104 protein-coding genes (2 of these 104 cut by a window edge) are annotated in these 115,005 nt (G+C 60.5%); 64 read left to right on the top strand and 40 right to left on the bottom strand.

Translation table 11 applies throughout. The annotated features are described in order from the left end of the window. The 3 genes in view from GVN17_RS02415 to GVN17_RS02405 are tightly spaced (at most 5 nt apart) and all read left to right on the top strand, a layout consistent with a single transcriptional unit that may run on beyond the window. On the top strand, positions 1-436 hold the 3' portion of the coding sequence (locus tag GVN17_RS02415) for a flavodoxin family protein (protein ID WP_166593813.1). 176 nt of this gene lie to the left of the window's left edge; 436 of the gene's 612 nt are visible here — the last part of the coding sequence; its start codon lies off the left edge, out of view; its stop codon occupies positions 434-436. Between the two features lie 5 nt (positions 437-441). Further along, positions 442-1,350 carry a DMT family transporter gene (locus GVN17_RS02410; protein WP_166593621.1) on the top strand — a complete coding sequence of 303 codons (909 nt, stop codon included), beginning with the start codon at positions 442-444 and terminating at the stop codon, positions 1,348-1,350. After that, positions 1,337-2,200 (top strand): alpha/beta fold hydrolase, encoded by an 864-nt coding sequence (locus tag GVN17_RS02405; protein ID WP_166593620.1) that lies wholly within the window; start codon positions 1,337-1,339, stop codon positions 2,198-2,200. Before GVN17_RS02410 ends, GVN17_RS02405 begins: the two co-directional genes overlap by 14 nt. 59 nt (positions 2,201-2,259) lie before the next feature. On the opposite strand, the gene nagE is transcribed toward GVN17_RS02405, so the two are convergent. The 7 genes from nagE to GVN17_RS02370 all read right to left on the bottom strand — a co-directional run bounded on the left by nagE (position 2,260) and on the right by GVN17_RS02370 (position 10,978). Then, positions 2,260-3,945 (bottom strand): N-acetylglucosamine-specific PTS transporter subunit IIBC, encoded by a 1,686-nt coding sequence (gene nagE, locus GVN17_RS02400; RefSeq protein WP_166593619.1) that lies wholly within the window; start codon positions 3,943-3,945, stop codon positions 2,260-2,262. 33 nt (positions 3,946-3,978) lie between these two features. After that, the gene (gene ptsP, locus GVN17_RS02395) at positions 3,979-6,516 is read right to left on the bottom strand and encodes a phosphoenolpyruvate--protein phosphotransferase (protein WP_166593618.1); all 2,538 of its coding nucleotides are present in this window, start codon (positions 6,514-6,516) and stop codon (positions 3,979-3,981) included. Positions 6,517-6,555: 39 nt separating this feature from the next. Continuing rightward, a complete protein-coding gene (locus GVN17_RS02390; RefSeq protein WP_166593812.1) occupies positions 6,556-7,566 on the bottom strand; it encodes an SIS domain-containing protein in 1,011 nt (336 codons plus the stop codon). Next, positions 7,559-8,665, bottom strand: a complete 1,107-nt coding sequence (gene nagA, locus GVN17_RS02385) for an N-acetylglucosamine-6-phosphate deacetylase (RefSeq protein ID WP_166593617.1) — start codon at positions 8,663-8,665, stop codon at positions 7,559-7,561. Before nagA ends, GVN17_RS02390 begins: the two co-directional genes overlap by 8 nt. A 33-nt stretch (positions 8,666-8,698) precedes the next feature. Continuing rightward, positions 8,699-9,430, bottom strand: coding sequence for a GntR family transcriptional regulator (locus GVN17_RS02380; protein ID WP_166593616.1), 732 nt, complete (start codon positions 9,428-9,430; stop codon positions 8,699-8,701). A gap of 383 nt (positions 9,431-9,813) precedes the next feature. Beyond that, entirely contained in the window at positions 9,814-10,377 is a 564-nt protein-coding gene (locus GVN17_RS02375; protein WP_166593615.1) for a murein L,D-transpeptidase family protein, read from the bottom strand. Between the two features lie 49 nt (positions 10,378-10,426). Next, positions 10,427-10,978, bottom strand: coding sequence for an NUDIX hydrolase (locus GVN17_RS02370; protein WP_166593614.1), 552 nt, complete (start codon positions 10,976-10,978; stop codon positions 10,427-10,429). Between the two features lie 159 nt (positions 10,979-11,137). On the opposite strand from GVN17_RS02370, the gene GVN17_RS02365 reads away from it, so the two are divergent. The 4 genes from GVN17_RS02365 (at position 11,138) to purT (ending at position 13,986) form a co-directional block, all read left to right on the top strand. Next, positions 11,138-11,749, top strand: a complete 612-nt coding sequence (locus GVN17_RS02365; protein WP_166593613.1) for a CoA pyrophosphatase — start codon at positions 11,138-11,140, stop codon at positions 11,747-11,749. A 73-nt stretch (positions 11,750-11,822) separates the two neighbouring features. Continuing rightward, positions 11,823-12,347: a gamma carbonic anhydrase family protein gene (locus GVN17_RS02360; RefSeq protein ID WP_166593612.1), complete on the top strand. Its 525-nt coding sequence runs from the start codon at positions 11,823-11,825 to the stop codon at positions 12,345-12,347. Beyond that, the gene (locus tag GVN17_RS02355; protein WP_166593611.1) at positions 12,347-12,565 is read left to right on the top strand and encodes a DUF1289 domain-containing protein; all 219 of its coding nucleotides are present in this window, start codon (positions 12,347-12,349) and stop codon (positions 12,563-12,565) included. Before GVN17_RS02360 ends, GVN17_RS02355 begins: the two co-directional genes overlap by 1 nt. Before the next feature lie 239 nt (positions 12,566-12,804). Continuing rightward, positions 12,805-13,986, top strand: coding sequence for a formate-dependent phosphoribosylglycinamide formyltransferase (purT, locus tag GVN17_RS02350; protein WP_166593610.1), 1,182 nt, complete (start codon positions 12,805-12,807; stop codon positions 13,984-13,986). Between the two features lie 242 nt (positions 13,987-14,228). Here purT and GVN17_RS02345 read toward each other — a convergent pair whose 3' ends face one another. The 3 genes from GVN17_RS02345 to GVN17_RS02335 form a co-directional block, all read right to left on the bottom strand. Next, complete coding sequence (locus GVN17_RS02345; RefSeq protein WP_166593609.1) at positions 14,229-15,551, bottom strand: MFS transporter; 1,323 nt, start codon at positions 15,549-15,551, stop codon at positions 14,229-14,231. A gap of 282 nt (positions 15,552-15,833) precedes the next feature. Then, positions 15,834-17,072, bottom strand: a complete 1,239-nt coding sequence (locus GVN17_RS02340) for a CNNM domain-containing protein (protein WP_166593608.1) — start codon at positions 17,070-17,072, stop codon at positions 15,834-15,836. 12 nt (positions 17,073-17,084) lie between these two features. Continuing rightward, positions 17,085-17,897: an inner membrane protein YpjD gene (locus GVN17_RS02335; protein WP_166593607.1), complete on the bottom strand. Its 813-nt coding sequence runs from the start codon at positions 17,895-17,897 to the stop codon at positions 17,085-17,087. A 249-nt stretch (positions 17,898-18,146) separates the two neighbouring features. On the opposite strand from GVN17_RS02335, the gene ffh reads away from it, so the two are divergent. The 11 genes from ffh to GVN17_RS02280 all read left to right on the top strand — a co-directional run bounded on the left by ffh (position 18,147) and on the right by GVN17_RS02280 (position 29,341). Beyond that, on the top strand, positions 18,147-19,523 hold the full coding sequence (gene ffh, locus GVN17_RS02330) for a signal recognition particle protein (protein WP_166593606.1): 1,377 nt from the start codon (positions 18,147-18,149) through the stop codon (positions 19,521-19,523). Positions 19,524-19,770: 247 nt separating this feature from the next. Continuing rightward, positions 19,771-20,022 (top strand): 30S ribosomal protein S16, encoded by a 252-nt coding sequence (gene rpsP, locus GVN17_RS02325; RefSeq protein ID WP_166593605.1) that lies wholly within the window; start codon positions 19,771-19,773, stop codon positions 20,020-20,022. Positions 20,023-20,027: 5 nt separating this feature from the next. Next, positions 20,028-20,564, top strand: coding sequence for a ribosome maturation factor RimM (gene rimM / locus GVN17_RS02320; RefSeq protein ID WP_166593604.1), 537 nt, complete (start codon positions 20,028-20,030; stop codon positions 20,562-20,564). A gap of 3 nt (positions 20,565-20,567) precedes the next feature. Next, the gene (trmD, locus tag GVN17_RS02315) at positions 20,568-21,320 is read left to right on the top strand and encodes a tRNA (guanosine(37)-N1)-methyltransferase TrmD (protein WP_093463137.1); all 753 of its coding nucleotides are present in this window, start codon (positions 20,568-20,570) and stop codon (positions 21,318-21,320) included. Positions 21,321-21,363: 43 nt separating this feature from the next. Beyond that, positions 21,364-21,714: a 50S ribosomal protein L19 gene (gene rplS, locus GVN17_RS02310; RefSeq protein ID WP_008018567.1), complete on the top strand. Its 351-nt coding sequence runs from the start codon at positions 21,364-21,366 to the stop codon at positions 21,712-21,714. 162 nt (positions 21,715-21,876) lie between these two features. Continuing rightward, positions 21,877-22,773, top strand: a complete 897-nt coding sequence (gene xerD, locus GVN17_RS02305) for a site-specific tyrosine recombinase XerD (protein ID WP_166593603.1) — start codon at positions 21,877-21,879, stop codon at positions 22,771-22,773. Positions 22,774-22,941: 168 nt separating this feature from the next. Further along, positions 22,942-23,685: a bifunctional protein-disulfide isomerase/oxidoreductase DsbC gene (gene dsbC / locus GVN17_RS02300; protein ID WP_166593602.1), complete on the top strand. Its 744-nt coding sequence runs from the start codon at positions 22,942-22,944 to the stop codon at positions 23,683-23,685. 89 nt (positions 23,686-23,774) lie between these two features. Continuing rightward, positions 23,775-25,079 carry a homoserine dehydrogenase gene (locus GVN17_RS02295; protein WP_166593601.1) on the top strand — a complete coding sequence of 435 codons (1,305 nt, stop codon included), beginning with the start codon at positions 23,775-23,777 and terminating at the stop codon, positions 25,077-25,079. A 149-nt stretch (positions 25,080-25,228) separates the two neighbouring features. Then, on the top strand, positions 25,229-26,638 hold the full coding sequence (gene thrC, locus GVN17_RS02290; protein ID WP_166593600.1) for a threonine synthase: 1,410 nt from the start codon (positions 25,229-25,231) through the stop codon (positions 26,636-26,638). Between the two features lie 114 nt (positions 26,639-26,752). Next, positions 26,753-28,888, top strand: a complete 2,136-nt coding sequence (locus GVN17_RS02285; protein WP_166593599.1) for a transporter substrate-binding domain-containing protein — start codon at positions 26,753-26,755, stop codon at positions 28,886-28,888. A 156-nt stretch (positions 28,889-29,044) separates the two neighbouring features. Continuing rightward, positions 29,045-29,341, top strand: coding sequence for a DUF3509 domain-containing protein (locus GVN17_RS02280; protein ID WP_166593811.1), 297 nt, complete (start codon positions 29,045-29,047; stop codon positions 29,339-29,341). A 162-nt stretch (positions 29,342-29,503) separates the two neighbouring features. Here the strand turns inward: GVN17_RS02280 and GVN17_RS02275 are convergent, their stop codons facing one another. Further along, positions 29,504-30,349 carry a TIGR02285 family protein gene (locus tag GVN17_RS02275; RefSeq protein WP_166593810.1) on the bottom strand — a complete coding sequence of 282 codons (846 nt, stop codon included), beginning with the start codon at positions 30,347-30,349 and terminating at the stop codon, positions 29,504-29,506. A gap of 346 nt (positions 30,350-30,695) precedes the next feature. On the opposite strand from GVN17_RS02275, the gene GVN17_RS02270 reads away from it, so the two are divergent. From GVN17_RS02270 to GVN17_RS02260, 3 genes are all read left to right on the top strand, one after another. After that, positions 30,696-31,238, top strand: a complete 543-nt coding sequence (locus GVN17_RS02270; RefSeq protein ID WP_166593598.1) for a YaeQ family protein — start codon at positions 30,696-30,698, stop codon at positions 31,236-31,238. Between the two features lie 60 nt (positions 31,239-31,298). After that, entirely contained in the window at positions 31,299-33,014 is a 1,716-nt protein-coding gene (recJ, locus tag GVN17_RS02265; protein WP_166593597.1) for a single-stranded-DNA-specific exonuclease RecJ, read from the top strand. A gap of 100 nt (positions 33,015-33,114) precedes the next feature. Beyond that, positions 33,115-34,221, top strand: coding sequence for an NADH:flavin oxidoreductase/NADH oxidase (locus GVN17_RS02260; RefSeq protein ID WP_166593596.1), 1,107 nt, complete (start codon positions 33,115-33,117; stop codon positions 34,219-34,221). A 172-nt stretch (positions 34,222-34,393) separates the two neighbouring features. On the opposite strand, the gene GVN17_RS02255 is transcribed toward GVN17_RS02260, so the two are convergent. From GVN17_RS02255 to GVN17_RS02210, 10 genes are all read right to left on the bottom strand, one after another. Continuing rightward, positions 34,394-36,400, bottom strand: a complete 2,007-nt coding sequence (locus GVN17_RS02255) for a PAS domain-containing sensor histidine kinase (RefSeq protein WP_166593809.1) — start codon at positions 36,398-36,400, stop codon at positions 34,394-34,396. 263 nt (positions 36,401-36,663) lie between these two features. Then, the gene (locus GVN17_RS02250) at positions 36,664-36,999 is read right to left on the bottom strand and encodes a type II toxin-antitoxin system HicB family antitoxin (protein WP_166593595.1); all 336 of its coding nucleotides are present in this window, start codon (positions 36,997-36,999) and stop codon (positions 36,664-36,666) included. Then, a complete protein-coding gene (locus tag GVN17_RS02245; protein ID WP_166593594.1) occupies positions 36,996-37,250 on the bottom strand; it encodes a type II toxin-antitoxin system HicA family toxin in 255 nt (84 codons plus the stop codon). The genes GVN17_RS02250 and GVN17_RS02245 overlap by 4 nt, the downstream gene beginning before the upstream one ends. Before the next feature lie 186 nt (positions 37,251-37,436). Next, positions 37,437-38,861 (bottom strand): gamma-aminobutyraldehyde dehydrogenase, encoded by a 1,425-nt coding sequence (locus tag GVN17_RS02240; protein WP_166593593.1) that lies wholly within the window; start codon positions 38,859-38,861, stop codon positions 37,437-37,439. Between the two features lie 188 nt (positions 38,862-39,049). Then, a complete protein-coding gene (locus GVN17_RS02235) occupies positions 39,050-39,880 on the bottom strand; it encodes an ABC transporter permease (protein ID WP_166593592.1) in 831 nt (276 codons plus the stop codon). Continuing rightward, the gene (locus GVN17_RS02230; RefSeq protein WP_256665038.1) at positions 39,870-40,820 is read right to left on the bottom strand and encodes an ABC transporter permease; all 951 of its coding nucleotides are present in this window, start codon (positions 40,818-40,820) and stop codon (positions 39,870-39,872) included. Before GVN17_RS02230 ends, GVN17_RS02235 begins: the two co-directional genes overlap by 11 nt. A gap of 1 nt (position 40,821) precedes the next feature. Continuing rightward, a complete protein-coding gene (locus GVN17_RS02225) occupies positions 40,822-41,871 on the bottom strand; it encodes an ABC transporter ATP-binding protein (RefSeq protein ID WP_166593591.1) in 1,050 nt (349 codons plus the stop codon). Between the two features lie 231 nt (positions 41,872-42,102). Further along, positions 42,103-43,254: a putative ABC transporter substrate-binding protein YdcS gene (ydcS, locus tag GVN17_RS02220; protein WP_166593590.1), complete on the bottom strand. Its 1,152-nt coding sequence runs from the start codon at positions 43,252-43,254 to the stop codon at positions 42,103-42,105. 198 nt (positions 43,255-43,452) lie between these two features. Continuing rightward, on the bottom strand, positions 43,453-44,913 hold the full coding sequence (locus GVN17_RS02215; protein ID WP_166593589.1) for a gamma-aminobutyraldehyde dehydrogenase: 1,461 nt from the start codon (positions 44,911-44,913) through the stop codon (positions 43,453-43,455). A 252-nt stretch (positions 44,914-45,165) separates the two neighbouring features. Then, positions 45,166-46,080: a LysR family transcriptional regulator gene (locus tag GVN17_RS02210; protein ID WP_166593588.1), complete on the bottom strand. Its 915-nt coding sequence runs from the start codon at positions 46,078-46,080 to the stop codon at positions 45,166-45,168. A 175-nt stretch (positions 46,081-46,255) separates the two neighbouring features. Between GVN17_RS02210 and GVN17_RS02205 the strand changes: the two genes are divergently transcribed. The 15 genes from GVN17_RS02205 to GVN17_RS02135 all read left to right on the top strand — a co-directional run bounded on the left by GVN17_RS02205 (position 46,256) and on the right by GVN17_RS02135 (position 63,214). Further along, positions 46,256-46,990: a tellurite resistance TerB family protein gene (locus GVN17_RS02205; protein WP_166593587.1), complete on the top strand. Its 735-nt coding sequence runs from the start codon at positions 46,256-46,258 to the stop codon at positions 46,988-46,990. 584 nt (positions 46,991-47,574) lie between these two features. After that, positions 47,575-49,197: a methyl-accepting chemotaxis protein gene (locus GVN17_RS02200; protein ID WP_166593586.1), complete on the top strand. Its 1,623-nt coding sequence runs from the start codon at positions 47,575-47,577 to the stop codon at positions 49,195-49,197. Between the two features lie 9 nt (positions 49,198-49,206). Further along, positions 49,207-49,743, top strand: coding sequence for a chemotaxis protein CheW (locus tag GVN17_RS02195; RefSeq protein ID WP_166593585.1), 537 nt, complete (start codon positions 49,207-49,209; stop codon positions 49,741-49,743). Continuing rightward, positions 49,740-51,038: a protein-glutamate O-methyltransferase CheR gene (locus GVN17_RS02190; RefSeq protein ID WP_166593584.1), complete on the top strand. Its 1,299-nt coding sequence runs from the start codon at positions 49,740-49,742 to the stop codon at positions 51,036-51,038. The genes GVN17_RS02195 and GVN17_RS02190 overlap by 4 nt, the downstream gene beginning before the upstream one ends. Then, positions 51,035-51,718 carry a chemotaxis protein CheW gene (locus GVN17_RS02185; protein ID WP_166593583.1) on the top strand — a complete coding sequence of 228 codons (684 nt, stop codon included), beginning with the start codon at positions 51,035-51,037 and terminating at the stop codon, positions 51,716-51,718. Before GVN17_RS02190 ends, GVN17_RS02185 begins: the two co-directional genes overlap by 4 nt. After that, positions 51,715-54,096, top strand: coding sequence for a hybrid sensor histidine kinase/response regulator (locus tag GVN17_RS02180; RefSeq protein WP_166593582.1), 2,382 nt, complete (start codon positions 51,715-51,717; stop codon positions 54,094-54,096). The genes GVN17_RS02185 and GVN17_RS02180 overlap by 4 nt, the downstream gene beginning before the upstream one ends. Further along, positions 54,093-55,103, top strand: coding sequence for a chemotaxis response regulator protein-glutamate methylesterase (locus tag GVN17_RS02175; protein WP_166593581.1), 1,011 nt, complete (start codon positions 54,093-54,095; stop codon positions 55,101-55,103). Before GVN17_RS02180 ends, GVN17_RS02175 begins: the two co-directional genes overlap by 4 nt. A gap of 45 nt (positions 55,104-55,148) precedes the next feature. Beyond that, positions 55,149-56,156 (top strand): PleD family two-component system response regulator, encoded by a 1,008-nt coding sequence (locus GVN17_RS02170; protein ID WP_166593580.1) that lies wholly within the window; start codon positions 55,149-55,151, stop codon positions 56,154-56,156. A gap of 213 nt (positions 56,157-56,369) precedes the next feature. After that, a protein-coding gene (gene prfB, locus GVN17_RS02165) for a peptide chain release factor 2 (protein ID WP_166593579.1) occupies positions 56,370-57,465 on the top strand; the annotation gives its coding sequence in 2 pieces (ribosomal slippage) (positions 56,370-56,441 and positions 56,443-57,465; 1,095 coding nt in all). 105 nt (positions 57,466-57,570) lie between these two features. Beyond that, on the top strand, positions 57,571-59,073 hold the full coding sequence (gene lysS, locus GVN17_RS02160; protein ID WP_166593578.1) for a lysine--tRNA ligase: 1,503 nt from the start codon (positions 57,571-57,573) through the stop codon (positions 59,071-59,073). 222 nt (positions 59,074-59,295) lie between these two features. Continuing rightward, positions 59,296-60,027, top strand: a complete 732-nt coding sequence (locus GVN17_RS02155; protein ID WP_166593577.1) for a TetR family transcriptional regulator — start codon at positions 59,296-59,298, stop codon at positions 60,025-60,027. 24 nt (positions 60,028-60,051) lie between these two features. Then, positions 60,052-60,609 (top strand): hypothetical protein, encoded by a 558-nt coding sequence (locus GVN17_RS02150; protein ID WP_166593576.1) that lies wholly within the window; start codon positions 60,052-60,054, stop codon positions 60,607-60,609. Between the two features lie 28 nt (positions 60,610-60,637). Beyond that, positions 60,638-61,915, top strand: coding sequence for a flavohemoglobin expression-modulating QEGLA motif protein (locus GVN17_RS02145; RefSeq protein WP_166593575.1), 1,278 nt, complete (start codon positions 60,638-60,640; stop codon positions 61,913-61,915). Positions 61,916-61,952: 37 nt separating this feature from the next. Then, positions 61,953-62,891, top strand: a complete 939-nt coding sequence (locus tag GVN17_RS02140; protein WP_166593574.1) for an alpha/beta hydrolase — start codon at positions 61,953-61,955, stop codon at positions 62,889-62,891. Next, positions 62,888-63,214: a hypothetical protein gene (locus tag GVN17_RS02135; protein WP_166593573.1), complete on the top strand. Its 327-nt coding sequence runs from the start codon at positions 62,888-62,890 to the stop codon at positions 63,212-63,214. Before GVN17_RS02140 ends, GVN17_RS02135 begins: the two co-directional genes overlap by 4 nt. 76 nt (positions 63,215-63,290) lie before the next feature. Here GVN17_RS02135 and GVN17_RS02130 read toward each other — a convergent pair whose 3' ends face one another. From GVN17_RS02130 to GVN17_RS02120, 3 genes are all read right to left on the bottom strand, one after another. Further along, positions 63,291-64,073, bottom strand: a complete 783-nt coding sequence (locus GVN17_RS02130) for an OmpA family protein (protein ID WP_166593572.1) — start codon at positions 64,071-64,073, stop codon at positions 63,291-63,293. Between the two features lie 48 nt (positions 64,074-64,121). After that, positions 64,122-64,547: a DUF4398 domain-containing protein gene (locus GVN17_RS02125; protein WP_166593571.1), complete on the bottom strand. Its 426-nt coding sequence runs from the start codon at positions 64,545-64,547 to the stop codon at positions 64,122-64,124. A 279-nt stretch (positions 64,548-64,826) separates the two neighbouring features. Then, the gene (locus tag GVN17_RS02120; protein WP_166593570.1) at positions 64,827-65,171 is read right to left on the bottom strand and encodes a pilin assembly protein; all 345 of its coding nucleotides are present in this window, start codon (positions 65,169-65,171) and stop codon (positions 64,827-64,829) included. A gap of 244 nt (positions 65,172-65,415) precedes the next feature. On the opposite strand from GVN17_RS02120, the gene ppc reads away from it, so the two are divergent. The 6 genes from ppc (at position 65,416) to GVN17_RS02090 (ending at position 71,966) form a co-directional block, all read left to right on the top strand. Further along, positions 65,416-68,052: a phosphoenolpyruvate carboxylase gene (gene ppc, locus GVN17_RS02115; protein WP_166593569.1), complete on the top strand. Its 2,637-nt coding sequence runs from the start codon at positions 65,416-65,418 to the stop codon at positions 68,050-68,052. Between the two features lie 285 nt (positions 68,053-68,337). Continuing rightward, positions 68,338-68,985: an adenylate kinase gene (gene adk / locus GVN17_RS02110; RefSeq protein ID WP_166593568.1), complete on the top strand. Its 648-nt coding sequence runs from the start codon at positions 68,338-68,340 to the stop codon at positions 68,983-68,985. 116 nt (positions 68,986-69,101) lie between these two features. Beyond that, positions 69,102-69,776 carry a tRNA (adenosine(37)-N6)-threonylcarbamoyltransferase complex dimerization subunit type 1 TsaB gene (tsaB, locus tag GVN17_RS02105; protein WP_166593567.1) on the top strand — a complete coding sequence of 225 codons (675 nt, stop codon included), beginning with the start codon at positions 69,102-69,104 and terminating at the stop codon, positions 69,774-69,776. Between the two features lie 280 nt (positions 69,777-70,056). After that, positions 70,057-70,353 (top strand): hypothetical protein, encoded by a 297-nt coding sequence (locus GVN17_RS02100; RefSeq protein WP_166593566.1) that lies wholly within the window; start codon positions 70,057-70,059, stop codon positions 70,351-70,353. 65 nt (positions 70,354-70,418) lie between these two features. After that, entirely contained in the window at positions 70,419-71,222 is an 804-nt protein-coding gene (locus GVN17_RS02095) for a DUF72 domain-containing protein (RefSeq protein WP_166593807.1), read from the top strand. 45 nt (positions 71,223-71,267) lie between these two features. After that, positions 71,268-71,966, top strand: a complete 699-nt coding sequence (locus tag GVN17_RS02090; protein ID WP_166593565.1) for an extensin family protein — start codon at positions 71,268-71,270, stop codon at positions 71,964-71,966. Between the two features lie 118 nt (positions 71,967-72,084). Here GVN17_RS02090 and GVN17_RS02085 read toward each other — a convergent pair whose 3' ends face one another. Continuing rightward, a complete protein-coding gene (locus GVN17_RS02085; protein ID WP_166593564.1) occupies positions 72,085-72,714 on the bottom strand; it encodes an energy transducer TonB in 630 nt (209 codons plus the stop codon). A gap of 98 nt (positions 72,715-72,812) precedes the next feature. Here GVN17_RS02085 and GVN17_RS02080 point away from each other — a divergent pair, with 98 nt between their 5' ends. Next, entirely contained in the window at positions 72,813-73,595 is a 783-nt protein-coding gene (locus GVN17_RS02080) for a class I SAM-dependent methyltransferase (protein WP_166593563.1), read from the top strand. 173 nt (positions 73,596-73,768) lie between these two features. Here GVN17_RS02080 and GVN17_RS02075 read toward each other — a convergent pair whose 3' ends face one another. Beyond that, complete coding sequence (locus tag GVN17_RS02075; RefSeq protein WP_166593806.1) at positions 73,769-74,416, bottom strand: TetR/AcrR family transcriptional regulator; 648 nt, start codon at positions 74,414-74,416, stop codon at positions 73,769-73,771. Positions 74,417-74,509: 93 nt separating this feature from the next. On the opposite strand from GVN17_RS02075, the gene GVN17_RS02070 reads away from it, so the two are divergent. From GVN17_RS02070 to GVN17_RS02055, 4 genes are all read left to right on the top strand, one after another. Further along, a complete protein-coding gene (locus tag GVN17_RS02070) occupies positions 74,510-75,610 on the top strand; it encodes an efflux RND transporter periplasmic adaptor subunit (RefSeq protein ID WP_166593562.1) in 1,101 nt (366 codons plus the stop codon). 6 nt (positions 75,611-75,616) lie between these two features. After that, positions 75,617-78,691, top strand: coding sequence for an efflux RND transporter permease subunit (locus GVN17_RS02065; RefSeq protein WP_166593561.1), 3,075 nt, complete (start codon positions 75,617-75,619; stop codon positions 78,689-78,691). A gap of 93 nt (positions 78,692-78,784) precedes the next feature. After that, complete coding sequence (locus GVN17_RS02060; RefSeq protein WP_166593560.1) at positions 78,785-80,152, top strand: Fic family protein; 1,368 nt, start codon at positions 78,785-78,787, stop codon at positions 80,150-80,152. Between the two features lie 135 nt (positions 80,153-80,287). After that, positions 80,288-80,854: a DUF4337 domain-containing protein gene (locus GVN17_RS02055; protein WP_166593559.1), complete on the top strand. Its 567-nt coding sequence runs from the start codon at positions 80,288-80,290 to the stop codon at positions 80,852-80,854. Between the two features lie 70 nt (positions 80,855-80,924). On the opposite strand, the gene GVN17_RS02050 is transcribed toward GVN17_RS02055, so the two are convergent. The 7 genes from GVN17_RS02050 to GVN17_RS02020 all read right to left on the bottom strand — a co-directional run bounded on the left by GVN17_RS02050 (position 80,925) and on the right by GVN17_RS02020 (position 89,966). Next, complete coding sequence (locus tag GVN17_RS02050; RefSeq protein WP_166593558.1) at positions 80,925-81,614, bottom strand: DUF4197 domain-containing protein; 690 nt, start codon at positions 81,612-81,614, stop codon at positions 80,925-80,927. A gap of 45 nt (positions 81,615-81,659) precedes the next feature. Continuing rightward, positions 81,660-82,061, bottom strand: a complete 402-nt coding sequence (locus GVN17_RS02045) for a YbaY family lipoprotein (protein WP_166593557.1) — start codon at positions 82,059-82,061, stop codon at positions 81,660-81,662. 63 nt (positions 82,062-82,124) lie between these two features. Continuing rightward, positions 82,125-84,617: a glycerol-3-phosphate 1-O-acyltransferase PlsB gene (plsB, locus tag GVN17_RS02040; protein ID WP_166593556.1), complete on the bottom strand. Its 2,493-nt coding sequence runs from the start codon at positions 84,615-84,617 to the stop codon at positions 82,125-82,127. A 246-nt stretch (positions 84,618-84,863) separates the two neighbouring features. Continuing rightward, positions 84,864-85,241, bottom strand: coding sequence for a hypothetical protein (locus tag GVN17_RS02035; protein ID WP_166593555.1), 378 nt, complete (start codon positions 85,239-85,241; stop codon positions 84,864-84,866). A gap of 76 nt (positions 85,242-85,317) precedes the next feature. Beyond that, complete coding sequence (locus tag GVN17_RS02030) at positions 85,318-86,127, bottom strand: putative RNA methyltransferase (RefSeq protein WP_166593805.1); 810 nt, start codon at positions 86,125-86,127, stop codon at positions 85,318-85,320. Continuing rightward, positions 86,127-87,278 carry a succinyl-diaminopimelate desuccinylase gene (gene dapE / locus GVN17_RS02025; protein ID WP_166593554.1) on the bottom strand — a complete coding sequence of 384 codons (1,152 nt, stop codon included), beginning with the start codon at positions 87,276-87,278 and terminating at the stop codon, positions 86,127-86,129. Before dapE ends, GVN17_RS02030 begins: the two co-directional genes overlap by 1 nt. Positions 87,279-87,377: 99 nt before the next feature. Next, positions 87,378-89,966 carry a glycosyltransferase gene (locus GVN17_RS02020; RefSeq protein WP_166593553.1) on the bottom strand — a complete coding sequence of 863 codons (2,589 nt, stop codon included), beginning with the start codon at positions 89,964-89,966 and terminating at the stop codon, positions 87,378-87,380. Between the two features lie 310 nt (positions 89,967-90,276). Between GVN17_RS02020 and tcdA the strand changes: the two genes are divergently transcribed. Beyond that, the gene (tcdA, locus tag GVN17_RS02015) at positions 90,277-91,101 is read left to right on the top strand and encodes a tRNA cyclic N6-threonylcarbamoyladenosine(37) synthase TcdA (RefSeq protein WP_166593552.1); all 825 of its coding nucleotides are present in this window, start codon (positions 90,277-90,279) and stop codon (positions 91,099-91,101) included. A gap of 143 nt (positions 91,102-91,244) precedes the next feature. Here tcdA and GVN17_RS02010 read toward each other — a convergent pair whose 3' ends face one another. The 7 genes from GVN17_RS02010 to map all read right to left on the bottom strand — a co-directional run bounded on the left by GVN17_RS02010 (position 91,245) and on the right by map (position 99,431). After that, a complete protein-coding gene (locus GVN17_RS02010) occupies positions 91,245-91,649 on the bottom strand; it encodes a SufE family protein (protein WP_166593551.1) in 405 nt (134 codons plus the stop codon). Next, positions 91,646-92,851 (bottom strand): aminotransferase class V-fold PLP-dependent enzyme, encoded by a 1,206-nt coding sequence (locus GVN17_RS02005; protein ID WP_166593550.1) that lies wholly within the window; start codon positions 92,849-92,851, stop codon positions 91,646-91,648. The genes GVN17_RS02010 and GVN17_RS02005 overlap by 4 nt, the downstream gene beginning before the upstream one ends. 114 nt (positions 92,852-92,965) lie before the next feature. Continuing rightward, the gene (gene dapD, locus GVN17_RS02000) at positions 92,966-94,000 is read right to left on the bottom strand and encodes a 2,3,4,5-tetrahydropyridine-2,6-dicarboxylate N-succinyltransferase (RefSeq protein WP_166593549.1); all 1,035 of its coding nucleotides are present in this window, start codon (positions 93,998-94,000) and stop codon (positions 92,966-92,968) included. Between the two features lie 30 nt (positions 94,001-94,030). Continuing rightward, complete coding sequence (locus GVN17_RS01995) at positions 94,031-94,387, bottom strand: ArsC family reductase (RefSeq protein ID WP_166593548.1); 357 nt, start codon at positions 94,385-94,387, stop codon at positions 94,031-94,033. Positions 94,388-94,637: 250 nt separating this feature from the next. Further along, entirely contained in the window at positions 94,638-95,834 is a 1,197-nt protein-coding gene (dapC, locus tag GVN17_RS01990; RefSeq protein WP_166593547.1) for a succinyldiaminopimelate transaminase, read from the bottom strand. Positions 95,835-95,911: 77 nt separating this feature from the next. Then, a complete protein-coding gene (locus GVN17_RS01985; protein ID WP_166593546.1) occupies positions 95,912-98,611 on the bottom strand; it encodes a [protein-PII] uridylyltransferase in 2,700 nt (899 codons plus the stop codon). A gap of 37 nt (positions 98,612-98,648) precedes the next feature. Beyond that, positions 98,649-99,431, bottom strand: a complete 783-nt coding sequence (gene map / locus GVN17_RS01980) for a type I methionyl aminopeptidase (RefSeq protein ID WP_166593545.1) — start codon at positions 99,429-99,431, stop codon at positions 98,649-98,651. A gap of 338 nt (positions 99,432-99,769) precedes the next feature. On the opposite strand from map, the gene rpsB reads away from it, so the two are divergent. The 16 genes from rpsB to dnaE form a co-directional block, all read left to right on the top strand. Continuing rightward, the gene (gene rpsB, locus GVN17_RS01975; RefSeq protein WP_166593544.1) at positions 99,770-100,504 is read left to right on the top strand and encodes a 30S ribosomal protein S2; all 735 of its coding nucleotides are present in this window, start codon (positions 99,770-99,772) and stop codon (positions 100,502-100,504) included. Between the two features lie 182 nt (positions 100,505-100,686). Beyond that, a complete protein-coding gene (gene tsf, locus GVN17_RS01970) occupies positions 100,687-101,550 on the top strand; it encodes a translation elongation factor Ts (protein ID WP_166593543.1) in 864 nt (287 codons plus the stop codon). A gap of 193 nt (positions 101,551-101,743) precedes the next feature. Beyond that, on the top strand, positions 101,744-102,487 hold the full coding sequence (gene pyrH / locus GVN17_RS01965; RefSeq protein ID WP_019692086.1) for a UMP kinase: 744 nt from the start codon (positions 101,744-101,746) through the stop codon (positions 102,485-102,487). Continuing rightward, complete coding sequence (gene frr / locus GVN17_RS01960; RefSeq protein ID WP_166593542.1) at positions 102,484-103,041, top strand: ribosome recycling factor; 558 nt, start codon at positions 102,484-102,486, stop codon at positions 103,039-103,041. Before pyrH ends, frr begins: the two co-directional genes overlap by 4 nt. Positions 103,042-103,057: 16 nt before the next feature. Continuing rightward, positions 103,058-103,813 (top strand): polyprenyl diphosphate synthase, encoded by a 756-nt coding sequence (gene uppS / locus GVN17_RS01955; RefSeq protein WP_166593541.1) that lies wholly within the window; start codon positions 103,058-103,060, stop codon positions 103,811-103,813. Next, a complete protein-coding gene (locus tag GVN17_RS01950; protein ID WP_166593540.1) occupies positions 103,813-104,631 on the top strand; it encodes a phosphatidate cytidylyltransferase in 819 nt (272 codons plus the stop codon). Before uppS ends, GVN17_RS01950 begins: the two co-directional genes overlap by 1 nt. Next, a complete protein-coding gene (ispC, locus tag GVN17_RS01945; protein ID WP_166593539.1) occupies positions 104,628-105,818 on the top strand; it encodes a 1-deoxy-D-xylulose-5-phosphate reductoisomerase in 1,191 nt (396 codons plus the stop codon). The genes GVN17_RS01950 and ispC overlap by 4 nt, the downstream gene beginning before the upstream one ends. Positions 105,819-105,911: 93 nt before the next feature. After that, positions 105,912-107,264 carry a sigma E protease regulator RseP gene (gene rseP / locus GVN17_RS01940; protein ID WP_166593538.1) on the top strand — a complete coding sequence of 451 codons (1,353 nt, stop codon included), beginning with the start codon at positions 105,912-105,914 and terminating at the stop codon, positions 107,262-107,264. Between the two features lie 74 nt (positions 107,265-107,338). Continuing rightward, positions 107,339-109,726, top strand: a complete 2,388-nt coding sequence (gene bamA / locus GVN17_RS01935; RefSeq protein ID WP_166593537.1) for an outer membrane protein assembly factor BamA — start codon at positions 107,339-107,341, stop codon at positions 109,724-109,726. Positions 109,727-109,772: 46 nt separating this feature from the next. Continuing rightward, positions 109,773-110,276, top strand: coding sequence for an OmpH family outer membrane protein (locus tag GVN17_RS01930; protein WP_166593536.1), 504 nt, complete (start codon positions 109,773-109,775; stop codon positions 110,274-110,276). 4 nt (positions 110,277-110,280) lie between these two features. Continuing rightward, positions 110,281-111,336: a UDP-3-O-(3-hydroxymyristoyl)glucosamine N-acyltransferase gene (lpxD, locus tag GVN17_RS01925; protein ID WP_166593535.1), complete on the top strand. Its 1,056-nt coding sequence runs from the start codon at positions 110,281-110,283 to the stop codon at positions 111,334-111,336. Between the two features lie 112 nt (positions 111,337-111,448). Beyond that, the gene (gene fabZ, locus GVN17_RS01920) at positions 111,449-111,889 is read left to right on the top strand and encodes a 3-hydroxyacyl-ACP dehydratase FabZ (RefSeq protein ID WP_166593534.1); all 441 of its coding nucleotides are present in this window, start codon (positions 111,449-111,451) and stop codon (positions 111,887-111,889) included. After that, positions 111,886-112,662: an acyl-ACP--UDP-N-acetylglucosamine O-acyltransferase gene (lpxA, locus tag GVN17_RS01915; protein WP_166593533.1), complete on the top strand. Its 777-nt coding sequence runs from the start codon at positions 111,886-111,888 to the stop codon at positions 112,660-112,662. Before fabZ ends, lpxA begins: the two co-directional genes overlap by 4 nt. A gap of 2 nt (positions 112,663-112,664) precedes the next feature. Next, positions 112,665-113,801: a lipid-A-disaccharide synthase gene (gene lpxB / locus GVN17_RS01910; RefSeq protein WP_218576045.1), complete on the top strand. Its 1,137-nt coding sequence runs from the start codon at positions 112,665-112,667 to the stop codon at positions 113,799-113,801. An 11-nt stretch (positions 113,802-113,812) separates the two neighbouring features. Then, positions 113,813-114,454: a ribonuclease HII gene (gene rnhB / locus GVN17_RS01905; protein WP_166593804.1), complete on the top strand. Its 642-nt coding sequence runs from the start codon at positions 113,813-113,815 to the stop codon at positions 114,452-114,454. 71 nt (positions 114,455-114,525) lie between these two features. Further along, on the top strand, positions 114,526-115,005 hold the 5' end (the start) of the coding sequence (gene dnaE, locus GVN17_RS01900) for a DNA polymerase III subunit alpha (RefSeq protein ID WP_166593532.1). 3,042 nt of this gene lie beyond the right edge of the window; 480 of the gene's 3,522 nt are visible here — the first part of the coding sequence; the start codon lies at positions 114,526-114,528; its stop codon lies beyond the right edge, outside the window.

Raw genomic sequence — 115,005 nt, 5'->3', positions numbered from 1 at the left:
ACCGGATGACGTCGGGCAATTAGTGGCACGTTTGAGCCATGCGGACGCGTTGCTCTACGTGCCGGTCATGCATGCCTATGGACTCAACAGCCGATTCCAGGCGTTTCTTGAGCGAATGGGCTATGGCTTCATGCGGCATCGCCAGCGTCCGTTACGTGACAAGCTCGCCGCAATCGCCGTGGTCGGGCGTCGCTACGGCCACACGGCAGTGTTTTCACAGGTTGTACTCAATATTCTGCTGAACAAGATGATCTTGATCGGTTCAGGTTTCCCGCCTTGCTTCCAGAGCCAGCTCGCGCATGACCCAGAAGCTGAGCAAGCGTTACGCGAAACCCTTGACCGGCTTGCCGAGCACTACCGCAGGCTAAACGATAACTGGCACTCGCAAGGCAATGCCCCAAGCGTTGTACGCCCGATTCAATTCTCTAAGGGGTGATCGTTATGTCATTGAAGGACTCCATGCTTGCATTGCTGGTGGCTTTTCTATGGGGCGCGCAGGTCACTGCAGTAAAGGTCGCCGGCGCTGAGTTGCCGTCGATTCTGACGGTCGCTATGCGTTACGCGATCATGTCCCTATTTCTTCTTCCGTTTCTGTGGCGTTGTCGAAGGGATCAAATCATCCCGATGACAGTGATTGCGACGGTGATGGGTACGCTGCACTTTGGACTGTTGTACTGCGGCATCGCTCGCGTCGACGCTTCGACTTCAGCGGTTATTTATCAATTGGCCACGCCATTCACATTGATTCTGGCCTTCTTAGTGCTAGGTGAGGCGCTGAAGCTCAATGTTGTGGTCGGCATTGCCTTGGCGTTTTGCGGGGTATTGGTGTTGCTCCCAAGTGATGCCCCCAAGGCCACGCTGACCGGCATGATGCTGATCGCGCTGGCAGCTTTGGCATTTGCCGTCGGGTCGGTACTGACCAAGCGTATGGGGCCATTAGACCCACTGGCGCTCAGCGCCTGGACAGCAATCGTAGCGGGGCCACAATTACTGATCTGGTCACTGGTCCAGGAAGAATGGCAGTGGTCCACGCTGGCCGATGCGAGTGCTGTGGCTTGGTGGGCCATGATCTACACCGCACTCAGTGGTGGTCTGTTGGGGTTCGGCCTTTGGTTCTGGCTGCTGCGACGCAACAGCATGCAACAGCTAGCCCCTTATCTATTGCTGGTACCGGTTTTTGCCATCGCTGTGAGCCAGGTACTGCTTGTCGAACGTTTAGGCCAACGCCTGTTGTTAGGGGCTGCATTATCGCTTCTGGGCGTCGCGCTTTGCCAACTGCACATGCCAGGGCGCAAGGTTTTTGTGGCCACAGGTACAAAGGAGCAGAAGGCAATCGATGAACGCCCTTGACCTTTTGTTGCTGACATCCCTGCGTACGATCAATCGCTGGCGCTTTGCTCTGAAACTACGGCGCCATGGCCGCTTATCCTATTTGGAAAGCCGTCGGCAGGAAGGCGCAACCCTGGTCCTGTTGCATGGCCTTGGTGCTAGCAAAGATCAGTGGGGCCCTGAAGTGTGCAAGCTTGCTCGAAAGCACCATTGCCTGTTTATTGATTTACCCGGGCATGGCCAGTCCTCTTGCCTGGCCCGACAGGGCCTCGGTCCGCAGGCAATGCTGGTCGAGTTGGAGCCCCTGCTCGATCGGCTTTCGACACGCCCCATCGTGTTGATTGGCAGCTCCTTAGGTGGTTGTGTGGCAGGGCTCTATGCCGCCAAAAAACCTGGACGGGTTCAGCGCCTGATACTGCTGGCGCCATCAGGGCTGGGCGATGCAGCGTTGGGCCCCGTATTTCAGGCTGGTTTGCTAACTGGCCGGGACGGTAATTTTGGCTACCGCACGGTTGAAGAGATGCAACGCTTCTGGAGCTTGTTGTTCGTACACCCACCACAAGTCGCGGGCCGAGTTGCCCGTGCACTAGCCGCTAGCGGTCGTGCCAGGTACGCGACCGTGCAGAAGGTAGTTGCCGATACTCGGCGCGAAGGTCTGAACGTGCTGGTCGCGCAGTTGCCGAGCATCACATGCAGGACTTTGGTGATCTGGGGTAGTGACGATCAGGTTTTTTCCATTGCTGCTCTAGGGCCTCTGTTGAAAGCGCTACCCGATGCCTGTAGCCAGGTTATCGAGGGCACAGGGCATGTACCTTACCTGGAGCGTGGCGATGAGGTCGTTGGAGTAATCACGAAATTCGTTCGAGTCTGAAGGCCGTCACATTGCAAAAGCATCGAGGTGATTAGTCACTTCTCAGCGCAGAGTCGTCTTCATCTTCCGTTGACCATCCCCCGCACTGCCTCGCTCAACCCCTGCGCACCATCCCCCACCAACACATGCCACACGCCGTTCCCCAGGTTTCGAACCCCTTGCGAGCCCAACACTTCCAGTTGACCCGCCGCCAACGACTGGCCTTCCTTTAATTGCACCCGCAGCCGAGTGAGCGCCACGCATTCCACGTCCTCGATCCCTTTGCCGCCCAGCGCTTTGAACCATTGTGCCGCCTGCGTGACATCAACCGTTTGACGAGCTACGGCGACAACCGACTCCCCAGCCACCGGCATCTTGGCTGCATGCGGCAGGGCGTTGCGCAGTTCGTCCGCCAAGCCATCCGCCATCGGCCCGACCACCACTTGCAGACTCCCCGCATTCCCCGGCCGCACCACCGCCATCGCGCCCAGCGCTTTCAACTCGCTGTCCTGCGCTTTGCTGCGATCCACCAGTTGCAGGCGCAGGCGCGTGGTGCAGGCATCGATCCCAAGCAGATTGTCCGCACCGCCCAATGCGTTGATGTACGCACCGGCCCGGTCGCTTTGCGCCACTTGAGCAGTATTGGCGACGACCTGTTCACGCCCCGGCGTTTTGAGGTTGAAGCGCTTGATGCACTGATCGAACACCACGTAATAGATCAACGCGTACGCCAACCCCAGCGGAAAGACCAGCCAGCCGTTGGTGGACTTGCCCCAGCCGAGGGCCATGTCGATGGCGCCACCGGAGAAGGTGAAGCCCAAGTGAATGTTGAGCATGTTCGCCAGCGCCATCGACAAACCGGTCAGCAAGGCATGTAGCACGTACAGCATCGGCGCGAGGAACATGAAGGCAAATTCGATCGGCTCGGTCACGCCGGTGAGCGCCGACGTCAGCGCCATCGACAGCAGAATCCCGCCGATCAGCTTGCGGTTTTCCGGCAGTGCGTTGCGGTACATCGCCAGGCACGCTGCGGGGAGACCAAAAATCATCATCGGGAACATGCCGGTCATGAACTGGCCCGCATGGGGATCGCCTGCGAAATAGCGCGCCAGATCGCCGGTCACGGCGCGCCCGGTTTCCGGGTCGGTGAAGCTGCCGAACACGAACCACACCAGGTTGTTGAGGATGTGGTGCAGGCCGGTGACGATCAAAATCCGGTTCATCACGCCGAAGAAAAACGCACCGATGCTGCCGCTTTCCAGCATCAACTGGCCGAGGGTGTTGATGCCCTGTTGCACCGGTGGCCAGATCAGGCCGAACACCAGGCCCAGCAGCACCGCCGACAGCCCTGTGACAATCGGCACGAACCGGCGTCCGCCAAAAAACGCCAGATACTCGGGCAGGTGAATCTCTTTGAAGCGGTTGTACATCGCGCCGCCCAGCAGGCCGGCGATGATCCCGGCGAGCATGCCCATGTCGATGTGGGGGTCGAGCACCTTGAGCGTCGAGGTCATGACCAGATAGCCAATCGCACCCGCCAGGCCCGCCGTGCCGTTGTTGTCACGGGCGAAGCCCACGGCAATGCCGATGGCGAAGATCAGCGCCAGGTTACTGAAAATCGCGTTGCCCGCCGAGTGAATGATCGCGATGTCCAGCAGGTCGGTATCGCCCAGGCGCAGCAACAGCCCGGCAATCGGCAGAATCGCGATGGGCAGCATCAACGCGCGCCCCAGTCGCTGCAATCCTTCAATGAAGTGTTGGTACATGACGTCTCTCCTTGAGGTGATCGTTCTTGTTATTCAGGCGATGGCTTGTGGCTTCAGGACCTGCGTCTGAAACGTGCGACAGGCGTCCCGCACGTCTTCGGCGCTGGTCAGGTTCATCAAGTGCTGAGCCAGCGCTTCGCATTGACGGACGTCCAGCTCGCGAACCTGTGCCTTGATTTCCGGGACTTGCGGAGGGCTCACCGACAACTCGCGCACACCCAGCCCGATCAACGCCGCTGTCGCCAGAGGGTCGGAGGCCAGCGCGCCACACACGCCGACCCAGCGGCCTTTGTCTTGAGCGGCTGTGCAGGTCATGGCGATCAAGCGAAGGAGGGCGGGGTGCAGCGCATCCACGCGAGCGGCCAGCCCTGCATGGTCGCGGTCCATGGCCAAGGTGTATTGGGACAAATCGTTGGTGCCGACGGACAGAAAGTCCGCGTGCTCGGCCAGTTGCCCGGCGAGCAACGCAGCGGACGGCACCTCGATCATCACCCCCAGTTCAGGGCGCTCGCTGATGGCGGCTTCCGAAGCCAGTGCGTCGATGCGCGCGCGAACCGCCAGCAGCTCGCCGACTTCGCTGATCATCGGCAGCAGAATGCGGCAGCGCGCCAACGGTTTGATCCGCAGCAAAGCGCGCAACTGTTGATCGAGCAGTCCAGGGCGGGCCTGACCCAGACGAATCCCGCGCATGCCGAGCACCGGGTTGGCCTCGACGGGGAGGGGCAAATATTCCAATTGTTTGTCGCCGCCGACGTCGATGGTACGGATGATCACCGGTTTCTCGGGCATGGCGTCGAGCACCGACTGATAGGCCGACAACTGTTCGTCCTCAGTGGGCGCAGTGCTGCGATCCACAAACAGAAACTCGGTGCGCAACAGGCCCACGCCATCGGCACCGTTGAGCTGTGCGTTTTCAGCGTCGGCACGGGACGCGACGTTGGCGGCGACCTCGATGTCGACGCCGTCCTGTGTTTGCGCAGGGAGGTGCGCCTGTTGCTGCTGACGTTGGCGTTGTTCGAAGCGCTGTGTACGAAGGATCTGAATGTCCTGTAGGCGAGCGGCATCGGGTCTGATTTCCAGACGCCCATTGTCGGCATCCAGCGCCACGTCTTTATCGGTCGCGACGTCGAGCAGCGCCGACCCCAGTGCGACCAGACACGGCACGCCTTTGCTGCGGGCGAGGATGGCGACGTGGGACGTGGCGCCGCCTTCCGCCATGCAAATCCCGCCGACGCCGCGTTGCACCAGCATCAACAAATCGGAGGGCGTCAGTTCGCGGGCGATGACAATGGCGCCTGAGGGCACGGCCACATCGCGGGCGTCACCGAGAAGTGTGAGCAGCACGCGCTGGCGCAGGTCGCGCAGGTCGTTGGCGCGCTCGGCGAGCAGGGGATTGCCGAGGTTTTCCAGTATCGCGCATTGGGCCAGCACAGCCTGGCTCCAGGCGTGGGCCGCGCTTTGGCCTTGATCGATGGCGTCGTAGGCCGCGTCGAGCAGGGCCGGGTCTTCGAGCATCGCCAAGTGCGTGGCGAAAATCGCGCTCTGTTCGTGGTGTTGATGATCGAGAGAGGTGCTGACGTCGGCGCGAACCTGCGCCAGTCCTTCGCTGAGGATCTGGCGTTGCTCTTCAGGGCGATGGCCGCCGCCGTCTTCTTCCAGCTCAATCGTGTCGAGCCGGAACAACGGGCCGCTGGCCAGACCGGGGGACGCTGTCACCCCCCGCAGTATGCCGTTTTCGAGGTCGACGGTTTCATTGCCGACGGGTACGACTTGGGTCACGGGCGCCTGAGGCTTTTCGTCCGGGGAGGGCGTGGACAGTGCCTTTAGCAGCGCCTGAAGCGCGACTTCGCTGTCATGCCCCAGACACACCACTTCCACCTCATCCTGCTCGGCAATCCCCAGCCCCATCAGGCCGGTGACGCTGTCGGTCGACGCGCTGGCCCCGGCGAAATGCAGCTCGGCGTGACTGGCGAACTGGCGGGCCGTCTGACGTACCAGGGCAGCAGGGCGAGCGTGCAGGCCGCCGTTGTGGGCAACGCGGATCATGCCTCGGGCCTGTTTGGCCCGAATGTCAGGGTTCTGGGATTTTTGCGTTTCGTGGGCCACGCCTTCGACGATCAACAAGGGTTCGCCCACGTTCACCGGGCCAGCAGGCCGGGCGGGCGTCAGGCTGTACCGATCACCGTTGAGCAGAATCAACGGGCTGACCAGGCTGCGGCTTCCGCGGGCCACCTTATCCAGATCGAAGCGCAGCAGCGGCTGACCTTCCTTCACCCGCTCGCCGTCTTTGACCAGCGCTTCGAAGCCCTCGCCATTCAGCCCGACGGTGTCGATGCCCACGTGCAACAGCCATTCGCTGCCGTTGTCCGCTCGCAGATTCACGGCATGGCGGGTGCGCGCAACGTTGATGACCACGCCCGCGAACGGCGCGTGCAGCACAGCATCCAGTGGGTCAATGGCAATGCCGACACCCATGGCGCCCTCGGCGAACACCGGGTCGGGCACTTGGCTCAGTTCCAGTACCGCTCCGCTGAACGGGGCGCTGAACGTCATTTGTTTATTGTTATGCATGACATCGTCCTTGCTGGCGTCGGTCGAGGCGGCGCGGAATCAATGGGTTTTGGTGACTTTGCTCAAGTGGCGTGGCTGATCGGGATCGAGGCCTCGGGCTTCGGCCAGGCCCGCCGCCATCACGTAAAAACTCTGAATGGCGAGAATCGGGTCAAGGGCCGGGTGGTCGGCGCAGGTCAGGGTGAGGTCGCGCTCCGCCACATTGTCGGGCGCGGCCAGCAACACCTTGGCACCGCGCTCGCGCATGTCGGCGGCGAGGGCAAGCAGGCTGGCCTGTTCGGCGCCTCGGGTGGCAAAGATCAGCAGCGGATAGTGATCGCCCACCAGCGCCATCGGACCGTGGCGCACTTCGGCGCTGCTGAAGGCTTCGGCCTGAATCCCCGAGGTCTCCTTAAACTTGAGCGCTGCCTCTTGAGCGATGGCGAAACCGGTGCCGCGACCGATGACCATGAGGCGCTCGCAATCGCGCAGCGCATCGATGGCAGCGGACCAGTCCTGACGCGCCGCCTCGTGCAAGCGTTCCGGCAGCGTTTCACCTGCTTTCGACAGCTGGGCGTCTTGCCGCCAATGGGCGACGAGGCGTGCACTGGCGCTCAGAGTAGCGATGAAGCTTTTGGTCGCCGCGACGCTAAGCTCAGGCCCCGCACTCAGCGGCAGCACGTATTCACAGGCCTGTTCGAGGGGCGAGCCTTCGACGTTGACCATCGCAATGCTCAAGGCGCCGCGTTCACGCAGCGTGCGCAGGCTGTCCACCAGGTCCGGGCTTTGGCCTGACTGCGAAAAACCGATGGCGGGCTGGTTTTCAACCTTCAGGGGCGAGTTGTGCAAGGTCACCACCGACATCGGCAGCGACGCGACGGGCACGCCCACGTGCTGCATGGTCAGGTAGGCGAAGTAACTGGCGGCGTGATCGGAACTGCCCCGGGCCACCGAGAGCACAACGTGAGGCGCGGTCTGACGCAGGCGCTGCGCGAGGTCGATCAGACGGGGTTCGAGCACCGTCAACTGACGCTGCACCGCGTCCGCAGAGGCGAGGGCCTCATCAAGCATTTTCGAGTTCAAGGGTCTCTCCTTCGACCATCACGGTGGTGAGTTTCAGATCGCGGTCCAGGTACACGGCGTCCGCCCAACTGCCGGGTTGCAGGCGGCCGCGTTCTTCGATGCCCAGATAGTCCGCAGGAAATTGCGACAGACGTTGTGAGGCTTCCGCCAACGGCAGGCCGATCTTCACCAGATTGCGCAGCGCCTGATCCATGGTCAGCGTGCTGCCCGCGAGGGTGCCGTCGGGCAGGCGCACGCCGCCGAGGCATTTGGTGACGGTGTGGCTGCCGAGCTTGTATTCGCCGTCCGGCATGCCGGTGGCAGCGGTGGAATCGGTGACGCAATACAGGCAGGGGATCGAGCGCAACGCGACGCGAATGGCGCCAGGGTGCACGTGCAGCAAATCGGGGATCAGCTCGGCGTAACGCGCATGGGCCAGCGCCGCACCGACGATGCCGGGTTCGCGGTGATGCAGCGGGCTCATGGCGTTATAAAGGTGGGTGAAGCTGGTCGCACCGGCTTCGAGGGCCTTGACCCCTTCTTCGTAGCTGCCCAACGTGTGGCCGATTTGCAGGCGCACCCCTTGGGACGCCAGGGCTTTGATCAGCTCGACATGCCCGGCGATCTCCGGTGCGATGGTGATGACCTTGATCGGCGCCAGACTCAGATAGTGCTCGACTTCGCTCAGCAGCGCGGCGTGGGCGTGGTTAGGTTGCGCGCCGAGTTTTCCCGGATTGATGTAGGGGCCTTCCAGATGCACGCCCAACACCCGGGCCGTTTCTGACGCCCGACGCTGACAATACCCGCCCAGCTGTTCCAGGATCTGACCGATCTCAACGGCGGGGGCGGTCATGGTCGTGGCCAGCATCGACGTGGTGCCGAAACGCAGGTGCGTGCGGGCGATAGTGGCGAACCCTTCGGCGCCTTCCATGATGTCGCTGCCTCCGCCACCGTGGACGTGCAAGTCAATGAAACCCGGTAGAACGTAAGGCAGGTCGTTGTCCTGCGGGTCGCAGGGCGTGCCATCAATGCGCGTTACCCGGCCGTCGCGGTGCTGCAACTGACCGCGAATCCAGCCGTCAGGGGCAAGGATGTTGAACTCGGACATGCAGGCTCCGTTCGGGGTTATCTGGGGCGCTACTTACCGGCGCAGTTCGGCGACGAAATCGTAGTAATCGTCGCGGCAATAGGTGTCGGTCAGTTCGATGGGCGTGTTGTCGGCGAGGTAGCCAATCCGGGTCATCAGCAGCATGGCGGTGCCAGTTTCGAGGCCGACCAGCGCGGCCATTTCCGCCGAGGCATTGATCGCGCGGATGTGTTGCAGGGCGCGCACCACCGGGCGACCGATGGCATCCAGATGCGCGTACAGCGAATCGCCGATGGCCTCGGGTTCTGGCAACAGGGCTGCGGGCAGCGCGCTCAGTTCGACCGCCATGACGATGCCATCAGCCTTGCGCAGACGTTTGAGCCGGGCAACTTTCGCGGCGGGCGACAGGCTCAGGCGGATCAGCTCTTCGTGGGTCGGCAATGTGATATCGCGCTCCAGCCACTGGGAACTGGGCGTGAAACCCTTGAGCCGCAGCATCTCGCTAAAGCTGGAGAGACGGGACAGCGGCTGTTCGAGGCGCGGCGTGATGAACGTGCCCGAACCCTGGCTGCGGCGGATCAGGCCTTGTTCCAGCAGAATTTCCAGTGCCTTGCGCGCCGTGACTCGGGAAATGTTCAGGCTCTCGCTGAGGCTGCGTTCCGAGGGCAACGCCTGCTCGGCCTTCCATTGACCGGCATGAATCGCCGCCTCCAGATTGCGCGCCAGTTGCAAATAAAGCGGTGTGGGCTGGCTGTCGTCAGGACGCAGGGAGAGGATCGAATTCATGGAAGGCGGGCCGAGGTGGATTGGAATTATGTTCGGAGAATGCATCCGAAAGTAATACCACTTGCATACCACGTCAACGGGATTGGTATCAAAGGGGAGGGTTTTTGGTCACGGGGTTGTGACGTTTGGACGTCAAGGAAATGTTGCCAGAGGTCGATTGGAATGCTGACTGCTGTTGATTCTGGCCGAAGGCCGTAGGAGCAAGCTTGCTCGCGATCTGCCGCGCAGCGGCAGCAAAATCGGTATGCGCGGTGCATCAGGAGGAACGGTGTCGTCTGGTTTGGCTGCCGCTTCGCGCCAGATCGTCGGCAAGGTGGAGCGCCACCCCGGCGACTCCTACGCCTTCGGCAGAAGCAGTCCGCGTCGAGTGGTATCTGAATGGCCTACGGCCGAATCTCGATCATCGTGCCGTCTTTCACCAGATCCCAGACTTCACGAATGTCGCTGTTCTTCATGGCGATGCAGCCATTGGTCCAGTCCAGCGTGTGGAAATACCACTCGGGGTAGTCTTCGTTGATTGGCGTGCCGTGGATCATGATCATGCTGCCCGGGTTCACGCCTTCGCGGCGGGCGCGGGCGGAGTCGGCGATGTTGGGGTAAGAAATGTGCATCGACAAGTTGAACGCGTCGCTGGTCTTGCGCCAGTCCAGCCAATAAAAGCCTTCCGGGGTGCGTTGGTCACCCTCTTGCAGCTTCGGCCCTTTTGGCGCCTTGCCCAGCGAGATGCGGTAGGTTTTCAGTGCCTCGCCCTTGCTCATCAATTGCAACTGATGTGCTGATTTGAGCACCAACACCTTGTCGATGGCGCGGGCGCTGATGTCCTGGGTGTCCACCACCTTACCGTCGACGAATTTCTGCTCGCTACCCTTGGGCACGATGGTCTGAGTGAAGGCGGCCTGGGACAACGGAACGACCAGCAGGCATAGAACGGCAAGCAACCAACGCATTTTCAACGGTATCCCTGAACCCTGCGCTCAGCGGCGCGGGGTCATCTGGTCAAGAGGTTTTGAGAGGGGGCACGACAGTCAGGCAATCGGTATGCACCGGGAATTCTTGACGCCGCCGGTCTGCAAAAAAATACTCCAGCGTACGTCTCACGGTGTTGAATGCCAGTTCCGACCACGGAATGTCCGCCTCGTCGAACAGCTTCACCTCAAGGCTCTCGACCCCGGCGGCAAACTCCGCGCTGGCCATGTTGGCGCGGTAGAAAATGTGCACCTGGCTGATGTGCGGCACGTCGATCATGGCATAAAGGTGCAAGTCGTCCAGCACGGCGCAGGCTTCTTCGACGGTCTCCCGGCGCGCGGCCTGATCGACGCTTTCGCCGTTCTCCATGAAACCGGCGGGCAGGGTCCAGTAACCCAGGCGCGGCTCGATGGCGCGACGACACAGCAGCACCTTGCCTTCCCAGAGCGGCAATACCCCCGCCACGATGTTCGGATTCTGGTAATGAATAGTGTGACAGTGGTCGCACACATAACGCAGACGCGTATCGCCTTCGGGGATGCGCTGGCTGACCTGTTCGCCGCAGTGGCTGCAGAATTTCATGATCGAATCGGGTTCCTGAAGTCAGCGGCTATCTTGGCGTGTGGCGCGGGTGGTCGGCAAGCGATGTGTTGTTTCCGACACGCTGGCTGTCGCCCCTGGGGTTGGGCGTGTCGGCGCTTTGGTGCATGATGCGGGTCAGGCAATCGACCGAGAATTCCCATGCTGGACGAGCTACTTCGCCGTATGAGCAGCCACACGCCGCAGCCTCTGGAGATGGACGCAGGGTTCTCCGAGGCCGCGGTGCTCATGCCTATTACCCGCAGCGACGAGCCGGAACTGGTGCTGACCCTGCGCGCCAGCGGGCTGTCGACCCATGGCGGTGAAGTGGCGTTCCCAGGCGGACGACGAGACCCTGAAGACCCTGATCTGGTGTTCACCGCCTTACGCGAGGCTGAAGAGGAAATCGGCTTGCCGCCGGGCCTCGTCGAAGTCGTTGGCCCATTGAGTCCGCTGATTTCCAAGCACGGCCTGAAAGTCACGCCTTACGTCGGCATCATCCCCGATTACGTCGAATACAAACCCAATGACGGCGAGATCGCTGCCGTGTTCAGCGTGCCGCTTGAATTTTTCCGCGAAGACGCCCGCGAACATACGCACCGCATCGATTATCAGGGGCGCAGTTGGTACGTGCCGAGCTACCGGTTTGGCGAGTACAAGATCTGGGGTTTGAGCGCGATCATGATCGTGGAACTGATGAACGTGCTGTTCGACAGCAAGATCAGCCTGCATCATCCGCCCCAGCGTTCGTCCATCCTGACGCTGAAATCCTGATTTACCCGTTTCGCCCAACCGTGAGCCCCGCGCTCGACCCACGGCCGCAGAGCCGAGTCATGAGGAAGACACCATGAAATACCGCCTGGGCGATGCCCGCGTCGAAGCTCACCCGCAAAGCTGGATTGCCCCCACCGCCACCTTGATCGGCAAGGTTCGTTTGCAGGCCAACGCCAGCGTCTGGTTCGGTGCCGTGCTGCGGGGTGACAACGAGCTGATCGACATCGGCGAAAACAGCAACGTGCAAGATGGCACCGTGATGCACACCGACATGGGGTCGCCGCTGACCATCGGCAAGAACGTGACCATCGGCCACAACGTCATGCTTCACGGCTGCACGGTGGACGACAACACGCTGATCGGCATCAATTCGGTGATCCTCAACGGGGCGAAGATCGGCAAATACTGCCTCATCGGCGCCAATTCGCTGATCGGTGAAGGCAAGGTGATTCCGGACGGGTCGCTGGTCATGGGGTCGCCGGGCAAGATCGTGCGGGAACTGACCGAGGCGCAGAAGAAAATGCTCGAAGCCAGCGCCGCCCACTACGTTCACAACGCACAGCGTTACGCCCGCGATCTGGCGCCGCAGGAAGATTGATGGCCGCCGATCAACCTGTTCATGAAAAGCCCGTGCGCTCACCGTGCGTGAGCATCTGTGCACTGGATGACGCCGACATGTGCGTCGGCTGCCAGCGCACGGTCACGGAAATCACTGCCTGGAGCCGCATGAGCGACGACGAACGCCGCGCGGTGTTGGTGCTGTGCGACGAGCGCGCGCGGGCCAGTGGGTCGATGTTTTCGGTGGGCCAGGCTTAGCAATCTCTTCTGTAGGAGTGAGCTTGCTCGCGATAGCGTCTTCTCGGGCGATAGATATGAACCTGATGGAATGCCATCGCGAGCAAGCTCACTCCTACAGGACTTCTGCGAAGCACCGACTCATCCGTCACCCACCACACCCCATCCCCCGGCCTTCATGTTAAATTGCGCGCTTTTATGACCTGCGGTTACTCGCCTGTGGCGGGTTGCCCTCGATATCTGCTCCACGAGGACCTGAGATGACTCAAATCGGAACTCCACTGTCGCCGACCGCGACCCGCGTTTTGCTCTGCGGTTGCGGCGAGCTTGGCAAGGAAGTGGTGATCGAACTGCAACGCCTGGGCGTTGAAGTGATTGCCGTCGACCGTTACGCCAACGCTCCGGCCATGCAGGTCGCGCACCGCAGCCATGTGATCAACATGCTCGACGGCGCTGCACTGCGGGCTGTGATCGAAGCGGAGAAACCGCATTACATCGTCCCGGAAATCGAAGCCATCGCCACCGCGACGCTGGTCGAACTGGAAGCCGAAGGCTTCACCGTGATCCCGACCGCGCGCGCCACGCAGCTGACCATGAACCGCGAAGGCATCCGCCGTCTGGCCGCTGAAGAGCTGGACCTGCCGACCTCGCCCTATCACTTTGCCGACAGCTTCGAAGATTACAAGAAGGCCGTCGATGACCTGGGTTTCCCGTGCGTCGTCAAACCGGTCATGAGCTCGTCGGGCAAAGGCCAGAGCCTGCTGAAAACCGAGGCTGACGTTCAGAAGGCCTGGGATTACGCCCAAGAAGGCGGCCGTGCGGGCAAAGGCCGCGTGATTATCGAAGGCTTCATCGACTTCGATTACGAGATCACCCTGCTGACCGTGCGCCACGTCGGCGGCACCACTTTCTGCGCGCCGGTAGGCCATCGTCAAGAGAAGGGCGACTACCAGGAATCCTGGCAGCCACAGGCCATGAGCCCGGCGGCGCTGGCGGAATCCGAGCGTGTGGCCAAGGCCGTGACCGAAGCGTTGGGTGGTCGTGGCCTGTTTGGCGTCGAGCTGTTCATCAAGGGCGATCAGGTGTGGTTCAGCGAAGTCTCGCCGCGCCCGCACGACACCGGTCTGGTGACGCTGATTTCCCAGGACCTGTCGCAGTTCGCGCTGCACGCCCGCGCCATTCTCGGCCTGCCGATCCCGTTGATTCGTCAGTTCGGTCCGTCGGCTTCGGCGGTGATTCTGGTGGAAGGTCAATCGACCCAGACCGCGTTCGCCAATCTGGAGCAAGCCCTGAGCGAGCCCGACACCGCGCTGCGTCTGTTCGGCAAGCCGGAAGTCAACGGTCAGCGCCGCATGGGCGTCGCCCTGGCACGCGACGAATCGATCGAAGCCGCCCGCCGCAAGGCGACCCGCGCGTCGATGGCGGTGAAAGTGCAGTTGTAAGGCTGTCCCGCAAATAAAAACGGCGCCCTTAAAGGCGCCGTTTTTGTTTGTGTTACCTGAGCATTGGGCTCCATCTCTGTGGGAGCGAATTCATTCGCGAGACGTGGGTTCAGGCGGCGCATATGTGTTGCCTGAACCACCTTCGCGAATAAATTCGCTCCCACAGGTGGTGTTGCCAGCTCAAAACCGGGGGGGCATTCCCTCAGTTTTGATCCAGATATGTCTTCCAGGGCCGCGCGCACTCAAGCAATCGTATCCAGATCCGCATGCCGCGTTTCTTTCAGGCACAGCACGGCTATCAGACTCAACAACGCTGCCGCCGAGACGTAACCGCCGACCCAGCTCAAACCGCCCATCTCCACCAATTGCTGGGCGAAGAACGGCGCCACCGAGGCGCCGACGATCCCGCCAATGTTGTAGGCCGCCGACGCGCCGGTGTAGCGCACGCGGGTCGGGAACAGTTCAGGCAACATCGCGCCCATCGGGGCGAAGGTCACGCCCATCAGGAACAGCTCGATGGACAGAAATAGCGTCACCGCCCACGTGGTGCCGTGAGTCAGCAACGGCTGCATCAGAAAACCCGACAGAATGGCCAGCACGCCGCCGATGATCAACACCGGTTTGCGCCCGAAACGGTCACTCGCCCAGGCCGACAGCGGGGTGGCCAAGGCCATGAACAACACCGCAAAGCACAGCATGGCAAGAAAGGATTCGCGGCTGTAGCCCAGGGATTTCACCCCGTAGCTCAGGGAGAACACCGTCGAGATGTAGAACAGCGCGTAGCACACCACCATCGACGCGGCGCCCAACAGCATCGGCGCCCAGTATTGCGAAAACAGCTCGGCAATCGGCATCTTCAAGCGCTCGTGATTAGCGATGGCCTTGGCGAAGACCGGCGTTTCTTCCAGCTTCAAGCGCACATACAGGCCGATCACCACCAGCACGGCGCTGAGCAGGAACGGAATGCGCCAGCCCCAGGAGCGGAACTGTTCGTCGCTCAGCGTGACGGCCAGGGTCAGGAACAGGCCGTTGGCCGCCAGAAACCCGATCGATGGACCGAGTTGCGGAAACATCCCGAACCACGCCCGCTTGCCTTTGGGGGCGTTTTCGGTGGCCAGCAACGCTGCGCCGCCCCATTCGCCGCCGAGCCCCAGACCTTGGCCGAAACGCAGCACGCATAGCAAAATCGGCGCCCATGAACCGATGGCTTCATAGCCCGGCAGCACGCCGATCAACGTGGTGCAGATGCCCATCAACAGCAACGAAGCCACCAGCGTGGATTTGCGGCCAATGCGGTCGCCGAAGTGACCGAACAGCAACGAGCCCAGTGGACGAGCGAGAAAGGCGATGCCGAACGTCAGAAACGCCGACAGCATCTGTGCGGTGCTGGAGGTCTGCGGGAAGAACACCGGCCCGATCACCAGGGCCGCGGCTGTGGCGTAGACGTAGAAGTCGTAGAACTCGATGGCCGTGCCGATGAAGCTGGCGGTGGCCACGCGGGCGGCGGAATTGGCGGGCGGTGCCGCGCTTTCGCCGCTTGGCGGAAAGGTGGAGGTGCTGGTCATGCGGGTATCCCTGGCAGTCATCTTGCCTGTCAGCGGGGGACAAAACGTCCGGCGCGCTGGGGCAATCGTTAATTGTTTTTGGGTACAGCGCTGAACAGACTAGCCCCGAATGTTGAGGCGGCGACAATGCTCGGGATGTGAGCGGTGTGAAGACGTCAGGCTGAGTGACTGGCCGACTCTCGCATCGTGCGGGTAGCACGCGGGTCGGCGGGGCTGGGTAAGCGGCTCGATTATAGGAAGGGCGGCAGCGCGGAAACAAGTGTTTCAGGCTTGTTGCGCGCCTCAGGTCACGTCTTTGGTCCGGGTGTTCTGCCACATCAGGACGCGGGTGACCCGGTTGTCCTCGGTTTCCAGCGTTTCGAGGCGGTACGGCCCGATCTTCAGGCACACCGAGCTGTCGGGAATGGTTTCCAGCGCTTCGGTGATCAGGCCGTTGAGGGTCTTGGGGCCGTCCGCCGGCAGGTGCCAGCCCAGGCTCTTGTTCAGGTCGCGGATCGAGGCCGCGCCTTCCACCACCAGACGGCCGTCCGGCTGCGGGTGAATGTGCGGGTTGTCGAGGGATTGCTCGCTTTCGAATTCTCCGACGATCTCTTCGAGAATGTCTTCCAGGCTGACGATGCCCAACACTTCGCCGTACTCGTCCACCACCACGCCCATGCGCCGCTGCTGCTTGTGAAAGTTCAGCAACTGCATCTGCAATGGCGTGCTTTCGGGAACGAAATAGGGCTCGTAGCACGCCGCTTTCAGCGCTTCCTTGGTCAACTGACCGCGTGGTAGCAGGTGGCTGATCATGCGTGTGTTGAGCACGCCTTCGACCTGATTAATGTCGTTGTGATAGACCGGCAGGCGCGTGTGGCGGGATATGATCAGCTTGTCGACGATCTCTTCAATCGTGTCATCGAGGTTGATGCCATCCACTTCGCTGCGCGGAACGAGGATGTCGTTGACCGTCATGCTGTCCAGCGCGTGAATCCCGGAAATCACCCGGGAGCGGCCGAACTGGCTTTCGTTGTCCTGGTAGACCGTCGGCCCCATGTCGTCGTCATCGGCCACGCTGTCCGGGCGACGTTTGGAGAGAAACGGGCGCAGCAGCACCTTGGCGATGTTTTTGTACAGCCAGGTCAGCGGCCGCAGCAGGCGCATGGGGATGCGCAGCACGTTATTGCCCAGCAGCAAAATCGCTTCCGGGCGGCGGGCAGCGAGTTTGCGCGGAATGAATTCGGTGACGATCACCAGCAGGCTGGCGACGGCAACCCAGGCGATCAGGGGGCCGTGGTAGTACCAGCGACTGATCGCCAGCAGGGTGGCAAGCACCGTGATCAGGACTTTGAGCAGCGTGTTGCCGAGAATCAGGCTATTCAGATTGAACGCCAGCACCGGTTTGGGCGGCTCGGTCGAGCGCGGGTTGATGCGCACCGCGCGCAAGTTGTAGTGCGCCGCCTCGACCGCCGTGAACAGCGCGGACCACAGCGTGAGCAGGACTAGGAGCGCGAGCATCGTGCCGTTGGGCAGGTTTTCCATGGTCGGCGCCTGTCAGATGTGCAGGATGTATTCGCGTACGAGTTTGCTGCCGAAATAGGCCAGCATCAGCAGCAGGAAACCGCCCAGCGTCCAGCGAATCGCTTTGTGACCGCGCCAGCCCAGACGGGTGCGGCCCCATAGCAGGACGCTGAACACAATCCACGCGAGGATCGACAGCAGGGTCTTGTGCACCAGGTGTTGGGCGAAGAGGTTCTCAACGAACAGCCAGCCGGAAATCAGCGACATCGACAGCAGCGTCCAGCCGGCCCACAGGAAGCCGAACAGCAGGCTTTCCATGGTTTGCAGTGGCGGGAAATTCTTGATCAGCCCGGAGGGGTGCTTGTTCTTGAGCTGCCGGTTCTGCAACAGCAGCAACAGCGCCTGAAACACGGCGATCGTGAACATGCCGTAGGCCAGGATCGACAGCAGGATATGCCCGATCAGCCCCTGTTCACCGAGGATCGGCTGCAGGGTGCCGCTGGGGGCGAATTGCGCCATCAGGGTCGTCAACAGACCCAAGGGGAACAACAGGATCAGCAGAATTTCCACCGGGATGCGAATGCACGCCAGCATGGTCACGATGATCACGGCGACGGCGATCAGGCTGGCGGCGCTGAAAAAGTCCAGACCGAGGCCGATAGGGCGCACCAATTGACCGAAAAGCGCACTGGCCTGACAGGCGACGGCAAGGGTGCCGATCAGGCACAACAGCCATTTGTCGGCCTTCTTGCCCTGGCGCAGGCGAATACCTTGATAGAGGGTCGCAGCGGCGTAGAGCACGGCGGCGACGAGGCTGAATAGCAAACTCGGTGACAAGGGGAACATAGATCCTGATGGGCGTGCCCGAAAGCCGCTGAGTTTGGCATAGAACCAACCGTGCACGAAAGACCACAGAAGCAGACGTCATGGTGTCCGAGCGCCGGACTCTTCGCTATAATCCGCGACCTGCTCAAGCCACAGGCTCGCGGAGCGCTGTTTCTTCTATATAGGTGTCGGATTCGAACACCTCATATGGAGCCATGAAAGGCACAGCGCCGCACTCACTGGGGTTCGCACGAACTCAAAGGATCACGCATGTTTGAAAATCTGACAGATCGTCTCTCACAGACGCTGCGCCAAGTCACCGGCAAGGCCAAGCTGACCGAGGACAACATCAAGGACACTCTGCGTGAAGTGCGTATGGCGCTGCTCGAAGCCGACGTCGCCTTGCCAGTGGTCAAGGATTTCGTCAACCGCATCAAGGAACGCGCGGTCGGCACCGAGGTGTCGCGCAGCCTGACGCCGGGCCAGGCGTTCGTGAAGATCGTCCAGGCCGAGTTGGAAGAGATGATGGGGGCGGCCAACGAAGAGCTGAGCCTCAATGTCACGCCGCCGGCGGTCATTCTGATGGCGGGTCTGCAAGGTGCGGGTAAAACCACCACCGCAGGCAAGCTGGCGAAATTCCTCAAGGAACGCAAAAAGAAAACCGTGATGGTGGTCTCGGCGGACGTTTACCGTCCGGCGGCGATCAAGCAGCTGGAAACCCTGGCCAACGACATTGGCGTGACGTTCTTCCCGTCCGACATCAGCCAGAAGCCAGTAGCGATCGCTGAAGCGGCCATCAAAGAAGCCAGGCTGAAATTCATTGACGTCGTGATCCTCGACACCGCTGGCCGTCTGCACATCGACGCCGAGATGATGGGCGAGATCCAGGCGTTGCACGCGGCGGTGAAACCGGCCGAGACGCTGTTCGTGGTCGACGCTATGACCGGTCAGGACGCCGCCAACACCGCCAAGGCCTTTGGTGACGCGCTGCCGCTGACCGGCGTGATCCTGACCAAAGTCGACGGCGACGCCCGTGGCGGTGCCGCGCTGTCCGTTCGTGCCATCACCGGCAAGCCGATCAAGTTCATCGGTATGGGCGAGAAGAGCGAGGCGCTGGAGCCGTTCCACCCTGACCGTATCGCTTCGCGCATCCTGGGCATGGGTGACGTACTCAGCCTGATCGAACAGGCCGAGCAGACCCTCGACAAGGAAAAGGCCGACAAACTGGCCAAGAAGCTGAAGAAAGGGAAGGGCTTCGACCTTGAGGACTTCCGCGATCAGCTGCAACAGATGAAGAACATGGGCGGCCTCGGCGGCCTCATGGACAAACTGCCCAGCATCGGTGGCATGAACCTGTCACAGATGGGCAACGCACAGAACGTGGCCGAGAAGCAGTTCAAGCAAATGGAAGCCATCATCAACTCCATGACCCCGGCCGAGCGCCGTGACCCTGAGCTGATCAGCGGTTCGCGCAAACGCCGCATTGCCATGGGTTCCGGCACCCAGGTGCAGGACATCGGGCGTCTGATCAAGCAGCACAAGCAGATGCAGAAGATGATGAAGAAATTCTCGACCAAAGGCGGCATGGCCAAAATGATGCGCGGCATGGGCGGCATGCTGCCCGGCGGCGGCATGCCCAAGATGTGATTCACGCCGCGCGGAGCACGGCTTCGCGCGTCCTTCTTTGGGAAAATCTTCCCACTGGCCTGCTTCGGCAGGCGCTTAATGGCCGTCGACGCAGGCGGCTCCACGGCAGATCTTGATGGCCTTGCGGTTCGCGCCGGAAAAAGTCATTTGCAAAAGTCCGGATATTCCTTAGAATATGCGGCCTTTCGGGCACCCATGCCCGCTGTGCATCTTAGATTTGCAGCACCGACTACAGGAACTTTGTTCAATGCTAACAATCCGTCTTGCCCTTGGCGGCTCCAAAAAGCGCCCGTTCTACCACCTGACTGTGACCGACAGCCGTAACCCACGCGACGGTTCGCACAAGGAACAAATCGGTTTCTTCAACCCGGTTGCCCGTGGTCAGGAAATCCGTCTGTCCGTGAACCAAGAGCGTCTGAACTACTGGCTCAGCGTTGGTGCACAACCTTCTGAGCGTGTTGCTTCGCTGTTGAAGGAATCTGCTAAGGCTGCGGCCTGAGCAATATGAACGCGACGCCAGCTTCTGCCGACGATCTCATCGTCATCGGCAAGATTTATTCGGTACATGGCGTTCGCGGCGAAGTGAAGGTGTATTCCTTTACTGATCCGACTGAAAACCTGTTGCAGTACAAGACCTGGACGCTCAAGCGCGAAGGGAGTGTGAAGCAGGTTGAGCTGGTCAGCGGGCGCGGGAGCGACAAGTTCCTGGTCGCGAAGCTCAAGGGTCTCGATGATCGTGAAGAAGCTCGTCTTCTTGCCGGTTATGAGATCTGCGTGCAACGCAGCATGCTTCCTGATCTGACCGACGGCGAGTACTACTGGTACCAGCTCGTGGGTTTGAAGGTTATCGACCACCTTGGGCAATTGCTCGGGAAAATCGATCATCTTCTGGAAACCGGCTCGAACGATGTAATGGTGGTCAAGCCCTGCGCAGGCAGTCTGGATGATCGCGAACGCTTGTTGCCCTACACAGAGCAATGTGTGTTGGCCATCGATCTGGTTGCAGGCGAGATGAAGGTGGATTGGGACGCGGATTTCTAAGCAATGGCGAGCCTGCGCATAGAAGTCATCAGTTTGTTTCCCGAGATGTTTTCCGCCATCAGCGAATACGGCATTACCAGCCGTGCGGTGAAACAGGGGCTGTTGCAGCTGACCTGTTGGAATCCGCGGGACTACACCACGGATCGGCATCACACTGTGGACGATCGCCCGTTTGGCGGTGGCCCTGGCATGGTGATGAAGATCAAGCCTCTGGAAGATGCACTGGTTCAGGCCAGGCAAGCAGCAGGGGAGGCGGCGAAGGTGATTTACCTGTCGCCACAAGGCCGCAAGCTGGATCAGTCTGCGGTGCGCGAGTTGGCACAGGAAGAAGCACTCATCCTGATTGCCGGTCGTTATGAAGGCATTGACGAGCGCTTTATTGAGGCTCATGTCGATGAAGAGTGGTCGATTGGAGACTATGTGTTGTCTGGCGGCGAGCTGCCGGCCATGGTCCTGATAGATGCGGTTACGCGACTGCTGCCTGGAGCTTTAGGGCATGTAGATTCCGCGGAGGAAGATTCCTTCACGGATGGTCTGCTGGATTGCCCGCACTACACCCGACCGGAGGTGTATGCGGATCAGCGTGTTCCCGACGTGTTGCTAAGTGGCAATCACGCACACATCCGGCGTTGGCGTTTACAGCAGTCCCTTGGGCGGACCTATGAACGACGCGCCGATCTTCTGGAAAGCCGCTCGCTTTCTGGAGAAGAGAAGAAGCTGCTGGCGGAATACCTCCGCGAGCGGGACGATAGTTAACGTATCGATGGTAAATCCGACTGATTTACCTTAGGAGCACAGCATGACTAACAAAATCATTCTTGCACTCGAAGCAGAGCAGATGACCAAAGAGATCCCTCCCTTTGCCCCGGGCGACACCATTGTCGTTCAGGTGAAAGTGAAGGAAGGCGACCGTTCGCGTCTGCAAGCGTTCGAAGGCGTTGTAATTGCCAAGCGTAACCGTGGTGTGAACAGTGCTTTCACTGTTCGCAAGATCTCCAACGGTGTTGGCGTTGAGCGTACTTTCCAGACCTACAGCCCGCAAATCGACAGCATGGCTGTGAAACGTCGCGGTGACGTTCGCAAGGCCAAACTGTACTACCTGCGTGACCTGTCCGGTAAAGCAGCTCGCATCAAGGAAAAACTGGTTTAATCCCAGTCTTCCGATGCAAAAAGAAGCAGCCTACGGGCTGCTTTTTTTATGCCTGACGAAAACACCCAGGCGGTACGGGTCTTTCGCAGGCATGAGCGTTTTGTATCGCCATGGGAGATGTGAAAGACTCCCCTCTGTTTTCCCTCGCTCAAGTCTGATCCCATGCCCGCCTTAGACCACCCCATGATCGACCGCTTCCTCGACGCCCTGTGGCTGGAGAAAGGGCTGTCCGACAACACCCGCGATTCCTACCGCAGCGACTTGGCGCTGTTCAATGGCTGGTTACAGGAGCGCGGCATCGACCTCATGACCGTCGGCCGTGGTGTGATTTTCGATCACCTGGCCTGGCGCGTAGACAACGGCTACAAAGCGCGTTCGTCCGCGCGTTTTCTCTCCGGCGTGCGTGGCTTTTATCGGTACTTGTTGCGAGAAAAGCTGATCGCCGTCGACCCCACGCTACAGGTCGACATGCCTCAGCTGGGCAAGCCGCTGCCCAAGTCGTTGTCCGAGGCCGACGTGGAGTCTTTACTGGCCGCACCTGACCTGAGTGAAGCCATCGGCCAGCGCGACCGGGCGATGCTTGAGGTGCTCTATGCCTGCGGGTTGCGGGTCACGGAACTGGTGAGCCTGACCCTCGAACAGGTCAACTTGCGTCAAGGCGTGTTGCGCATCATGGGCAAAGGCAGCAAAGAGCGTCTGGTGCCGATGGGGGAGGAGGCGATTGTCTGGGTCGAGCGCTACCTGCGCGACGGCCGACAGGAACTGCTCAATGGCCGCCCCAGTGACGTGCTGTTTCCCAGTCAACGCGGCGAACAAATGACCCGCCAGACGTTCTGGCACCGGATCAAGCTGCAGGCCAAAGTCGCGGGGATCGGCAAATCTCTGTCGCCACACACCTTGCGCCATGCTTTCGCCACGCATTTGCTCAATCATGGGGCTGATCTTCGCGTTGTGCAGATGCTGCTGGGGCACAGCGATTTGTCCACCACGCAGATCTACACCCACATCGCTCGGGCCCGCCTACAAGAGCTGCATGCAAAACACCACCCTCGCGGGTAAGTTTGCGGCCGGAATTTACGACGAGTCTTACATCAGTCGGCGTCGGTCTCGCGGGCCTTATGTGATAGGCTTTGCCGGTTTCGCAGATTGGAGCCTGAAAACCTCCCCGGCATGCCCGCGGTTACCGTTTTCAAACCCGCCCGTCTGCCCACCGCTCGAGGAGTTTTCATGCGCGTGACTCGTTTTATCAGTGCAGCCGCCGTAGTGCTCGCTAGTACGTTCAGCCTGTTCGCCCACGCCGATGACGCGTCCGACAAGGCCATCCGCAAGACCCTGGAATCGCTGAACCTGGAAATCCCGGTTGAGAGCATTTCCAGCAGCCCGCTCAACGGCCTGTACGAGGTCAACCTCAAAGGCGGTCGTGTACTCTACGCCAGCGCTGACGGTCAGTTTGTGATGCAGGGCAATCTGTATCAGATTCAGGGCGGCAAGCCGGTCAACCTGACCGAGAAGGTCGAGCGCCTGGCGATTTCCAAGACCATCAATGGCATCCCGACCGGTGAGATGGTGGTTTACCCGGCCATTGGCGAGACCAAATCGCACATCACCGTGTTCACCGACACCACCTGCCCGTACTGCCACAAACTGCACGGCGAAGTGCCTGAGCTGAACAAGCGCGGCATTGAAGTGCGTTACGTGGCGTTCCCGCGTCAGGGCCTGGGCTCTCCAGGTGACGAACAACTGCAAGCCGTCTGGTGCTCCAAGGATCGCCGCGACGCCATGGACCGCATGGTCGATGGCAAAAACATCAAGGCGCCGAAATGCGATAACCCTGTGACTCGCCAATTCGAGATCGGTCAGGCGATCGGTGTGAACGGCACGCCGGCCATCGTGCTGGCCGACGGTCAGGTGATTCCGGGTTATCAGCCTGCACCACAAGTGGCGAAACTGGCGCTGAGCGCCGTCAAGTAGTCCAATAAATCAGTTCAACAGCGAGCCGCACTGCCATGCGGCTGTTTCCACGGTCGGTTCAGCGCCGGTCGTTTTACGGGGAGTTCATAGTGAAACCGGTCAAAGTAGGCATCTGTGGGCTGGGTACTGTCGGTGGCGGTACCTTCAATGTGCTAAAGCGTAACGCCGAGGAGATTGCCCGCCGTGCCGGGCGTGGAATCGAAGTCGCGCAAATTGCCGTGCGTACACCAAACCCCAATTGCCAGATTACCGGTACCCCGACCACGACCGATGTGTTCGACGTGGCCAGCAACCCTGAAATCGACATCGTCATCGAGTTGATTGGCGGTTACACCGTGGCCCGCGAGCTGGTGCTCAAGGCCATCGAAAACGGCAAGCACGTGGTCACCGCCAACAAGGCGCTGATTGCTGTTCACGGTAACGAAATCTTCGCCAAGGCCCGCGAAAAGGGCGTCATCGTGGCCTTCGAAGCCGCAGTTGCTGGTGGCATCCCTGTGATCAAGGCCATTCGTGAAGGCCTGGCGGCCAACCGTATCAACTGGGTTGCGGGCATCATCAATGGCACCGGCAACTTCATCCTGACCGAGATGCGTGAGAAGGGCCGTACCTTCCCGGACGTGCTGGCTGAAGCCCAAGCGCTGGGTTATGCCGAAGCCGACCCGACGTTCGACGTCGAAGGCATCGACGCCGCGCACAAGCTGACCATTCTGGCGTCTATCGCGTTCGGTATCCCGCTGCAGTTCGACAAGGCTTATACCGAAGGCATCACCCAGCTGACCACCGCTGACGTGAACTACGCCGAGGCCTTGGGCTACCGCATCAAGCACCTGGGCGTGGCCCGCAGCACTCCGGCCGGTATCGAGTTGCGCGTACACCCGACCCTGATTCCGGCCGATCGCCTGATCGCCAACGTCAACGGCGTGATGAACGCGGTGATGGTCAACGGTGACGCAGCCGGTTCGACCCTGTTCTACGGCGCGGGCGCAGGTATGGAACCGACCGCTTCGTCCGTCGTTGCAGACCTGGTGGATGTGGTACGTGCCCTCACCACCGACCCTGAAAACCGCGTGCCGCACCTCGCCTTCCAGCCAGATTCGTTGTCGGCTCACCCGATCCTGCCGATCGAGAAGTGCGAGAGCGCTTACTACCTGCGCATTCAGGCGAAGGACCATCCGGGTGTTCTGGCTCAGGTTGCCAGCATCCTGTCCGAGCGCGGCATCAACATCGAATCGATCATGCAGAAAGAAGCCGAAGAGCAAGATGGCCTGGTGCCGATGATTCTGCTGACCCATCGCGTGGTCGAGCAGCGCATCAACGATGCCATTCAGGCACTGGAAGCGCTGGAAGGCGTGGCGGGCCCGGTCGTTCGTATTCGCGTCGAACATCTCAACTGACAGCAGCGGCAAGCGATAAGCTACAAGCTGCAAGAAAAAGCAGAATCACTTCGCGGTGAGCTTCAGACCGCAAGCTGCAAGTCGACGCTAAACGGCTTCCACTTGTAGCTTGCAGCTTAAAGCTCGCCGCTCAAACCGAAGGTTTGTTTATGCGCTATATCAGTACTCGCGGCCAGGCGCCGGCCCTGAATTTTGAAGACGTGCTGCTCGCCGGTCTTGCCACCGATGGCGGTCTGTACGTTCCTGAGAACCTGCCACGTTTCACCCAGGAAGAAATCGCGTCCTGGGCCGGTCTGCCGTATCACGAGCTGGCGTTCCGGGTGATGCGTCCGTTCGTCACCGGCAGCATTCCAGACGCTGATTTCAAGAAGATCCTTGAAGAAACGTACAGCGTGTTCGCCCACAGTGCCGTTGCGCCTCTGCGTCAGCTGAACAGCAACGAGTGGGTGATGGAGCTGTTCCACGGCCCGACCCTGGCGTTCAAGGATTTCGCCCTGCAACTGCTGGGTCGCCTGCTGGATTACGTGTTGGAAAAACGCGGCGAGCGCGTGGTGATCATCGGCGCGACGTCCGGTGACACCGGTTCTGCTGCCATCGAAGGCTGCCGTCGTTGCGACAACGTCGACATCTTCATCCTGCACCCGAACAAGCGTGTGTCGGACGTTCAGCGCCGCCAGATGACCACGATCTTCGGCGAGAACATCCACAACATCGCCATCGAAGGCAACTTCGATGACTGCCAGGAAATGGTCAAGAACAGCTTTGCCGACCAGAGCTTCCTGAAAGGTACGCGTCTTGTGGCCGTAAACTCGATCAACTGGGCGCGGATCATGGCTCAGATCGTTTACTACTTCCACGCGGCGCTGCAACTGGGTGGTCCTGCGCGTTCGGTCGCGTTCTCGGTGCCGACGGGTAACTTCGGCGACATTTTTGCCGGTTACCTGGCGCGCAATATGGGCCTGCCGATCAGCCAACTGATCGTGGCGACCAACCGCAACGACATCCTGCACCGCTTCATGAGCGGCAATCAGTACGTCAAGGAAACGCTGCACGCCACGCTGTCGCCGTCGATGGACATCATGGTGTCGTCAAACTTTGAACGTCTGCTGTTCGACATGCACGGTCGCAACGGTGCCGCGATTGCCGACCTGATGGCCAGCTTCAAGCAGGGTGGCGGTTTCAGCGTCGAAGAAGACCGCTGGACCGAAACCCGCAAGCTCTTCGATTCGCTGGCGGTCAGCGACGAACAGACCTGTGAAACCATCGCTGAAGTCTTCGCCAGCACCGGTGAAGTTCTTGACCCGCACACCGCGATTGGTGTGAAAGCGGCCCGCGATTGCCGTCGCAGCCTTGATACCCCGATGGTGATTCTGGGGACAGCGCACCCGGTCAAATTCCCGGAAGCCGTGCAAAAGGCCGGTGTAGGAAAAGCACTTGAGTTGCCTGCACATTTGTCTGATTTGTTTGAGCGCGATGAACGCTGCACCGTGCTGCCGAATGACCTGAAAGCCATGCAGGCGTTCGTCAGCCAGCACGGCAATCGCGGCAAGCCGCTTTAACGGTATCGCCGTGTAACAACTAAGGCCCGCCCCTCGGCGGGCCTTCTTGTTCATGCGTGCCACACTTGCGCGGAATTTCTTATTTTCGTGAACAAACAAGTGGCGGTATAAAACATGAACATGGACAGACAAGGAGTGCCCGTCCAGAACCGAATCTTTCGATACTTGCTGTGCGCATTGATGCTACTGGTGTGTGTCGGGAGCCGGGCAGGGCACGGAGCCGAAAAGCTTCCCTTCATTTTGGGCGAACCCTTCCTCAGCGTGCAGCCGATGCCGCTTGAGGCCGCCGAGCGTCAGTGGCTGGACCAGCGACAAGTGCTGCGTGTCGGTATTCCCATTGACGACTACGAACCTGTCGACATCACCAGCGACGGCAACCGCTATCAAGGCATCAGTGCAGATTATCTGAGCCTGATCGCTGCCAAGCTGGGCGTCTCCATGCACGTTACGGGCTTCGCCAAGCGCGATCAGGCCGTCGAGGCGTTGAAGACAGGCAAAGTCGACCTGTTGACCAGCGCCAGTGGGTTCGAACGCGGGATGTCAGACCTCGCCGTCACCCGCAATTACCTGACGGACAGGGCTGTGGTGGTAGGGCGCCGGGGAGATTTCACATTGTCCACTGCCTTAAGTGGCAAGCGCATTATCGCGCTGGACTGCTACGCCGATCCCGACCAACTGCAGCGACTGTATCCTGACAGCGATATTGTGCTTGCACCGACGTTGTTCAGCGCTGTAGAGGCGTTGACTCAAGGTGATGCCGACGCATTCGTCGGCAATGAAATAGTCGTGAATGCCTTCAAGTCGCTACGTCCCTACCTGGGTTTGCAAACCAGATTCGAGAGTTTGTTGCCTTTGGCGGGCTTCGGGTTCGCGACACGGGCAGAGGATACGACGCTGTTGGCGCTGTTGAACCGTTCACTCAATGATCTGGATGAGGCGGTGGACCGGAACATACAAAGTCGCTGGATACTTGACGAGGATGTCGAGGTCGCGCCTGGGCGGCGTATCCGACTCACTGCCGCCGAACGCCAGTGGGTTCGCAAACACTCGCAAGTCCGCATCGGTTCGACACAACATGCGCCCTATGTCTTTAAGGATGCCGACGGTCACTGGGTGGGGCTGAATATCGATATTCTTGACCGAATCTCGCGCATGACCGGCCTCAACTTCGTCCACCACGAGATGCCAAACCTCCATGCGGTACTGGAAGCGTTGTCGTCCGGGGCCGTTGACATGAATACCACTGTGGCGGAAACCGCAGAGCGCCGGGCGACGCTGTCGTTCAGTTACGCCTATGGCGGGAACAGTTGGGTGTACGTGACCCAAAAGGATAACGAGGGTCTCGTAAGCCTGGCCAACATGTCTGGAAAGGTACTGGCGATGCCTGCCCGTCACGCTCTTCTGGAATTCATTCGCGTCCGCTACCCAGACGTCCAACTGGTGATCGTGCCCTCCTACGTGGAGGCCCGGCGGTTGGTGGAGAGCGGAGGGGCAACGGCGACCATTCAGAATGAAGCGGCGGCCTGGACCTCGTCGATGCGCGGGCTGAAGGTGGCTGGCAGCGTGGAGGACATATGGTCGCCGGACCGGTTTGCAGTCATCAATTCCGAACCTGAGCTTTTGAGCATTCTGAACAAGGCACTGGATGAATTCCCCGTGGCCGAGATGCGGGCGATTCGCGCGAAATGGCTGGGGGGAATCATGGGTCAATCCACGCTGTGGGAGCGGATTCCCCATTGGGTGTTTTGGCTGCTGGCGGTGGTGTTATCAGGCGTATTGGTTTCGCTCTATTGGAAAATTCGGTTGACGGACCAGATACGGCAACGGCTGATCGCCGAAGTGCAGCTCAACGATCAACTGGCGTTCAAGCGTGCGTTGATGGACGGTATTCCTGAGCCGATGTATGTCCGGGATCTCCAGGGTCGTCTCGTGTTCTGCAACCGTAGCTATGAGGACAGTTTCGGTATCAGCTATGAACAGATGAATGGTCGGCGCCTGATCGATGTCGATCTGATCCCACGAGACGCTGCCGAGGCGATGCACGCGAGTTACATGAATCTATTCACGACTCATCAACCGCTGCTGACCGAGCGCAGTTTCACGCTGTCCGGTCGCGCCATTAAAGCGTCTCAGTGGGCGGTGCCGTTCTATGACGCAGGCGGACAGTTGCAGGGCTTGCTGGGGGGCTGGCTCGATCTCAGCGAGGCCAAGGGTCTGACGCCGAGCGCGACGCGGTCGTCAAAAGACTGAATTCTGTCTGTCACATTGGGCAGGCATGCTCCAGTGACAAAGGGGGTGACGATCAACCCGCTCACGGTAAACCCTCGAAGCGGAAAAGAACTTTCCGCTTCTGCCGATGGTCATTGATAAGCACCTTTGCATTCAAACTGTTGAGTGGTGATCCAGATGGAAAATATCAGCTTGTTGTTAAGCGAAGCACTGGCACCTTATGAGGCCAGCCTGGGCGCTGCCGGTGTAAATGGCGAGCGTCTGGTGACGCTGAAAAATGCAGCCGGTGCGATCGTGATCGAACGCGTCTATTCCGCTGCCCAGTTGTGTGACAAGCGCCAGCTGACCGACGTGGTCGACGGGCTTCATCGCGATTTGATGGTCGCCGAGGGGCGTATCGAGCCTTGCGTCATCGCCGCGATGCGAAATGCGACACAGGTCAACAATTTTGCCGCCCGTCAGGGTTTTGTCTGAGGAACGGGGAACCTTATCCATTACATAGGCTCCTATCCATTACGGCAGGTGCAGGCATTGTGCTCCGGTGTTTATGTTGCCTGCCGTACGGGTCCAAGATGGACCACGGTTGACCCCGAGTAGTCTCCCCGCTGCTCGGGGTTTCTTTTTGCCTGTCGTTTGTCAGTTTTGCGCGTCGTCGAAAAACGTCTGCGCGTCCTGCAGGTATTGGCGCTTGTCGACCATCCATTCGGCGTAGAACGAGATCAGCTTGGTGGTCCGCAACGTGCGCATCTCGCGATTGATGATCTCGATGGCTTCGCGGCCCTTGTCGGTCTTCGAGCAGCCGATGTGCGCGAACTGGTACTTGGGCGCATCCTTGATCGGGAAAAACTCCAGCTCTTCCAGCGCAATGCCCTGCTGCTGGGCGTGATACCGCGCTTCGGGCCAGTAGCTGATGATGGCCTGGAAACGGTCCAGCCGTTCCATCTGCAACATGCTGCCCACCGCCGCGTTGCCGTAATGCAGAATCAGGCTCTCGGGTTGGGTGGTCGTCTTGAGAATCTTATCGATGGTCGGACCGTAGCTGCGCTCGGCCACAATACCGGTCTTGACCGTGTTGGCGTTCAGCAGGGCCGCCAGATCAAGATGCCCATCGGCATCGAGAAATGGCGCAAACATCGCGTGATTTCGCCGTTCGATCGTCACCCCGTTGCCAGGCGTGGCGTAGGTCGGGATCGAGAACAGAATGGTCTTCGCACGTTCTGCCGTCCACAACAGCGTCGGGTCACAGGCGAAGACGTCCGGGTCCCGGAGCATCTGTGTGCCCCGCGCACGGTTCACGTGCATGATCTGGTGGTTGTATTCCGGCATCTGCGCAATCAGTTCAGGCATCAGCTTGTCGATGGCGCCCTGGCCTGCTTGCGGGCCGGCGAAAATGGTCAGGGGAGGGAAGTCCCGAAGCAGCCAGGTCAGCGTTTCCTTCGCGTCTGCGGTTCCGGGTGTCGCACTCAGTGCCGAAGCGATCAGCAGGGCGAAAACACCGGACGGGCGAATGTGTGCGTAACGATTGACCATCCGTCGAGGTAAATCCTGAAAATACTGACTGAGGTTTAAGCCGCGATCACCCCGATCCGACGGGTCTGATTTCGCAACGGCCCACGCTGTGAACTTCATGCTAGAGGGTCTCGCATCAACGTATCGGCGTTGTGGATCATTTGTTTAACACTCGTCACCCTGGGTTGAGTAAAGCAGCCTGACAAATGCGCGCACGCTGATTTTCATGTCGCCATGACGATCAATCATCGAGTCTGGTCGTTCAACGGGACGTGCATCGGTTAGACTTGGCGCCTTTCCCGTCCTTAGAAGCCCGTTCATGGCCCAGCCGTCCACGACCTACAAATTCGAACTGAACCTCACTGACCTCGACCGTGGGGTGTACGAAAACGTCAAACAGACCATCGCCCGCCACCCGTCGGAAACCGAAGAGCGCATGGCCGTGCGTCTGTTGGCCTACGCGTTCTGGTATAGCGAACACCTGTCGTTCGGACGTGGTCTGTCGGACGTCGACGAACCTGCCTTGTGGGAAAAAAGCCTGGATGACCGCGTACTGCACTGGATCGAAGTCGGCCAACCCGATGCTGACCGGCTGACGTGGTGCTCCCGCCGTACCGAGCGCACCAGCCTCTTGGCGTACGGCAGCCTGCGCGTGTGGGAGGGCAAGATCGTCCCGGCCGTCAAAACGTTGAAAAACGTCAACATCGCCGCCGTGCCTCAGGAAGTGCTGGAGACCCTGGCCAAGGACATGCCCCGCGTCATCAAGTGGGACGTGATGATCAGCGAAGGCACGATTTTCGTGACCGATGACCGTGGCCAGCACGAAGTGCAATTGCAGTGGCTGGCTGGCGAGCGCGGCTGACCGCCGACGTTTGCCCTCATCACTGAATCAGCTCCAACCGAACACATCAGCGGAACCCGCATGCGCATCGAATCACGACAGTTGCCCGACACCTTGCCTTTTCTGGGCGATCTGCCGCCTTTGTTGACCCGTCTGTACGCCTCGCGGGGCGTGCTGTCGCAGGACGAGCTGGACAAAGGCCTGGCGCGGCTGATTCCGTATCAGCAACTCAAAGGCATCGACGCGGCGGTGGATTTGCTGGTGACGGCGCTGCAACAGCGTCAGCGCATCCTGATCGTCGGTGACTTCGATGCCGACGGCGCGACGGCCAGCACGGTCGGGGTTTTGGGACTGCGGTTGCTGGGTGCGGCGCATGTCGATTATCTGGTGCCGAACCGCTTCGAATACGGCTACGGGCTGACCCCGGAAATCGTCAAGGTCGCCCTTGAGCGTCAGCCGGAGCTGTTGATGACCGTGGATAACGGCATCTCCAGCGTCGAAGGTGTTGCGGCTGCCAAGGCGGCGGGCCTGCAGGTCCTGGTGACCGATCACCACCTGCCGGGCCATGAACTGCCGGCCGCTGACGCCATCGTCAACCCGAATCAGCCCGGCTGCACGTTCCCCAGCAAGGCACTGGCCGGTGTCGGCGTGATGTTCTACGTCTTGATGGCCCTGCGCGCGCGTTTGCGGGAAATCGGATGGTTCGAGGCCAACGGTCGCGCTCAGCCAAACCTCGGCGAGTTGTTGGACCTGGTCGCGCTTGGCAGTGTGGCCGACGTGGTGCCGCTGGACGCGAACAACCGGATTCTGGTGCATCAGGGCTTGATGCGGATTCGCGCCGGTCGCGCCCGTCCGGGCTTGCGCGCCATTCTCGAAGTGGCTCGCCGCGAGCCTTCGCGCATCACCTCCACCGACCTCGGCTTCATCCTCGGCCCGCGATTGAACGCGGCGGGGCGTCTGGACGATATGAGCCTGGGCATCGAATGCCTGCTGTGTGAAGACGAGACGCTGGCGCGGGAGATGGCCGTGCAATTGGACGAGCTGAATCAGGACCGCAAGTCCATCGAACAGGGCATGCAGCGGGAAGCGCTGGCCCAGCTCAAGGATTTGCCTGTCGAGTCGATGCCGTTCGGGCTCTGCCTGTACGAAGCCGAATGGCACCAGGGCGTGATCGGGATTCTCGCGTCGCGCCTGAAAGAGCGTTATCACCGGCCCACTATCGCCTTCGCCAGCGCAGGGGAGGGCGTGCTGAAAGGCTCGGCGCGTTCGGTGCCGGGATTCCACATCAGGGATGCGCTGGACGCCGTTGCTGCGAAACACCCTGAGTTGATCAGCAAGTTTGGTGGCCACGCGATGGCAGCCGGTTTGTCGCTGCCTGCGGAAAATTTCCCGGCCTTCGCCGAAGCCTTCGATGCCGAAGTTCGTCGTCAACTGACTGAAGAAGACCTGACCGGCCGTCTGTTGTCCGATGGCACGTTGGCGGTTGAAGAGTTTCATCTTGAGCTGGCCCGCGCGCTGCGCAATGCCGGGCCTTGGGGCCAGCACTTCCCCGAGCCGTTGTTTCACGGGGTGTTCCAGCTGGTGGAGCAACGCGTCGTAGGCGAGCGGCATTTGAAGATGGTGCTCAAAACCGAATGCGGCACCGTCAAGCTCGACGGCATTGCGTTCAGCGTTGATCGCGACGTGTGGCCCAATCCGACGGTGCGGTGGGTCGAGCTGGCCTATAAGCTGGACCTCAACGAATTTCGGGGCAACGAGACCGTGCAGCTCATGGTGGCGCACATTTCACCGCGTTGATTTCACGCGAGACAGCAGGAACCACGGCTTCTCTCAGCTTGTCGACTAGGCTCTAGGTTCAGTACAAAGGAACCTTCCTCCGCGACTTCGAGAGATACTCATGAGCCTGCTGCTTGAATCCTTCACCCTTCGCGAACTCACCTTACGCAATCGCATCGTGGTCTCGCCGATGTGCCAATACTCCGCCCAGGACGGTCTGGCCAACGACTGGCACCTCGTGCACCTCGGCAGCCGCGCCGTGGGCGGTGCCGGACTGATCTTCACCGAAGCGGCCGCTGTCACCGAAGACGGCCGTATTACCCCGGAAGACCTCGGGCTGTGGAACGACGAGCAGATCGCGCCGTTGCAACGCATTACCCGATTCATCACCGCTCAGGGGGCCGTGGCTGGTATTCAACTGGCCCATGCCGGACGCAAGGCGAGCACCTGGCGTCCTTGGCTGGGCAAGCAGGGCAGCATTCCTGCTGATCAGGGTGGCTGGACACCGTGGGGGCCATCGAAAATCGCTTTCGACCCGAAACACACGCCGCCGACGCCGTTGGATACCCCTCAAATCAAAGAGGTCGTCGAGGCCTTCGTCGCGGCTGCCAAGCGTGCGCTGACCGCCGGTTTCAGCGTGGTGGAAATTCACGCTGCCCACGGTTATCTGCTGCACCAGTTCCTGTCGCCGGTCAGCAACCAACGGCAGGATGAATATGGCGGCTCGTTCGAAAATCGTATTCGTCTGACGCTGGAAGTCACCAAAGCCGTGCGTGATGTCTGGCCGCAAGCGCTGCCGTTGTTCGTGCGCGTGTCGGCGACCGATTGGGTGGAGGACGGCTGGAATCCGGATGAAACCGTAGAACTGGCGAAGCGTCTGAAAACGCTGGGTGCGGATCTGGTCGACGTGTCCTCGGGAGGCACCGCCGCCAATGCTGAAATCCCGGTAGGGCCGGGGTATCAGACGCAGTTTGCCGAGCGGGTCAAGAAGGAGTCCCAGATCGCCACGGGAACGGTGGGGATGATCACCGAGCCCGCTCAGGCCGAGCATATTCTACGCACGGGGCAGGCGGATTTGATCCTGCTCGCCCGTGAGCTGTTGCGCGACCCGTACTGGCCGCTGCATGCCGATGATGACCTGAACGGGCGTCAGGCGACCTGGCCTGCGCAGTATCAACGTGCGACGCATCGCGATCAGCCGATTCACGAGTCTGATTTGCGGGATTGATTGCCCGCTTACGCTCTGGTCTTGATGACCCGACGCGACATTGTGGCCGGCTTGCTGGCGAATGCGGTGGGCCAGATACCTATCTGGTGACTGAAAAAACCGATTCGCCAGCAAGCCGGCCCACAGTTGATCATTCAGCCTGACCTCTTTCGATGAGTACAGCGCGCTCCGTTCACGTTTCCAGCAACCCCTTCACCCGTTCTCTGAGCGCTGGTATCGAAAACGGTTTGGTCAGCACATGCATCCCTGGTTCCAGCCGACCTTTGCCCAAGGCGGCATTTTCCGCGTAACCGGTCACGAACAGCACCTTCAAACCCGGTCGCACTGAGCGGGCGGCGTCGGCGAGTTGGCGTCCGTTCATGCCACCGGGCAGGCCGACGTCCGAGACGAGCAGGTCGATGGTTTGTTGTGTTTGCAGTATTTCCAGTGCCAGGGCACCGTTTTCGGCTTCCAGCACACGGTAGCCGAGGTCGGTCAGCACTTCGGCGACCAGGGTTCTGATCGTCGGCTCGTCGTCCACCACCAGCACGGTTTCGCCGCCCGCCACCGGTCCGGAAGGCTGTTCCTGCAACGGTGTGTCCGGGGAAAACGCAATGGCCTCGCCTTGTACCGGCAGGTAAATGCACACCTGCGTGCCTTTCCCCACTGCGGAGCGAATCTGAACCCCGCCCCCCGACTGACGGGCAAAACCGTAGATCATAGACAGCCCAAGCCCCGTGCCCATGCCGATGGGTTTGGTGGTGAAGAAGGGATCGAAGGCGCGTTTGACGACATCGGCGCTCATCCCGCTGCCGTTGTCGCTGACGCACAGCGCCACGTACCGACCTTCGGGCATTTCCAGCTCTCGGGCTTCGATGTCGTCGAGGGTTTTGTTGCCGGTTTCGATCAGCAGCTGACCGCCGTCGGGCATGGCATCGCGGGCATTGAGGCACAGGTTGAGCAGGGCGTTTTCCAGTTGATGGGCGTCCACCAGGGTTGCCCACAGGCCGGGGGTGCCGATCACGTCCATGGCAATGGCGGGGCCCACCGTGCGGCGAATGAGTTCGGCCATTCCCTCAACCAGATGATCCACATCAGTCGGTCGGGGATCGAGGGTCTGTCGCCGAGAAAACGCCAGCAGCCGGTGGGTCAGCGCGGCGGCTCGGCGAGAGCCTTCGAGCGCCGCATTGATGTAGCGCCCGAGGTTGTCGGTGCGGCCTTTGGCGACGCGGTTTTTCAAGAGTTCGATGTTGCCGCTGACACCCATCAGCAGGTTGTTGAAGTCATGGGCCAGCCCTCCGGTGAGTTGGCCGACAGCTTCCATTTTCTGCGAGTGACGCAACGCATCTTCTGCGCGTCGCAGCGCTTCGGCCTGTTGCTTTTCGGCGGTAATGTCCCGGGCGCTGCAATACAACTTGCCGCCTTCCGGCACCGCGACCCACGACAGCCAGCGGTAGCTGCCATCCTTGCGTCGGTAACGGTTTTCCAGATTCAGCACCGGATGATTGCGCCCCAGCGCACCAAAGGCTTCCTGACTGCGCGCGACGTCTTCGGGGTGAATCAGGTCAGAGAACGCGAACCGCGACAATGCTTCGTCCGTCCAGCCCAAGGTGAATCGCCAGGCCGGGTTGGTGGTTTCGAAATGCAGATCGGAGGTCATGATCGAGAGCAGATCGGGGCTGACTTGCCAAGTCAGGCCACGTTCATGAGCACGCTCGACGACTTGCCGTTCAAGGTCGGCAATCAGGTCGAGCCGACGCTGTTCGCTGGCCCTCAGTGCTCGCTGATCCAGCACGCGGCGTGTGGTTTCATTGGTCACGCAGAACAGGCCGACCACCTGGTTGTGTTCGTCAATCATCGGTGAGAACGAAAACGACCACCACGTGCGCTCGATTGCGCCATAACGCGCCATGGTCAGAGGCATGTCTTCGCAGTGATACGGCTGCCCGTTCAACGCTTGCTCGGCAAACGGCTGCACTTGATCCCACACATCCGACCACAACTCCGGCATGCGAGCACCCATGGCCGCGTCCCGTCGAGGGCCGAGAGTCGGGGCACAGGCATCGTTGTGGAAAAACAGCAACTCCGGGCCCCAAAGCAGGTACATCGACTCGGGGGAATTGAGGATCAGATTGAGGTGGATCTTCAGCGCAGCAGGCCATTGTTCGATGGGGCCAAGGGGCGTTGTGGCCCAGTCCATGTCCTTGATGGTGCGACCTGCCTCACTGTCGCCTGCGGGAAAGCGGGGATATCGTGTCAACGAGGCAAGCTCCAGTCAGGGGGAAACAGTGTACGAAGCCGGACCGGAAGAATCCTCACCTTTCACATCCGCTTGAAGGGTGATTGAGCGTGGTTGAGCTTTATCGGTATTCGAACGAATACCAAAACACCCCCTGCGACTCAAAGCAGCGTCTGTTGTGTTGACCGTGAATGAGCGCAGGGGTTGCGTGGTGATGTCAAATTCTAATCAGTTTGGATGGCGTGGAAGAGCAGATCGCTGACCCACTGGTTGATGCTCATGTGAGCCAGCTCGGCTTTACAGGCAACACTCGCATGTAAAGCGGGTTCCAGTCGCAAACTGAGTTTGCCGGAATAGGTTTTTTGAGGCTCACGACCCAGTCGGACACACGTGTCCAGATAATCGTCCACTGCCTCTTCAAATGCTGTACGAAGCTCACGCACAGATTCGCCGTGGAAACCGATAACATCGCGGATTCCGGCCACATGCCCAACGAACAGTTCATCTTCGTCGCTGTAGTTGATGCGGGCTGCATAGCCTTTGTAATTCATGATGTTCAAGGGGTAACTCCTGCTTGCTCAAGGAATGACCGGGCATCGCGTACCTGATACGGCTTGGCTTCCTTGTCCGGGTGTGGACGATGGAATGTCGCCACTATGCCGTTGAGTTCGAAGCGAACTCGGGAACCGTTTCCTTCGATAGTTCGGGCGCCTAGCGCGTTGAAGAGCGATTCGAGCCTGTTCCATTCGAGTGTGCTGGGCACGGGTTTGGAAAAGACGGTTTTAAGGGTGCTGGATTGTCGGTTATTCATGGTATCAATTTATGATACCGCGTGATTATGACCAAGAGGTCCATCGTAGGAAAGAGCGACGGGATAGGGCGTATCTGTCTGAATCGTGCTTGTACGTGGATGCAACCTTTGTAGCAGCAAAGCTTGCCAGCGGTGGCGTCTGTGGGATCGCTGCCGCCGGCGAGCCGGACCGCTACAGATAAGGCATCAGTGCTTGAACATCACATGGCGCACGGTGGTGTAGTCCTCAAGCCCGTACATCGACAGGTCTTTCCCGTAGCCGGACAGTTTCTGGCCGCCGTGGGGCATTTCGCTGATGAGCATGAAATGGGTGTTCACCCACGTGCATCCGTATTGCAGACGGGCGGACAGGCGGTGGGCGCGACCGACGTCCTGGGTCCAGACCGACGACGCCAGGCCATAATCGGAATCGTTGGCCCAACCCAGGACTTGGGCTTCATCGTCGAATGACGTCACCGACACCACCGGTCCAAACACCTCGCGGCGGACGATTTCGTCGTCTTGTTGAGCGTCGGCGATCACCGTTGGCTGGAAGAAGAAACCGTTGCCTTCGATGGCCTTGCCGCCGGTGATCACCCGCGTGTGGGATTGGGCGACCGCACGCTCGACGAAGCCGGTGACGCGGTCGCGATGTTGGGCCGTGATCAGCGGGCCGAGTTCGGTGTCCGGGTCATCCTGCTGACCGACTTTGATCGTGCTGACGGCTTCCCCGAGCTTCTGCACGAATTGCTCATAGATGCCTTTTTGCGCGTAGATGCGGCAGGCGGCGGTGCAATCCTGACCTGCGTTATAGAAGCCGAAAGTGCGAATGCCTTCGACGGCGGCGTCGATGTCGGCGTCGTCGAAGATGATCACCGGGGCCTTGCCGCCCAGTTCCATGTGGGTGCGTTTGACGCTCTCGGCGGTGCTGGAAATGATGTGCGAGCCGGTGGCGACCGAGCCAGTCAGCGACACCATGCGGACTTTCGGGTGTGTGACCAGCGGATTGCCGACGGTCTGGCCGCGACCGAACACCAGATTCAGCACGCCTGCCGGGAAGATGTCATTGGCCAGCTCGACCAGACGCAGCGCGGTCAAAGGGGTTTGCTCGGAAGGTTTGAGCACCACGGTATTGCCCGCCGCCAGCGCTGGCGCAATTTTCCAGGCGACCATCATCAGCGGGTAGTTCCACGGCGCGATGGAGGCGACAACGCCTACCGGGTCGCGACGGATCATTGAGGTGTGCCCCGGCAGGTATTCGCCCGCCGCGGAACCGCTCATGCAGCGGCTGGCGCCAGCGAAGAAGCGGAACACGTCGGCAATCGCTGGCAGTTCGTCGTTCAGCGCCGCTTGATACGGCTTGCCGCAGTTGTCCGATTCGAGCTTGGCGAGTTCTTCGGCGTGGGCGTCGATGGCGTCCGCCAGTTTCAGCAGCAGCAACGAGCGATCCTTCGGCGCGGTTTGCGACCAGCTCTCAAACGCGGCATCGGCGGCGCGTACGGCGGTGTCGACCTGGCCCTCGGTGGCTTCGTTGATTTCCACCAATACCCGGCCCAGCGCGGGGTTGAACACGGGCTGCGCGGGACCTTCACCGGCGACCAGATGGCCATTGATCAGCAGTTTGGTTTGCATGGGGTTTGTCCTCTTGTTGAATCTGTCGGGCGCTTTGCTGTGGCGCGCCAGCGCGTTGAAACGTGGTCCTGTAGGAGTGAGCTTGCTCGCGATTGCGTATGAACAGTCACTCATTGGCTGGCTGATACACCGCTATCGCGAGCAAGCTCACTCCTACAGGGTTGGGTGTTGAATTCAAAAAGGTGTCATCACTTCCCCCCGCTCCCCGCCACGCTTTCACCGCCACGGGTCAGGTAATACGCGCCGAGAATCGGCAGCATCGTGACCATCATCACCAGCATCGCAACGACGTTGGTCACCGGCACGTCGCGGGGGCGGCTGAGTTGGTTGAGCAGCCAGATCGGCAAGGTGCGTTCGTGACCCGCGGTAAACGTGGTCACGATGATTTCGTCGAACGACAACGCAAACGCCAGCATCCCGCCCGCCAGCAATGCGGAACCGAGGTTCGGCAGGATGATGTAGCGAAAGGTCTGCCAGCCGTCGGCCCCCAAATCCATCGACGCTTCGATCAAACTGTGGGACGTGCGACGCAGGCGGGCAATGACGTTGTTGTAGACGATCACCACGCAGAAGGTCGCGTGGCCAACGATGATGGTGAACATCCCTGGCTCAATCCCCAGCGATTTGAACGCCGACAGCAACGCCAGACCGGTGATGATGCCGGGCAGGGCGATGGGCAGGATCAGCATCAGCGAAATGCCGTCCTTGCCGAAGAAATCCCTGCGATACAGCGCCGCCGACGCCAGGGTGCCCAGCACCAGTGCGATCAATGTCGCGACGCAGGCGATCTGCAACGACAGCTTGATCGACTCCATCACATCAGGCCGCGAGAAGGCCACGCTGAACCACTTCAGGGTGAAGCCCTGTGGCGGAAAACTGAACGCGGCGTCTTGAGTGTTGAAGGCGTAGACGAAGATGATCAGGATCGGGAAGTGCAGGAACACCAACCCGCCCCATGCGGCAATCTTCAGGCCCCATGAGGCTTGATCGCCTTGTTTGATCACAGGCTTAGAGCGCATCGAAAGCCCCCAGTCGTTTGACGATGGACAGGTAAATGGCGATCAGCACGATGGGCACCAGTGTGAACGCGGCGGCCATGGGCATGTTGCCGATGGCGCCTTGCTGGGCGTAGACCATGCTGCCGATGAAATAGCCGGGCGGGCCGATCAGCTGCGGCACGATGAAGTCGCCCAGCGTCAGCGAAAACGTGAAGATCGAACCCGCCGCAATGCCGGGCACCGACAGCGGCAGGATCACCTGCAGGAAGGTCTGCCGAGGCTTGGCGCCCAGGTCCGCCGAGGCTTGCAACAGCGAGGGCGGCAGGCGTTCGAGAGAGGCCTGGATCGGCAAAATCATGAACGGCAGCCAGATGTAGACGAACACCAGAAACCGTCCCAAATGCGAGGTGGACAAGGTGCTCCCGCCGACACCGGGAATCCCCAGAATCACCTGCAACACTGGCTCCAGGCCCAGATGCTGAACGAACCACTGTGCCACGCCGCCTTTCGCCAGCAGCAGCGTCCACGCGTAGGCCTTGACGATGTAACTGGCCCACATCGGCATCATCACGGCGATGTACAAAAACGCCTTGGTCTTGCCGGTGGTGTAACGCGCCATGTAGTAGGCGATGGGGAACGCGACGATGGCGCTGGCGATGGAGACGGCAATGGCCATGGTCAGCGTTCGCTGGATCACGTCGAAATTGGCCGGGTTGAACAGCGCCGCGAAGTTGGCCAAGGTCAAGTCCGGCGTGACCGACATGCTGAAGTCGTCGAAGGTGTAGGACCCTTGCCACAGCAGCCCGAGCAAAGAGCCGAGGTAGATCGCGCCGAACCACAACAGCGGCGGGATCAGCAGCAGCGTCAGGTACAGATTCGGCCGTCGATACAGCAAATTGGAAAAACGCCGCAGGGGCGATTGCCCTGGCATCGGCGCTGAATGGGCGAGTGTCTGGCTCATCTCAATGGGCCTCGGCCGTGTGCTCGATGACCGCGTCATGCAGCGGGATCATCGCCTCGCGGGCCCAGCGAGCGGTCATGCGCTGACCCGGCTGGTGCTGCGCGCTGGTGTCCAGCCATTGGGTGTTGGCCTGGCTGACGCTGAGGGTCTGGCCGTTGTCGAGTTTCAGCTCATAACGCGTGGCGCTGCCTTGGTACTGAATGTCGTGCAGCAGGCCACTGACTTCGATCTCGTGACTGGAGGCGGGGCCATCGGCAAAACGGATGTGCTCGGGACGAATGGAGAACGCGTTGGGGTGGCCGCTCAACTGTTGCGCCAACTCGCCGCGCAGCACGTTGGACGTGCCGACGAACTCAGCGACGAACGTGGTCGCGGGTTTCATGTACAGGTTGCGCGGGGTGTCGACCTGCTCGATGCGGCCCTTATTGAACACGGCCACGCGGTCGGACATCGACAGCGCTTCGGTCTGGTCGTGCGTGACGAAGATGAAGGTGATGCCCAGTTGCCGTTGCAGCTTTTTCAGCTCGCTTTGCATCTGTTCGCGCAGCTTCAGATCCAGGGCCCCGAGGGGTTCGTCGAGCAGCAACACGCGAGGACGGTTGACCAGCGCACGGGCCAGTGCGACCCGCTGGCGCTGACCGCCCGACAGTTGCACCGGCTTGCGGTCGCCGTAGCCGCCGAGGGCGACCATGTTCAGGGCTTCTTCGGCGCGTGCCACACGCTCGCCCTTGCCGACGCCCTTCACCTTCAGGCCGTAGGCGACGTTGTCGCGCACGTTCATGTGCGGGAAGAGGGCGTAGTCCTGAAACACCGTGTTGACGTCGCGCTGGTACGGCGGCAGGCCAGCCGCCTCTTCGCCATGAATGCGGATTGAACCTGCGCTGGGCTGTTCGAAACCTGCGATCAGGCGCAGGCAGGTGGTCTTGCCCGAACCCGAAGGGCCGAGCATGGAGAAGAACTCGCCGTCCTTGATGTCGATGGAAACCCGGTCAACGGCCTTCACTTCGCCGAACTGACGGGAAACGTGGGTGAACTGGACTGCAAGGGTCATGGGTGAAACCTCAAGTGGAAGCGAACGCCGTCGCAGCGGGTTCGCCGGGTGCAACGCAGCACCTGCAACAGATGGAATGGGGCTCGTGTAGGAGCGTGGCTTGTCCCGCGATCTGCCGGGAACCGGCAGCAAATCGGTCAAAGTGGTGTGTCAGACGTATCTGATCATTCCGATTTACGACTGCTGCGCAGCCGATCGCGGGACAAGCCACGCTCCTACATGAGGTTTGCGCTAGCGCCCACCCATGATTGCGATGTAGTCCTGCGTCCAGCGGCTGTACGGCACGTACTTGCCGCCCTCGGACTGCGGGGTTTTCCAGAAGGCGATCTTGTCGAACAGGTCGAAGCCGTTGGTGGCGCAACCCTCGGCCCCCAGCAGCTCATTGCCCTTGCACGCCGCAGGCACGACCGGCAGCGAACCGAACCAGGCCGCGACGTCGCCCTGGACCTTCGGTTGCAGCGACCAGTTCATCCACTTGTACGCGCAGTTCGGGTGCTTGGCCTCGGCGTGCAACATGGTGGTATCGGCCCAACCGGTGGCGCCTTCCTGCGGGATGGTCGAGGCGACCGGCTGTTTGTCAGCCACCAACCCATTGACCATGTAACCCCACGAACTCGACGCCGCAACGCCTTCGTTTTTCACGTCGCTCATCTGCACGGTCGCGTCGTGCCAGTAGCGGTGCACCAACGGGTGTTGGGCGCGCAACAGATCGAGCACGGCCTTGTATTGGGTTTCGGTCAGTTGGTACGGGTCTTCGATCTTCAGGTCCGGCTTGGCGGTCTTCAAATACAGCGCGGCGTCGGCGATGTAGATCGGCCCGTCATAGGCCTGAACGCGGCCTTTGTTCGGCTTGCCATCCGGCAGGTCTTGCGGCTCGAACACCACGCTCCAGCTCACTGGCGGGGTCTTGAACACGTTGGTGTTGTACATCAGCACGTTCGGCCCCCATTGATAAGGCGTGCCGTAAGTCTGCTTGTTGACGGTGTACCACGGGCCGTCTTTCAGGCGCGGGTCGAGGGTTTTCCAGTTCGGGATCAGGTCAGTGTTGATCGGCTGCACCCGCTTGCCCGCCACCAGACGTAGCGAAGCGTCGCCCGACGCTGTCACCAGGTCATAGCCGCCCTTGGTCATCAGGCTGACCATCTCGTCGGACGTCGCAGCGGTTTTGACGCTGACCTTGCACCCGGTTTCCTGCTCGAAACCGGTGACCCAGTCATAGGCCTTATCGCTCTCGCCCCGCTCGATGTAACCCGGCCACGCCACGATATCCAACTGGCCCTCGCCGTCGCCGACAGCCTTGAGCGCTTCAGCCGCCTGCACGGCGCCGCTCGTCAACATTGCGCCGGCTATGGCTCCCAATAACATGGTCTTTTGCACTGACATACGGTTCCCCTCATTTATTGGTTTTTTTGGCAGAGATCAGTGGTGGGAACCCAGCTACGAGCCACAAGCTTCAAGCTGCAAGTGGTCATCGCGCCCACCTTCTATTTTCCGTCGGATAGGCAGTTGCTTCTCCGTTTTCACTTATTGTTTTGACTCAAAACCTACGCAGGTCTGACGCTTTTTCTTGCAGCTCGAAGCTCAAAGCTCGTAGCTGCTCCTGGCCATGACGTGGCGAACCACGCTGTAGTCCTGAAGCGAGTCACTGGACAGATCCTTCCCGTACCCCGAGCGTTTCAAGCCGCCGTGGGGCATTTCGCTGACCAGCATAAAATGGCTGTTGATCCAGGTGCAGCCGTATTGCAGACGGGCCGCGACCTGCATCGCCTTGTCCAGATTCTGGGTCCAGATCGACGAGGCCAGGCCGTATTCGGAATCGTTGGCCCAGTCTACGGCCTGGGAGAGTTCGTCGAAGCGGGTCACGGTCACCACCGGGCCGAACACTTCGCGCTGGACGATTTCGTCACTCTGTTTGCAGCCCGCGAGCAGGGTCGGCTGGTAGAAGAAACCGGGCCCGGAATGCACGGCCGCGCCGGTGATGCGTTCGATGTGCGGCTGACTCAACGCGCGCTCGACGAAACTGGCGACACGGTCGCGCTGGCGGGTGCTGATCAGCGGGCCGAGTTCATTGTCGGCATCGCGCTTGCCCGCAAAACGCAGGCTGCTGACGGCCGCACCGAGTTCGGCGACCAGTCGATCGTGGATGCCTGCCTGCGCATAGATCCGGCAGGCGGCGGTGCAATCCTGACCGGCGTTGTAATACCCATATGTGCGCACGCCCTCAACCACGGCGGCAATGTCGGCGTCGTTGCAGACGATCACCGGCGCCTTACCGCCCAGTTCGAGATGAGTGCGTTTCAGGGTTTTCGACGCGGCCTGAAGAATTTTCTGACCGGTGACGATATCCCCTGTCAGCGAGACCATGCGCACTTTTGGATGGCTGACCAAATGGCTGCCGACCCCTTCGCCGCCCCCGCAGACAATGTTGATCACGCCCTTGGGCAGCAGCTCGGCGAACACCGGCGCCAGCGCGAGGACCGAGAGCGGTGTGTGTTCGGAGGGTTTGAAGACGAGGGTGTTGCCGGCGGCGAGGGCGGGGGCGATCTTCCACGCGGCCATCATGATCGGGTAATTCCACGGCGCAATGGAGGCGACGACGCCAATCGGATCGCGCCGCACCATGCTGGTGTAGCCCGGCGTGTATTCGCCGGAGAGCTGCCCGGTCTGGCAACGCACGGCCCCGGCGAAGAAACGGAACACGTCGACAGTCGCGGTCAGGTCATCCTGTCGCGCCAGGTGCAACGGCTTGCCGCAGTTCAAGGCTTCCAGGCGGGCGAGGTGGTCGGCGTTCTTTTCGATGGCATCGGCGATGCTCAAGAGGATGTTCGAGCGCTGTTGCGGCGTGGTGCGCGACCATTCATTGAAAGCGCGGTGGGCGGCCAGAATCGCCGTCTCGACCTGATCGGTGCTGGCCTCGGCAATGCGGGTCAGCACTTCACCGGTGGCAGGGTTGAGGATCGGCTCGACAAAACCCTGCCCCGTGACCTGCTCGCCGTCGATCAGCAGCGCGGTTACAAAATGTGAGGTCACGTCGCCAGCCATCGTTCGAAGCTTCCTTGTCGATTCTTATATACAGGACGACTGGATGGCGTCGCTGATAGGGCTATCGCGAGCAAGCTCACTCCTACACAAGTACCCGTTCTCCCTGTAGGAGTGAGCTTGCTCGCGATAGCATCATCATGGCGACACCGAGGTCGTTGAATGTCGTATCCAGAAACAGCTTCTGCCCAAGCTTCTGAGCCTAGTGCCACATCCAGCGGGCGACAAATTCTAAATTCTGAAAGCAGCGTTCGATTAAATCGATGGCCTGCGTCCTGGATGCGGCTGTTCTCGCGCCACGCTCAGGAATGGATCGACCAGCGAAGGCCGCGCCGTACCCCGACGCCACGCCAAGCCGATGTCCAGCGTCTGGGTCAGGTCAGCGATTGGCCGGGCTTCGATGATGTCGCCTTCCAGAGACCACGGTCGATAGGTCATGTCCGGCTGTATCGACACGCCCAGCCCCGCCGCCACCAGACTGCGCACCGCTTCGGTCGAGGCGGTGCGCAACGTCACCTTCGGCTGCAAACCGGCGCGGGACCAGATGCGCTGGGCGTTCACCCCCATTTCGTCGACGTTCAACTGAATCAGCGGCTCGCACGCCACATCGGCCAGATGAATGTTGTCGTGGTCCAGCAACGGGTGCTGGGCGGGCAGCCACAGGCGGTGGGGCGAGTGGGTCAGCACTTCGGTTTGCAGCGCGTGGCGGTCTTCGAGGTTGGAGAGAATCAACACCCCCACGTCGATCTCGCCGCTGACCAGCAGATGCTCGATGTAAGGCCGTTCATCCTCCATCACCCGAATGTCGACGTTGGGGTAAGCGCGCTGAAAGCGGGTCAGCAGGTCGGCGAGGTAATAGCCCGCCACCAGGCTCGTCACGCCGACCACCAGTTGCCCGGCCACCTGATCCGCGCCTTGTTGCAAGCTGCGCTTGGCGTTTTCCACCGTCGCGAGGATCAAGTGCGCCTGGCGCAAGAATTGATGCCCTTGGTGGGTCAGCGTCATGCCCTTGGCGTGCCGACTGAACAGGCTGACGCCGATGTCTTCCTCCAGTTGCTGGATGGCGAGGGTCAGGGTCGATTGGGAAATGAACACCGCCTGAGCCGCGGCGGAAATCGAGCCGGTTTCGGCCACAGCGATGAAATGGCGGATCTGACGGAGCGTCATCATGCGGAACCGGCCCCTTGTGTTTTTTGGAATGTCAGGCGTGTGTATCGTTTTTCTCGATGTGCTTCAGAGTAGCGTTCGAACCCTGCAACATCCAGAAGCACACCTGAAAACGGCTTTCGGCGACTTCGACATACCCTGCGAGTCGAATCGTCTATCCCGAATCAGGAGGTCTGTTATGAACACCCGTGGCTTGCTCGATCAACTGTTGAAATCCGGTCAGGACCTGTTGCAGAACAAGGCTGGCAGCGCCGCCAACCCCGGCTCTCAGGGTAAAGGCGCTCAAGGCGGGCTTAACGATTTACTGGGCAAAGTCGGCGGCGGCAACCTGGGCGGATTTCTGTCGGGGGCTGGAGGCGGGGCGTTGGCAGCGGGGGCGATGGGCCTGCTGCTGGGCAATAAAAGCGCCCGCAAGATGGGCGGCAAGGCGCTGACCTACGGCGGCCTGGCCGCATTGGGTGTGCTGGCCTACAAGGCGTATGGCAACTGGCAGGCGAACCAGCCGGGCGCGGGACCGAGTCAGCCGCAGACGGTGGACCGTGTGCCCCCCGCCCAGGTCGAGCAGCACAGCGAAGCCGTCTTGCGCGCGCTGGTCGCTGCGGCCAAGGCCGATGGGCACGTCGATGACCACGAGCGCCAATTGATCGAAGGCGAATTCACCCGTCTGACCGGCGACCAGGAATTGCAGCATTGGCTGCACGCCGAACTGAACAAACCCCTCGACCCCGCCGACGTCGCCCGCTCCGCCCACACGCCTGAAATCGCCGCCGAGATGTACCTGGCGAGCGTGATGATGGTCGACGAAGAGCACTTCATGGAACGCGCTTATCTCGATGAGCTGGCGAAACAACTGAAACTGGCGCCGGGGCTCAAGACCGAGCTGGAGAGCCAAGTGCGACAGGCGCAGCCATAGCCCTCACAATTCCCCCTGAACGACACCGCCGTCCCTGTAGGAGCGAATTCATTCGCGAGGCGGTGGTGCAGACGATAGAGATGCATCGCCCGGAAAACCGCTTCGCGAATAAATTCGCTCCCACAGTTGAATTGCGTCGGGCACTCCGTTTGCGGCGCCAGTGATCTTCTGTAGGAGAGTGCCTTCCACAACAGCCCGGCACGTCGCCCCCTGTGGGAGCGAATTTATTCGCGAAAGAGTGCTCAGGCGATAGAGATGTATCAGCCGTAACGCCATTCGCGAATAAATTCGCTCCTACAGGAAGGGGCGAGCACAGAGTTAAAACTCATACACGCGGATGTGCGCAAGATAAAACCGGTGCTCAACATCATTCACAAGGGTCGTGCCTCCTTATCAAGCATTCCCCCCTCCCGCCGATAACCTGTCAGATATTTCCGATATATCTGCGCGTTATCGCTTTATCTATGTCGGAAACAGCCGGGTTAATTCGTAAGGCACTGGGCTATACTCGGCTCGCGTTGGGCCGTCTGTCGGTCCGCTTCTTGAACCCGGCGTTGTCGGTGTTGAACTCTTGAGGGCTGACTGTGAAGAATTGGACGTTGCGCCAACGTATCTTGGCGAGCTTCGCTGTAATCATCGCCATCATGCTGTTGATGGTTGTCGTGTCGTACACCCGACTGCTGTCGATCCAGCACAGCGAAGAAGCGGTCAGCGACGACGCGTTGCCGGGCGTCTACTTCAGCACCCTGGTGCGCAGTGCCTGGGGCGAGAGCTACATCCGCACCCTGGAGTTGATCGGCGAGGGTAAAGCGCGCGAGCTGACCCGTTCCGAACAGGATCAGTACATCGACTTCGACACCCGTCTGCAAAACCAGATGGACAGCTACAAGAAGACCATCTACGACGACACCGATCGTGCCAATTTCAACGCCTTCGAAAAGCAGCGTGAGGTGTATGGCCGACTGTTGAGCGAAGTGATCAAAACCTATCAAGCGGGCGATTACGCCACTGCACGAACGGTGTTCTACGGCCAAGTCAACCCGGTCTGGCTGCAAGGCCGCAAGCAACTCAATGACCTGATCGTGGCCAACAAGGCCGTGGCCGATCAGGCGACTGCGAACATTTCTTCTGCCGTGCTGACCGCGAAGATCAGCATGGGCATTTCACTGATCGTTGCAGTCCTGGCCGCCGCCGCGTGCGGCCTGCTTTTGATGCGCACGATTTTGGCGCCGATGAACCGTATCGTGCGGATTCTCGAAACCATGCGCACGGGTGACCTGAGCAGCCGCCTGACCCTCGACCGCAATGACGAGTTCGGCTCGGTGCAGACCGGGTTCAACGACATGGTCACCGAGCTGGCCGCGCTGGTGTCTCAGGCGCAGCGTTCCTCCGTGCAGGTCACGACGTCGGTCACCGAAATCGCCGCCACCTCCAAACAGCAACAGGCGACGGCCACCGAGACCGCCGCCACCACCACCGAAATCGGCGCGACGTCCCGTGAAATCGCCGCGACGTCTCGGGATCTGGTGCGCACCATGACCGAAGTCACGTCTGCGGCGGATCAGGCGTCCATTCTCGCCGGTTCCGGCCAGCAAGGCCTGGCGCGCATGGAAGAAACCATGCATTCGGTGATGGGCGCGGCGGATCTGGTGAACTCCAAGCTGGCGATCCTCAATGAGAAGGCCGGCAACATCAACCAAGTGGTCGTGACCATCGTCAAGGTCGCCGACCAGACCAACCTGCTGTCGCTGAACGCTGCCATCGAGGCCGAAAAAGCGGGCGAATATGGCCGTGGTTTTGCGGTGGTTGCCACTGAAGTCCGACGTCTTGCAGACCAGACCGCCGTGGCCACCTACGACATCGAACAGATGGTCCGCGAGATTCAGTCGGCGGTGTCGGCGGGCGTCATGGGCATGGACAAGTTCTCCGAAGAAGTGCGTCGCGGCATGTTCGAAGTGACTCAGGTTGGCGAGCAGCTTTCGCAGATCATCCACCAGGTTCAGGCGCTGGCGCCGCGGGTGTTGATGGTCAACGAGGGCATGCAGGCCCAGGCGACCGGCGCCGAGCAGATCAATCAGGCGCTGGTGCAACTGGGCGATGCCAGCAGCCAGACCGTGGAATCCCTGCGCCAGGCCAGCTTTGCCATCGACGAGTTAAGCCAGGTGGCGGTAGGGCTGCGCAGCGGCGTTTCGCGTTTCAAGGTCTGAGACCCGACCATGATCGAGCATTCAGCCAAACGCAGCGCCGGGGTGGTGCCGAAGAACAAGCTGTTCCTGCTATTTCGCATCGGGCCGGAGCGCTATGCGCTGGAGGCGACCGAGGTCGCCGAAGTGCTGCCTCGGCTGATGCTCAAACCCATCGCGCAGACGCCGCATTGGGTGGCCGGTGTGTTCGCACACCGAGGCGTGGTGGTGCCGGTCATCGACATGAGCGCGTTGACCTTCGGCGAACCGGCGCCCTCGCGCACCAGCACGCGGCTGGTGTTGGTGCATTACCGGCCTGATGCCGAGCGTGACCCGCAATGGCTCGGGCTGATTCTCGAACAAGCCACCGACACCCTGCGTTGCGCCGCTGACGAGTTCAAGGAATACGGTCTGGACAACCGCCAGGCTCCGTACCTCGGCCCGGTGCGGGAAGACGCGTTGGGCTTGCTGCAATGGATTCGCGTGCAGGACCTGCTGGACGACTCGGTCCGTGCGCTGCTGTTCCCGGCGCAACCCTTGAGCCTCGAACCCTTTGAGGCCACTCCATGACCGAAGACGCGCGTTTCTTCGCCTTTCTCAAGGACCGCATCGGCCTCGACGTGGCGTCGGTGGGCGAAGCGATCATCGAACGCGCGTTGCGTCAGCGGCGCATGGTCGTCAAAGCCATCGACCACGCTGACTACTGGCAGTTGCTGCAACGTTCGGCGGAAGAGCAGCAGGCATTGATCGAAGCGGTCATCGTGCCCGAGACCTGGTTTTTTCGTTATCCCGAATCCTTCGCCACCCTTGGCAAACTGGCGACGGCGCGTCTGGCGCATCTCAACGGTGCACGCCCGCTGCGCATTCTCAGCCTGCCGTGCTCCACCGGCGAAGAGCCGTATTCGATTGTCATGGCGTTGTTCGATGCCGGGCTGCAGGCGCAACAGTTCAAGATCGAAGCCGTGGACATCAGCCCGCTTTCCTTGCAGCGAGCACGCCATGGCGTCTACGGCAAGAACTCGTTTCGCGGCGACCAGTTAAGCTTTCGCGAGCGTTATTTCACCCCGGTCGAAGACGGCTATCGCGTCGAAGACCGGGTGCGCGAGCGCGTCAGCTTTCAGGCCGGGAACATGCTGGACCCGACCCTGTTGGTGGCGCAGTCGGCCTATGACTTTGTGTTCTGCCGCAACCTGCTGATCTATTTCGACGTCGATACCCAGCGCCGTGGGTTCGAAGTGCTCAAGCGCATGACCCACAACGACGGCGTGCTGTTCATCGGCCCTGCCGAGGGCAGTCTGTTGGGGCGGATGGGCATGACTTCCATCGGCATTGCGCAGTCGTTCGCGTTCCGGCATCAAGGCGAGGCGGACGCCGAGTCGCTGACGGTGATCGCGGCGTCACCCGCCCCGGCGCCATTGCCGGTCGAGCCGCGGCCAGCCAGCAAAAAGCCTGCGCCTGCACGAAGTCCCGGCGGAGTGCGATTTCTCCCGACTTCTCAGTCTGCAACGCGCAGCGCCGCTCCCGCATCGCCTGCGACGGGGGAGGCCGCAGCCTTGCTCGACAGCATCAAGAAGCTCGCCAACGAAGGCAAAAGCGCCGACGCCAAACTCGCGTGCGAGCAGTACCTCAAACGGTATGAACCGGTGGCCCCGGTGTTCTATTGGCTCGGTCTGCTGAGCGAAGTGGGCGGCGACGTGATCGGCGCCCAGGGTTTTTATCGCAAGGCGTTGTACCTGGAGCCGCAGCATCCCGAGGCGCTCGCCCAGTTGGCGGCCATTCTCGCGGCCCAGGGCGACAGCGCCGGTGCCCGCCGTCTGCAGGAACGCGCGGCCCGTGGTGTGAATAAAGAAGGACGTAATCGATGACCGGCGTACACAGTGAACTGGTCAGCAACGATGCCCAGGCCATCGACGACTGCTGGAATCGGATCGGCATCCACGGCGATCGCTCGTGCCCGCTCCTGGTGGAACACATCCATTGCCGCAACTGCTCGGTGTATTCGGCGGCGGCGACCCGTTTGCTGGACCGCTACGCGCTGGCGCAAGAGGAGCGCGTGTCGATTCACAGCGAAGAGCTGGCCAGCGACATAAAAACCCGCTCCATTGTGGTCTTCCGCCTGGGCGAAGAATGGCTCGGCTTGCCGACCCGCTGTCTGGTCGAAGTGTCGCCGGTGCAGACGATTCACTCGCTCCCGCACCAACGCTCACGGGCCTTGCTCGGCGTGGCGAACGTGCGTGGCGCGCTGGTGGCGTGCCTGTCGTTCGTCGAGCTGCTGGGATTGGACAGCGGGTCGGCCCCCGCCAATGCCTCGCGCATCATGCCGCGCATGCTGATCGTGGCCGCCGAGGGCGGGCCCGTGGTGGTGCCGGTCGATGAAGTCGACGGGATTCATGCCATCGAGACGCGTTTGCTGGACGGCGCATCGGCCCCTGCGCAAAACACCAACGCACGCTTCACCCGAGGCGTGGTGCAGTGGAAAGACCGCAGCTTGCGGTTGCTGGACGAAGAGCAGTTGCTGTCCGCCGTGAACCGGAGCCTGACATGACGCCCGATCAAATGCGCGACGCCTCGTTGTTCGAACTGTTCACACTGGAAGCCGAAGCCCAGACCCAAGTCTTGAGCGCAGGCCTGCTGGCGCTGGAGCGTAACCCGACCCAAGCCGATCAACTGGAAGCCTGCATGCGCGCCGCGCACTCGCTCAAGGGCGCGGCGCGGATCGTCGGCGTCAACGCCGGGGTCAGCGTTTCTCACGTGATGGAAGACTGCCTCGTCGAAGCCCAGGAGGGGCGGCTGCACCTCAAGCCCGAGCATATCGACGCGCTGTTGATGGGCACGGACATGCTCATGCGCATTGCCACGCCGGGACCGAACAGCGTGGCCCAAGGCGACGTGGACGGCTACGTCGCATTGATGAACGACCTGATCAAACCGGGTGCGCGTCCTGCCACCGCTGCGCCGAACCTTGCGCCATCAATGGACGATCTGCTGCTGGCCAACGCGCAGTCGCTGGTGGGATCGGTGCAATCGGCCCATGCGCCGCTGACTGAACCCACTGAACCTGAATTACCCGCTGTCACCGAATCCGTTACACCCGCACAACCGGCCCCTGTGCCCGAAGCCGAAGAAGAGGCCCAGCCGAAAATCGGCCGCCGCGTCGAGCGTCGGGTCAACGAGGGCGGCGAGCGCGTCTTGCGGGTGACGGCCGAGCGCCTGAATAACCTGCTGGACCTGTCGAGCAAATCGCTGGTCGAGACCCAACGCCTGAAGCCTTATCTGACTGCGATGCAACGGGTCAAACGCTCGCAAAGCGGCGCCAGTCGCGCGTTGGACAATCTCGAAGCCTTGCTCGACGCCAACGTCGATCCGGATGCGCAAAAGGCGCTGGAAGAAGCGCGGCGTCTGTTGAGCGAGGCGCAGCACCTGCTGATCCAACAGACCTCCGACCTCGACGAATTCGGCTGGCAAGCCAGTCAGCGTGCGCAGCTGCTGTACGACACCGCGCTGGCCTGCCGCATGCGTCCGTTCGCCGACGTGCTGGCCGGGCAGGCGCGCATGGTGCGTGACCTTGGCCGTTCGCTGGGCAAACAGGTGCGGCTGGAAATCGACGGCGATAAAACCCAGGTCGACCGCGACGTGCTGGAAAAGCTCGAAGCACCGCTGACGCACCTGTTGCGCAACGCCGTAGACCACGGCATCGAGTTTCCCGAACAGCGCTTGGCCCTTGGCAAACCGGCGGAGGGACTGATTCAACTCAAGGCGTCCCACCAGGCCGGTTTGCTGGTCGTCGAACTGATCGACGATGGCGGTGGCGTGGACCTTGAGCGTCTGCGTCGCAGCATCATCGACCGCAAACTGTCGCCCGAAGAAACCGCGATGCAGCTGAGCGAGGAAGAACTGTTGAGCTTCCTGTTCCTGCCGGGTTTCAGCATGCGCGACAAAGTCACCGAAGTCTCCGGGCGCGGCGTGGGGCTGGATGCGGTGCAGCACATGGTCCGGCAACTGCGCGGCGGGGTCGAACTGCATCAACAGGCGGGGCAGGGCAGCCGTTTCCACATCGAAGTGCCGCTCACGCTGTCCGTCGTGCGCAGTCTGGTGGTGGAAGTGGGCGGCGAAGCCTATGCCTTCCCGCTGGCGCACATCGAGCGGATGCGCGACGTGCAAGTGGACGAAATCGTGCAACTGGAAGGCCGCCAGCACTTCTGGCACGAAGAGCGCCACGTCGGCCTCGTTGCTGCCAGCCAATTGCTCAATCGTCCTGCCAGCCAGAATAACGCCGACGCGCTCAAGGTCGTGGTGATTCGTGAACGTGACGCCGTGTATGGCGTGGCGGTCGAGCGTTTCATCGGCGAACGCACGCTGGTGGTGCTGCCGCTGGACCCGCGTCTGGGCAAGGTCCAGGACATTTCCGCTGGCGCGCTGCTGGACGATGGCTCGGCCGTGCTGATCATCGACGTCGAAGACATGCTGCGCTCGGTGGAAAAATTGCTTAACACCGGGCGACTGGAGCGTATTGATCGGCGCAATCGTCAGGTCGACGTTCAAGTGCGCAAGCGTGTGCTGGTGGTGGACGACTCATTGACCGTGCGCGAGCTGGAGCGCAAATTGCTGTTGAGCCGCGGTTATGAAGTCGCGGTGGCCGTGGACGGGATGGACGGCTGGAACGCCCTGCGTGCCGAAGACTTCGATTTGCTGATTACCGACATCGACATGCCGCGCATGGACGGTATCGAACTGGTGACGCTGTTGCGCCGCGACAGTCGTTTGCAGTCGTTGCCCGTGATGGTGGTGTCGTACAAGGATCGCGAAGAGGATCGTCGTCGGGGGCTGGATGCCGGGGCCGACTATTATCTGGCCAAGGCCAGTTTCCATGATGATGCATTGCTCGACGCGGTGGTCGAGCTGATAGGAGATGCGCAAGGATGAAAATCGCCATCGTCAACGACATGCCCATGGCGGTCGAAGCACTGCGCCGTGCGCTGGCGTTCGAGCCTGCGCATCAGGTGGTGTGGGTGGCGAGCAACGGCGCTGACGCGGTGCAGCGATGCGCCGAACTGACGCCGGATCTGATCCTGATGGACCTCATCATGCCGGTCATGGACGGCGTCGAGGCGACCCGGCGTATCATGGCCGCCACGCCGTGTGCCATCGTGATTGTGACTGTGGACCGGGAACAGAACGTCCACCGTGTGTTCGAGGCAATGGGCCATGGTGCCCTGGACGTGGTCGACACGCCCGCCATCGGCGCGGGCGACCCGAAAGAGGCAGCGGCACCCTTGCTGCGCAAGATCCTCAACATCGGGTGGCTGGTCGGTCAACGTGACAGCCGCGTCCGTCCGACGCCAGCGCCGTTGGGCGTGGCGGCACAAAGAAAGGGGCTGGTCGCCATCGGTTCGTCCGCAGGCGGCCCGGCAGCGCTGGAAGTGCTGCTCAAAGGACTGCCGAAGGCGTTCCCGGCAGCCATCGTGCTGGTTCAGCATGTGGACCAGGTGTTCGCGGCCGGCATGGCGCAATGGTTGAGCAGCTCGTCAGGGCTGGAGGTGCGGCTGGCGCGCGACGGGGAACCGCCGGAGTGCGGGGCCGTGTTGCTGGCGGGCACCAATCACCATATCCGCTTGTTGAAGAACGGCACGCTGGCCTATACCGCCGAGCCGGTGAATGAGATATATAGGCCCTCTATCGACGTGTTTTTCGAAAGTGTGGCCAGCTATTGGAACGGTGACGCAGTGGGCGTTCTGTTGACAGGTATGGGCCGAGACGGTGCCCAAGGACTCAAGCTGATGCGTCAGCGGGGCTTCCTCACCATCGCCCAGGACCAGCAAAGCTGCGCGGTGTATGGCATGCCCAAAGCGGCAGCCGCCATCGACGCCGCCATGGAGATCCGCCCGCTAGACACGATCGCGCCTCGCTTGAAAGAGGCATTTATACAATGATTTTCCAGGTGATTTCACAGCCCGCCTGTGACCAGGAGACCCTGAATGCATGACTTGCAGCTGGACGAAGTAAACACCACGGATGAAAACGCTGCCATGGTGTTGCTGGTCGACGATCAGGCAATGATCGGCGAGGCAGTCCGGCGTGGGCTGGCGAATGAGGAAAACATCGATTTCCACTTCTGCGCCGACCCTCATCAGGCCATCGCTCAAGCGATCGAAATCAAGCCGACGGTGATTCTGCAGGACCTGGTGATGCCAGGGCTTGACGGTCTGACGCTGGTGCGCGAGTACCGCAACAACCCGATGACCCGGGACATCCCGATCATCGTGCTCTCGACCAAGGAAGACCCGCTCATCAAGAGCGCGGCGTTCGCGGCGGGGGCCAACGATTATCTGGTCAAACTGCCGGACAACATCGAGCTGGTGGCACGCATCCGCTACCACTCCCGCTCCTACATGACTCTGCTGCAACGCGACGAAGCCTACCGTGCTTTGCGAGTCAGTCAGCAGCAGCTGCTGGACACCAACCTGGTGCTGCAACGCCTGATGAACTCCGATGGCCTGACCGGGCTGTCGAACCGTCGGCACTTCGACGAATACCTCGAACTGGAGTGGCGCCGGGCGACGCGCGAGCAGACCCAGCTGTCGCTGATGATGATTGATGTCGACTATTTCAAAGCCTATAACGACAACTTCGGCCACCTCGAAGGCGACGAAGCGCTGCGCCAGGTGGCCAAGGCCATCCGTTCCAGCTGCAGCCGTCCTTCCGACCTGCCTGCACGTTACGGCGGCGAAGAGTTCGCGCTGGTCCTGCCGAACACCTCGCCGGGCGGCGCACGTTTGCTGGCCGAGAAACTTCGCCAGAGCGTCGCCAGCATGAACATCCCGCACATCGCGCCCAAGGAAGGCTCGAGCCTGACCGTGAGCATTGGTCTGGCGACCCTCGTGCCTCCGGTCGGCAGCCACAGCCGCCAGTTGATCCAGAGCGCGGATCAGGGCCTGTATGCCGCGAAGCACAATGGGCGCAATCAGGTCGTAGTCGGCTCGTAACTGTGGGAGCGAATTCATTCGCGAAGGGCGTTAATGTCCCTCTATCCGTCGAGGCTGAAATGCCCTCTCGCGAATAAATTCGCTCCCACAGGTTTTGCATTTGGCTTGATCATCCGTAGACGCTAACCACCCCTGCCCAACGGGCTGCCATCCCGGCGTCAGCTCGGGTATACTCGCGGGCTTTGTGAAATTCGCCTGCGAGTCCTGACGACCATGGAAATCAACCCGATCCTGAACACCATCAAGGACCTGACCGAACGCTCCGAATCCATTCGGGGGTATCTTTGACTACGATCAAAAACATGATCGTCTGACCGAAGTCAACCGCGAGCTGGAAGACCCCAACGTCTGGAACAAGCCCGAGTATGCCCAGTCCCTCGGCCGCGAGCGTTCGGCGCTGGCCCAGATCGTTGAAACCCTCGACGAAATGAGTTCCGGCCTGGCCGACGCCAAAGAGCTGCTGGACATGGCTGTCGAAGAAGACGATGAAGGCGCTGTGGCCGATGTCGTCGAGCTGCTGGAAGGCCTGGAAGCATCCCTCGCCAAGCTGGAATTCCGTCGCATGTTCAGCGGCGAGATGGACCCGAACAACGCCTACCTGGACATCCAGGCCGGCTCCGGCGGCACCGAAGCGCAGGACTGGGCCAACATCCTGCTGCGCATGTACCTGCGCTGGGCCGACAAGCGTGGCTTCGACGCCACCATCATGGAACTGTCCGAAGGCGAAGTCGCCGGCATCAAGGGCGCCACCGTGCACATCAAGGGCGAATACGCCTTTGGCTGGCTGCGTACCGAAATCGGCGTGCACCGCCTGGTCCGCAAGAGCCCGTTCGACTCCGGCGCACGTCGCCACACCTCATTCTCGGCGGTGTTCGTTTCCCCCGAGATCGACGACCGCATCGAGATCGACATCAACCCGTCGGACCTGCGCATCGACACCTATCGTTCGTCCGGTGCCGGTGGTCAGCACGTTAACACCACCGACTCGGCGGTCCGTATCACCCACGTACCGACCAACACCGTCGTCAGTTGCCAGAACGAACGTTCCCAGCACGCGAACAAGGACACCGCCATGAAAATGCTGCGGGCCAAGTTGTACGAGCTGGAAATGCAGAAGCGCAACGCCGCGTCCCAGGCGCTGGAAGACACCAAGTCGGACATCGGCTGGGGCCACCAGATCCGCTCGTACGTTCTCGATGACTCGCGCATCAAGGACCTGCGGACCGGCGTCGAGCGCAGCGACTGCAACAAGGTGCTGGACGGTGACCTCGACGGTTACCTGGAAGCCAGCCTCAAGCAAGGGCTGTAATCGCGACCCCACGTGTTGCGGGCACGGCGCATGCGAAGCAGCGACCGGCCCGCGATCCCTTGCCGACGGCAAGAGCAACGAACCTGTGATGGAAAATCTAAAGACATGAGCGACCAACAACTCGACCCGCAAGCCCAGCAACAGGAAGAAAACACCCTGATCGCACTGCGCAAGGAAAAGCTTGCTACCGAGCGCGCCAAGGGTAACGCCTTCCCGAACGACTTCCGCCGCGAAAACTACTGCAACGACCTGCAGAAACAGTACGTGGACAAGACCAAGGAAGAACTGGCTGAAGCGGCGATTCCGGTCAAGGTTGCAGGTCGCATCATGCTTAACCGTGGCTCGTTCATGGTGATCCAGGACATGACCGGTCGCATTCAGGTCTACGTCAACCGCAAGACCCTGTCGGAAGACACCCTGGCCTCGGTGAAAACCTGGGACATGGGCGACATCATCGCGGCGGAGGGCACCCTGGCCCGTTCCGGCAAAGGCGACCTGTACGTCGAAATGACCAGCGTACGTCTGCTGACCAAGTCCCTGCGTCCGCTGCCTGACAAACACCACGGCCTGACCGACACCGAGCAGCGCTATCGCCAGCGTTACGTTGACCTGATCGTCAACGAAGACGTGCGCGAAACCTTCCGTGTTCGCTCGCAAGTCATCGCCCACATCCGCAGCTTTCTGATGAAGCGCGACTTCCTTGAAGTTGAAACGCCGATGCTGCAGACCATTCCGGGCGGCGCCGCAGCCAAGCCGTTCGAAACCCACCACAACGCGCTGGACCTGGAAATGTTCCTGCGTATCGCGCCTGAGCTGTACCTCAAGCGTCTGGTGGTTGGCGGGTTTGAAAAGGTGTTCGAGATCAACCGCAACTTCCGCAACGAAGGCGTCTCGACCCGTCACAACCCTGAATTCACCATGTTGGAGTTCTACCAGGCGTACGCCGACTACGAAGACAACATGGACCTGACCGAAGAGCTGTTCCGTGAACTGGCTCAACTGGTTCTGGGCAGCACCGACGTGCCGTACGGCGACAAGGTGTTCCACTTTGGCGAGCCGTTCGCGCGTCTGTCGGTGTTCGACTCGATCCTGAAATACAACCCGGATCTGACCGCCGACGACCTGAACGACATCGACAAGGCCCGCGCCATCGCCAAGAAAGCGGGCGCCAAGGTGCTGGGCTTCGAAGGTCTGGGCAAGTTGCAGGTGATGATTTTCGAAGAGCTGGTCGAGCACAAGTTGGAGCAGCCACACTTCATCACCCAGTACCCGTTCGAAGTGTCGCCGCTGGCCCGCCGCAATGACGAAAACCCGAACGTCACCGACCGTTTCGAGTTGTTCATCGGTGGCCGTGAAATTGCCAACGCCTATTCCGAGTTGAACGACGCGGAAGACCAGGCCGAGCGTTTCATGGCGCAAGTCGCCGACAAGGACGCGGGCGACGACGAAGCCATGCATTACGACGCCGACTTCGTGCGTGCGCTGGAATACGGCATGCCGCCAACGGCAGGCGAGGGCATCGGTATCGACCGTCTGGTCATGCTGCTGACCAACTCGCCGTCGATCCGCGACGTCATCCTGTTCCCGCACATGCGGCCTCAGGCGTAAGCGTCATCCTAAAAGCCGCCTCAGCATGGGCGGCTTTTTTTTGCTTGATGAATACCTGTAGGAGCATGCGGTAACAGTTATGACGCTATCGCGAGCAAGCTCACTCCTACAGGTGTTCGCGGGCTGTTGTAGGAGTGAGCTTGCTCGCGATAGCGTCTCGTCAGGCGCTGAAAAACATGTGATATGCCTTGACTATCAAGACTGAAAAAGGAAAACCCCGTCGTGAATCGTACGATCGCTCAAAAAGGAGCCGCCGGCCTGGCCACCGCCGTCGCGCAGAGTGTTCAGTATCAGGGCCGCAAGGCCAGCCGACAGGGCAGCGAGCAACGCCGCCAGCAGATTCTCGACGCTGCCATGCGCATCCTCATTCGCGACGGCGTGCGTGCCGTCCGCCATCGGGCCGTGGCCGCCGAAGCGCAAGTGCCGCTGTCCGCCACCACCTACTACTTCAAGGACATCGACGACCTGCTCACCGATGCCTTCGCCCAATACGTCGAGCGCAGCGCCGCCTACATGGCCAAGCTGTGGACCAACACCGAAGACCTGCTGCGGGAGATGGTCGCTCGCAACGACGGCAGCGCCGAAGCCCGTGGCCGTTTGGCCGATGAAATCGCCCGCATGACCCTGGACTACGTGCGCCATCAATTGCTGACCCGGCGCGACCAGTTGATCGCTGAACATGCGTTCTGCCTGGAAGCCCTGATCAACCCTCGCCTGGCGCCATTGGTGGCGGCCCATCAGCAAATTCTCTTGCAGGGAAGCGCCCAGTTTCTGGAGGTCATGGGCTCGACCCAACCGCAAGTGGATGCACAAGTGTTGACGGGGATTATCGGGCGGATGGAATATCAGGGGCTGCTCGCCGGGCCACGTCCCGAAGCAGACGAGGAAATGCTCGCTATTCTTACGCGCCAGATGCATCTGGTGTTGGGTACTGCCAAGCCAGTGATTGGCTGAGAACGCTTGAATTCAGGAGAAGCGATGAAAGTCTGGAGCGTCTTGCTCGCCTTGTCGTTCGCGTTGTTGAGCGGATGCCTGGTGACTTTCAAGGACCCGATCCCCGCCAGCGACACCGCGCCGCCCAAGCTGCTCGGCACCTGGACCAGCAAAAACGCCTGGGGCGAGCCGCTGGAGCTGGAAATCAGCCGCGCGGGTGCCAATCAGTACAAGGCCGTCAGCTACCGCAAGGGCGACCGCAAGAACCGCGACGAATACACCTTCACCGTTTCCCGGCACGGCAGCCGTTGGTACGTCTCGGCGGCACTGCCCGAGAAGTACGGCGCCCATTACGTGATCGCGGGTTTCGACCTGATCGACAATGAAAGCGCCGCCGACGAACTGGTCATCTACGACCTGGACGTCGAGCGCATGCAGCAACTGGTCGATCAGAAGACCTTCGAAGGCCAGCCCACCGAAACCGAAAAGGGCGACGGCGTGCTGATCTCCACTTCCATGGACAAGGTGTTCGCCTACCTGGACGACACCGCCAATTCCGACGTCTTTCTCAAGGCGGCTCAATATCAGCGCATGGCCAAATAGCGCCACGGGTTAATCAAAGGGGTACTGGGTGGACGAATACCAGCAGACCATTCGCGCGCTGTCCGACCGCATCGTGTTGGCGCAGACGCCGATTCGCGTGCTCGACGCGGTGAAGTGGGACGAGAGCATTCGCAAGAATTTCCTCGCGGCCAAGGGCAAGCAGATGCCCGAGGTGGATCGGGCCTATTACGAAAACCGCCCGCTCGGGTTCGACTCCGGCGCCGTAAAGCTCGAATTCCAGAACATCGAGCGTGACATCACCCGGCAACTGGGGCAGTTCAACCCGGTCGGGCAGATCATGCGCCGCATGTGCAAGGAATACCGGATGGTCGTGCGCATGCTCGAAGCGCGGGGCACGCCGGATTTCGGCCTGATCTCCCAAGAACTCTACGGCGCTGCGTCCGATGCTTTCCACGCCGGAGACCCGACGCTGGCCGACCTCGGCATGATGCTCTCTGATTACTTGAACAACATCGCCGGGCGGGGCGACCTCAAGGACGAACCGAAAACCCTCAACGCGAAAGACGCGGTGGCGATGCTTCAAAGCCGCTTGAACCGGACCTTTGGCGAAGCCGAAGAAACTATTCGGGTGTTCGAGTCTGACGGCATCGTGGCCGACGCGGCGGCGGGCGCGGATTACATCAAGATCCGCAGCGACGCGATGTTCAACGAACGTGACGTGCGAGCGCTGGAGGTCCATGAAGGGCTGGTGCATGTGGGCACGACGCTCAATGGCCAGAACCAGCCGATCTGCACCTTCCTCGCCAAAGGCCCGCCCTCGTCAACCGTGACACAGGAAGGCCTGGCGATCCTGATGGAAGTGATCGGCTTCGCTTCTTATCCAAGCCGTCTGCGCAAGCTCACCAACCGCACCCGCGCCATTCACATGGCAGAAGAGGGCGCGGACTTCCTGCAAGTGTTCGAGTTCTACCGCGAGCAAGGCTTCGGCATGCCAGAAAGCTACGGCAACGCCAGTCGCGTGTTCCGAGGTTCGGTGCCGAACGGTCTGCCGTTCACCAAGGACTTGTCCTACCTGAAGGGCTTCATCATGGTTTACAACTACATCCAGTTGGCCGTGAGGAAGGGCAAGCTGGAGCAGGTGCCATTGTTGTTCTGCGGCAAGACCACGCTGGAAGACATGCGCACCTTGCGGCAATTGGTGGATGAGGGACTGGTCGTGCCACCGAAGTACCTGCCCGACCAGTTCCGCGACATGAACGCGCTGTCGGCGTGGATGTGCTTCTCCAACTTCCTTAACCATTTGAGCCTGGACCGGATCGAAGCGGATTATTCGAATATCCTGTGATGGTTTCCTACAGCTACGCGAACGACAAGGACATCGCTTGAAGCCTCTTCTGACGTTGCTGCTGCTCATTACGCTCACCGGCTGCAGCCAACTCCTGTTCTACCCCGAACGTGAAGTGCCGTTGACCCCGGAAAAGGCCCACATCGCCTGGCGCGACGTGACCCTCACGGCAGCAGACGGCACGCGGCTAAACGCATGGTTCCTGCCTGCGAAGGAAGGCGTCCCGGTCAAGGGCACGGTGCTGCACTTGCACGGCAACGGCGGCAACATGGCCTGGCATTTGGGTGGCAGTTGGTGGCTGCCCGAGCAGGGCTATCAGGTGCTGCTGCTCGACTACCGCGGCTATGGCAAATCGGAAGGCGAGCCCAGCTTGCCCGCGATTTATCAGGACATTGACGCGGCGTTCGACTGGCTGAGCAAAGCCCCGGACGTACAGGGCAAACCGCTGGTGGTGCTGGGGCAGAGCATCGGCGGCGCGTTGGCCGTGCATTATCTCGCCGAGCACCCTCAACAGCGTTCGCGCATCAAGGCCCTCGTGCTCGACGGCGTGCCCGCCAGTTACCGCGAGGTCGCCCGGTATACCCTCGGTACGTCCTGGCTGACCTGGCCGTTCAAGCGTCCGTTGTCGTGGGTGATTCCTGACAGCGACAGTGCCATCAACGGCATCGCTCAATTGAAAGGCACGCCGATGCTGATGTTCCAGAGCCTCGACGATTCGCAAGTCCCGCTTCACAACGGCATCAGCCTTTACCAGAACGCGCCGCCGCCTCGGGTGCTGCAATTGACCCGTGGCCCCCACGTCCAGACCTTCGCCGACCCCACGTGGCAGGAAGTGATGGTGCGTTATCTGGATGATCCGGCGCATTTCAGCGGCCTGCGTCGGTTGGCCGAAGTTCCCAACTATCCCGACCCTGATCCGCGCCAGAAAAGTGCCTCTACGCCGTCGGACAGTAAGCCTGAAGAGAAGCCGCAATGACCGAAGAGCGTAACCTCATCCCGCAAATCCTCACCGGTATCGGCTGCATTTTCGGCACCGTGGGCGTGCTGTGGTACTACGGCTACCTGCACTTCGCCAAGCCCGAGGACGCATTGGAATTGAGCCAGTTCACGATGCTCAAGACCGTGCCAGGGGAGGACTATAAAGTCGCGATGGAGCCTGCGCCGCAGGTCGCGCACTGCGTGGAAGGGGTGATGGTGCTGTTCGACAGCGAGCAGAAAGGCCTGACCGGTGTGCTGGTCAACGACCGCAAACAGGCCGTGCGTTGCGTGGGGCAGGAGACGCCGCAGCAGGTGCAGTAGACGTCGCGCCGTCATCCACAAAAAAGCCCCGCCTGTTCGTCAACAGGCGGGGCTTTTGTTTATCGCTGCAACAGGTTTATTGCATCGACGAACGCGGTGCGACCGGCTGGTTATCGTTGGAAATGGTGACTTCCACGCGACGGTTCATGGCGCGGCCCGAAGCGCTGGCGTTGTCAGCAACCGGGTATTCCTTGCCATAGCCCTGGGATACAACACGGTCCAAGCTCACGCCCATCTTCACCAGCGCCATGCGCACGGAGTTGGCGCGACGGTCAGAGAGCGACTGGTTGTAGCTGTCGGAGCCGGTGCTGTCGGTGTAACCCTCGACGATCACTTTGCGATCCGGGTTTTCCTGAAGGAACTGGGCCAGCTTATTGACGTTGACCAGACCTGCGGATTTCAGATCAGACTTGTTCAGATCGAACAGCACGTCGCCGAAGGTCACCAGCGTACCGCGCTCGGTCTGCTTGGCGTTCAGGCTATTCTGCAGGGCTTTGATCTGCGCATCGCGAGCATCCAGACGCGCCTGGGCACGTTGGGCCGCAGCGTTCTTCAAATCGTTTTCAGCGGTCTTCAGGTTAATGGTTTGCTTCGCCAGCTCAACGCGCTGATTGGTCAGATAGGCCAATTGATCGACCTTCTTCTGATCTTCATTGTTGCGGTAAGCGGCGTCGGCCTTGTTCAGCCAGTCGCTGGCGTCCTTGGTTTCCAGGGCAGCGAGTTCGGTGGATTTCGGGTTGCTTTGCAGCGCCGAGTAGTTGGTGCGAGCCTGTTCCAGGTTCACGTTCGGTTGAGAGGAGCAGGCAGCCAGACCAACGCTCAGGGCCAGCAGGGCAGGGATCAGTACTTGTTTGCGCATAATATGTTCGTCCTTTAAATCCAGTGGCAATGCTTGAAGTGCGGGAGGTTATTGAGCGGTCGGCTGAGCCTGACGCAGACCTTCTTCACGCAGTTCGTTGACGCCCTGACGCGCGTCCTGCACCGCTTTCTGTGCTTTCGCCGCTTGTGCCTTGCGTTCGGCTACACGAGCGTCCCATTCAGCTTGTTCGGCGTACTTGCGAGCTTCGTCGTATTTCTTTTCCTGCATGGCCAGTTCAGCTTGCTTGAACTTGTCCTGCGCCGACTTCATCTCGACCGCTGCGTACTCGGTACCGCCCGCGCTCACGGCAGCGTTCACGGCAGATTGCGTCACCGCGTATTGCTCGCTTGGAGGTTTGCCCGCGCAACCGGCAAGCAGGAGGCTGGTGCCCACGACCAACGCGGCCAGTTTCAGCCCGCGTGGGCTCTTGAAGGTGTGAGTGGCGGTGCGGGTATTCATGGTGGTCAACTCCATTTTGAAACTCCTGAAAGCTAGATTTTCCATTTCAGCGCTGGCCTGGGCGGGGACATGACCAGGGTCAATTTCCGCTGCCACCTGTCGGCTTTTCTGTAATGGCTAATGGGTCGGACCTTTGCCGATTTTGAATAGTTCAGACGTTTTCGCTCTTACGGGCGGGCGTTTTGTTGCGTGATGTAAAATTGGCGCTCGTAAATTGACGCAAAAAAAGACGCGCCGCCCCCGGTTTTCGGGGTGAGCGCGCCTTTTGTTGATGCTCTAAAAACGACGTCGTGATCAGTGTTGAGCGTTGTCCTGCTGCTCGGATAAATCCTGCAGATAACGTCGAGACAGCGCGAGGAATCGTGGCGTAGGGCCGACGTCCTCATACAGTGGGTCGCCTTCCTCGTCGGTGGCGACCACATGCTGGCCTTTGATGTAGGGAAAGCTGGCTTCCAAATCTTCCAGCGCAGCGCCGATCAGCTCGCCCAGCAGTTCTTCGGCAGAACGCTTGGGGTACATTTCGGCGATGGCGGCCAGGCGGGCTGCGGCTTCTACATCCAGGTGAACCGCGTAGCCGGTTTTGGTCAGGCGACCTTTCGCGGAATCTTCCCAGTGTTTTGCGAGCTCACGGATTTTCATAGAGACCTCTTCAACGACCCGCTTGTGAGCGGGTTCTGGCGAATTGTCGAGCCGTCGTCCAATGCGTGACGTGGCCCGTCTTGAGACTAGCTTGCTCCCAGCAGATGTAAGGCAAAGGGTTGCGTACGTGCATGAATTTGTCGCTCTATACACATTGATAGAGGCAAAACTTACGAGGGCGTTCAGTTCGGGATGACCGAACTGACTCAGGACAGAACAAAAAAACGCTGAAGGAGAAGGCTGGATGGCTGATATCGATGCACGATTGCGTGAGGACGTTCACCTGCTGGGTGAGCTATTGGGCAATACCATTCGTGATCAGCACGGGGCTGATTTTCTCGAAAAAATCGAGCGTATTCGCAAAAGTGCCAAAGCCGGACGCCGCAGCGCGACCCAGAGCACCGAGCAACTGAGTTCCAATCTGGAAAGCCTGGGCGAGGACGAGTTGCTGCCCGTGGCGCGGGCGTTCAATCAGTTCCTTAACCTGGCCAACATCGCTGAGCAGTACCAACTGATTCATCGACGGGATGACAGCAAGCCGCAGCCGTTCGAATCCCGCGTGCTTCCCGAGTTGCTGGAGCGTTTGAAGGAATCCGGGCAGTCACCTGAAGCCTTGGCTCGCCAACTCGGCAAGCTGGAGATTGAATTGGTGCTGACTGCGCACCCGACTGAAGTGGCGCGCCGTACCCTGATCCAGAAATACGACGCCATAGCCGCACAACTGGCTGCCCTTGACCATCGCGACCTGAACCGTCAGGAGCGTGCGCAGATCACCGAGCGTCTGCAACGCCTGATCGCGGAAGCGTGGCACACCGAAGAAATCCGCCGGGTACGTCCTACCCCGGTGGATGAAGCGAAATGGGGCTTTGCCGTCATCGAAAACTCGCTGTGGCAGGCCGTTCCCAATTACCTGCGCAAAGCCGATCATGCGCTGCAAGCTACCACCGGTCTGCATTTGCCACTGGAAGCCGCACCGATTCGCTTCGCTTCATGGATGGGTGGCGATCGCGACGGCAACCCGAACGTCACCGCTGCCGTGACCCGTGAAGTGCTGCTGCTGGCGCGCTGGATGGCGGCGGACCTGTACCTGCGTGACGTTGATCAACTGGCCGCCGAGCTGTCGATGCAACAGGCCAGCCCTGCTTTGCAGGCCGAAGCGGGTGACAGCGTCGAACCCTATCGTGCCGTGCTGAAAAAGTTGCGTGAGCGTCTTCGTGCTACCCGTAACTGGGCCCATGCTTCACTGAAAGTCACTCAGCCTGCGCCGGAAGACGTGCTGAACAGTAACCGGGAATTGCTGGAACCCCTGCAGTTGTGTTTCCAGTCATTGCACGAGTGCGGCATGGGCGTCATTGCCGACGGTCCGCTGCTGGACTGTCTGCGTCGGGCGGTCACCTTCGGATTGTTCCTGGTCAAACTCGACGTCCGACAGGACTCCACGCGCCACAGTGCGGCCATGACCGAGATCACTGATTACCTCGGACTAGGGCGCTATAACGAGTGGAGCGAAGAGGCGCGCATCGAGTTCTTACTGGAAGAACTGAACAGCAAGCGGCCGCTGCTGCCATCGCATTTCAAACCGGCTGCTGACACCGCCGAAGTGCTGGCCACCTGTCGCGAAGTGGCTGCTGCCCCTGCGGCGTCTTTGGGTTCTTACGTGATCTCCATGGCCGGTGCTGCTTCTGATGTCTTGGCCGTGCAATTGCTGCTCAAAGAGGCCGGATTACAACGACCGATGCGCGTCGTGCCGCTGTTCGAAACCCTCGCGGACCTCGATAACGCCGGGCCGGTGATCGAGCACCTGCTCAGCCTGCCGGGCTATCGCCTGCGTCTGCATGGCCCGCAGGAAGTCATGATTGGCTATTCCGACTCGGCCAAGGACGCGGGCACCACGGCGGCGGCCTGGGCGCAGTATCGTGCGCAGGAAAAACTGGTGGAGATCTGCCGCGCCCAGCAAGTCGAACTGCTGCTGTTCCATGGCCGCGGCGGCACGGTGGGGCGTGGCGGCGGTCCTGCCCACGCGGCGATTCTCTCGCAGCCTCCGGGGTCGGTGGCCGGGCGTTTCCGCACCACCGAACAGGGCGAGATGATCCGCTTCAAGTTCGGGTTGCCTGATATCGCCGAACAGAATCTCAACCTGTACCTGGCCGCTGTGCTAGAAGCGACGCTCCAGCCACCGCCGTTGCCGGAGCCTGCGTGGCGGCAGATGATGGACGAACTGGCGGCAGATGGCGTGAAGGCCTACCGCGCTGTTGTGCGCGAAAATCCCGAGTTCGTCGAATACTTCAGCCAGGCCACGCCCGAACAGGAACTGGGCCGTCTACCGCTGGGCAGCCGTCCGGCCAAGCGCCGCGCAGGGGGCGTCGAAAGCCTGCGCGCGATCCCCTGGATTTTCGCCTGGACCCAGACCCGCCTGATGCTGCCTGCATGGCTCGGCTGGGAAGACGCGCTGAGCAAGGCGCTGGAGCGAGGGCAGGGCGACCTGCTAGGGCAGATGCGCGAACAGTGGCCATTCTTCCGCACGCGCATCGACATGCTGGAAATGGTGCTGGCCAAGGCAGACAGCGATATCGCGCAGCTCTACGACGAACGTCTGGTGGAGCCGGGGCTGCTGCATTTGGGTGCACATTTGCGCGACCTATTGTCGCAGGCGTGTGACGTGGTGCTGGGGCTGACCGGCCAATCGCAGCTGTTGGCCCACAGCCCCGAGACGCTGGAGTTCATCAGCCTGCGCAACACCTATCTGGACCCCCTTCATCTATTGCAGGCCGAATTGCTGGCGCGCTCGCGCAAACAGGACGCGAGTCTGGACAGTCCTTTGGTACAGGCGCTGCTGGTGTCTGTCGCAGGCATTGCCGCTGGTTTGCGTAACACCGGCTGACGCGGCACTTGCGACGCGGGTGAGGGCGCAGGCCTTCATCTCGCGGCGCCTGGCTCATCGACAAGGATGCACACCCCTGAAGTTGCACCGGGTCGTACCAAAGTATTGATCGTTGGCAAGCTACTGGTTTTTCGCGGGTTGCTGCGACTTTTGGCGTCTTGTGCGGCATGAACCGGCTGTGTATCTTGATCAGCCTTTGGCCGTTGGGTCAGTTAATTTTTTAAAGTGATTGGCCCCATTTAGGCGAATCCGACGAAATCTCTATAAAAATTGAGGAGCACAACAATGCGCGTGATTCTGCTGGGAGCTCCCGGGGCCGGTAAAGGTACTCAGGCTACGTTCATCACCAAGAAATTCGGCATTCCGCAAATCTCCACTGGCGACATGCTGCGGGCAGCGGTCAAGGCGGGCACCGAGCTGGGCCTGAAAGCCAAAAGCGTCATGGACAGCGGCGGTCTGGTTTCCGATGACCTGATCATTGGCCTGATCAAGGATCGCCTGTCGCAGCCTGACTGCGCCAATGGCTGCCTGTTCGACGGTTTCCCACGCACCATTCCTCAGGCCGAAGCCCTGAAGAATGCGGGCCTGGCGATTGACCATGTGGTAGAGATCAAGGTCGATGACGAAGAGATCGTCAAACGCATTTCAGGCCGTCGTGTGCACGAAGGTTCGGGCCGCGTGTACCACACCGTATTCAATCCGCCAAAGGTTGAAGGCAAGGACAACGAAACCGGCGAAGACCTCGTTCAGCGCAAAGACGACGTCGAAGAGACCGTTCGCCATCGCCTGTCGGTCTATCACGCGCAGACCGAGCCTCTGGTCGAGTTCTACAAGCAACTCGAAGCCAAAGACGGCACGCCGAAGTTCAGCAGCATCGCGGGCGTTGGTTCCGTGGAAGACATCACCGCCAAGGTGAACGCAGCGCTGGGCTGATCCTTCATTAGCGCAGTGAACGACGGCCCGCTTGCGGGCCGTTGTTGTTTATAATGCCGCCTCATTTTTTGTAACGCGTTGTGCACCCCTTCATTCGCTCAACCACGGACACCCCGATGACGACCTTGCTGGCCCTGGACACCGCCACTGAAGCCTGCTCAGTTGCTTTGCTGCACGACGGCAAAGTGCTGACTCACTACGAGGTGATCCCGCGCCTGCATGCGCAGAAACTCCTGCCCATGATCAAGGACCTGCTGGCCGAGGCGGGCATTGGCCTGTCCGCACTGGACGCCATTGCGTTCGGTCGTGGCCCCGGCGCGTTCACTGGCGTGCGCATCGCCATTGGCGTGGTGCAAGGCCTGGCGTTCGGTCTGGAACGTCCCGTATTGCCTGTCTCCAACCTCGCAGCCTTGGCGCAACGCGCCTTTCGTGAGCGCGGTGTGAGTCAGGTCGCAGCAGCCATTGATGCGCGGATGGACGAAGTCTATTGGGGCTGCTATCGCGAAACGGCCGGGGAAATGCGTCTGCTGGGTGAGGAGGCGGTGATGCCTCCTGAGCGTGCGGCATTGCCCATCGACGCATCGGGGGAGTGGTTCGGAGCGGGCACCGGTTGGGGCTACGCCGAGCGCATCGCCGTCAACCTGTCTGGCCATGACGCCACCATGTTGCCCCACGCTCAAGATCTGCTGACCCTTGGCACCTTCGCCTGGCACCGTGGCGAAGCCATCGTCGCGGACGACGCACAGCCCGTTTACCTGCGGGACAAAGTGGCCACCCCCAAGGCGCGTTGATCCATCTGAACCCTGTAGGAGCGAATTCATTCGCGAGGCGGAGGTACAGCCGCCACGGCTTCCTCGCCAGCAAGCTGCGCTATTACGTGTTCAACCGATATCAACACGCCACAACTGAGACCCAAGTCACAGCATTTACTACCGTTCGGCGACAAAGCGATCATTTCTGCCCGGCGGTTTTAAACATTCGGCGATAACTGTGGTCTAGTTATCGTTCGCGAGTTTGCTTAAGTGCGTTCGTGAGATTAAATTGCCACTACAAGACGCCGAGTAAGCATCGATGCGGATTAACGGTCCTTCACAACGTTCGTACCCCATAAAGCGCAAGCCCCGCAAAGGCGCTGCGACGATCGATAACGCCTCCGAAGAGGTGATCATCGACGACGTTGAAGAAGTCGTTCCGCAGACCGCTCGCCGTCAAACCGGTGGCACGGCCAATGTGCCGGCACGCCAACAGGACATCATTTTCCCGCGCGCCATGAGTCGCCGGGTGGCCAGTGCCCTGAGCAGCTACCTGACGACTTCAACGTTTGTCGATTGGGACCTCGAAGTCTCGGGCCTCGATCTGCACGTTTGAACGTCGCCAATCCCCCTTATTTCATCGGTTGTCCGTCCTGGAGCGAAAGCGCCTGGCGTCAGTCGATGTACCCGCAAGATGCCCGCACCTCCGATCTGCTTGAACTCTACGCTCAGGTCTTTAATGCCGTCGAAGGCAACACCACGTTTTACGCCCGTCCCAAAGACACCACTGTCGAACGCTGGGCGCAGGTCTTGCCTGAGCATTTTCGATTCACGGCCAAGTTTCCCGGTGACATCAGCCACGCGGGCGACCTGCGCGAACACCTGACTGCCGCGCAAGACTTTCTGAAGCTGATGGCCCCGTTGGGTGAACGCGTTCAACCCCTCTGGCTGCAGCTTCCCGCGACCTTTTCACCCCATCGCCTCGGCGAGCTAGCAACGTTTATCGACGCCTTGGAAGGCCGCGCCTTAGCAGTGGAAGTGCGCAACATGGGGTTCTTCGACAAGGGTGAAGGCGAGCGCATGCTCAATCGTCTGCTGCTCGACCGGGGCGTCGAGCGTATCTGTCTGGACTCGCGACCGCTGTTCAGTTGCGTGTCACAGGCCCCGGCCGTGCTGCATGCGCAATCGAAGAAACCCAAGGTGCCCGTACGCCCGGCAGCACTCACGTTATTCCCCCAAGTACGTTTCATCGGGCGTCCAGAACTGGAAGCGAACGAGCCTTTTGTCGAGCAGTGGGCGCTGAAAGTCGCGGCCTGGATCGAGGAAGGGCGTACGCCTTACGTCTTTCTGCACACGCCAGATAACATCCAAGCCCCCGACCTTGCCAGACGTTTCCATGAGGAATTGCTGACATTGCTGCCCGGCCTGCCTGAATTGCCAACGCTGGAGCGTGGGCCTGAGGTGCAGCAACTCGGCTTGCTGTGAGGTCAGTTAGGGGATGCCATTGTCCTCACTGCGGAAACCTCGCCCATGCGCGGCTCGACCCTTTTCCTGTTATTCCTCCTGATGTGCCTCGGCATCGGGCTCTCGGTGTGGCGCGATTGGTTGCCTGTCCCTGGGCGCTGGAACCCGTGGGCGCCGCTGGACGTGCGGGAACAGCCGAACCTGCTCACCCCCTTCAAACTCTGGCGTTTGCAGGATGACCCGGCCCTGTGCGATCAGGCTTTGCAAACTTCCACTCTGCGCTATGCCCATCAGGCAGACAGCGCCGCCGACGCCAAATGCCCGCTGAGCAATACCTTGCGCATTCAAGGCGGAGACGTGGCGTTGAGCAGCAGTTTTCTTTCGAGCTGCCCGTTGGCGGTGGCCTACGCGCTGTTCGACATTCATGGCCTGCAACCGGCGGCTCAAGCGGTGTTTGGGGAGAAGGTCACGCAGATCGATCACCTCGGCAGCTTCGCCTGCCGCAACGTCTACAACCGCAGCGAGGGGCGCCTGAGTCAGCACGCCACGGCCAATGCGCTGGACATCGCAGGGTTTCGTCTGGCGGACGGCAGGCGGATTTCCGTGCTCAAGGACTGGAAAGACGAGGGCGATAACGGGAGGTTTCTGAGGCTGGTCAGGGACAATGCCTGTCAGCACTTCAACACCGTGCTGGGGCCGGATTACAACGCGGCCCACCAGAATCATTTTCATGTGGACATGGGACGGTGGCGGGTGTGTCGGTAGCGTCAGTCTTGTAGGAGTGAGCTTGCTCGCGATCGCGTTTGATCAGTCACCACCTTGCCGTCTGACACACTGAATCGCGAGCAAGCTCACTCCTACAGGGGCAGCGTGTGCGCCCTAATCAGGCCGCAATCCGCAGATTCTGCAGCACGATCGGACGGGCCCAGCCGTTATCGAACTCCAGGTTACGCTGCTGTTCGGTCATTTCTTCGGCGGTGTACGGCGTGGCAGGCTTGTCGGCCAAATCCCATTCGAACTCGGCGATCGGCAGGAACAGAGGGCGAGGTTCAGGGCCTGGGCCCGGCTCGACGCTGTCGTCGTAAGGGTTCAGCACGGTCGGGCGGACCCAACTGCTGTCAATTTCCAGATTGCGTTGCTGTTCAATCATTTCGCTGGCGCTGAACGGCACGGGTCGTTTGGCCAGGTCCCATTCGAATTCGGCGATGGGCAGAAACAGCGGCTCAGGCGGGGCAATTTCTGTGTCCACGACGGGGCATTCGCGCTGCTCGACGATTTTGCCCAACGTTCTGGCGCCCGCAACGGGTTCGCCGGTCATGCTGTCCGTCGCGGCTGCAACGGCGGGGTACTCGGAAGGCGCGGCGGCGTTGTCATCGACCTGCTGCGCCATCGCACGGGCAAACGCATCCTGCCAGAGCTGCGTGACGCCGCTCAGGGTTTCGGTATTGCGTACGCTGTAGTCGCCTGCGTACGTCAAATAACCTATCGAGGATGTTTGCTGAATGTCTGACATAAGCGCTCAGTACATGCCGTGGGTCTGGCAAAATGCCGGATACTTTCGTTATCGGCAGATGTTGCCAATCATTAAGAAAATTTGAGCGTGTTGAAGAGATGACTGAGCAGCAAGCGGGCAGCCGCATTCGCGTTGAAGCCCTGACGGCCGAAGCCCGGGAAAAAGCGGAACAATGGGCCATGCGTCTGGGCCTGCCGCTGGAGGACACCGAAGCGGATTTTGCCCTGCAATTGAACGATGACGGCCTGCAATTGCAACAGCTGGGCGACGATGCGCCGGGGCCTGTGCGAGTGGATTTTGTTGAGGGCAAAGCGGCACACCGGCGCCTGTTCGGTGGCGGCAGCGGGCAGATGATCGCCAAGGCCGTCGGCGTTCAGCCGGGTGTCCGTCCTCGGGTGCTGGACGCCACGGCCGGGTTAGGCAAGGACGCGTTCGTGCTGGCCAGCCTGGGCTGTGAAATGAGCCTGATCGAGCGCCAACCGATCATTGCCGCGCTGCTGGAGGACGGATTGGCGCGGGGCGCTCAGGACCTCGACGTGGGCGCGATCATTGGCCAGATGCGTTTGCTGACGGGCAACTCGATCGAGCTGATGCGCACTTGGGAAGGCGAGCCGCCGCAGGTGATCTACCTCGACCCGATGTTTCCCCATCGCGAAAAAACGGCATTGGTGAAGAAAGAAATGCGCCTGTTCCGCCCGTTGGTGGGCGACGACATGGACGCCCCGGCGTTGCTGGAAGCGGCGTTGGCATTGGCGACCCACCGTGTGGTGGTCAAACGCCCGCGCAAAGCCCCGTGCATCGAAGGCGCCAAGCCGGGGTATGCGCTGGATGGCAAATCCAGCCGGTATGACGTGTATCCGAAGAAGGCGTTGAAGCCCTGATGGGTGAGAGGCGCTGCTGAACGTGAATTCGCCCTCGAACCTGTGGGAGCGAACTCATTCGCGAAGCGGTTTTTCAGGCGATGGATCTCTATCGACCGGACGGGCCATTCGCGAATGAATTCGCTCCCACAGATATCCACGCAAGGCCTGCCTTCGGTGGTGTGACTGGATACTCAGGCTCTGTACGCCCTCAAAAACAACGCCACCACTTCCTGCACATGCTGCTCGCTCGTCTGCTCATCCGGCACGCCGCCGTTGCCAATCAGCAACCGGAAATTGCACACGCCCTTGATCAAACTCAAAAAGTGCCCTGCCGCGCTCGCAGGTGAATCGAAATGCAAGCCGTCGGTGTCGTTCACCCGCGTCAGAAATCGCTCCATTTCCTGAAGGATTCGTTGCGGACCGGCTTCGAAAAACACCGCTGATAGCGTCGTATCCTGCGTGCCGAGGGCGATCATCAAACGGTGCAGTTCGATGGATTCCGGGCTGTTGATGAGGGTGTGAAAGCCTCTCGCAATACCCAGCAACACTTTCTCCACAGGCGCATTTTGTGCGACATCCACGAACAGTTCAGGCAACTGTTCCTCGCAACGGGCCACCACGGCTGCTGAAAACAGCGTCTCTTTGTCGGTGAAATGGCTGTAGACCGTCAGCTTGGAGACCCCGGCCTCCGCTGCGACGGCGTCCATGCTGGTACTCGCATAACCGTTGCGCACGAACAGGTCCTTGGCCGCATCAAGGATCGCCTTGCGCTTGACCAGGTCTTTTGGACGGCCGGGACCGGCAGTCGAAGGGGAATCGCTTAAATAGTTTTCAGGCATATTCGTTTGATTAGTGGACTGTTCAGTTCGGTAATTCTTAATATACTCGCCAGTACAATTATTCAAAGCTCCCTCTTGCCAAGGTGCCACACCATGTTTCGCGATGCCTTGTTCCTTGCTGTGCCCATCAGTCTGGTGTCGCTCCTCGCGGGCTGCGGTCAGGAAGTCTCCGTTCCCGCCACCGTGCGTCCCGCCATGGTAGTGCAACCGCAGCCGTCGTCCCAATCCATGGACAGCTATCCCGGTGAAGTCCGCGCCCGTTTCGAGCCCGATCTGGCCTTCCGTATCCCCGGCAAAGTCAGCAAGCGGCTCGTGGAAGAGGGCGAGCGCGTCAAAGCCAATCAGCCGCTGGCCGAACTCGATGCCCAGGACGTGCGCCTGCAACTGGATGCCACGCGGGCGCAGGTCGCTGCCGCCGAGGCGAACTTGCAGATGGTCCGCTCGGAACGTGACCGTTACAAGACATTGATGGACCGGCAGATGGTCAGCAAGTCCCAATTCGACAACGCCGAAAACCTGTACCGCGCCGGTGATGCCCGCCTCAGACAACTCAAGGCCGAACTCACGGTTGCTGACAATCAGACCAGCTATGCCGTGCTTCGTGCGTCTCAGGACGGCGTCGTCGCCAAACGACGGGTGGAAGTCGGTCAGGTGGTGGCTGCCGGGCAAACCGTCTTCACCCTCGCCGCCGATGGCGAGCGGGAAGTCTCGATCAGCCTGCCGGAGCAGAACTACGGCCGTTTCAAGATTGGCGACCCGGTCTCGGTCGAGCTGTGGACCCAACGGGAGCAGCGTTTCCCCGGCCGTATTCGCGAGCTGTCGCCGGCGGCTGATCCGAAATCCCGTACCTTCGCGGCGCGCATCGCCTTCGCCGGCGGCAAGGTCCCGGCTGAACTGGGGCAAAGCGCCCGCGTGTTCATTGCGTCCGAACACAACGTGCCGCTGTCCGTGCCGTTGTCAGCGCTGACTGCCGAGCAGGGGCAAACCTACGTCTGGCGTCTGCAAAGCGACAACACCCTCAAGCGAACACCTGTGCAAGTCGGCGCCTACGGTCAGGAGTCGGTGCCGGTACTCGGCGGCCTCGAAGCCAGCGACTGGGTGGTGGCGGCGGGCGTTCATGTGCTGCACGACGGCGAACAGGTTCGCCCGGTTGATCGCAGCAACCGTGCGGTGAAACTGGCGGCGAAGGAGTAAGCACGGATGCGTTTCAACCTTTCCGAATGGGCCCTGCGCAATCGGCAGATGGTCCTGTACCTCATGATTCTTCTGGCTGTCGTCGGCGCGTTGTCCTACACCAAACTGGGACAAAGCGAAGACCCTCCGTTCACCTTCAAGGCCATGGTCATTCGCACGCTGTGGCCCGGCGCCAGTGCTGAGGAAGTGGCGCGGCAGGTCACCGACCGCATCGAAAAGAAGCTGATGGAAACCGGCGACTACGAGCGCATCGTCTCGTTCTCGCGGCCCGGCGAGTCCCAAGTCACGTTCATGGCGCGGGATTCCCTCGTCTCGGCCAAGCTTCCGGAGCTGTGGTATCAGATCCGCAAAAAGATCGGCGACATTCGTGCGACGCTGCCTCCGGGCACCCAAGGCCCGTTCTTCAACGATGAATTCGGCACCACCTTTGGCAACATTTACGCGCTGACCGGGGAAGGTTTCGACTACGCCGTGCTCAAGGACTACGCCGACCGCATCCAGATCCAGCTGCAACGGGTCAAGGATGTGGGCAAGGTCGAGCTGATCGGCCTGCAGGACGAGAAGATCTGGATCGAGCTGTCCAACGTCAAACTTGCCACCCTCGGTCTGCCGCTGCAAGCCGTGCAACAGGCGCTGGAAGCCCAGAACGCAGTCGTGGCCGCGAGCTTTTTCGAGACGCCGAGCGAGCGCATTCAGTTGCGCGTGACCGGGCGTTTCCAGACTGTCGATGAAATCCGCAACTTCCCGATTCGCGTCGGTGATCGCACGTTCCGCATCAACGATCTGGCCGACGTGCGCCGTGGCTTCAATGATCCGCCTGCGCCCGAAATGCGTTTCATGGGGCAGAACGCAATTGGCCTCGCAGTGGCCATGAAAGACGGCGGTGACATCCTCGTCCTGGGGCGTGCGCTGGAAACCGAGTTCGCTCGCTTGCAGAACAACCTCCCGGCGGGCATGGCGTTGAGCAAGGTGTCCGATCAGCCCGCTGCTGTGAAAACCAGCGTTGGCGAATTCGTGCAGGTCCTCGCCGAAGCCTTGGGCATCGTGTTGCTGGTGAGCTTCTTCTCCCTCGGCGTGCGCACCGGCATGGTGGTGGCGCTGGCGATCCCGGTGGTGCTGGCGATGACCTTCGCCACGATGTATTACCTCGGCATCGGCCTGCACAAGATTTCCCTCGGCGCGCTGGTGCTGGCGCTGGGCTTGCTGGTGGACGACGCAATCATCGCCGTGGAAATGATGGCGATCAAAATGGAGCAGGGTTACGACCGGCTCAAGGCCGCGAGTTTCGCCTGGACCAGCACCGCGTTCCCGATGCTCACCGGTACGCTGATCACCGCCGCGGGTTTCCTGCCCATTGCCACGGCGCAGTCGAGCACTGGTGAATACACCCGTTCGATCTTTCAGGTGGTGACCATCGCGCTGCTGGCGTCGTGGGTCGCGGCGGTGGTGTTCGTGCCGTACCTGGGCGAACGTCTGTTGCCCGATCTGGCGAAAATTCACGCGACCAAACACGGCTCCGGCCCCGACGCACCGGACCCCTATGGCACGCCGTTCTACACGCGCGTGCGCGGTCTGGTGGGGTGGTGCGTGCGGCGGCGCAAGACCGTCATCGTGCTGACCATCGCCCTGTTCGTGCTGTCGATTTTCAGCTTCCGTTTCGTGCCGCAGCAGTTTTTCCCGGCCTCCGGACGGCTGGAACTGATGGTCGATCTGAAACTGGCCGAAGGGGCGTCGCTGAGTAACACCACTGAGCAGGTCAAGCGTCTGGAGGAGATGCTCAAGTCCCACGCCGGGGTCGAGAATTACGTGGCCTATGTCGGCACCGGCTCGCCGCGTTTCTACCTGCCGCTGGACCAGCAACTGCCTGCCGCCAGCTTCGCGCAGTTCGTCGTGCTGGCCAAAACCATCGAAGACCGCGAAGCGCTGCGCACCTGGCTGATTCGGACGCTGGACGAGCAGTTCCCGATGCTGCGCCCTCGGGTCACGCGCCTGGAAAACGGGCCGCCCGTGGGCTATCCCGTGCAGTTCCGCGTGACCGGCGAGCACATCGATGAAGTGCGCGCCTTGGCACGCAAAGTCGCGGCGAAGGTGCGTGAGAACCCTCACGTGGTCAATGTGCACCTGGACTGGGAAGAGCCGAGCAAGGTCGTGTACCTCAACGTCGATCAGGACCGCGCAAGAGCGTTGGGCGTGACCACGGCCGACCTGTCGAGCTTCCTGCAAAGCCAGCTGACCGGCTCCAGCGTGAGTCAGTACCGCGAGGACGACAAACTGATCGAAATCCTGCTGCGTGGCACCGAACAGGAACGCCACGATCTGGGCGGTCTGGCGAGTCTCTCGGTGCCCACCGTCAACGGCAGCAGCATCGCCTTGTCGCAAGTCGCTACGCTGGAATACGGCTTCGAAGAAGGGGTGATTTGGCACCGCAACCGGCTGCCGAACGTGACCATCCGCGCCGACATCTATGGCAAGGAACAGCCCGCCACACTGGTCAATCAGATCCTGCCGACGCTGGATGACGTGCGCGCCCAGTTGCCGGATGGCTACCTGCTGGACGTTGGCGGCACCGTCGAAGACTCCGCTCGTGGGCAGAATTCGGTGAACGCCGGTGTGCCGCTGTTCATCGTGGTGGTGCTGACCTTGCTGATGATCCAGCTGCGCAGTTTCTCACGCATGTTCATGGTGTTTCTGACAGCGCCGCTGGGCCTGATCGGTGTGACGCTGTTCCTGCTGATCTTCCGCCAGCCCTTCGGCTTCGTCGCCATGCTCGGCACCATCGCGCTGTCCGGAATGATCATGCGCAACTCGGTCATCCTTGTGGACCAGATCGAACAGGACATCGCCGCCGGGCTCGACCGTTGGCAAGCCATCATCGAAGCCACTGTCCGCCGCTTCCGCCCGATCGTCCTGACCGCACTGGCCGCCGTCCTGGCCATGATCCCCCTGTCCCGCAGCGTGTTTTTTGGCCCGATGGCCGTGGCGATCATGGGCGGGTTGATCGTCGCGACCGCGCTGACATTGCTGTTCTTGCCAGCCCTGTATGCGGCGTGGTTCAGGGTGAAGAAGGGGGAGGCCGTTTAGGGGGGCAATCATGTCTCAATTTTTCAAACGGTTGAGACATGATTGCTTTGCTGCTGTACTGCTGTCTCAGCAATCGAATGGATTGAGACATCAATGCTCAAGTCTCCGCCTCCCCTGGTTTCTCATGAACAGTTGTTCGCCCAGACGGCCGAAAATCGCTTTTGGCAAAGCCCGGCGGAGTATCTGGCGCTGCATAAACCTCTGGACGATCAGGGTCGCTACCTTCATTTCGATCAATTGCGGCACCGCTGGCGAGCCGGGCTCGATCCGCGCATCTGTTGGAGCATGGTCAAGTCAGCTCGTCTTTCCCAACAAATGCCCATCCTTGCGCACGACGGTCTACACGCCAGCGCCGGTTATGTGCTGACGCCTGTCGCACAAAAGGCGATCTCCCTCGTTGACCGCCATGCAACCCTGGCAGCGCTTGAGCACATGACCGGCCACATCGGCGAGAACGCGCATTTTCATTATCTGCTTAACGACCTGATCGAAGACGAGGCCATCAGCAGCAGCCAGCTTGAAGGCGCCGCAACCACGACGGCGGTCGCCAAGGACATGCTCAAGCGCAACCGTCAGCCCCGTACGCCGGATGAGCGGATGATCATCGGCAATTTCAAGCTGATGCAGTTTGCCTGGGAACAGCGCAGCGAGCCGTTGAGTCTTGCGCTGATCACCCGCCTCCACGAAGTGGGCGTATCAGGCATAGACGACGCCAGCTATTCGCCCGGCCAGTTTCGGTTGAACGATGATGTCGTGGTTCAAGACGGCGACGGCAATACCGTTCATGTGCCGCCGCCTGCTCGGGCTCTGGCCGCCCGACTGGAGCGGCTGGCGCAGTGGGTCAACCTTGCGCATCACGAGAGGGATGGGGTCGGGTATCTGCACCCGATGATCAAGGCCATTGCCTTGCATTTTGCGATCGGCTACGAACACCCGTTTCGCGAGGGCAACGGCCGTGTCGCGCGGGCCCTGTTCTATTGGTATCTGTTTCGCCACGACTTTTCGGCGTTTCGCTATATCGCGATCAGCGTCCTGCTGCGCAATGCGCCGGTCAAATACGGCAAATCCTACCTGTACACCGAAACCGATGAGATGGACCTGACGTATTTTATCGACTACCAGTGCTCCGTGATCACACGAGCGTTGGGTGAGTTCTTGACCCTTTACAGACAAACGTTGACCGACGCCCTGCGTTTCGATCATTGGCTTGAGCAGTCCTCGTTGTTCGACAAACTCAGCGATAAGCAGAAGGCCATTCTTCAGGTGGCACTCAACGGCATCGATAAGGAATTTACGGCGGTCAACGTCAAAGAAAACCTCCAATGCTCGTACAACACCGCGTCCACCGCGTTGAATGGTCTGGCCATTCTCGGCGCGTTCGAAAAAACCAAAGCAGGGCGTGAATGGGTGTTTACGCTGCGTAATCGAACGGCGCTTCGGGACAGGTTCGACGGCGGATAAGTCGTCGCCTTTCTACAGCCTGAACGAAACGTCACTTCCGCTTCTCGACTCCACGAATATCACCTATATTCGCGCCGCCAGCCTCCGGCTGCTCAAGCACCTCCGAGTCAACGTCGTGTCAGGCGATAGAAGTCCATGTCCGAATCCTTCGAAGTTCCCAGCCCTCATGAACATCATGTCGAGCATGCGCACACCACCGGGGATCGGTTTGCCGGGAAGATCGCGGTCATGACGGCGATCATGGCGACGGTCGGTGCATTGTTGAGTTATCAGGCCGGTTCCACTGAAAGCGAAGCGGCGATGGACAAGAACAACGCCGCGATCAAGAAGACCGAGGCGTCGAATCAGTGGAATTACTACCAGGCCAAGTCGAGTCGTGAAAACCTCGCGGACCTGGCGAGCCACATGCCCGGTCTGGACAGCGCGCATTACGTCGCGGAGGTCCAGCGTTACAAGGCGGATAAAGAGGCGGCGAAGATCAAGGCCGAAGCTCTTGAGGCGCAGGCGCAAGCGTGGGACGAGAAATCCGAGCAGGTGCTGCATTCTCACCACCGCTGGGCGCAGGCGATGATGGCGATTCAGATGGCCATTTCTCTGGCCGCGATTACCTTGCTCACCCGCAAGGAGTGGCTGCAGAAAGTCTCGTACGGCGCGGGTGGCGTCAGTGTTTTGCTGGGGGTGATGGCTTGGCTGCATCTCTGAACGCGGCTCATGAAAAAGCCCCGGCACTTCGCAGTGTCGGGGCTTTTCGTTGCTCGCGAAAGGGCGCCCGTTAAAGCGCGCCGAACACTTTTTTCGCCAGGCTGGTGGCGGCACCGGCCGGGTTGGCGCGGATGCCTTCTTCCTGTTTGGCGATCATCTCGAACAGGCCGTCGAGGGCTTTTTCGGTCACGTAGCCTTCGATATTTGAATCTTTTGCGTCGACCACGCCCAGGCTCGCGGCCTTGCCCGCGAAGCTGTTGTATTGCTGCGCCAGGCCCACTTTGTCGGTGGCTTGCTTGACGATGGGCAGGAACTTGGCGCGGATCTGATCGCGGCTGGATTTGTTCAGGTACTGAGTGGCCGAGTCCTTGCCGCCGGTCAGCACGCCCTTGGCGTCAGACACGCTCATTTTCTTCACGGCATCCACCAGAATCGCCTGGGCCTGCGGTACAGCAGCTTCGGCGGCCTGGTTCATGCTGGTTTCCAACTGATCCACCTGATTGCCCATGCCCAGCAGCTTCATCTTGCTCGCCACTTTGCCCAGCTTGCCCGGCAGCTCGATGCGCACGTCCTTGTTGTTGCTGAAACCACCCGGCACGCCCAACTGCTTGACAGCAATCTGCGCACCTTGGGTCAGCGCGTCCTTGAGACCACCGGTGGCGTCCGACTGCGAGAGGTCACCCAGCGACAGCGCGAAGGCATTGGCCGAGAGCAACAGCCCGGCGAACAGGCCAGTGAACGAGAGGGAGCGAAGCAGCATGGGTAACGTCCTTTTCGGAGGTGAAGAAAATCGGGCAAAGGCCCTTTAGCTGGCCGGGTTTACACGGATCTTGACCCGCGGTTTCTCTTCCAGCGTCAGGTCCACCGTATAGCGTTCGGTGCTGATCAGCAGCAGCTTGCCATCGACCTCGATGCGCGCGCTCACGGCATAGGTGTGGCCCGGCTTGACCTGTTGCTGATCGTAGGTCAGATGGAAGGGCAAAGGAACCTGTCCCTTGATCGGGCCGCTTTCGCTGGCCAGCGTCTGGGCCGGTGCGTCTGCCAATGAAACGTCTTGCAGCGTGACTTTCAGGGTAGCGGTCGGCGGCAGGGCCATGCGCTGCAGGTAGAACACCTCGCCATCGAGGGTGCCTTTCAAATTGTCCGGTGCGTGACCGGCGCAAGCGGCCAGGACGGTAGTGGCCAGGGCCAGAATCAGGTGTTTCATCGGGTGAATCTCCATGTCACAAAGGGGGCGTGCCCGCAGATGCCGTATGTTGAGCGCGATGGCTCAGACACTCGGGCCTGCGTCTAAGACCTCTTCATCGCGGTGCAGTGCCACTTGGCGAATCGACAATCGAATTTCCGCCGGCAAAACCCGCTTGGCGGCACCCTCGGCCAGTTCGCCCAACAGCTCGTGATAGCCCAGTTTGCCGGTGTCGTCCTTGCGCAGCACATCCTCGTCCAACAAACTCTGGATGAAATGGCGGAACAGGCTCTTGTCGAAGAATTCCGGGGCGTTCAGGCCATGCAGGATCGACAGGCGCTGAGCCATGATCGTGCACAGGTCTTCCAGCTCTTCGGCTGTCAGCGTGTGCTGCCCGTTGTTCAGCAACAGCGCGATGGCCATGTAGAAACGTTGCAGCGTCTGGGCGATGGCACGGGACAGCAACGTCAGCAGCACAAAACTTCGCGAGCTAGGGGCCGGACGCAAATAGACGTCGTTCTCGAAGCGCAGCAGCCCTTGCTCGACGAACGCGGCCAGCCACTGATCGATGACGCCATCCAGATCGTCCAGCGACCAGCGGATGAACAGTTCCGATTGCAGGTACGGATACAGCGCTCGGGTGTAGCGCAACACTTGCTCGCGGGTCATGCGCGACGAACTCTGGAAGAAGCTCGCCAGCAGCGCGGGCAGCGCGAAGATGTGCAGCACGTTGTTGCGGTAGTAGGTCATCAGGACGGCGTTTTGCTCGTCCAGATATAGGATTTTGCCGAGCCTGTCGCTTTGCTCCGACAGCAGGTCCATGCCTTTGACGTGCGCGATCAACGCCGCGCCATCGCCTTCAGGCAAGGTGGTGTGGGGCGAGTACGGCACGCTGCGCAGCAGAGTCAGGTACAGGTCGAGCACACGGGACAGCGCGCGGTCGTCCAGCGCGTGCTTGTTGGTCGACAGCAGCGCCAGCGCCACCAGGTTGACCGGATTGACCGCCGCAGCTTCGTTCAGATGACGCGCAACCCGTTCGCCCAGGCGATGGGTCGTCGCGTTCAGCCACGCGGGCTTGAACACCGGCCCCAGTTCCTGGGTGCGCCAGTCGGGCTGTTCGTGGTTGAGGAACTCTTCCAGCTTGATCGGCTCGCCGAAGTTCACCGACACCTGACCGAACTTCTGCTTGAGCGCCCCAATGACTTTGAAGATGTCGAAAATCGACTCTTTCTTCTTCGTGGCCCCGCGCAGTTCGCCGAGGTACGTGCGGCCTTCCAGCACGCGCTCGTAACCGATGTAGACCGGCACGAAGACGATGGGGGTACGGGAATTGCGCAGGTAGCTGCGCAGGGTGATCGCGAGCATGCCGGTCTTGGGTTGCAGCATGCGCCCGGTGCGCGAGCGGCCGCCCTCAACGAAGTATTCGACCGGGAAGCCTTTGGTGAACAGGGTGTGCAGGTATTCGTTGAACACGGCGGTGTACAGCGGATTACCCTTGAAGGTGCGGCGCATGAAAAACGCCCCGCCCCGTCGCAGCAGTCCGCCAATGACCGGCATGTTGAGGTTGATGCCCGCTGCGATGTGCGGGGGCGTCAGGCCGTTGCGGAACAGCAGGTAGGACAGCAGCAGGTAGTCAATGTGGCTGCGGTGGCAGGGCACATAAATGATCTCGTTGCCCTGCGCGACGTTCTGCACGCCTTCGATGTGGCTGACTTTGATGCCGTCGTAGATTTTGTTCCAGAACCAGCTCAGCACCACTTCCAGAAAACGGATGGCGGTGTAGGTGTAATCCGAGGCGATTTCGTTGCCGTAGTGCAGGGCTTTTTCCCGGGCCTTGGCTTCCGAAATTTTTTCGCGGGCCGCTTCGTCGAGGATCGCCTGTTTGACCATGGGATCGCTGATCAGGCCTTTCACCAGGTTGCGTCGGTGAGAGATGTCGGGGCCGATGACCGCTGCTTTCAGGTTGCGGAAATGCACCCGCAACAGACGTTGGGCCATGCGCACGGTGCGCTCGTAGCCCTTGTTTTCATCGACGAGGTCGCGCACGTGGATCGGCGCGGAGAATTGCACGCGGGTCTTGCGGCCCAGAATCAGGATCGTGATGAACTTGCGCAGGCGACCGGTCACGGCCCAGCTGTCGGCAAACAGCAATTTCCACGGGCTGTCTTCCTTGTCTGGCGACTGCCCCCAGAACACGCTGACCGGGATGATCTGCGCGTCTTCGGTGGCGTTTTGCGTGACGGCACCGACCAATCGCTCCAGCGTCGGTGGGGCGCCACGTTTGTCCTGGCGCCCCAGCCAGTCGGGCTCAGGCGTGAGGTAAAAGAACGCAGCGGCCTCGGTCAGATCGCCGACCGCCACCGGCAGCACCGGGCGCGGCAAACCGGCCTTGCGGCACTCGGTGTCGAGCACGGCCAGGTCGGTCATCGACGGGTTTTGCAGCGCGTAAAACACCGGTCGGCTGCGGTCCAGATTGAGGGTGAATGACGACTGATTGATCGTCTCCGAACGCACCCACACATACAGCAGGCGACGCAGGGTGCCAAACACGAGACGACGAAACGGGGAGCGGGTCATACGAATTCTGCGCTGAGGGGCAAGGCCCACGAAGCGGTCAGTTTGCCGGATATGGCGGGGATGGGCAAAGCGGCGGCGGGAAGGGGCGGGTAAATCCCCTGCGGGAGCGAATTCACTCGCGATGCGATGGTGAAGCCGGTACGCATCTGGCGGATGTACCGGCCAATCGCGAATGAATTCGCTCCCACAGGTTATAGGTGCACGTCAAAACGACGCATGGCGCATCCGACCCTGGTTTGTGGCGCCTTACGACGTGCGCCAGGTAATCTCTTCCTCACCGTCCGCACTGATGCGAATCCAGCGGTCAGCGTCTTCGTCGCTTTCTTCCTCGACCCACGTGCCCGGTGCGCAGCGCACTTCGACGTTCAAGGCCTTGAAAGCGGCGCGGGCGCAGGCGATGTCGTCGTCCCATGGGGTTTTATCGCTGTCCAGGCACAGGCTGTTCCACTTGCCTACAGCCTTGGGAATCCAGGTCACCGGGATGCCACCGGCGGTGCATTTCCAGGTCTGGCCTTTCTGGACCCACTCGCTGCACGGGCCGATGTCGGCGGTCAGCCAAGTGGTGATGGCCTTGTGATCGACGTCAGCGTCTTTCAGGTAAATCTCGATATCGGGTTGGCGCATGGATGCCTCTGGGTTGTTCTGGAAAATCCATTCGCGGATTCATTCGGTGTTTCGTGTCTGTTGTCGGGTCAGGCGGTCACTGCAAAACGAAATAATCGTAGCGCATCGACACGGTCACCTCGAACGGCTCGGCCTGATCGATGACATTAGCCCGCCGTTCGGCACTGGCGCGCCAGCCGTGGGGCGTCATCGCCAGCAGATTGGCCCGCGCCTGACCGTCCACCAGCGTCAGTTTGAAACGCAAGGTCTCACTGTGCTGTAGGGCCATGCCTTCGGGCACCAGCGCCAAGTGCTTGTCATCGGCGTAATCGCGGACTTCGTCGTACAGCCGCTGACGCAATTCCATCAGGTGTTCGTTGGTCGGTCCTACACGCATCAAGCCACCGCCGGGCGACAGCAGACGCTTGGCCTCGTCCCAATCGAGCGGGCTGAACACGCTGGCGATGAACTGCACGCTAGCGTCCGGCAACGGCACGCGAGCCATGCTGGCGATCAACCAAGTCAGGTTCGGGTCGCGTTTGCAGGCGCGTTTGACCGCTTCGCGAGAGATGTCCAGCGCATAACCATCGGCATGGGGCAGGGCTGTGGCGATCTGGGCGGTGTAATAGCCCTCGCCGCAACCGATGTCGAGCCAGTGCGCGGGGGCGCGTTCAGCGGCCAGCTCAGCGAGACGCTTCGCCACCGGCGCGTAATGCCCGGCGTTGAGAAAGTCCCGGCGCGCTTCGACCATCGCCTGATTGTCGCCAGGGTCGCGGCTGTTCTTGTGCTGCACCGGCAGCAGGTTCAGGTAACCCTGACGCGCGCGGTCGAAGCGGTGGCCGACCGGGCACACCACGCCGTTGTCCGCTGCATCGAGCGGGGCAGAGCAGATCGGGCAGGTCAGCATCACGCGAGCAACTTGACCAGGGTCTGGTAGTAAATCTCGGTCAACACGTCGAGATCGCTGGCCAGAATACGTTCGTTGACCTGGTGGATCGTGGCGTTCACCGGGCCGAGTTCGACCACCTGCGTGCCGAGGGTCGCAATGAAACGACCGTCCGACGTACCGCCGCTGGTGGACGCCTTGGTGTCACGGCCGGTAACGGTCTTGATGCTGGACGAAACGGCATCGAGCAACGCACCCGGCTCGGTGAGGAACGGCAGGCCCGACAGCGCCCATTCCACGTGCCAGTCCAGCCCGTGCTTGTCGAGAATGTCGGCCACGCGCTTCTGCAGGCCTTCGACGGTGGATTCGGTGGAGAAGCGGAAGTTGAAGATGGCGGTCAGATCGCCGGGAATCACGTTGGTCGCGCCGGTGCCCGCATTCAGGTTGGAGATCTGAAAGCTGGTCGGCGGGAAGAATTCATTGCCTTCGTCCCAATGCTCGGCGGCCAGTTCAGCCAGCGCCGGAGCGGCCAGATGAATCGGGTTTTTCGCCAGATGCGGGTAGGCCACGTGGCCTTGCACCCCTTTGACGGTCAGCGTGGCGCCGAGGGAGCCGCGACGGCCATTTTTCACCACATCGCCTACCAGGGTCGTGCTCGACGGCTCGCCGACGATGCACCAGTCCAGACGCTCCTTGCGCGCCGCCAGACGTTCGACGACCGCTTTGGTGCCGTGGTGCGCCGGGCCTTCTTCGTCGCTGGTGATCAGGTACGCAACCTTGCCCTTGTGGTTCGGGTGGTCGGCGACGAAACGTTCGGTGGCGATGATCATCGACGCCAGGCTGCCTTTCATGTCCGCTGCGCCACGGCCGCAAAGCATGCCGTGTTCATCGATCAACGCGTCGAACGGGTCGTTCTGCCACGCCTTCACAGGGCCGGTCGGCACCACGTCGGTGTGGCCGGCGAAACACAGCACCGGGCCGTCTTGCGTGCCGTGAGTGGCCCAGAAATTATCGACGTCTTCGATGCGCATCGGCTCCAGCCTGAAACCGGCAGCGCCCAGGCGTTTCATCATCACGGCCTGGCAATCGGCGTCGAGCGGCGTGACCGATGGGCGACGGATCAGGTCGCAGGCGAGTTGCAGAGTGGGCGAGAGATCGGCTGGGGCTGTCATGAAAGGTCCGCGCAGTTGAGGGTAGGGCGATAAAACGGCAGGTATCTTAAAGCAAAACGGCGACCCGAAGGCCGCCGTTTAGTACAGCACTCAATTGTTTCAGGCCGTGGCCGGTTCCGTTTGCGCCTTGGGTTTGGGCAGCGACGACAGAAACGCCATGATCAGCGCCGCCAGGTACGGCAACGACTGCACCAGCAGCATCATCACCCAGAAACGCACGTCATAGCTCGGCAGGCCCTGCACCACGCAGATGCCCAGCGCTGCGCCCCACAGCAGCAACATGATGAACAGCTCTTCACGGGCCTCGGAAATTGCCACCAGCAGGCCATGGCTGTCGGCGTTTTTCGGGGTGCGGAAGAACGGAATACTGGTGGTGAAGAAGCCATAGAGCACCGCTTTGGCGATGGTGTGCGACAGCGCCAGCCCCGCCAGGGCGGCGTAGAACGCATCCTTGAGGTTCACGCCCACGGCGCGACGGTAGAGGAAGATGATCTTGCCGACCTTGAAGAAGAATAGCGCCAAGGGCGGGATCGCGAAGATCAGCAACGGCGGATCGACCCGGTTCGGCACGATGATCATCGCTGCCGACCACAGCAGCGCGCCGACGGTGAAGAAGATGTTCATGCCGTCGGCGACCCACGGCAGCCAGCCCGCGAGGAAGTGGTAGCGCTGGCCACGGGTCAGCTCGGTGTCCTTGCCGCGCAGCAGGCTGGCGGCGTGGCGCTTGATGATCTGAATCGCGCCGTACGCCCAGCGGAAGCGCTGTTTCTTGAAGTCGATGAACGTGTCCGGCATCAGGCCCTGGCCGTAGCTGTGGTGGGCGTACGCGGCGGAATAGCCTTTTTCGAACACCCGCAGGCCCAGCTCGGCGTCTTCGCAGATGCACCAGTCGGCCCAGCCCAGTTCTTCGAGCACGGAGCGGCGAGTCATGGTCATCGTGCCGTGCTGGATGATCGCGTCGCGGTCGTTGCGGGTCACCATGCCGATGTGGAAGAAGCCTTTGTATTCCGAGTAGCAGAGCTTCTTGAACGCGCTTTCGTATTGGTCGCGATAGTCCTGAGGCGACTGCACCACGGCGATTTTCGGGTCGGCGAAGTGCGGGACCATGTGCTTGAGCCAGTTGCGGTCAACGCAGTAGTCCGAGTCGATCACGGCAATGACTTCAGCGTCTTTTGCGGTGTGAGGAATCAGGTAATTCAGCGCGCCACCCTTGAAGCCCGCCAGCGGCGCGACGTGGAAGAACTTGAAGCGCTCGCCAAGCATTTCGCAGTGAGCTTTCACCGGCTCCCAGACGGCCGGGTCCTTGGTGTTGTTGTCGATCAACAGCACTTCGAAATCCGGGTAGTCCAGTGCGGCCAGCGCGTTCAGCGTCTGCTTGACCATCTCCGGCGGCTCGTTGTAGCAGGGCACGTGCACCGAGACTTTCGGTCTGTAGGCCTTGTCCGCATGGACGGGCAGGAATTCACGACGGCGCTTGTGGGTCCAGACCGCCTCGGCCAGTTCGTGGGCCTCGGTCAGCAGCACGATGAACACCCCGAATGCACCCAATGCCAGGAGAAATCCTACGAGCAGGCTGAACCAGGTGCTGTATTGCTGGCTGTAGTCGTAGCCGATCCACACCAGCACCGAACCGCACAGGAAAGCGATGAACGTCAGGAAAGTGCGACCGCGCTGGCGCAGGGCCGAGCCGTCGATCAACAGCAGCGCCAGTGCCAGCATGGCCAGCACGGCCGAGCCCACCGCCAGCACCCGCCATTGCGGGATCGCGACGACGGGGCCTTCGAAGTTGAATTTCTGCTGACGGTCAGCGTTGTACACGCCCCAATAGGCGCCGACCGAGCCTTCGTCGCTGGCTTTCCACGGCTGGTCAAACGCTTCGATGACGAAATATTTGAAGCCTTGACGGTTCAGTTTGTTGACCAGCGTGCGCAGGTAGATCGCCTGGTCCGCCTGATTGGCGTCTGCACCGCCGCGCATGTGGCCGTTGCTGGGCCAGCCCACTTCAGACAGCAGCAGCGGCTTTTTCGGGAACATGTGTTTGAGTTCACGGGCGCGATCCAGAACGTACTGCCCGGCCTTGTCCACCGGGATGTATTCCCAGTATGGCAGGATGTGCGCAGCGATCAGGTCCACGTGTTTGGCCAGCTCCGGGTATTTCTCCCAGATGTGCCACTGCTCGGAGGTGGTCACCGGCACCTTCACGGCGGCACGCACGCGGTCGAGGATCGCCATCAGGTCTTTCGGCTTGATCTCCTCGCGATACAGCGCTTCGTTGCCGACCACGACCCGCACGACACTGCGGGTACTGTTGGCCAACTGGATGGCGGTGGTGATCTCCCGCTCATTGCGTTCAAGATCGGGGCTGATCCAGATGCCCAGTGTCACGCGCAGGCCAAATTCCTCGGCCAGTTTGGGAATGTCCTGCTGAGGGCCGTCCACCGAATAGATGCGGATGCTGTCAGTCCATTTGCTCATCAACTCCAGGTCCTGACGCATTTCTTCGTCGGACGGGTACACGCCCTTCTGTGGGTTTTGTCCCAGGCGGAAAGGGGAATAAGAGAATCCGGAGATGTGTTCAGGCCAGTTGGGTGTGGTCACAGGGCGGTTGATCAATGCCCAGAAACCCGTGAACAGCGCGGCGATCGCCACGACGACTACCAGGTTGAGTCCAAATTTGCGGGATGGCATAGCGACTTCAGGTTCCAAAGGGGGAACAGGGGGAGGCTGAGACGTCAGCCAGCGAGAGCTTTGGCAGCTGACGAAGGTTGAAGTTCTATTCTGAAAAAAATGTAGGCCTTGTCGTCATCATGTGTAGGCGAAGCCTTTGTCGCTGGGCGGCTTGTGACGGTGGTGCTCCCACAGGTTGATGTTCAACCCTCGGGATTGCGTTGGACTCAGGGGGGCGATTGCCCCTTTTCAGACCAAACACCCCCACCAAACAGCTGTCCCAATTTCACGCACGGCCTATAATGCGCGCCGGTTTTTTGGGGTATTGGTCATGAGCACAGAAGATCCGCGGTTTGCTGGCGTCGCCCGTCTCTACGGCATTGAAGGCCTTGAGCGTTTGCGCGCGGCCCATGTGGCGGTGGTCGGCATTGGCGGCGTGGGTTCCTGGGCGGCGGAAGCCATGGCCCGTTGTGGTGTGGGCGAAATTTCGCTGTTCGATCTGGACGACGTCTGCGTCAGCAACAGCAACCGTCAGCTCCATGCCCTGAGCAGCACCATCGGTCGTTCCAAAGTCGATGTCATGGCCGACCGCATCCGTGAGATCAACCCTGATTGCGTGGTGCATGCCGTGGCCGACTTCGTCACCCGCGAGACCATGGCCGAATACATCACGCCCGACATCGACTGCGTGCTGGACTGCATCGACAGCGTCAACGCCAAGGCCGCGCTGATTGCCTGGTGCAAGCGTCGCAAGATCCAGATCATCACCACTGGCGGCGCAGGCGGGCAGATTGACCCGACATTGATCCAGGTCTGCGACCTCAACCGCACCTACAACGACCCGCTCGCCTCGAAAGTGCGATCGACCCTGCGCCGCGACTACGGCTTTTCCCGCACCGTGACCCGTCATTACAGCGTGCCGTGCGTGTTCTCCACCGAGCAACTGCGCTACCCGAAACCGGACGGGAGCATCTGTTTGCAGAAGAGCTTTGTGGGCGATGGCGTGAAACTCGACTGCGCAGGCGGGTTCGGCGCAGTGATGATGGTCACCGCGACGTTTGGCATGGTGGCGGCCACCAAGGCAGTGGAGAAAATCGTGGCGGGCATGCGTCGCCCATCGGAGCGGGCCAAGGCGAAGGAAGCGGCGCAGTCCTGATTGCCCATGGCATCTGTTTGTCGCAACGCCGCCACCCCTGTGGGAGCGAATTCATTCGCGAAAGGCCATTTCTGACGATAGATATCTGTCGCCTGAACCCGCTTCTCGCGAATGAATTCGCTCCCACAGGGGCGGCGTCGTATTCAGCCCGCCAACCGCCGCATCTTCTGCAACACGGCATTCAGCCCATTGCTGCGCGAAGGGGAGAGCTGGCGGCTCAAGCCCAGGTGATTGAACCAGTCGTTCAAGTCGACGTGCTGCAATTCGACCGCCGACAACCCATTGACCCGTGCGAGCAGCAACGCCACCAACCCGCGAATCAACCGGGCATCGCTGGCCGCGCGAAACTGCCAGTGACCGTCGATCACCTCGCCCAGCAGCCAGACCTTGCTCTCGCAACCATCGACCAGGCGTTCGTCGGTTTTCTCGTTGTCAGCCAGAAGGGGCAGACGCTCACCCCATTGCATCAGCAGGCGAGCGCGTTGCTCCCAGCTCAATGAGCCGTTGAAGGTGTTCAGTGCCGTTTGCGCGTCTTCGGGCAGGTTCATCGCAACACCTCCAGCGCCTGATCCAGCGCGTTGAAGAAACGCTCCAAGTCCTCGGAGTCGTTGTACAGCGCCAGCGACACGCGAATCGCGCCTGACAGGCCAAGGCTGCTGATCAGCGGGATCGCACAATGATGGCCTGCACGCACCGCGATGCCTTGCTCGGTCAGCAGATGCGCGAGGTCGGCGTTGTGCACGCCCTCGACCACGAAGCTGACCAACGCCACGTGTGGATTGCCTACCAGCCGAACACCTTCGCGCAACATCAGTCCGGCGCGCAGCAGTTCGTGCAGACGGGCTTCGTGTTCAGCCGCAGCGACCTGATTGACATCGTTCAAATAATCGAGAGTGGCGCCCAACCCGATGATGCCGGAAATCGGTGGCGTACCCGCTTCAAACCCTAAGGGAGCCGGGCGGAACGTTGCATCCTGATAGCCCGCTTGCAGCACCATCTCGCCGCCAAACTGCCAATGCTGCAATTGCGCCAAGGCCTGATGCTGGCCAAACAGCACACCGACGCCGTCCGGGCCATACAGCTTGTGGCTGGAAAACACATAAAAGTCACAGTTCAGCGCCTGGACATCGTGACGACCGTGCACGACCCCTTGAGCGCCGTCGATGACCGTCAGCGCACCCTGCGCCTTGGCCAGTGCGACCAGTTCGGCCACAGGCTGCCAGGTTCCCAGCACATTGGAGAGCTGGCTGACGGCGAGCAACCGCGTGCGGGTATTGATCAACGAGGCAGCGGCGTCGAGGTCGATCACGCCCTGAGCGGTCAGTGGCAGCACGATCAGTTTCAGGTCTCGGCGTTTCGCCAACTGCTGCCACGGTAAGAGATTGGCGTGGTGTTCCAGCGCACTGATGACGAGTTCATCGCCCGGCTGAAACAGATGTTCGAGCCCATACGCCAGCAGGTTGAACGCTGAGGTGGCGCCGTGGGTGAACACGATGTGCCCGGATGAACCGACGTTCAGCCATTCGGCAGCCTTGCGGCGGGTGTCCTCGAATGCCTGAGTCGCCATCGCGCCCGGAAGGTGCTGCGCACGGTGCACGTTGGCCGCTCCATTGGCGTAGTAATGGGCCAGCGCGTCGATCAGGGCTTGGGGCTTCTGTGCGGTGGCGGCGCTGTCCAGATAGGTCTGGCCTTGCCGTTCGAGGGCGTCGAGAGCAGGAAAGTCAGCGCGCCAGGGAGAAATGAGGGACATGGGAATTGGCTCTCTGTCCTGTAGGAGCGAATTCATTCGCGAAAGAGTATGTCAGACGACGGCGTTGGGTCGTCAGACATACCGGATCGCGAATGAAAGCGCTTGCACAGTCGATCAGTTGTGAGCGTGCAGCGCTTCGTTCAGCTCGATGGCCGACTTGTGGGATTTGCATTCCACGGCGCCGGTTTGCGAGTTGCGACGGAACAGCAGATCAGGTTGACCCGCCAGGTCACGGGCCTTGAGAACCTTGACCAGCTCGTTTTTCTCATCCAGCAACGCGACCTTGGTGCCCGCGGTGATGTAAAGACCGGCTTCCACGGTGTTGCGGTCGCCCAGCGGAATGCCGATACCGGCGTTGGCGCCGATCAGGCAGCCTTCACCGACCTTGATGATGATGTTGCCGCCACCGGACAGGGTGCCCATGGTGGAGCAACCTCCGCCCAGGTCCGAACCCTTGCCGACGAATACGCCAGCCGACACACGGCCTTCGATCATGCCCGGGCCTTCGGTGCCGCCGTTGAAGTTGACGAAGCCTTCGTGCATCACGGTGGTGCCTTCGCCGATGTAAGCCCCCAGACGCACGCGTGCGGTGTCAGCGATGCGCACGCCAGCCGGCACGACGTAGTCGGTCATTTTCGGGAATTTGTCGACGGAGAACACTTCCAGCAACTCGCCTTTCAGACGGGCTTCCAGTTGACGCTGGGGCAGTTCGCCCAGGTCGATGGCGCCCTGGCTGGTCCACGCTACGTTCGGCAGCAGCGGGAACACGCCTGCCAGGCTCAGGCCGTGTGGCTTGACCAGACGATGGGACAGCAGGTGCAGCTTGAGGTAAGCCTCAGGCGTGGAAGTCAGTGCGGCGTCTTCAGCCAGTACCGTGGCGACCAGCGGCTTGTGGCTCTCGGCCAGACGGGTCAGCAGCGCGGCTTGAGCGGCGTCGACCGATTTCAGCGCATCCGCCAGCTTGGAGGCCAGATCGGTGTTGAAAGCGATGGCCTGATTGCCACCGGTGTAACCCAGGATTGGCGCCACGGCGGCAACGATTTCAGCCGACGGGTTGAGCAGAGGCAGGGCGTAGAAGACTTCCAGCCAGGTGCCTTGACGATTTTGAGTGCCGACGCCGAAGGCCAGGCTGAACAGGGAAGTGGACATGGGGATACCTCTAATGTGGGGCTATCTCAATCAGGCGATAGCCGCTGCGTACAGTTCGGGTTTGAAGCCAATCAGGGTCTTGTCGCCAAGATCGAGCACCGGGCGTTTGATCATCGACGGTTGCGCGAGCATCAGTTCGATCGCCTTGTTCTGGTCGATGTCGGCTTTTTGCGAGTCGTCCAGTTTGCGAAAGGTCGTGCCGGCGCGATTCAACACCGTCTGCCAGCCGTGCTCGTTGCACCACTGAGTCAGGTGATCACGGTCGATGCCCAGCGTCTTGTAGTCGTGGAAATCGTAGTTCACCGATTTTTCATCGAGCCAGGTGCGCGCCTTTTTCATGGTGTCGCAGGCCTTGATCCCGTACAGGTGCAACTGTTTGTCAGCCATGAGCTTGCCCCCTCTTTGGGACGATTGAAAAAAACGGTGACGGATTATGCCACGTACACACCGGTTGGGCGCGGCTTGGCGAGGCTTTGTGTGTTTCGACGGGTATTTTTCTGTGGACACTCGCAACGCGCTGATTGGAGGCGTCAGCGTAAACGAAATATATGGCACTTCGATGCCGCATTGCGGGCGGCACCGATCAAAAGGTCAGCCAGATGTCCCGCCGACCTTCATTGACGTCACAGCACGGCGATCAGCGGCGCGTCACGAAATCGCGAATCCGCTCAGCTGCCTCGACGCACTCAGCCAACGGCGCGACCAGTGCCATGCGCACACGGCCTGCGCCGGGGTTGAACCCGTCCACATCCCGCGACAGATAAGAGCCCGGTACCACCGTCACGTGTTCGGCTTCGAACAGGTCACGGCAGAATTGCGCGTCGTCGCCGCCGACGTTTGGCCATAGGTAGAAACTGCCATCCGGGCGCTGCACGTCCATCACCGGGGACAGGATTTCCAGCACCGCATCGTACTTCTCGCGGTACAGGTTGCGGTTAGCCCGTACGTGTTCTTCATCGTTCCAGGCCGCGATGCTGGCAAGCTGGGTCTGAACCGGCATGGCGCAGCCGTGGTAGGTGCGGTAGAGCAGGAAGTCCTTGAGGATGTCGGCGTCACCGGCGACGAAGCCCGAGCGCAGGCCCGGCAGGTTCGACCGCTTGGACAGGCTGTGGAACACGACGCAACGCTTGAAGTCCTGGCGGCCGAGTTCGGCGCAGGCGGTCAGCAGGCCCGGCGGCGGGGTGTCTTCATCGAAATACAGCTCGCTGTAGCATTCGTCAGCAGCGATCACGAAGTCGTGTTCGTCGGCCAGCGCGATCAGCTTTTTCAGCGTGTCCACCGGGATCAGCGCGCCAGTCGGGTTGCCCGGCGAGCACAGGAACAGGATCTGGCAACGCTTCCAGATGTCCGCAGGCACAGCGTCAAAATCGGGGTTGAAGCCGTGTTCGACCAGGCACGGCAGGTAATGCGGCTTGGCCCCGGCCAGGAACGCAGCACCTTCGTAAATCTGATAGAACGGGTTCGGGCTGATGACCAGTCCGTCATCGCTGCGATTGACCACGGTTTGGGTGAAAGCGAACAGTGCCTCACGGGTGCCGTTGACCGGTAGCACGTGCTTGCCCGCATCCAGCCAGCCCTGCGGAACGCTGAAACGGCGTTCGCACCAGTGAGCGATGGCTTCGCGTAGGGCTGGAATGCCCGCTGTCGTCGGGTAAACAGCCATCTGGTCGAGGTTGTCGGCCAGTGCCTTGGCGACGAACGCAGGCGAAGTATGCTTCGGCTCGCCGATGGACAGGGCGATTGGCCGCTTGTCCGGGTTCGGCGTCACGGTACCCAGCAGCGCGCGGAGCTTTTCGAACGGGTAAGGCTGGAGCTGTTGCAAAGCGTTGTTCATGGGCAATCGGTCTCAGGAAGCGGGGCGCCAGCCCGTCGGGGGCGGGCGCCGTTGAATAGCCAGAAAAAGGTGTCGATTCAGATGCTGATGCGCAACCCGCTGGTGGGTTCGGGATTGACGCTGAGTTGCGTGACGATGGCATCTTGCAAACGGCTGCACAGTTGCGGGTCAGACAGCGGCTGGTTGTTCTCGTCGGTGAGGAAGAACACGTCCTCCACGCGCTCGCCCAAGGTTGCAATCTTGGCGTTTTGCAGCGACAGGTCGAACTCCAGAAAGATCTTGCCCAGCCGTGCCAGCAACCCCGGACGGTCTGGCGCGCTGAGCTCTAGCACGGTCACCGGTCGCTGCGCATCGTTGGAAATCGTCACCACGGGCGCGAATGCGAAATGCTTGAGCTGGCGTGGCACGCGACGCTTGATGATCGTCGGATAGTCGTCCGGGTTGCGCAGGGCCTCGGTCAAACCTTCACGAATCGCTTTGATGCGTTCAGGGTTTTCACCGATCGAGCCGCCGTCGCTGTCGAGCACGATATAGGTGTCGAGGGTGAACTGGCTGGTCGACGTGATGACGCGGGCGTCGTGAATGTTCAGGTTCAGCTGGTCCATCGCCGCCACGGTTACCGCGAAGAAGTCGTGCTGATCCGGTGCGTAAATGAAGATCTGGGTGCCGCCTTCGAATTCGCGCTGGGTGGTTTCCTTGATCAGTACCAAAGGGCCACCGTCGGCCGGTTGCTGAAGGATCGCATCGCTGTGCCAGGCCACATCGCCTGCGGTGTGGCGCAGGAAGTAGTCATCGCCCAGTTGCGACCACAGTTGCTCGACGTCGTCCGGATCGGTGCCGTTGCGCACGAGAATGTCCAGCGCCGCGCTTTGGGTACGACGGATCTGCTCTTCGCGGTCGACCGGGTTTTCCAGCCCGCGCTTGAGGGCGCGCTTGGTCTCGGTGTACAGCTGGCGCAACAGGCTGGCGCGCCACGAGTTCCAGAGCGTCGGGTTGGTGGCATTGATGTCAGCGATGGTCAGCACATAGAGATAATCCAGATGCACTTCGTCGCCGACGAACTGCGCAAAGTCGTGAATGACTTGCGGGTCGGAGAGGTCCTTGCGCTGGGCTGTGGTCGACATCACGAGATGGTTCTGCACCAGCCAGACGATCAGTTGGGTGTCCCAGTTCGGCAGATGGTGACGGATGCCGAACGCCTCGGCATCCACCGCCCCCAGTTCTGAGTGATCGCCGCCGCGGCCCTTGCCGATGTCGTGGTACAAGCCTGCGAGGTAGATCAGCTCGGGTTTCGGCAGCTTGGCCATGAGCTTGCTGGCCAGCGGGAATTTCTCCGACACCTGCGTGTATTGGAGCTTACGCAGATGCTTGATCAGGTTCAGGGTGTGCGCATCGACGGTGTAGATGTGGAACAAATCGTGTTGCATTTGCCCGACGATGTGGCCGAACTCCGGCAGGTACAGCCCGAGAATGCCGTAACGGTTCATCCGGCGCAGGTTGCGGTGAATGCCGATCTCGCATTTGAACAGCTCGATAAACAGGCTGGTGTTGCGGATATCGTTGCGGAAGTCGTCGTTGATCAGGTGCCGGTGTTCGCGCAGCAGGCGAATGGTATCGGCACGCACGCCCTTGATTTCCGGGCGCTGAGCCATCAACACGAAGATCTCCAGAATCGCGAACGGCGTGCGTTTGAAGACATTCGGATGGGTCGCTTCGATGTAGCCATCGTGCAATTGGAAGCGCGAGTTGATCGATTCGGTGACGGTGTTGGCGTCGTCCGACAGGATCACCTCCTCGAAGTGCTGAATGATCAGATCGCTCAATTGCGCGATGCTCATGACCACGCGGTAATACTTCTGCATGAAGCGTTCGATGGCCAGTTTCGCGTCGTTGTCCTGATAGCCCAGCAAACGGGCGATGCTGGTCTGGTAATCGAACAGCAGGCGGTCTTCGGAACGGCCCGCCAGCATGTGCAAGGCATAGCGCACTTTCCACAGAAACTCCTGGGAGGCGGCGAGCAACGCGTGTTCGCTTTCCAGCAGGAAGCCCTGGTCCGCCAAGGCGTGAAGATTCAGCGTGCCATATTGACGACGGGCTACCCACAGAATGGTCTGGATGTCGCGCAGGCCACCCGGGGAGCCTTTGACGTTCGGCTCCAGGTTGTATTCGGTGTCGAAGTATTTGTGATGACGGGCTTTCTGCTCGGCGCGCTTGGCCAGGAAAAACTCTTTGCTTGGCCACATTTTGCTCGTACTGGTGACTTCCAGCATGCGCTGGCGTAAATGCTCCGGGCCTGCAATCGTCCGGCTTTCCATCAGGTTGGTGATCACCGTCAGGTCCGCGAGGGCCTCGGTGGCGCACTCATCGACCGAGCGCACGCTCTGGCCAACCTCAAGGCCAATGTCCCACAGCAGCGTCAGAAAACGCTCGATGGAGTCGCGGAAAACTTCGTGATCGGCGCTGTCCAGCAGGATCAGCAGGTCGATGTCCGAATAAGGATGCAGTTCGCCGCGCCCATAGCCACCGACGGCGAGGAGTGCAATGTCGGCATCCTCGCTCCAGTCGAACTGTTCCCAGGCCTGCTGCAGGATGTTGTCGACGAACCAGGCCCGGTCCTCGATCAACCGACGAATTTCCCGGCCCGACTTGAAGCGTTCGTCCAGTACCTCGCGGGCCTGACGGATAGCCTTTTTGAAGGCGGCGATGGGGCTCGCTTTCAACGCCAGTTCGGCCTGAAACTGGCCACGATCGAACAAATCTGGGTCCACCTGCGGCATCGAACTGCTTTCCTTCTATCTATATCGCACGGGGTGATCAGGCGGAGGTGCGGGCGATGGTGTCGTCGCTGCGCAACGTGAAGATTTCATACCCGGTCGCGGTGACCAGAATGGTGTGCTCCCACTGCGCCGACAGCTTGCGGTCCTTGGTGATGGCGGTCCAGCCGTCGCCCAGCAAACGGGTATCAGCCTTGCCCTGATTGATCATCGGCTCGATGGTGAAGGTCATGCCTTCCTTGAGTTCCATGCCGGTGCCCGCCTTGCCGTAGTGCAGCACTTGCGGTTCTTCATGGAACACCTTGCCGATGCCATGGCCGCAATATTCCTTTACGACGGAGAAACCGTTCTTTTCAGCGTGTTTCTGGATCACTTCACCGATGTCGCCCAGGTGCGCGCCCGGTTTGACCAGCTCGATGCCTTTATACATGCATTCCTGGGTGATCTTCGACAGGCGCTCGGCCCACTCTGGCACTTTGCCAACGTGGAACATCTTGCTGGTGTCGCCGTGGTAACCGTCTTTGATCACGGTCACGTCGATGTTCAACACGTCGCCTTCCTTCAGCGGCTTCTCGTTGGGAATGCCATGGCAGACAACATGGTTGATCGAGGTGCAGATGGATTTGGGGAAACCCTTGTAGTTCAGCGGCGCAGGGATCGCTTTTTGCTCGTTGACGATGTAGTCGTGGCAGATGCGGTCCAGCTCGTCAGTGGTGACGCCGGGCTTGACGTAGGCCCCGATCATTTCCAGAACGTCTGCCGCCAGACGACCGGCGACGCGCATCTTTTCGATGTCTTCGGGGGTTTTGATGGTAACGGTCATACAAGGCTCTCTCGGCGCGGCGGGGCCGCAGCAAAACACGGAAAAAACGCGATTCTACCAGACCGATGCCAAGCGGGTTATCATCGCTTCCTTATATAAAGGCTGGCAGGGCCGGTAGACGGCAGGGCTGTCCGGGCAAAAGCGTCGAGAAAACAGGATCTTATTCCGGGTTCCGTTATGCAGACTTTTGTGATATAAAATGCGCCGCTTTACGGGGTCCGCCCCGAAAGCCCAAACCCACACACGTGTCGACACGATGACCTGGGTGCCCTCGGTACATGCCGTTGGTTGGTCATTGGGATACGTGGAGGCCTAACCCGACTTATCAAGGAACTATCATGTCCCAAGTCAACATGCGCGATATGCTGAAGGCCGGTGTGCACTTCGGTCACCAAACCCGTTACTGGAACCCGAAAATGGGTAAATACATTTTCGGCGCGCGTAACAAGATTCACATCATCAACCTTGAAAAAACCCTGCCTATGTTCAACGAGGCACTGACCTTCGTAGAGCGTCTGGCCCAGGGCAAAAACAAGATTCTGTTCGTCGGCACCAAGCGTTCCGCTGGCAAGATCGTTGCTGAAGAAGCAGCACGTTGCGGTTCGCCGTTCGTCGACCACCGCTGGTTGGGCGGCATGCTGACCAACTTCAAAACCATCCGTGCCTCCATCAAGCGTCTGCGCGAGCTGGAAGTTCAGGCTGAAGACGGTACTTTCGCCAAGCTGACCAAGAAAGAGGCGCTGATGCGCACTCGCGATCTGGAAAAGCTGGACCGCAGCCTGGGTGGTATCAAGGACATGGGCGGTCTGCCTGACGCACTGTTCGTCATCGACGTTGACCACGAGCGCATCGCGATCACCGAAGCCAACAAGCTGGGTATCCCGGTCATCGGCGTTGTCGATACCAACAGCAGCCCGGAAGGCGTTGACTACATCATCCCAGGTAACGATGACGCCATTCGCGCCATTCAGCTGTACATGGGTTCGATGGCTGACGCTGTCATCCGTGGTCGTAACAACGTTTCTGGCGGCACCGAAGTTTACGCTGAAGAAGCGGCAACTGCTGCCGAGTAACTGACGCTTAGCGTCTACTCGGTACGCAAAAAGGGGGCTCGGCCCCCTTTTTGCCACCTCGAAAACCATCTGGCGTTGCCACCGACTTAGTTGTCATGCGCAGCTGTCACCATGGCTTTTCAAGAATTTGACGCCCGCATGGCGGGTGGAATGGTTGAAGACCTATCCAAGAGGATTTTGAAATGGCAGAGATTACTGCAGCGTTGGTCAAAGAACTGCGCGAGCGCACTGGCGAAGGCATGATGGACTGCAAAAAAGCCTTGACCAAGGCTGGCGGCGACATCGAAAAAGCCATCGACGATATGCGTGCTTCGGGCGCAATCAAGGCAGCCAAGAAAGCAGGTAACGTCGCTGCTGAAGGCGCTATCGCAATCAAGGACAACGGCAAGCGCGCTGTCCTGATCGAAGTGAACTCGCAGACCGACTTCCTGGCGCTGCAAGACGACTTCAAAAACTTCGTCGCCGTCAGTGTCAACAAGGCTTTCGACCAGCCAGAACTGACCGTTGAGCAACTGATCGAAGCTCAGGAAACCGAGCGTACCGCTCTGGTTGCCAAAGTCGGCGAAAACGTCAACATCCGTCGTCTGGCGCGTGTTGAAGGTGACGTACTGGGCTCGTACCTGCACGGCAACAAAATCGGTGTGGTTGTAGCGCTGAAAGGCGGCGACGCCGAGCTGGCCAAAGACATCGCGATGCACGTTGCTGCCAGCAACCCTGAGTTCCTGCTGCCTTCCGACGTTTCGGCCGAAGCGATCGAGCGCGAGAAGAGTGTCTTCCTGCAACTGAACGAAGACAAGATCAAAGGCAAGCCTGCCGAGATCGCTGACAAAATGGTTCAGGGCCGCATCACCAAGTTCCTGGCTGAAGCCAGCCTGGTTGAGCAAGCGTTCGTCAAGAACCCGGAAGTCAAGGTCGGTGAACTGGCCAAGAAAGCCGGCGCTGAAATCGTTTCGTTCACCTACTTCAAAGTGGGCGAAGGCATCGAGAAGCCAGTCGACAACTTCGCTGAAGAAGTCGCTGCTCAAGTAGCTGCCAGCAAGCAATAAGACGGTTCTCCAACTGTCGACCAAAGAGGCTGCCCGCTCACGCGCGCAGCCTCTTTGTCAAAACGGCAGGAGGAATTTATTTTTCCAGGGTGCGTGGCTCATGAGGCTGCGAATTCCTGACGAAGTAGCCTAGAGTTACCGCAGGCTGAAAATGGCCGCAGATTTTTTTTAAACGCCGCAGGAGAGATTCGCAATGGCTCAGCAGGGCAGTGGTTATCAAGCTCGCTATAAACGCATTCTACTCAAGCTTAGCGGCGAGGCCCTGATGGGGTCCGAAGAGTTCGGTATCGACCCCAAAGTGCTGGATCGCATGGCGCTTGAAGTGGGTCAGCTGGTAGGAATCGGTGTTCAGGTCGGTCTGGTCATCGGTGGTGGCAACCTGTTCCGTGGTGCGGCGCTTAGCGCGGCTGGCATGGATCGGGTCACGGGTGATCACATGGGCATGCTGGCCACTGTGATGAACGCCTTGGCCATGCGTGATGCGCTGGAGCGCGCCAATATTTCCGCCATCGTGATGTCGGCCATCTCCATGGTGGGTGTGACCGATCACTACGATCGCCGCAAGGCAATGCGTCACCTCAACGCCAAAGAAGTGGTGATCTTCGCCGCAGGTACTGGCAACCCGTTCTTCACCACCGATTCGGCAGCGTGCCTGCGCGCGATCGAAATTGACGCCGATGTGGTGTTGAAGGCAACCAAGGTCGATGGTGTGTACACTGCCGATCCATTCAAAGACCCGCATGCCGAGAAGTTCGATCATCTGACTTACGATGAAGTGCTGGATCGCAAGCTGGGCGTAATGGACTTGACGGCCATCTGCCTGTGCCGTGACCACAAGATGCCGCTGCGTGTCTTTAATATGAACAAACCCGGCGCCCTGCTGAATATCGTGCATGGCGGCGCGGAAGGAACTTTGATCGAGGAAGGCGAACAATGATCAACGAAATCAAAAAAGACGCTCAAGAGCGCATGCAAAAATCCATCGAATCCCTGAACCACGCGTTTGGCCAGATTCGTACCGGCAAGGCACACCCAAGCATCCTGGGTAACGTGATGGTTCCGTACTACGGCACCGATACCCCGTTGAGCGGTGTTGCCAACGTCACGGTCAAGGATTCCCGTACCCTCCAGGTCGTGGCGTTTGAGCGCAACATGCTCGCGGCGGTCGATAAGGCGATTCAGAGTGCAGGCTTGAACCTCAACCCGACCAACCTCGGTGAGCTGCTGCTGATTTCCATGCCCGCCCTGACGGAAGAAACACGGAAAGGCTTCACCAAGCAGGCGCGCAGTGCAGCCGAAGATGCTCGTGTTGCTGTGCGTAACATTCGCCGTGACGCATTGGGCGATCTGAAAAAGCTGGTCAAGGACAAGGAAATCAGCGAAGACGAAGAGCGTCGTGGCACGGCCGAGATCGACAAGCTGATCAAGGACTTCGAGGCTCAGATCACAAAAGCCACTGAAGAGAAAGAAAAAGACCTGATGGCCGTATAAGGGTCAGGAAGCTTTCATGGAAAAGACAAAGCTGGCTGTGCCGTCATCGGTGCCGCGTCATGTCGCGATCATCATGGATGGGAACAATCGCTGGGCTAAAAAGCGTCTGTTGCCGGGTGTGGCGGGTCACAAGGCTGGCGTGGACGCTGTCCGTGCGGTGATCGAAGTGTGTGCCGAGGCCAAGGTCGAGGTGCTGACGCTTTTCGCGTTCTCCAGTGAAAACTGGCAGCGGCCGGCCGAAGAGGTCGGCGCGTTGATGGAGTTGTTCTTCACGGCGTTGCGTCGTGAGACCAAGCGCCTGAACGAGAACGGTATCAGTCTGCGCATCATTGGTGACCGTGCACGTTTCCATCCTGAGCTTCAGGCTGCGATTCGCGAGGCCGAAGCGAAAACCGCCGGCAACACCCGCTTTGTCCTGCAAATCGCCGCGAACTATGGCGGCCAGTGGGACATCGCGCAGGCGGCTCAGCGTCTGGCCCGTGAAGTGCAGGCCGGGCATTTGCGCCCGGACGACATTACGCCCGAACTCCTGCAGACGTGCCTGGCCACCGGTGACTTGCCATTGCCGGACCTGTGCATCCGTACCGGTGGCGAACACCGCATCAGTAATTTCTTGCTTTGGCAGCTGGCGTACGCCGAGCTGTACTTCTCCGACCTGTTCTGGCCGGACTTCAAACACGAAGCCATGCGCGATGCGCTGGCCGATTTCGCTTCGCGCCAACGCCGCTTCGGGAAAACCAGCGAGCAGGTAGAAGCTGGAGCCCGTGCTTAATGCTCAAACAACGAATCATTACAGCGCTGATTCTTGCGCCCTTGGCGCTGTGCGGCTTTTTCCTTCTGGAAGGTGGCAGTTTTGCGCTGTTCATCGGCGCGGTGGTCGTACTGGGCGCCTGGGAGTGGGCCCGTCTCGCGGGTTTCGAAACTCAGTCGATTCGCGTGGGCTATGCCGCCGTGGTCGCGGTGCTGTTGTTTCTCTTGTACCTCTTGCCTGGACTGGCGCCTTGGGTGCTGGTCGCAGCACTGATCTGGTGGCTGGTCGCGACGTGGCTGGTGCTGACGTATCCAGAGTCCAGCGAGCACTGGTCCAGCGTGGCGTACAAGCTGGTGATTGGTCTGTTGATTCTCCTGCCGGCATGGCAGGGTCTGATCCTCATCAAGCTCGCCCCGATGGGCAACTGGCTGATTCTCTCGGTCATGGTGCTGGTGTGGGGCGCCGACATCGGTGCCTATTTCTCGGGCAAGGCATTCGGCAAGCGCAAGCTGGCGCCGAAGGTCAGTCCGGGCAAAAGCTGGGAAGGTTTGTATGGCGGCCTGGCAGCCTGTTTGCTGATTACGTTGATCGTCGGTGTGAACCGCGGTTGGCAGGTGTCCGAGATTGTTTTTTCGCTGGTGTGCGCCGCGATTATCGTGCTGGTGTCCGTCGTGGGCGATCTGACCGAGAGCATGTTCAAGCGTAAATCCGGGGTCAAGGACAGCAGTAATCTCTTGCCGGGTCATGGCGGTGTGCTGGACCGGATCGACAGCCTGACCGCCGCGATTCCGGTGTTCGCCCTGTTGCTCTGGGCCGCCAAAGACTGGGGTCTGATGTGAGCCGGCTCCAACACATCACGGTTCTCGGGGCGACTGGCTCGGTGGGGCTTAGCACCCTCGATGTCATCGCACGACACCCGGCGCGCTACAAGGTCTTTGCCCTGACCGGGTTCAGCCGTCTGGCGGAGTTGCTTGCACTGTGCGTCCGTCATGTCCCGCAGTTCGCGGTGGTGCCGACAGTCGCGGCAGCCCGACAATTGCAGGACGATCTGCGTGCCGCCGGTCTCGACACACGCGTGTTGGTAGGGGAGGGGGGGCTGTGCGAAGTATCGGCTCACCCCGAGGTGGATACTGTGCTGGCCGCCATTGTCGGTGCCGCTGGCTTGCGTCCGACACTGGCGGCGGTCGAGGCGGGCAAGAAAGTGCTGCTGGCCAACAAAGAAGCGCTGGTCATGTCGGGTGCCTTGTTCATGCAGGCGGTTCGGCGCAGCGGCACCGTCTTGCTGCCTCTCGACAGCGAGCACAACGCGATTTTTCAGTGTTTGCCAGGCCATTATGGCAACGGTCTGGATTCGGTCGGCGTGCGTCGGATCTTGTTGACGGCTTCGGGTGGGCCTTTTCGCGAAACGCCGCTGCCGGAGCTGGAGCATGTGTCACCCGAGCAGGCCTGCGCGCACCCGAACTGGTCGATGGGGCGCAAAATTTCCGTTGATTCCGCCAGCATGATGAACAAAGGGCTCGAACTGATCGAGGCCTGCTGGTTGTTCGACACTGCACCGGCTCGTATCGAAGTGGTGATTCACCCTCAAAGCGTGATCCATTCGATGGTGGATTACGTGGACGGCTCGGTACTGGCTCAACTCGGCAACCCAGACATGCGTACGCCGATTGCGCATGCACTGGCGTGGCCGGAGCGTATCGATTCGGGCGTTGCACCGCTTGATCTCTTCAGCATAGGGCGACTGGACTTCCAGGCGCCGGATGAAGTGCGCTTCCCTTGCTTGCGTCTCGCACGGCAAGCTGCGGAAGTCGGCGACAGCGCCCCTGCGGTCCTGAACGCGGTGAACGAAGTGGCCGTTGCGGCGTTTCTTGACCGGCGCATTCGCTTTCCGGAAATCGCGAGTATGATCGACGAGGTCTTGAACCTCGAACCGGTGATTGCGGTGAGCGAGCTTGAAACTGTGTTTGACGTCGATGCCAGGGCGCGAGCGCTGGCCGGGCAGTGGCTGAAACGTAATGACCGATAAGCCATATTGGCCAAGTGACACGGGTTCATCGACGTGGGTGGGCTGTCCCCGGATGCCCGCCTGCAACGCCAAACCGGTATCCGGAGAACAGCGATGAGTGCGCTTTATATGATTGTCGGCACCCTGGTTGCCCTGGGCGTGCTGGTGACTTTTCACGAATTTGGCCACTTCTGGGTGGCGCGGCGTTGTGGTGTCAAGGTGCTGCGGTTTTCCGTCGGCTTCGGCATGCCGCTCTTGCGTTGGCATGACCGCAAGGGCACCGAATACGTTGTTGCCGCCATTCCGTTGGGCGGCTACGTGAAGATGCTCGACGAGCGGGAGGGCGAAGTGCCTCCGGAGCTGGTCGACCAATCGTTCAACCGCAAGACCGTTTATCAGCGGATCGCTATTGTCATCGCGGGTCCGGTCGCCAACTTTTTACTGGCCATCGTCTTTTTCTGGGTGCTGGCGATGCTGGGCAGCCAGCAAGTGCGTCCGGTCATCGGCGGCGTCGAAGCGGGTAGCATCGCTGAGAAGGCCGGATTGGTCTCCGGGCAGGAAATTGTATCCGTTGATGGCGAAGCCACGACCGGCTGGTCAGCTGTGAATCTTCAGCTGGTCCGTCGTCTTGGCGAAAGCGGGACCATTGCCCTGAAGGTCCGTGACCAGGGTTCTGACGTCGATACTCCCCGTACGCTGGCGCTGGATAACTGGCTCAAGGGTGCGGACGAGCCAGACCCGATCCGTTCGCTGGGTATTCGTCCATGGCGCCCGGCATTGCCGCCAGTGCTGGCTGAGCTCGATCCTGCCGGTCCGGCCCAGGCCGCTGGTCTGAAAACCGGTGACCGCCTGTTGGCGCTGGACGGCCAGCCCGTCAACGAGTGGCAGCAAGTTGTGGACTGGGTTCGTGTCCGTCCTGATACCCGGATTTTGCTGAGTGTCGAGCGAGACAATGCGAGAATCGACGTCCCGGTCACCTTGGTCGCTCGTGGCGAAAGCAAGACGGCGACGGGTTACCTCGGCGCCGGGGTAAAAGGCATCGATTGGCCACCGGAAATGCTGCGCGAGGTGAGCTACGGGCCTGTGGCCGCCGTCGCAGAGGGGGCGCGGCGCACGTGGACCATGAGCGTATTGACGCTCGATTCGCTGAGGAAAATGTTGTTCGGCGAGCTCTCGGTAAAAAACTTGAGCGGACCGATAACCATTGCTAAAGTGGCGGGCGCTTCGGCCCAGTCAGGTGTAGGTGACTTCTTGAATTTCCTTGCTTATCTGAGCATAAGCCTGGGGGTTCTCAATTTGCTACCCATTCCAGTGTTGGACGGGGGGCACTTGCTGTTTTATCTGATCGAGTGGGCGCGTGGTCGCCCACTGTCGGAAAAGGTGCAGGGTTGGGGGGTTCAGATCGGGATAAGTCTGGTGGTTGGAGTCATGTTGCTCGCACTGGTCAACGATCTGGGACGACTGTAAAGCTACGCCGAATTGTGAATCTGCCGCATTTTGCGGCAGTTTGTTTATTGCCAGTTGGAATAAGAAAGGACTTCATGAAACGTCTGCTGCTAACTGCGGTTCTTGCCGTACTGATGATCGCCGAAGTTCACGCCGAGTCCTTCACTATCTCCGATATCCGTGTCAACGGCCTGCAGCGGGTGTCCGCCGGCAGTGTCTTTGGCGCGTTGCCGTTGAACGTGGGTGAACAGGCCGATGACGCACGTCTGGTCGACGCCACGCGTGCGTTGTTCAAAACCGGGTTCTTCCAGGACATCCAGTTGGGCCGTGACGGTAACGTTCTGGTCATCTCCGTGGTTGAGCGCCCGTCGGTTGCGAGCATCGAGATCGAAGGCAACAAGGCGATCACCACCGAAGACTTGATGAAGGGCCTCAAACAGTCGGGTCTGGCCGAAGGCGAAATCTTCCAGCGTGCGACACTCGAAGGTGTCCGTAACGAACTGCAGCGTCAGTACGTGGCTCAAGGCCGTTACTCGGCAGAAGTCGCCACTGAAGTCGTTTCCCAGCCGCGCAACCGCGTCGGCCTGAAGATCAACATCAATGAAGGCGCCGTTGCCGCGATCCAGCACATCAACGTCGTCGGCAACTCCGTTTTCAAAGAAGAAGACCTGACCGACCTCTTCGAGCTGAAGACCACCAACTGGCTGTCGTTCTTCAAGAACGACGACAAGTACGCCCGTGAAAAGCTGTCCGGTGACCTGGAGCGTCTGCGTTCCTACTACCTCGACCGCGGCTATATCAACATGGATATCGCCTCGACTCAGGTGTCGATCACCCCTGACAAGAAAAGCGTGTACATCACCGTCAACATTCATGAAGGCGAGAAGTACAGCGTCAAGTCGGTCAAGCTGAACGGTGACCTCAAAGTGCCTGAAGATCAGGTGAAGTCGCTGCTGCTGGTCAAGCCAGGTCAGGTGTTCTCCCGCAAGGTGATGACCACCACGTCCGAGCTGATCACCCGTCGTCTGGGTAACGAGGGCTATACCTTCGCCAACGTTAACGGCGTGCCTACCCCGAATGATGAAGACCACACCGTGGACATCACGTTCGCCGTCGATCCAGGCAAACGGGCTTACGTGAACCGCATCAACTTCCGTGGCAACACGAAGACAGCGGACGATGTACTGCGTCGCGAAATGCGTCAGATGGAAGGCGGTTGGGCTTCCACTTACCTGATCGACCAGTCCAAGACCCGTCTGGACCGGCTGGGCTTCTTCAAGGAAGTTAACGTCGAGACCCCTGCAGTGCCGGGCACTGACGATCAGGTTGACGTGAACTACGCCGTGGAAGAGCAGGCGTCGGGTTCGATCACCGCCAGTGTGGGCTTCGCGCAGAGCGCGGGTCTGATTCTGGGTGGTTCGATCAGCCAGAACAACTTCCTGGGTACCGGTAACAAGGTCAGCATTGGCCTGACCAAAAGTGAATACCAGACCCGCTACAACTTCAGCTACGTCGACCCGTATTTCACGCCGGACGGTGTGAGCCTGGGTTACAGCGCGTTCTACCGCAAGACCAACTACGACGACCTCGATGTCGACGTGGCGAGCTACTCGGTAGACAGCCTGGGTGCCGGTATCAACATGGGCTACCCGATTAGCGAAACCTCGCGTCTGAACTTCGGCCTGACGGTCCAGCGTGATGAGATCAACACCGGTACCTATACCGTTGACGAGATTTTCGACTTCCTAGAGAAAGAAGGCGACAATTTCACCAACTTCAAGGCTTCCGTGGGCTGGTCCGAATCGACCCTGAACAAAGGCACACTGCCGACCCGTGGTCATTCCCAGAGCCTGACGCTGGAAACCACGATCCCGGGCAGCGACCTGTCGTTCTACAAGCTTGATTACCGTGGTCAGTTGTTCCATCCGATCACCACCAACACCACGCTGCGTCTGCACTCGGAGTTGGGTTACGGTGACGGCTACGGTTCGACTTCCGGTCTGCCCTTCTACGAGAACTACTACGCGGGTGGTTTCAACTCGGTTCGTGGCTTCAAGGACAGCACCTTGGGTCCTCGTAGTACGCCGAGTCGGGGCGCAGTCAACGGTGGTAAACCGGGCACGCTGGCAGATCCGGACCAAGATCCGCTACCGTTCGGTGGTAACGTCTTGATTACCGGTGGCGCCGAGATTCTGTTCCCACTGCCGTTCATCAAAGATCAACGTTCGCTTCGCACTTCGCTTTTCTGGGATGTGGGTAACGTGTTCAACACGAACTGCGACAATGCCAAGACCACCCTTAGCGGGGAAAAAATTGAATGTAACGGCCCTGATCTTTCCGGTCTGGCCAGTTCGGTCGGTGTCGGCGTGACCTGGGTTACCGCTCTGGGCCCATTGAGCTTCGCGCTGGCGATGCCGATCAAGAAGCCAGACGACAACACCGAAACCCAGGTGTTCCAATTCTCTCTCGGTCAGACCTTCTAAGGGTCTGATCACTGATCACGACAACGGATTCTGTAGGAGTTACAACGTGCGTAAGTTGACCCAATTGGCACTGCTGGCAACCGTACTGGTCGCCGGCCCGGCATTCGCAGACATGAAGATCGCTGTTCTGAACTATCAGATGGCGCTGCTTGAGTCGGATGCTGCCAAGAAGTATGCAGTCGACGCTGAAAAGAAATTCGGCCCGCAACTGACCAAGCTCAAAGCCCTGGAAAGCAGCGCTAAAGGCATCCAGGACCGTCTGGTCGCCGGTGGCGACAAGATGGCCCAGCCTGAGCGCGAGAAGCTGGAACTGGACTTCAAGCAGAAAGCCCGTGACTTCCAGTTCCAGTCCAAGGAGCTGAACGAAGCCAAAGCCGTCGCTGACCGTGACATGCTCAAGCAACTGAAGCCAAAGCTGGACTCGGCTGTTGAAGAAGTGATCAAGAAAGGCGGTTACGACCTGGTGTTCGAGCGCGGTGCCGTGATTGACGTCAAGCCACAGTACGACGTCACTCGCCAGGTCATCGAGCGCATGAACCAGCTGAAGTAAATTCATGACCGTGACTATCACGCTCGGCCATCTGGCCGAGTTCCTCGGTGCCACGCTACGTGGCCCGGCGGACAAGCAAATCACCGGACTGGCCACCTTGCAGGAGGCCGGGCCCGGTCAGGTCAGCTTTCTGGCCAATCCTCAGTATCGAAAATTCCTCGCAACCTCCCACGCCGCAGCCGTGCTACTCAAGCCCGCTGATGCCGAAGGTTACGCGGGAGATGCACTGCTGATCGCCGACCCTTACCTGGCGTACGCACGAATCTCCCATCTGTTCGATCCCAAGCCGAAGGCCGCTGCCGGTATTCATCCGACCGCTATCGTCGCTGCTGACGCAGTAGTCGATCCGAATGCCAGCGTGGGCCCGTATGTCGTCATCGAAAGCGGTGCACGCATCGCTGCCGGTGTGACCCTCGGTGCTCATTGCTACATCGGTGCCCGCAGTGTCATCGGCGAAGGCGGCTGGCTGGCACCGCGCGTGACGCTGTATCACGATGTGCGGATCGGCCAGCGCGTGGTGATCCAGTCGGGTGCCGTACTGGGTGGAGAGGGCTTTGGCTTCGCCAACGAGAAAGGCGTGTGGCAGAAGATCGCCCAGATTGGTGGCGTGACCATCGGCGACGACGTGGAGATTGGCGTGAACACCGCCATTGACCGCGGCGCCATGGACGACACGCGCATCGGCAACGGTGTGAAGCTGGATAACCAGATTCAGATCGCGCACAACGTTCAAGTGGGCGATCACACGGCAATGGCGGCCTGCGTTGGCATTTCCGGCAGTGCGAAGATCGGCAAACACTGTATGCTCGCCGGCGGTGTCGGACTGGTCGGGCACATTGAAATTTGCGACGGCGTCTTTATCACGGGCATGACCATGGTCACCCGTTCGATCACCGAGCCGGGTTCCTATTCTTCGGGGACCGCGATGCAGCCCGCTGCCGAATGGCGCAAGAGTGCGGCACGTATTCGCCAGCTCGACGACATGTCCCGCCGACTGCAGCAGCTAGAAAAGATTGTCGAGGCAGTGACCTCAGGCGGTAATGCGTCATCTGATGGCTGATACTTTTTTCTTATCAAGTGTGCAAAGCCGATAAACTGCCTCCTTGATTTGCTAGAGGAGTGCCGCGCATTCGTCGCGCACTCCCAATCTTTACTACAGGCTTCCTCTCGAAATGATGGACATCAACGAAATTCGCGAATATCTGCCCCACCGTTACCCGTTCCTGCTGGTGGATCGTGTGGTGAAGCTGGATGTTGAGAATAAGCTCATTCGTGCCTATAAGAATGTCAGCATCAACGAGCCCTTCTTCAATGGGCACTTTCCTGCGCATCCAATCATGCCGGGCGTGCTGATCATCGAAGCAATGGCTCAGGCCGCGGGCATCCTGGGTTTCAAGATGCTTGACGTGAAGCCTGCTGACGGCACCCTGTATTACTTCGTGGGCTCCGACAAGCTGCGCTTCCGCCAGCCGGTGCTGCCGGGCGACCAATTGATTCTTGAAGCCAAATTTCTGAGCTGCAAGCGCCAGATCTGGAAGTTCGAATGCCAGGCGTCGGTAGACGGCAAGCCGGTATGCTCCGCAGAAATCATCTGTGCGGAACGTAAACTATGAGTTTGATTGACCCTCGCGCAATCATCGATCCGACGGCCGTGCTGGCCGACAATGTGGAGGTCGGCCCGTGGTCGATCGTCGGACCCGGTGTGGAAATTGGCGAGGGCACGGTGATAGGTCCGCACGTGATTCTGCGTGGCCCGACCGTCATCGGTAAGCACAACCACATCTACCAGTTTTCTTCGGTAGGTGAGGACACGCCTGACCTCAAGTACAAGGGCGAAGCCACGCGTCTGGTCATCGGTGACCACAATGTGATCCGCGAAGGCGTCACGATTCACCGTGGCACCATTCAGGACCGCGCCGAAACCACGATTGGCGATAACAACCTGATCATGGCCTATGCGCATATCGGTCATGACAGCGTCATCGGCAACCATTGCATCCTGGTCAACAACACGGCGCTGGCCGGCCATGTGCATGTGGCTGACTGGGCGATCCTCTCCGGGTTCACCTTGGTTCATCAGTATTGCCACATCGGCGCCCACAGCTTTTCCGGTATGGGCACGGCGATTGGCAAGGACGTCCCGGCGTTCGTTACCGTGTTCGGCAACCCGGCAGAAGCCCGCAGCATGAACTTCGAAGGCATGCGTCGTCGTGGTTTCTCGGAAGACTCGATCCATGCCCTGCGTCGCGCCTACAAGACGGTCTATCGCCAAGGGCTGACGGTCGAACAGGCGGTGGTCGAGCTGGCTGAACCGGCGGCGCAGTTCCCGGAAGTCGCGCTGTTTCTTGAGTCCATCCAGAACTCGACCCGCGGCATCACTCGTTAATCATGGGGGCCTTGCGGATCGCGCTGGTCGCCGGTGAAGCCTCGGGCGACATCCTGGGTTCGGGTCTGATGCGTGCCATCAAGGCGCGTCATCCTGATGCACAGTTCATCGGCGTCGGCGGCCCGCTCATGGAAGCTGAGGGCATGGCGTCCTACTTCCCCATGGAGCGTCTGTCGGTCATGGGGCTGGTGGAAGTCCTTGGACGTCTCAAGGAGTTGCTGGCCCGTCGCAAGCTGTTGATCCAGACCTTGATCGATGAGAAACCCGATGTATTCATCGGGATCGACGCTCCGGACTTCACCCTCAATATCGAACTCAAACTGCGTCAGGCCGGGATCAGAACCGTGCACTACGTCAGCCCGTCCGTGTGGGCGTGGCGGCAGAAGCGTGTCCTGAAGATCCGCGAAGGCTGCGACCTGATGTTGACGTTGTTGCCGTTCGAAGCGCGTTTTTACGAAGAAAAGGGCGTGCCGGTGCGTTTCGTCGGCCATCCACTCGCCGATACCATCCCCCTTGAAGCGGATCGCCAGGCGGCTCGGGCTGAGCTGGGGCTGGGTGACGGGCCTGTCGTGGCGTTGATGCCGGGCAGCCGTGGCGGGGAGGTGGGCCGACTGGGCGCGCTGTTTTTCGACACCGCCGAACGGCTGCTCGCCCAGCGCCCGACCGTTCGTTTCGTGCTGCCCTGCGCCAGCCCTCAACGCCGCGCGCAAATCGAACAGTTGTTGCAAGGCCGCGATCTGCCGCTGACCTTGCTCGACGGCCGCTCCCATGTTGCGTTGGCTGCCTGCGATGCCGTGTTGATCGCATCGGGCACCGCCACGCTGGAAGCGCTGCTCTACAAACGACCGATGGTGGTTGCCTATCGTCTGGCGCCGCTGACCTACTGGATACTCAAGCGGATGGTGAAGAGTCCGTACGTGTCGCTGCCGAATCTGTTGGCCCAGCGTTTGCTGGTTCCAGAGCTTCTGCAGGACGCGGCGACCGCCGATGCCCTGGCCAACACCCTGCTGCCGTTGCTCGACAACGGCGCGGAGCAGACCGCCGGCTTCGACGCCATTCACCGCACCTTGCGTCGCGACGCGTCCAATCAAGCCGCCGAAGCGGTCCTGAACCTGATTGGCCCGTCGCCTTCACGATGAGCGCTCGAACAATGCAAATGGGCCTGGATTTCAACCTGGTCGAGGATCTGGTCGCCGGTGTCGATGAGGTGGGCCGTGGCCCGCTGTGCGGCGCTGTGGTAACGGCTGCGGTGATTCTTGACCCCAATCGCCCCATCTTGGGTCTTAACGACTCGAAAAAGCTCACCGAAGCCAAGCGCGAAAAGCTGTTCGACGAGATCTGCGAAAAGGCGCTGTGCTGGCATATCGCACGGGCCGAAGTCGAAGAAATCGACGAGCTGAACATTCTGCACGCCACCATGCTGGCCATGAAGCGTGCGGTCGAGGGCCTGTTGATCACGCCGAAACTGGCGCTGATAGACGGTAACCGTTGCCCGCAACTCTCGGTGCCGAGCGCGCCGGTGATTCAGGGTGATGCCCAGGTCCCCGCCATCGCTGCGGCGTCGATCCTGGCCAAGGTCAGCCGCGACCGGGAGATGGCTGCCATGGAACTGGTCTATCCGGGGTACGGCATTGGTGGCCACAAGGGCTACCCGACGCCGGTTCACCTGGAAGCGCTGGCCCGGTTAGGGCCGACGCCGATCCACCGCCGCTCCTTCGCCCCGGTGCGTGCGGCGTATGAATCGCGGGAGATGATGATCTCCACCGGCTTCACCTCGCTGCCGCTCACCTGATCGCGGGCTGATGTTTTCATGAGAGGCCGGTACAATCCGGCCTTTGTTTTCTGCGCGCTATAGGATCAACCATGTCGGCTTCTTTCGTTCATCTGCGCATGCACACCGAATATTCTCTGGTCGACGGGCTGGTGCGGGTCAAGCCGCTGGTCAAGGCGTTGACCGGCCTGAACATGCCTGCGGTGGCAGTGACCGATCAGAACAACCTGTGCTCGCTGGTCAAGTTCTACAAGGCCGCCATGGGCGCTGGCATCAAGCCTATCTGCGGCGCCGACATCTGGTTGGCAGGTCGTGACAAGGATGCCCCCCTCAGCCGCTTGAGCCTGTTGGTGATGAACCCCAAGGGCTATCTGAATCTCACCGAGCTGATCTCCCGTGGTTTCATGCATGGTCAGCGCAACGGCGTGGTGATCATCGAGCGGGAGTGGGTCGCTGAGGCCCATGAAGGGCTGATCGCGCTGTCGGCGGCCAAGGAGGGTGAGATCGGCATGGCGCTGCTCGGTGGCAACCCGGCCGAGGCCGACGAGTTGCTCAAGGAGTGGGTGTCGGTC

The sequence above is a fragment of the Pseudomonas sp. SLFW genome (assembly GCF_009905615.1).
GTDB classification, from domain to species: Bacteria; Pseudomonadota; Gammaproteobacteria; order Pseudomonadales; family Pseudomonadaceae; genus Aquipseudomonas; species Aquipseudomonas bambusae.
Note: the sequence above shows the minus strand (reverse complement) of the source record. Positions and strands in the feature narration are given on the sequence as shown.

Excerpts from the sequence above, each read along its gene's own strand:
- GVN17_RS02240 (WP_166593593.1), bottom strand. The coding sequence starts at position 38,861 with ATGCAAACCAAACTGCTGATCAATGGCCATCTGGTCGCCGGTGAAGGT.
- GVN17_RS02085 (WP_166593564.1), bottom strand. The coding sequence starts at position 72,714 with ATGTCAGACATTCAGCAAACATCCTCGATAGGTTATTTGACGTACGCA.
- GVN17_RS02280 (WP_166593811.1), top strand. The coding sequence starts at position 29,045 with ATGGAAAATATCAGCTTGTTGTTAAGCGAAGCACTGGCACCTTATGAG.
- tcdA (WP_166593552.1), top strand. The coding sequence starts at position 90,277 with ATGAGCACAGAAGATCCGCGGTTTGCTGGCGTCGCCCGTCTCTACGGC.
- GVN17_RS02175 (WP_166593581.1), top strand. The coding sequence starts at position 54,093 with ATGAAAATCGCCATCGTCAACGACATGCCCATGGCGGTCGAAGCACTG.
- GVN17_RS02370 (WP_166593614.1), bottom strand. The coding sequence starts at position 10,978 with ATGAAATTCTGCAGCCACTGCGGCGAACAGGTCAGCCAGCGCATCCCC.
- rnhB (WP_166593804.1), top strand. The coding sequence starts at position 113,813 with ATGCAAATGGGCCTGGATTTCAACCTGGTCGAGGATCTGGTCGCCGGT.
- GVN17_RS01950 (WP_166593540.1), top strand. The coding sequence starts at position 103,813 with ATGCTCAAACAACGAATCATTACAGCGCTGATTCTTGCGCCCTTGGCG.
- GVN17_RS02225 (WP_166593591.1), bottom strand. The coding sequence starts at position 41,871 with ATGACCCTTGCAGTCCAGTTCACCCACGTTTCCCGTCAGTTCGGCGAA.
- GVN17_RS02335 (WP_166593607.1), bottom strand. The coding sequence starts at position 17,897 with ATGTTCCCCTTGTCACCGAGTTTGCTATTCAGCCTCGTCGCCGCCGTG.
- dsbC (WP_166593602.1), top strand. The coding sequence starts at position 22,942 with ATGCGCGTGACTCGTTTTATCAGTGCAGCCGCCGTAGTGCTCGCTAGT.
- GVN17_RS02190 (WP_166593584.1), top strand. The coding sequence starts at position 49,740 with ATGACCGAAGACGCGCGTTTCTTCGCCTTTCTCAAGGACCGCATCGGC.
- rseP (WP_166593538.1), top strand. The coding sequence starts at position 105,912 with ATGAGTGCGCTTTATATGATTGTCGGCACCCTGGTTGCCCTGGGCGTG.
- GVN17_RS02195 (WP_166593585.1), top strand. The coding sequence starts at position 49,207 with ATGATCGAGCATTCAGCCAAACGCAGCGCCGGGGTGGTGCCGAAGAAC.
- GVN17_RS02060 (WP_166593560.1), top strand. The coding sequence starts at position 78,785 with ATGCTCAAGTCTCCGCCTCCCCTGGTTTCTCATGAACAGTTGTTCGCC.
- GVN17_RS02135 (WP_166593573.1), top strand. The coding sequence starts at position 62,888 with ATGACCGAAGAGCGTAACCTCATCCCGCAAATCCTCACCGGTATCGGC.
- GVN17_RS02260 (WP_166593596.1), top strand. The coding sequence starts at position 33,115 with ATGAGCCTGCTGCTTGAATCCTTCACCCTTCGCGAACTCACCTTACGC.
- recJ (WP_166593597.1), top strand. The coding sequence starts at position 31,299 with ATGCGCATCGAATCACGACAGTTGCCCGACACCTTGCCTTTTCTGGGC.
- trmD (WP_093463137.1), top strand. The coding sequence starts at position 20,568 with ATGGCGAGCCTGCGCATAGAAGTCATCAGTTTGTTTCCCGAGATGTTT.
- ppc (WP_166593569.1), top strand. The coding sequence starts at position 65,416 with ATGGCTGATATCGATGCACGATTGCGTGAGGACGTTCACCTGCTGGGT.
- GVN17_RS02345 (WP_166593609.1), bottom strand. The coding sequence starts at position 15,551 with ATGACCAGCACCTCCACCTTTCCGCCAAGCGGCGAAAGCGCGGCACCG.
- rpsP (WP_166593605.1), top strand. The coding sequence starts at position 19,771 with ATGCTAACAATCCGTCTTGCCCTTGGCGGCTCCAAAAAGCGCCCGTTC.
- GVN17_RS02090 (WP_166593565.1), top strand. The coding sequence starts at position 71,268 with ATGCGCGGCTCGACCCTTTTCCTGTTATTCCTCCTGATGTGCCTCGGC.
- lpxD (WP_166593535.1), top strand. The coding sequence starts at position 110,281 with ATGACCGTGACTATCACGCTCGGCCATCTGGCCGAGTTCCTCGGTGCC.
- GVN17_RS02210 (WP_166593588.1), bottom strand. The coding sequence starts at position 46,080 with ATGATGACGCTCCGTCAGATCCGCCATTTCATCGCTGTGGCCGAAACC.
- GVN17_RS02030 (WP_166593805.1), bottom strand. The coding sequence starts at position 86,127 with ATGCTGACCTGCCCGATCTGCTCTGCCCCGCTCGATGCAGCGGACAAC.
- GVN17_RS02215 (WP_166593589.1), bottom strand. The coding sequence starts at position 44,913 with ATGGCTGGCGACGTGACCTCACATTTTGTAACCGCGCTGCTGATCGAC.
- dapE (WP_166593554.1), bottom strand. The coding sequence starts at position 87,278 with ATGACAGCCCCAGCCGATCTCTCGCCCACTCTGCAACTCGCCTGCGAC.
- frr (WP_166593542.1), top strand. The coding sequence starts at position 102,484 with ATGATCAACGAAATCAAAAAAGACGCTCAAGAGCGCATGCAAAAATCC.
- uppS (WP_166593541.1), top strand. The coding sequence starts at position 103,058 with ATGGAAAAGACAAAGCTGGCTGTGCCGTCATCGGTGCCGCGTCATGTC.
- nagE (WP_166593619.1), bottom strand. The coding sequence starts at position 3,945 with ATGTACCAACACTTCATTGAAGGATTGCAGCGACTGGGGCGCGCGTTG.
- GVN17_RS02230 (WP_256665038.1), bottom strand. The coding sequence starts at position 40,820 with ATGAGCCAGACACTCGCCCATTCAGCGCCGATGCCAGGGCAATCGCCC.
- rplS (WP_008018567.1), top strand. The coding sequence starts at position 21,364 with ATGACTAACAAAATCATTCTTGCACTCGAAGCAGAGCAGATGACCAAA.
- GVN17_RS02080 (WP_166593563.1), top strand. The coding sequence starts at position 72,813 with ATGACTGAGCAGCAAGCGGGCAGCCGCATTCGCGTTGAAGCCCTGACG.
- thrC (WP_166593600.1), top strand. The coding sequence starts at position 25,229 with ATGCGCTATATCAGTACTCGCGGCCAGGCGCCGGCCCTGAATTTTGAA.
- GVN17_RS02020 (WP_166593553.1), bottom strand. The coding sequence starts at position 89,966 with ATGCCATCCCGCAAATTTGGACTCAACCTGGTAGTCGTCGTGGCGATC.
- GVN17_RS02010 (WP_166593551.1), bottom strand. The coding sequence starts at position 91,649 with ATGAACCTGCCCGAAGACGCGCAAACGGCACTGAACACCTTCAACGGC.
- GVN17_RS02050 (WP_166593558.1), bottom strand. The coding sequence starts at position 81,614 with ATGCTGCTTCGCTCCCTCTCGTTCACTGGCCTGTTCGCCGGGCTGTTG.
- GVN17_RS02125 (WP_166593571.1), bottom strand. The coding sequence starts at position 64,547 with ATGGAGTTGACCACCATGAATACCCGCACCGCCACTCACACCTTCAAG.
- rimM (WP_166593604.1), top strand. The coding sequence starts at position 20,028 with ATGAACGCGACGCCAGCTTCTGCCGACGATCTCATCGTCATCGGCAAG.
- plsB (WP_166593556.1), bottom strand. The coding sequence starts at position 84,617 with ATGACCCGCTCCCCGTTTCGTCGTCTCGTGTTTGGCACCCTGCGTCGC.
- tsaB (WP_166593567.1), top strand. The coding sequence starts at position 69,102 with ATGACGACCTTGCTGGCCCTGGACACCGCCACTGAAGCCTGCTCAGTT.
- GVN17_RS02405 (WP_166593620.1), top strand. The coding sequence starts at position 1,337 with ATGAACGCCCTTGACCTTTTGTTGCTGACATCCCTGCGTACGATCAAT.
- ydcS (WP_166593590.1), bottom strand. The coding sequence starts at position 43,254 with ATGTCAGTGCAAAAGACCATGTTATTGGGAGCCATAGCCGGCGCAATG.
- map (WP_166593545.1), bottom strand. The coding sequence starts at position 99,431 with ATGACCGTTACCATCAAAACCCCCGAAGACATCGAAAAGATGCGCGTC.
- GVN17_RS02355 (WP_166593611.1), top strand. The coding sequence starts at position 12,347 with ATGGCCGCCGATCAACCTGTTCATGAAAAGCCCGTGCGCTCACCGTGC.
- dapD (WP_166593549.1), bottom strand. The coding sequence starts at position 94,000 with ATGTCCACTTCCCTGTTCAGCCTGGCCTTCGGCGTCGGCACTCAAAAT.
- adk (WP_166593568.1), top strand. The coding sequence starts at position 68,338 with ATGCGCGTGATTCTGCTGGGAGCTCCCGGGGCCGGTAAAGGTACTCAG.
- GVN17_RS02065 (WP_166593561.1), top strand. The coding sequence starts at position 75,617 with ATGCGTTTCAACCTTTCCGAATGGGCCCTGCGCAATCGGCAGATGGTC.
- GVN17_RS02270 (WP_166593598.1), top strand. The coding sequence starts at position 30,696 with ATGGCCCAGCCGTCCACGACCTACAAATTCGAACTGAACCTCACTGAC.
- GVN17_RS02100 (WP_166593566.1), top strand. The coding sequence starts at position 70,057 with ATGCGGATTAACGGTCCTTCACAACGTTCGTACCCCATAAAGCGCAAG.
- GVN17_RS02005 (WP_166593550.1), bottom strand. The coding sequence starts at position 92,851 with ATGTCCCTCATTTCTCCCTGGCGCGCTGACTTTCCTGCTCTCGACGCC.
- GVN17_RS02380 (WP_166593616.1), bottom strand. The coding sequence starts at position 9,430 with ATGAATTCGATCCTCTCCCTGCGTCCTGACGACAGCCAGCCCACACCG.
- GVN17_RS02095 (WP_166593807.1), top strand. The coding sequence starts at position 70,419 with ATGTACCCGCAAGATGCCCGCACCTCCGATCTGCTTGAACTCTACGCT.
- GVN17_RS02045 (WP_166593557.1), bottom strand. The coding sequence starts at position 82,061 with ATGAAACACCTGATTCTGGCCCTGGCCACTACCGTCCTGGCCGCTTGC.
- GVN17_RS02205 (WP_166593587.1), top strand. The coding sequence starts at position 46,256 with ATGAACACCCGTGGCTTGCTCGATCAACTGTTGAAATCCGGTCAGGAC.
- fabZ (WP_166593534.1), top strand. The coding sequence starts at position 111,449 with ATGATGGACATCAACGAAATTCGCGAATATCTGCCCCACCGTTACCCG.
- GVN17_RS02390 (WP_166593812.1), bottom strand. The coding sequence starts at position 7,566 with ATGCTTGATGAGGCCCTCGCCTCTGCGGACGCGGTGCAGCGTCAGTTG.
- GVN17_RS02170 (WP_166593580.1), top strand. The coding sequence starts at position 55,149 with ATGCATGACTTGCAGCTGGACGAAGTAAACACCACGGATGAAAACGCT.
- GVN17_RS02070 (WP_166593562.1), top strand. The coding sequence starts at position 74,510 with ATGTTTCGCGATGCCTTGTTCCTTGCTGTGCCCATCAGTCTGGTGTCG.
- GVN17_RS01985 (WP_166593546.1), bottom strand. The coding sequence starts at position 98,611 with ATGCCGCAGGTGGACCCAGATTTGTTCGATCGTGGCCAGTTTCAGGCC.
- ptsP (WP_166593618.1), bottom strand. The coding sequence starts at position 6,516 with ATGCATAACAATAAACAAATGACGTTCAGCGCCCCGTTCAGCGGAGCG.
- purT (WP_166593610.1), top strand. The coding sequence starts at position 12,805 with ATGACTCAAATCGGAACTCCACTGTCGCCGACCGCGACCCGCGTTTTG.
- GVN17_RS02365 (WP_166593613.1), top strand. The coding sequence starts at position 11,138 with ATGCTGGACGAGCTACTTCGCCGTATGAGCAGCCACACGCCGCAGCCT.
- lpxB (WP_218576045.1), top strand. The coding sequence starts at position 112,665 with ATGGGGGCCTTGCGGATCGCGCTGGTCGCCGGTGAAGCCTCGGGCGAC.
- GVN17_RS02340 (WP_166593608.1), bottom strand. The coding sequence starts at position 17,072 with ATGGAAAACCTGCCCAACGGCACGATGCTCGCGCTCCTAGTCCTGCTC.
- GVN17_RS02375 (WP_166593615.1), bottom strand. The coding sequence starts at position 10,377 with ATGCGTTGGTTGCTTGCCGTTCTATGCCTGCTGGTCGTTCCGTTGTCC.
- GVN17_RS01995 (WP_166593548.1), bottom strand. The coding sequence starts at position 94,387 with ATGGCTGACAAACAGTTGCACCTGTACGGGATCAAGGCCTGCGACACC.
- GVN17_RS02360 (WP_166593612.1), top strand. The coding sequence starts at position 11,823 with ATGAAATACCGCCTGGGCGATGCCCGCGTCGAAGCTCACCCGCAAAGC.
- GVN17_RS02185 (WP_166593583.1), top strand. The coding sequence starts at position 51,035 with ATGACCGGCGTACACAGTGAACTGGTCAGCAACGATGCCCAGGCCATC.
- ffh (WP_166593606.1), top strand. The coding sequence starts at position 18,147 with ATGTTTGAAAATCTGACAGATCGTCTCTCACAGACGCTGCGCCAAGTC.
- tsf (WP_166593543.1), top strand. The coding sequence starts at position 100,687 with ATGGCAGAGATTACTGCAGCGTTGGTCAAAGAACTGCGCGAGCGCACT.
- lysS (WP_166593578.1), top strand. The coding sequence starts at position 57,571 with ATGAGCGACCAACAACTCGACCCGCAAGCCCAGCAACAGGAAGAAAAC.
- GVN17_RS02150 (WP_166593576.1), top strand. The coding sequence starts at position 60,052 with ATGAAAGTCTGGAGCGTCTTGCTCGCCTTGTCGTTCGCGTTGTTGAGC.
- GVN17_RS02245 (WP_166593594.1), bottom strand. The coding sequence starts at position 37,250 with ATGAATAACCGACAATCCAGCACCCTTAAAACCGTCTTTTCCAAACCC.
- GVN17_RS02130 (WP_166593572.1), bottom strand. The coding sequence starts at position 64,073 with ATGCGCAAACAAGTACTGATCCCTGCCCTGCTGGCCCTGAGCGTTGGT.
- GVN17_RS02120 (WP_166593570.1), bottom strand. The coding sequence starts at position 65,171 with ATGAAAATCCGTGAGCTCGCAAAACACTGGGAAGATTCCGCGAAAGGT.
- GVN17_RS02180 (WP_166593582.1), top strand. The coding sequence starts at position 51,715 with ATGACGCCCGATCAAATGCGCGACGCCTCGTTGTTCGAACTGTTCACA.
- GVN17_RS02075 (WP_166593806.1), bottom strand. The coding sequence starts at position 74,416 with ATGCCTGAAAACTATTTAAGCGATTCCCCTTCGACTGCCGGTCCCGGC.
- rpsB (WP_166593544.1), top strand. The coding sequence starts at position 99,770 with ATGTCCCAAGTCAACATGCGCGATATGCTGAAGGCCGGTGTGCACTTC.
- bamA (WP_166593537.1), top strand. The coding sequence starts at position 107,339 with ATGAAACGTCTGCTGCTAACTGCGGTTCTTGCCGTACTGATGATCGCC.
- GVN17_RS02235 (WP_166593592.1), bottom strand. The coding sequence starts at position 39,880 with ATGCGCTCTAAGCCTGTGATCAAACAAGGCGATCAAGCCTCATGGGGC.
- pyrH (WP_019692086.1), top strand. The coding sequence starts at position 101,744 with ATGGCTCAGCAGGGCAGTGGTTATCAAGCTCGCTATAAACGCATTCTA.
- GVN17_RS02285 (WP_166593599.1), top strand. The coding sequence starts at position 26,753 with ATGAACATGGACAGACAAGGAGTGCCCGTCCAGAACCGAATCTTTCGA.
- lpxA (WP_166593533.1), top strand. The coding sequence starts at position 111,886 with ATGAGTTTGATTGACCCTCGCGCAATCATCGATCCGACGGCCGTGCTG.
- GVN17_RS02035 (WP_166593555.1), bottom strand. The coding sequence starts at position 85,241 with ATGCGCCAACCCGATATCGAGATTTACCTGAAAGACGCTGACGTCGAT.
- GVN17_RS02255 (WP_166593809.1), bottom strand. The coding sequence starts at position 36,400 with ATGGACTGGGCCACAACGCCCCTTGGCCCCATCGAACAATGGCCTGCT.
- GVN17_RS02410 (WP_166593621.1), top strand. The coding sequence starts at position 442 with ATGTCATTGAAGGACTCCATGCTTGCATTGCTGGTGGCTTTTCTATGG.
- GVN17_RS02055 (WP_166593559.1), top strand. The coding sequence starts at position 80,288 with ATGTCCGAATCCTTCGAAGTTCCCAGCCCTCATGAACATCATGTCGAG.
- dapC (WP_166593547.1), bottom strand. The coding sequence starts at position 95,834 with ATGAACAACGCTTTGCAACAGCTCCAGCCTTACCCGTTCGAAAAGCTC.
- nagA (WP_166593617.1), bottom strand. The coding sequence starts at position 8,665 with ATGTCCGAGTTCAACATCCTTGCCCCTGACGGCTGGATTCGCGGTCAG.
- xerD (WP_166593603.1), top strand. The coding sequence starts at position 21,877 with ATGCCCGCCTTAGACCACCCCATGATCGACCGCTTCCTCGACGCCCTG.